Genomic DNA, 112,628 nt, shown 5'->3' with positions numbered 1-112,628 from the left:
GGGCCGCCTCCCAGAGCTCGATCACCGTGGCGCGCGTCTCGATGCGCTGCCCGGTCGCGCCGCCGATGCCGGGGGTGCGGCCGGGCTCCGCGGTGCCGGCCTCGGGGTCGGCGTTCACGTACATGCGCGGCACGCCGATGCGCGTGCCCGCGAGGGGGCGGGCGTCGGCCAGCGCCGGGTACGAGGCGGGCCGGATGGCGGATGCCGCGGGGATCTCGACCCACGGCTGCACCCGCCAGAAGTCGCCGCGGGTCTCGGTGTCGTCGGCGACGATCACGTCGAGCACCTCGAGGAGGTCGGCCATGGTGCGGGTGTGCGGCACGACGACGTCCATCGTCGGCACGAGCGGCCAGTTGCCGCGCACCGAGATGACGCCGCGCGAGGGCGTGTACGCGCAGAGGCCGTTGTTCGAGGCGGGCGCCCGACCCGACGACCAGGTCTCCTCCCCCAGGCCGAACGCGGCGAACGACGCCGCGGTCGCCGTGCCCGAGCCGTTCGACGACCCCGAACCGAAGGCCGCGGTGAGGAACTCGGCGTTGTAGGGGCTCTCGGCCCGGCCGTAGACGCCGCGCTGCATGCCGCCGTTCGCCATCGGCGGCATGTTCGTGAGGCCGATGAGCACGGCGCCCGCGGCGCGCAGGCGCTCGATCGTGAAGGCGTCGCGCTGGGCGACGAGGTGCTCGAAGGCGGGCGAACCCGCCGCGGCGGTCAGGCCCTCGGCGAGGTAGCTGTCCTTGGCCGTGTACGGGATGCCGTCGAGCGGGCCGAGCACCTCGCCGCGCTCCCGGCGGGCGTCGGATGCCTCGGCGTCAGCGCGGGCGCCGGGGTTCATCACGACGAGCGCGTTGAGCGCGGTTCCTCCGTTCCCTGAGCCTGTCGATGGGTCGGACCCGTCGAAGGCCACGATGCGCGCGAGGTAGGCGTCGAGCAGCTCGACCGCGGTGATGCCGCCCGACTCGAGCGCGGCGCGGAGCTCTGCGATCGAGACCTCGACGACGTCGAACCCGCTCATCGGCCGACCGCGGGCTGCTGCTGCGTGATGCAGTGGATGCCGCCGCCGCCCGTGAAGACCTGTCGCGCGTCGACCGTCACGGCACGCCGGCCGGGGTAGGCCGCCTCGAGGATCTCGCGCGCCGCGGCATCCGCTTCGTCGTCGCCGAAGCCGCACGCGATGACGCCGCCGTTGACGACCAGGTGGTTGACGTAGCTGTAGTCGACGAAGCCCTCGTGGTCGCGGATGACCGAGGGGGCCGGCAGTTCGGTGACCTCGAGGGTGCGGCCCGCGGCATCCGTCGACTCGGCGAGCAGTGCGACGATCTCGCGGCTGACCTCGAAGTCGGGGTGCTCGGGGTTGCGCTGCGAGTGCACGAGCACCCGACCGGGCGAGGTGAGCGTCGCGACGATGTCGACGTGCCCGTTCGTGCCGAGCTCGTCGTAGTCGCGGGTGAGGCCGCGCGGCAGCCAGATGGCCGTCGTCGCCCCGATCGTGCGCGCCATCTCGGCCTCGACGCGACGCTTGTCGGCATAGGGGTTGCGGCGCGGGTCGAGCTGCACGGTCTCGGTGAGGAGCACCGTGCCCTCCCCGTCGACATGGATGCCGCCGCCCTCGTTCACGAGCGCGCTCGAGACGAGCTCGGCGCCGACGCGGTCGGCGATGAGGCGAGCGTGCTCGGCCGACTTGTCCCAGCGGGCCCACTCCGGTGCGCCCCAGCCGTTGAAGGTCCAGTCGACCGCGCCGAGCACGCCGGGGCGCTCGTCATCGACGACGAAGGTGGGGCCGTGGTCGCGCATCCAGAACTCGTCGACCGGGCATTCGACGATCTCGACCGCGGGATCGAGCAGGCGCCGGGCGTTCTCGAGCTCGCTCGGGTCGACGAGGATCGAGACGGGTTCGAACTCGGTGATCGCGTTCGCGACCGCAGCCCACGCGGCGAGCGTGCGCTCGACGCCGCCGGGCGTCTCGTCGGCGACGTTGTCGGTGACCGGGAACGCCATCCAGGTGCGCTCGTGGGGTGCGGTCTCGGACGGCATGCGCCAGCTCATCGGTTCCTCCGTGCGTCGCGTCGGTGCGTCGGCCGTGCCGAGCGGCATCCGTCGAATCGTATTGATCAAATGATCAACAACTGGTCCGACGGTACATAGACTGGGCGCACCATGTCAAGCACGCCACGCAAGCGCGCCGAGCGCAAGACCCCAGCCGAACGCCGCGCCGAGATCGCAGCGGCGGCGCGAACGCTCGCGCTGGGCGAGGGCCTCGCGGCTGTGACCCTGCGCGCCGTCGCCGCCCGCGCGGGCGTGACGCCGGCCCTCGTCGCGCACTACCAGCCGAGCATGGACGCCCTCATCGCCGAGACGTTCGACGCGATCGTCGCCGTGGAGATCGAGGAGGTCGGCGCGCTCGTCGCCGAGCGCCGGACCCCGCCGGAACGCCTCGCCGCCCTCATCGACACGCTGCTCGACGGCTCGCGCGAGGACGTCACCATCGTCTGGGTCGAGGCCTGGGCGCTCGGCCGGCGCAACGAGTCGCTCGCCGCGAGCGTGCGGCACCGCATGGACGCGTGGCAGTCGGTCATCGTGAGCGTCATCGACGACGGCGTCGCGTCCGGCGACTTCGGGCCCGTCGACGCTGCGGCCGCCGCGTGGCAGCTGCTCGGCATGATCGACGGCCTCAACGCGCAGGCCCTCGTGCGCTGGGACGGCGCCGGCGAACGCGACGCCCTGACGAGCCGGAGCGTCGAGGGCCTGCTGGGGCTCCGGCCGGGCGTTCTGCGGGTTGCGCCTGTCGATACCTGACCTGTCGAAACCCGAGCCTGTCGAGACTCCGGTCTCGACACGCTCCACCCACAGCATCGAATGCACGCTCCTCAACCCGCGAGCGCTGATGTCGGCGGCCCCGGATAGCGTGGGACCACGACGACCCGAAGGAGCCCGATGTACCTGGTTGACGGTTCGGTCGTCACGAGCGCGAGCGACCTGAAGAAGGCCTCCGAGTGCGAGTTCGCCTTCCTCCGTGCGCTCGACGCCAAGCTCGGCCGCATCGAGAAGGTGCCCGACCCCGAAGACGCGATGCTCGAGCGCTCTGGTCGACTCGGCGACCAGCACGAGCTGCGGGTGCTCGACGACTACCGTGCCGCCCTCGGCGACGGCGTCGTCGAGATCGAGCGCCCCGATGTGCGCGACCCCGCCGCGGTCGCCGCCGCCGTCGACGCCACGCAGGCGGCGTTCGCGGCGGGCGCCCCGGTCGTCTTCCAGGCGACCTTCGCCGACGAGGGATTCATCGGCTTCGCCGACTTCATCGTGCGCCAGCCCGACGGCCGCTACCTGGTGCAAGACAGCAAGCTCGCCCGCCGGGCGCGGGTCACCGCGCTGCTCCAGCTCGCCGCGTACGCCGAACAGCTCGAACGCACCGGCGTGCCGTGCGCCGACACCGTCGAGCTGCTGCTCGGCGACGGCACCACGAGCGTGCACCGACTCGACGACATCGCCCCCGTCTACCGGCTGCGCCGCGAGCGACTCGAGCAGGTCGTCGCCGACCGGCTCGCCGAAGACGGCCCGGTCGAGTGGGGCGATCCGCGCTACGCCCTCGACGGGCGCTGCCCCACGTGCGACCTCGAGGTGCAGGCGCACCGCGATGTGCTGCTCGTCGCCGGCCTCCGGGTCACGCAGCGTTCAGCCCTGCACGACGCGGGCATCACGACGATCGACGAGCTCGCGGCATCCTTCGGGCCGGTGCCGGGCGTGCTCGACGCGACGATCGAGAACCTGCGGGTGCAGGCGCGGCTGCAGCTCGAGGCCGAGTCGGCAGAGCTGGAAGCGGATGCGTCAGGGCTGCGCTCCCCCGACGACCCGCCGCTGCCGCCGCCCGTCGTCGTGCGCGACGCCGCGTCGCTCGCCGCGATCCCCGAGCCCGACGCCGGCGACCTGTTCTTCGACTTCGAGGGCGACCCGCTCTACACCGAGGGCTCGGCCGACGACTGGGGCCTCGACTACCTCTTCGGCATGGTCGACAACGCCGAGCAGTTCACGCCGCTCTGGGCGCACTCCTTCGCCGAGGAGCGGGTCGCTCTCGTGCAGTTCCTCGAGCTCGTGAAGCTGCGCCGAGCCGCCCACCCGCACATGCACATCTACCACTACGCGAGCTACGAGCGCACGCACCTGCTCTCGATGGCCGCGCGGCACGGAGTCGGCGAGGCCGCCGTCGACCAGTTGCTCGCCGATGGCGTGTTCGTCGACCTGTACCCGATCGTCAAGCGCGCGGTGCGGGTCGGCAGCCGCTCGTACTCGATCAAGAAGCTCGAGCCGCTCTACATGGGCACCCTGCTGCGCGAGGCCGACGTGAAGTCGGGCGGCGACTCCATCCTCGAATACGTGCGCGCCCGCGAGCTCGCGGCGACCGGCGAGACCGACCCCGTCACCGGCCTGGTCGGGGCGGCGGCCGCCCAGTACGTGCTCGACGACCTCGCCGACTACAACCGCTACGACTGCGTCTCGACGCTGCGCCTGCGCGACTGGCTGCTCGGGCTCGCGCGCGGGGCAGGGGTCGACCCCGTGCCCGAGTCGCTCATCGTCGAGGCGGCCAAGGCCGCGGGCAAGGTCTACGAGCCCACGCCCCTCGCCGTGCACCTGCAATCGATCGCCGGGCCGCCCGACGACCCAGACCGCGACGCCGACCACACCGCGCTCGCCCTCGCAGCGGCCGCGATCGACTACCACGACCGCGAGGCGAAGAGCTTCTGGTGGTCGCACTACTTCCGCGTCGAGCAGCCCCTCGAGGCCTGGGAGGATCACCGCGACGTGCTCGTCGTCGACCCGGCGACCTCCGGCGTGGTGCAGCGCTGGTACCGCGAAGACCACCACCGCGTCGACCGGCGGCATGTGCGCCTGCGCGGCCGCATCGCGCCGGGGTCGAAGTTCAGCGTCGGCGGCGAGCCGATCGCGCTCTACGAACCGCCGGCGCCGTTCCCGAGCCATTCGCTGCGGCCCGGGTCGCGGGCATGGCACTCGGTGAAGGTGCTCGAGGTGTTCGACGACGGCGTGCTCATCGAAGAGACCGCGGTCGCCGGGGTCGCATGGCACGAGCTGCCGTTCGCGCTCGCCCCGGGCACTCCGCCGGCGGCAGGCCGCCAGCAGGGGGCGATCCTCGAGTGGGCGCAGCACCTCGAACGCGCCTTCCCGCGCTGGCCTGCGAACCCCTCCATCGACGTGCTGCGGCGCATCCCGCCGCGTACGCGAAGCGGTGCCGGTCTCGTGCCGCTCGGCCCCGACCACGACTACGTCGCCGCCGTCTCGGCGTCGCTCCGCGACCTCGACGACTCCTACCTCGCGGTGCAGGGCCCGCCCGGCACCGGCAAGACGTACCTCGCCTCGCATGTGATCACCGAACTCGTGGGTCGGCACGCCTGGAAGATCGGCGTCGTCGCGCAGTCGCACGCCGTGGTCGAGAATGTCCTCGACGCCGTCGTGCGGGCGGGCCTCGACCCCGAGCTCGTCGCGAAGGCCCCGAAAGACCCGAAGGAGCCCGGCGACCACGGGTACACCTTCATCGCGAAGAACGGCGTCACCGAGTACACGGCCGCCCACGAGACCTCGGGGTACGTCATCGGCGGCACCGCGTGGGACTTCTCGAACGACAATCGCGTGCCCCGCGGCTCGCTCGACCTGCTCGTCATCGACGAGGCCGGCCAGTTCTCGCTCGCCTCGACCATCGCCTCGGCGGTCGGCGCCCGCAACCTGCTGCTGCTCGGCGACCCACAGCAGCTGCCGCAGGTGAGCCAGGGCAACCACCCCGAACCCATCGACACCTCGGCGCTCGGCTGGATCACCGACGGCCACGACGTGCTGCCCGCCGAGTTCGGCTACTTCCTCGCCGAGAGTCGGCGCATGCACCCCGCCGTCGCCGAGCCGGTGTCCCGTCTCTCCTACGAGGGCGAGCTGCACTCCCATCCGGTGGCCTCGCAGCGCGCGCTCGACGGCGTCGCCCCGGGCCTCACCGCCCTGCCGATCGAGCACCTCGGCAACACGACCTCATCGCCTGAAGAGGCACGCGCGGTCGTCGATCTGGCTCACTCGCTGCTCGGGCGCGACTGGATCGAAGAGGCCGCCGGGTCATCGGCGACGTCGGGCCGGTCGACGCCGGGCGCGGCATCCGCTCGCCCACTGACGCAACGCGACCTCATCGTCGTGACGCCGTACAACGCGCAGCTCACCGAGGTGCGGGCCGCACTCGACGCGGCCGGGCTGACCGAGGTGCCGGTCGGCACGGTCGACAAGTTCCAGGGCCAGGAGGCGGTCGTCGCGATCGTCTCGCTCGCCGCGTCCTCAGCAGCGGCCGCACCGCGCGGCGTCGAGTTCCTGCTGCTGAAGAACCGCCTGAACGTGGCGATCTCGCGGGCGAAGTGGGCGGCGTACCTGCTCTACTCGCCCGGGCTGCTCGATGCCCTGCCCTACACCCCCGAAGGTGTTGCGCAGCTCAGCGCGTTCGTGAAGCTCGTCGGCGACCCGGTGCTCGCTCCCGTGCGCGGCTGACGACGACGCAGAGACGCAGAACGAGCCGCACGTGCTCCGGCGCGGTGCTCAGTCGCCGAAGTCGAGGCGGGTGCCGCCGACCCGGTCGGCCGTGAGCCGCACCACGACCCGGCCCTCGGCGACCGCCTCCGCGAAGAACGCGGTGGGGTCCTCCGGACGCAGCTCGGCAGCGAGCATGCCGAGCAGCTCCCGACCGACCTCGTCGCCCGGTTCCTCGGTCGGGGCCGAGACCTCGGCCCTGCCCTCGAGCGTCGCGTACGACCACGGGTCGTCGCCCGAGACGTGCAGCGACGCTCGGGGGTCGCGCCTGAGGTGCGTCGCCTTCAGTCGGGTGGCGGTCGTCGAGAAGCGAGCCGTCTGCTCCGAGGCATCCCAGGCGTAGAGCATGGTGGCGAGGTGCGGCTGGCCATCGCGCTTGAGCGTGGCGAGCACCCCGAACTGCTGCGCGGAGAGCAGCTCGGATGCCTCGGTCTCGGTGAGGGGGACAGGTCCTGCGTTCGTGGTCATGGTGGGGTGAACCGGCATCGCGGCCGGCGCATTCCGCATGCGTCGGCCGGTGTCAGCCGACGAGCTTCGCCACGATGCCCTCGATGCGCCGCTGCCGGGTCTCGGCCGCCTTCGCGCCCTCGACCGCAGTGACGTGCGCCTTCTTCGCGCTCGGCGAGAGCGCGTCGAACGCCGCACGGGCGCCGCCCGTCCCGAGCGCGGCGGCGAGATCATCGGGCACCTCGACCGTGCGCGGCGCCGTGTCGAGCTCGAGGTCGACGACGATCGGATCGCCGCCGCCGATGCCCGTGGCCGCTCGCTTGTCGGAACTGAACGAGATCATGAAGCGCCCGCCCATGACCGCGACGGTGCTGCGGTACTCGTAGCCGTTCACGACCACGACGACGGGCGGCTTCTTGCCGGCGCCGAGCTCCTCGATCACCTCGGGCGGCACCTCGATGCCCGTGTTGTTGCCGACCTGGGACATCGTCGTCTCGAATCGCATGCGCCCGAGTCTGCCACCGCCGGCCGCTCCTGGGAATAACCGACAGGGTACCCACGTAGGTTATTGGTATGACTTCCCCTGCCACCGACCTGTACCCCGCCCGCGTCACGATGTACGGCGCCGAGTGGTGCGGCGACTGCCGCCGCTCGAAGCGCCTGCTCGACACGCGCGGCGTCGACTACGACTACGTCGACCTCGAGACGGTCGCCGACGGCGCCGACCGCGCCAAGGCGATCAGCGGCCGTACGCAGATCCCCGTGGTCGTCTTCCCCGACGGCACGCACTTCACCGAGCCGACCGACGCCGAGCTCTCGGCGAAGCTCGACGAGGCCGTCGCCGCGTAAGCAGCGCATGAGCGATCGGGCTCCCGGCGTTCGGATCGCGTAACAAACGGGCTCGAGGCGTGCGCCGGGCGTAGAACTGAGGCATGCCTCCGATCACCCCCGCGAACGTCGCGTGCCGATCCGGCTCCCCCACGACGGCGAGCAGGCGATGACGCTCACGCGCATCCTGCCGACCCTGCGTCGATCGATCCCCGACCCGATCGCTGGCGATCACTGGCCGGCGGCCACCGTCGCCACGATCACCGACGTCGTCGTCGACGGTGTCTCACTGCTGCGCGTCGTCGACCTGTGCGGCACGCCGGCCGTGCATCTCGGCCCGGCGGCCGTGCCCGGCACCGGCGGTCGACTCACGTCGACCACGCTGCACACGGGCGTCGTCGTGGTGCGGGTGCTCGAGGCATCCGCTCGGCGCGGCCTCGACCGCGAGATCGTGATCGATGGCGACCTCTCGGAGCTCGACCCGGCATGGCCGGAGGCACGGCTCATCGGGCGCGCCTCGGTGGCACGCGCGGTGCCGACGACGCTCACGGCCGTGTCGACCGGATGCTCCGCACCTGCGCCGCTCGCATTGCCCGGCGACCTCCACGTCGGCGACCTGCTCGCGCTGCCCTATGCGACCGTCACCGACGACGCGGGCGTCGCCCGGCCCGCGAGCGGATGGCGATCGGTCGAGCAGGCCCGCGAGCAGTCACCCGCCTACCGCAGCGCCGGCACGACCTCCGCGGCGAAGAGCTCGAGCCCTGAACGGTCGTAGGCCGCCTCGGGGAAGTAGTGGATCGCGTAGCCGAGACCCAGCTCGCGGCGCTCGGCGAGCTTCGCCGCGACCTGCGACGGCGTTCCGACGGCGGCGTTCGGCGAGCGGTAGTTCTCCGCGATGAGCGAGGCGGCCTTCTCAGGGCCGAGGAACGGCGTGAGCCGCGTCTCGATGACCGCGAGGCGCCGCGCGACATCCGCTTCGTCGACGCCGACGACCGTGTTGAAGTTCGACGACCGGGTGATCGCCTCGAAGTCGGTGCCGAGGCTCTCGCAGTGCGCGCGCAGCACCTCGCTCTTGTGGCTGAACTCCTCGGGGGTGCCCGTGAAGTTCGTGTATGAGGCGTACTTCGCCGCGATGCGGAGGGTCACCTGCTCGCCGCCGCCGGCGATCCAGAAGGGGATGCCGCCCGGCTGCACCGGCTGCGGCTGCACGATCGCCCCGTCGACCTGGTAGTAGGTGCCGTCGAGCGTCGCGCGGCCGGTCGTCCACGCCTGGTGCATGATCTCGACGCCCTCACGAAGACGTCCGAGTCGCTCGGGGATCGACGGGAAACCGTACCCGTACGCGCGCCATTCGTGCTCGTACCAGCCGCCGCCGATGCCCATCTCGAGGCGCCCGCCCGAGACGTGGTCGACCGTGGCGGCGACCTTCGCGAGGTAGGCGGGATTGCGATAGCTCATGCAGGTGCACATCTGGCCGAGCCGCACACGCGAGGTCGAGGCGGCGAACGCGGCCATGAGGCTCCACGCCTCGTGGGTCGCCTCGGTCGGCGACGGCACCGGGGTCGTGTGGAAGTGGTCGTAGACCCAGATCGACTCCCACACCGAGTCGGGCGCGTCGGCGTACTCGGCGAGCGAGTGCATCGTCTGCCAGTGCTGGGCCGGGTCGATGCCGACGAGGTCGTAACGCCAGCCCTGGGGAACGAACATTCCGAATCGCATGGGATCCACCATAAGGTCGACCGGACGATCGGCCCGCGCCCGAGGCTCGCCGCCGACGAGCCGGCCACCTCCGTGCCGCCCCGGCCGTCGAACTCAGCGCCAGCACTGAGGCAGGCTCATGTCTTGCGGACTACGTTCGGACGAATGAACGGACTGCAGCACTGCGAATACTCTGCCGCCGACTTCGAGGCGACCGTCATCGAAACCACCGACACCCGACTCATCCACGTCTCCGGCTACGGACTCTGCGCGAGCCAGGGGTGGACCCTCCAGCTCGTCGCCGCGAACCCGGGCGTCGTGCCCCACCCCGAGAGCCTCTGGCTCGAGGTCCGCGAGACCCCGCCGGCGAGCGGCGCACCCGCCCGAGTGCTCACCGAGACCAGCGTCGAGGCCATGATCGAAGACGCCCACGCGAAGCAGGTCGTCATCCGCTTCCGCTGGCGCGAGGGCTTCGTCCTCCCGCTCCGCGATCGCGTCGGCGCCCTGCGCTGAGCGAGCGGATGCCGCACTGACCGAGCGGATGCCCTGGCGCCCGCGCCGGTCTACGCCAGCGCGAACCTCAGCTCGGCCATCGCCGGACCCGACCACACCGTGCCGTCGAGGTCGTCGCTGCGCACCGTGACGACCTTGCCGCCCTTCGCCATCACGAGCAGCGCCAGCTGCGGCAACAGGTCGCCGGCGTGGGTGCCGTCGCTCAGCTGCTCGTCGGCACCGTGCCCGCTCGCGAACTCGATCGCACCCGACTCGCGGTCGAGCGTGCCGTTCACCGAGGTCGTGAAGTCGAACCAGAAGACCTCGACCGCGCCGTCCGCCGCCTCGCGCGCGATCGCGGCGAGGTCGCGTTCGACCCGGCCGGCCGTGCCCTCGGTGAGCTGCCGCAGCGCGCCATCGGCCTCGGCGACGTTCAGCCGGCCCAGCTGCTCGCGCAGCGCCTCGTCGATCTCGGCGGCACCGAGCCGGTCCGGTGCACCGGGAACGGCGACGACGCGGCGCCCGTTGCGGATGCGTTCGATGAAGAGGCTGAGCAACGGTTCGGCGGCGAAGACGAAGAGCGGCACCCGGTCGTCGGGGTCGCGCTGCATGAGCTCGTGCCGCGTGGCGTCGGCGACGCGCTTCGCGTAGAGCTCGTAGAAGGCCTTGCGGCGTTCGTCGCCGCTCACACCACGGTCGCCGTGCTTGCCGCCGCGCGGCTTGTCGTCGTTCTCGGGGTCGCGGTTGATGGCATCGTCGAGGCTCTTGTCGTGCGACTCGTCGATGTCGAGGCGCACGGCCCGGTCGGTCGGGGTCGCGTGCCACAGCGACCACTCGTTGGCCGACAGGGTGAGCGCGAACGCCTCCTGATCCTGGCTCGGCGCCCGCAGCAGCTGGCCGAGGGTGAAGTGCGAGCCGACGTGCACGGCGTCGTCGAGCCGGTTCGGCAGCACGAAGACCTCGCTGAACCCGGGAGCGACGAAGATCGCGATCGACCGGGCGAGCCCGGCCCAGATCTGCTGGTCGCCGATCACGGCGTCGCGCTCGCGGCGGAGTGCCTCGAGCTCGGCGTTCGGGGCACCCGACGCCTTCACGCGTTCGATCGCCTCGTCGAACGAGCTCTTCACCGCCACCTCGGCGCGCTCGCGCTCGCTCACGACGGGCGAGGTCGACGCGTAGATCGTGATCGACGGATGATGCAGCCCCGCGAGCGCGGTGAAATCGGCTGCGGTGGGCAATGCGTAATGTACGGTCATCGTTCCTCCCCCAAGGTCGTGCGACGACGATGTCGCTCGCACCCCAGCCTATGAAGGCCGGGGCGCGAGCGACAGCCCCCAGTCACCCGATCGGGTGGTTCGAACGCATCACGCCCGTCGGGTCGACGGCCCGCTTGACCGCACGCAGCCGCTCGAGGTCGTCGCCGAAGAACCGCTCGGCGGGGCGGGCGTGCTCGGCGAAGTTCAGGTAGTCGCTGCCGGCGCTCCACGGCTCGACGGCCGAGAGCAGCCGGCCGAGCGACGCGGCGAGCGCCTCGCCGTTGTCGGGCATCGCGATGCCGACCCCGAACAGCAGGAAGCCGGCATCGAAGCCTGCGGTGACGCCCGGCTGCGGCGTGCCCTGCACGGATGCCGCGGCGCGCGCGACGCCCGGATCCATCATGCCGCCGAGGTGGCGGATCTCGGCGGAGAGCAGGGCCGAAGAGGCATCCGGCCCGACCGCGCCGACGAAGGCGCGGATCGCGGCAGAGGTCAGTTCGGCGAGCAGCATGCCGTCGCCGAGTCCGGGCACCGGCTGCGGCGGATCCATGTGCAGCTGCAGCAGCTCGGCCGAGGACTGCGGGTGCACCGTGTCGACCTCGGGCGCGAGGGCGCGGAGCGGCGCGAGCAGCTCGTCGACCCGTGCCGGGTCCTCCTGCATCGCGACCTCGACGACGACGAGCGCACGGCCCGAGAGGAAGGGCGGCAGTTCCGGCATCGGCGGCAGGCGCAGCACGCGGGCGGTCGAGGTCACCGAGGTCGGGATGCCGTCGATCCAGTCCGACCAGGCGGTGAGCACCTCGGCCGTGCGCTCGATCGGCCAGAGCAGCATGCCGGCGCTCAACGCCGGCACGTCGAAGAGACCGAACTCGAGCGCGGTGACGACGCCGAGGTCGCCGCCACCACCGCGGAGCGCCCAGAACAGCTCGGCATCGTTCTCGGCGTCGACCCGGCGGGCGACTCCGTCGGCCGTGACGAGTTCGATCGCGACGACGTGGTTGGCGGCGAGTCCGTGCGAGCGGGCGAGCCAGCTCACCCCGCCGCCGAGCGTGTAGCCGATGACGCCGACATCGTGGGCGGTACCGGCGAGCGCGGTGAGCCCGAGCGGCGCGACTTCGGTGACGACATCGCCCCACTGGGCGCCGGCCTCGACGCGGGCGATGCGCGACTCGGCGTCGATCTCGACACCCCGCATCTCGTGGGTGCGCAGCAGGATCGCGCCGGCGAGCCCGTCGTTCGCCGCGAGCGGGCCGGCATTGTGGCCGGTGGCCTGCGGGGCGACGGCGAGACCGAACTCCGCCGCCGCACGCACGGTGTGCGCGACGTCGTCGGAGGTCGTCGCGACGACGATCGCGGCGGGGTTTTGGTCGACGGCGAGGTTCCAGGCCGAGCGGGCCTCGTCCCATCCGGGGTCGCCGGAGATCAGCACGCGACCGGCGATGCGGTCGTCGAGGAGCGCGAGCGCCTCGCGGAGCGAGAGCGTGGCGGAGTCGGTCGTTGCGGCCGACGGCACGGGGGTGTTCACGGATGCTTCCTTTCGGGATCGTCGCGGGCCCATGCGCGCCCCTCGGGGCGACGCTCCGACGGCCGCACTGGTCTCAGGCGGCGCTCGCAACGAGAACCCATCCAACGTCGGCATGGTCTCCCCCGCGTCAGGGGTCTCCCTCCGATCGTTTCAGTGGCAGCACCCACCCTCCATGGACCCAGGTCGCCCCTCTGACAGGCTCTGGGAGCATCTGCTGGTCGAGCGTGTCGAGACCCGGTTTCGACAGGCTCAACCCGCATCACGACGGAATACCGCGCATCGCGACCCGGTTGCCGTCAGGGATGACTTCTTCACCCCGACTCTCCGTGCTCGACCTCATCCCGGTGCGCACCGGCCAGACGAGTGCCGGCGCGCTCGCGGCATCCGTTCGCCTCGCGCAGCTCGCCGATCGCCTCGGCTTCACCCGCTACTGGTTCGCCGAGCACCACAACATGCCGGCCGTCGCCTCGACGACGCCGCCCGTGCTGATCGCGGCGATCGCGGCGAAGACCGAGCGCATCAGGGTCGGCTCGGGGGGCGTCATGCTGCCGAACCACGCCCCGCTCGTCGTCGCCGAGCAGTTCGCGGCGCTCGAGGCGTTCGCCCCCGGGCGCATCGACCTGGGCATCGGGCGCGCACCGGGCAGCGACCCCGTCATCACGCAGCTGCTGCGCATCTCGGGACCGACGGCCGACGTCGACCGGTTCCCCGACCACATCGCCGACATCCTGTCGCTCCTCTCCCCCGACGGAGCATCGCTGCGACTCACGAGCGGCCGCGAGTACGCGATCACGGCGACCCCGGCGGCGACGGAGGTCCCGACGGTCTGGCTGCTCGGATCGAGCGACTACTCGGCGAAGCTCGCCGCCTCGCTCGGCCTGCCGTACGTCTTCGCGAACCACTTCTCGGGCGAGGGCCTCGAGCGGGCGCTCGAGCTCTACCGCACGGAGTTCCAGCCGAGCGAGGCGCACCCGGTGCCCGAGACGTTCCTGACGGTGAACGCCTCGGTCGCCCCCACGCCCGAAGAGGCGCGAGCCCGGGCACTGCCCCAGATGCACTCGATGGCGCGGCTCCGCACCAATCGGCCGATGCGCCCGCTCGAGACCGTCGAGGAGGCGCTCGCCGCCCCCGCCGACTCGGTCGGCGACGAGCTCATCGCGGCCATGGAGCAACGCTGGATCATCGGCGACCCCACGACCGCGGCATCCGAACTGCGCACCCTCGCAGCCCGCCACGGAATCGACGAGATCATGCTCGCGCCCATCGGCGGCAGCTACGACGGCGAAGCCCTCGACGCGACGCCCGGGCGCGAGCAGACGCTCGAGCTGCTCGCGAACGAGTTGCTCGCGAACGACGCATCCGCTGCGGGCTGACCGACCCGGCGGTGCGTGCCGTCACTATGGGTGACAGGGCTCCGTTTTCGTTCGCGCGCCGGTCGACCGGGTGCAGGCATGCGTCAACCACGCGTTCTCCTGACCGCCATCTGCCGCTCCTACCGTACGGGCGTCCCCCGACGACTGGAGAAGCGAACGACCATGTGCGACCCTCACGCCACTGACTGCACGGACCCCCACGATGCCGATGCCGAGCTCGCGCGGCTCGGATTCTCGCGCCGCGACATGCTGCGCACCGCGGGCATCGTGCTCGCCGCCGGCGCGCTGACCGGTGCGCAGACCCTTGGATCGGGAGCCGCCCCCGCGATCGCCCTCAGAGCCGCGAGCGGCGGAGCGAACGACCCCGCGCTCAGGTGGCTCGTGGGCGACCACCACGTTCACACCCAGTTCAGCCACGACGCGAAGTACCGTCTCGCCCAACAGCTCGACGCCGCCGAACGATACGGCGTCGACTGGCTCGCCTTCACGGAGCACGCGAACTTCGCCCACGCGGAGCAGGGCGTGTTCTCATCGCTCGAACAGATCCAGCAGGAGCGCGACGCCCGCGACCTCCTGATCTTCCAGGGCCTCGAGTGGTACATCCCCGCGGCCGAGCACGGTTCGGTGCTCGTCGCACCCGGGCACGACTCCGCCCGCGTGCTGCGCGCGTTCGAGCTCGCATGGGACGGCAAGCTCAACCGCTGGGAGCGGCCGGCGAATGCCGCGCAGCAGGCCGAGTGGGAGCGCCGCGCCGCCGAAGCGATCGCCTGGCTCGGCGCGCAGAAGCGCAGCGGACTCATCGAGGACGCCGTCGTGCTCGCGAACCACCCGCTGCGACTCGGCATCGATTCGCCGCACGAACTGCGCGCCTGGCGCGACGCCGACCCCGAGATCATGATCGGCATGGAGGGCGCGCCCGGCGCCCAAGGCTCGGCGATCAGCCAGAACACCCACGCGGGCGACCAGCGCGGCGAGTACACCAACGCGCCTCGCGCGGACAGCTGGCCCGGGCTCCCGGCCGACGCCTACCGCCCGTACGGCGGCTTCGACTGGGCGACCGCGACGGTCGGCGGCCTGTGGGACGCGATGCTCGCCGAGGGCAAGCCGTTCTGGATCACGTCGAACTCCGACAACCACCTCACCGTCAAGGACACCTGGGTGACCGGCGCCTACCCGCCGGGTGAGCCGTATGCGAGCCTCCCGAACGAGTTCGACCGATGGGCCGTGCTCGGCAAGCGACCCGACCCCGTCGACACCGGTTCGCCGCAGGGCGGCAGCGACTTCTGGCCGGGGCAGTTCTCGCGGCTGCACACGGGCGTCACGACCCGCAGCTATGCGGGCGTGCTGCAGGCGATGCGCCTCGGGCGGATGTGGGTGGACCACGGCCACCTGCTGAGCGGCTTCGACGTGCGCGTGCGCGCGACGATGCCCGGCACGGGTCGTGGACGCGGCAACGGCGCGGGCAACGGCTGGGGCAATGCAGCCGGAACCGGCGCGACCCTCGGCGGCCGGGTCGCCGCCCGGCGCGGGCAGGACGTCGAGGTGACGATCACCGTCACCACGACCGACTACGCCAACGCCGCGGGCATCGTGCCGCAGCTCGCGCACGTCGACCTCATCTCGGGCCCGGTCACCGGGGCCTCCGCGGATGCCGACGCCATGCGCGCACCGGAGACCCGCGTCGCGGCACGGTTCGACACGACCACGAGGCGCGGCACGTTCACGCTGACACACGTGTTCGAGGACGTCGACCGGCCGTTCTACGTGCGGTTCCGCGGCAGTGACGGCAAGCGCCAGGGTGCCGGGTACCACGGCGCCACGGTCGACCCGGGCGGCCCGCTGCGACACGGCGACGGGGAGGGCGACCCCTGGCAGGACACCTGGTTCTACGCGAACCCGGTGTTCGTCGACGTGCGCTGATCCACTGCGAGCGACAGCGGCGGTTCGGCGCCGCTGTCGCTCCCACGTCGCCTGGTTCCCCTCAGGCGAGCATCGGCTGGTCGCCGCCTCGACGTGACGACATGCCGCCGCCGCGCATGATCAGGTACACGATCGAGCCGACGAACGGCATCACGATGAGGAAGGCGACCCAGGCCGCCTTCGCCCAGCCGCTCAAGCTGTGGTCCCGGAAGATGTCGACGATCAGCACGACGAAGATGCACAGGCACGCGATTCCGACGTAGACCCAGAAGAACACGGTCAGGTAGTCCCACAACGACATGACCGCTCCCCTCAGATGCGGCGCCGTCGTCGACCAGGGGTCACGGCGGCGCCGACCACGGCGGCCTTCGCGACCGGGGACGGCCCCGGAGTCACGGCGGCGGCAACCACCGCCGTCCTCGCGACCGGGGCGCCGACCACGCCGACGCGTCCGATTCGTGCAGCTCTCAGCGGCATGTCAGGCTCCTGTCTCTTCGGTGTCCTCGTCGGCTTCGATCGAGGCGATGATCGCCTGGATCGGGATCCGTCCGCTCGCGATCAGCTGACCGCCGGCCCGGCGAGCGGCTGCGGCGAACGGCGCTGCCCAGAGGTTCTCGTAGACGATGACCCCGGCGACGCTGCCCGGCTCCATCGCATTCGCGAGGTGCTCCACATCCTCCGCCGCGAGCAGCTCGGCGAGCTCCGCCTCGAGTACGACCAGCGGGCCCAGATCCTCGAGGTCTTCGAACTCCGCCGCATCGACGGTGCCGTCCGCGTCCTTCGTCAGCACGATCGCGTCGATGAGCCGGATCGTGCCGGCCTCGACGAGCCGTACGAGCTCCTCGGCGATCTCCCCCGTGAAGTCCGCCTGCCCTGCGGGGAACTCGATGACCAGGTAGTCGACCGGTCCGAGTTCATCCAGTGCCTGCTCCGTCATTCGATGCTCCGATCCATGGCTGAGCGACCGGCTTGCGCGTCGGTCATCACCTCAGCGTCGCCGAGGGTGCACCGGGTCGCATCACGCACATTGGATGATTCGGCATTGCACAGCGCTCGTTATCGTGACCGGGTCGGGCCTTGCTGCGCGACCTCGACGACGGCGTCGGAGGATGCCGCATCCGCTCGACATAGGGGAAGTCATGAAGCCAGATCGCCACGCCCGCACGATGCTGCCGATCCCCGACCGGCCGCCGCACGGGCTCACGACCTACGACGCGAAGGATCCGGCCACCTCGTATCCACCGATCGAGCCGCTGATGCCACCCGACGGGGCTCCGAACGTGCTCGTGATCCTGCTCGACGACGTCGGCTTCGGCGCAGCAAGCGCCTTCGGCGGGCCGTGCGCGACACCGAACGCCGAGCGGTTGGCCGCAGGCGGGCTGAAGTACAACCGCTTCCACACGACCGCCCTGTGCGCGCCGACCCGTGCTGCCATGCTCAGCGGGCGCAACCACCACTCGGTCGGCATGGGCAGCATCACCGAGACCGCGACCTCGGCACCGGGCAACAGCTCGCTGAAGCCGAACACGAAGGCGCCGCTCGCGATGACCCTGAAGCTCAACGGGTATTCGACCGCGCAGTTCGGCAAATGCCATGAGGTACCGGTGTGGCAGTCGTCGCCGATGGGTCCCTTCGACGCCTGGCCGTCGGGCGGCGGTGGTTTCGAGACGTTCTACGGCTTCATCGGCGGTGAGAACAACCAGTACGAGCCCGCACTGTACAACGGCACGACTCCGGTCGAGCCGCCCGCAACGGCTGAAGAGGGATACCACCTCACCGAAGACCTCGCCGATCACGCCGTCAGTTGGGTCCGCACCCAGAAGGCGCTGATGCCAGACAAGCCGTTCTTCATGTACTTCGCCCCCGGCGCGACGCACGCCCCGCACCACGTGCCGAGCGAGTGGTCCGACAAGTACAAGGGCGCCTTCGCTGGCGGCTGGGACGCGCAGCGCGAGGCGACGTTCGCGCGGCAGAAGGAGCTCGGCGTCATCCCCGCCGATGCCGAACTCACCCCGCGACACGACGAGATCCCCGCGTGGGACGACATGTCCGACGAGCTCAAGCCAGTGCTCGAGCGCCAGATGGAGGTGTACGCCGGTTTCCTCGAGCACACCGATCACCACGTCGGCCGCGTGATCGATGCCATCGAAGACCTCGGCGTGCTCGAGAACACGATCATCTACTACATCATCGGCGACAACGGGGCATCGGCCGAGGGCACCGTCAACGGGGCCTTCAACGAGATGGCCAACTTCAACGGCATGGCTGCCCTGGAGACGCCCGAGTTCATGGTCTCGAAGATGGACGAGTTCGGCACGCCGAGCTCGTACAACCACTACGCGGTCGGCTGGGCCTGGGCGATGAACTCGCCGCTGCAGTGGACCAAGCAGGTCGCATCGCACTGGGGCGGCACCCGCAACGGCACGATCCTGCACTGGCCGAAGGGCATCACAGAGCAGGGCGGCGTGCGGTCGCAGTTCACGCATGTCATCGACGTCGCGCCCACAATCCTCGAGGCGGCCGGGCTGCCCGAGCCGACGATGGTGAACGGCGTGATGCAGTCGCCCATGGAGGGCACGAGCATGCTCTACTCCTTCAACGAACCCGATACCCCCGAGCGTCACGAGCTGCAGTACTTCGAGATGTTCGGCAACCGCGGCATCTACCACAAGGGGTGGAGCGCGGTCACGAAGCACCGCACTCCGTGGGTCATGGTCGGCGGCGCGACGGTCGCATTCGACGACGACGTGTGGGAGCTCTACGACGGCAGCGGCGACTTCAGCCAGGCTCGCGACCTGTCGGCCGAGCAGCCTGAGCGCCTGCACGAGCTGCAGCGGCTCTGGCTCATCGAAGCGGTCAAGTACAACGTGCTGCCGCTCGACGACCGCACCGCCGATCGACTCAACCCCGAGATCGCGGGCCGGCCGACCCTGATCCACGGGAGCTCCCAGCTGTTCTTCGCCGGCATGGGGCGGCTCTCGGAGAACAGCGTCGTCAGCATCAAGAACAAGTCGTTCTCGGTCACCGCCGAGGTCGACGTGCCCGAGGGCGGGGCCGAGGGAGTGATCATCGCCCAGGGCGGCCGCTTCGGCGGGTGGAGCGTCTTCGTGAGCGGCGGGAAGCTGAAGTTTGTCTACAACGTGCTCGGCATCCATTCGTTCGAGACCGAGGCCGAGACGCCGATCCCGGCCGGGAACCACCAGGTGCGCATGGAGTTCGCCTACGATGGCGGCGGGCTCGCCAAGGGCGGGGGCGTCACGCTGTACTACGACGGCGAGGCCGTGGGCACCGGCCGAGTCGGCGCCACACAGCCGATGGTCTTCTCCGCCGACGAGACGACCGATGTGGGCTACGAATCCGGCACGGCGGTCAGCCCCGATTACACACCGCAGTCGAGCCGGTTCACCGGCAAGATCCACTGGGTGCAGATCGACACCGGCGACGACGACCACGACCACCTGATCGACCCGGAGGAACGCCTGCGGGTGGCGATGGCGCGCCAGTAGCGTCTGTTGGTCGAGCCTGTCGAGACCTGGGTTTCGACAGGCTCAACCCGCAGGATTCGAGCTCGGTTTCGACAGGCTCAACCGGCAGAGGTCAGGCCGCGAGGCCGAGCCGGCGCAGGTCGTCGCCCGAGGCGCGATACTCGTCGCCGTCGGCGATCGTGAGTTCGCGCGGCACGCGCGCTCCGTTCTGCACCTTCGCATCGCGACCGATGCTCGCGTAGGGGCCGACGACCGCGTTGCGTCCGACGACCGCACGGCGACCGATGTGCGCGTTGACGCCCACGACGGCGCGCTCGGCGACGATGGCGTCGCCCTCGACCCAGCCGCCCGGGCCGATCTGGGCGCCGCGCTGCACTTCGGCGCCCGAGTCGACATAGGCCGTCGGGTCGACGAACGCGGTCGGGTCGACCTTGGCCGTCGTGGCCACGAGGCCCCGGCCGTTCACGTGCTTGCGGTAGCGACGCAGGATCCCGGCTTCGTCCTCGAACTCGACGTAACTGATGCCCACGTTCTCCTCCTTCCGGGGTGGTGACTCCACACCCGAACACTGGTACAACACCCCAGCTGACCGGGGAATTCCCGACCCCGGTGGCGGGAGCACGACCCACAGCACCGTGAACACCGAATGGGAACATGCAGTGTGCGAGGTTAGGCTTTCCTAAGCACTACGGATGCCGCGTCGCGGGCCGTCCGACCACGTCACCCTCGCCCAGGCCCAGCCATGCCCCCAGCACCCCTGCTCGACCTCGACCGCGTGAGCATCCGCCACGAGGGCGCGGATGTCGCGACCCCCGTCGACGTCTCGTTCCAGGTCGCCCGAGGCGAGGTGGTGCTGATCCTCGGCCCGAGCGGGTGCGGCAAGTCGACGCTCACCCTCGCGCTCGACGGGCTCGTGCCGCACGCCGTGCCCGCCGCCCTCGAGGGCACCGTGCTCGTGGCCGGCCTCGACACGAGCGAGCATCCCGTCGGCGTGCTGAGCGAGCACGTCGCGATGGTCTTCCAAGACCCAGACGCGCAGATCGTCACCGGCACGGTGCTCGACGAGGTGTGCTTCGCTCCCGAGAACCAGCTCGTCGAGGCATCCGAGGTGCTCGAACGCGCCGAGCGCGCGCTGAAGCTCGTCGGCCTCTGGGACCGCCGCGCGGAGAACCCCGACACGCTCTCCGGCGGCGGGCGCCAGCGGCTCGCGATCGCCTGCGCACTCGCGATGGCCGCCCCGGTGCTCGTGCTCGACGAACCGACGGCGAACCTCGACCCCGCCGGCATCGACGAGGTCTACGCGGTGCTCCGCGAACTCGCCAGCGTTCGCGACCACGCCGTCGTGCTCGTCGAGCACAACCTCGACGCGGCCGTCGACCTCGTCGACCGGGTGATCGTGCTCGACGCGAGCGGGCGTCTCGTGATCGACGGGCCCGCCCGCGAGGTGTTGCGCGAACGCGCCGACGAACTCGTCGCCCTCGGGGTCTGGCTGCCGGTCTCGACGCTCGCGGCGATGCGGCTGCGCGATGCCGGCGTCGTGCTCGACCCGCTCCCCCTCACGCCGGCCGAGCTCGCCGCCGCCCTCGACGCCCTGCCGTCACTGCCCGCCCCGCTCAGCGAGTCGTCGCCCGTGCGCTCGACCGCGCTCTCGCCGCGACCGACCCTCTCGATCGGCCCGGCCACGGGGTCAACCGGCGCGATCGCCGTCATCGGCGAGACCGCGATCCGCGCCCGCGACCTCTCGGTGCGCCGCGGCGGGCGCCGCGGCCCGATCGTCGTCGAGGGCGTCGACCTCGATGTGACGGCGGGCGACTTCCTCGCGATCGTCGGCACGAACGGCGCGGGCAAGACCTCGCTGCTGCAGGCGCTCGCCGGCGTGATCCCCGCACCCCGCGGCACCGTCGACGTGCTCGGCGTCGATCCGGCGCGCTGCGCCGCCCGCGAGCGCGCCCGGCGCATCGGCTTCGTCTTCCAGAACCCCGAGCACCAGTTCATCGCTCCGACCGTGGCGGAGGAACTCGCCCAGGGCCTGCACCTGCAGGGCGTCTCCGAGGCCGACGCCGAGCCGCGCGTGGAGGCCATGCTGGCGCGGTTCGGCCTCGAGTCGTTGCGCGCCCAGCATCCGTTCCTGCTCTCGGGCGGCCAGAAGCGGCGTCTCTCCGTCGGCACGGCGCTCATCGCCGGCGCACCCGTGCTCGCGCTCGACGAACCGACGTTCGGGCAGGACCGGGCGCGCGCCTCCGAGCTGCTCGACATGCTGCGGGGCCTCAACGACGACGGCACCACCGTGCTCGTCGTCACCCACGACCTGCAGCTCGTCGCCGACTACGCGAGCCACATCGCCGTGATGGACAGCGGGCGCCTCCTCGGTGTCGGCCCCACGGTCGAGGTGCTCGCCGGCCCGCTCGTCGAGCAGGCGGGGCTGCGCCACCCTCCGCTCGCCCGGGCCACCCGCGGCCTCGCGCGGCACCCAGCCTGGCATTCGATCACCCGGATGTCGCAGCTGCCGGTCTCCTCGAAGGGCGCATCGTGATCGCGTCCGGCGGGGGCGGCGCCGTCACGCCCGACGTGCCCGCGACGCCTGCCGACGGGCGGGAGTCCCACGCGGCATCCGATGCCGTCGACCCCTTCGCCGAGCACCGCACGCAACGCCCATCGCGTTTCCTGTACGCCCTGAACCCGCTCGCGAAGCTCGCCGCACCGGTGCCGGTCATGGTCATCGTCATGTTCAGTCGGGGCATCGCGCTCCCGCTCGCGTTCATCGTGTTCGCGGCGGCCGTGCTGCTCATCGGCGCTCGACTGTCGGGCCGAGCGATCGCGGCACTGCTCCTCGGCATCCCGATCGCCGCACTCGTGCTCGGCGTCACCTTCGGCGTGTGGATCGACCCGTCGAGCGTGGCCGGCCACCCCGCGGCATCCGTCACCCTCGTGTCGATCGGCGACTGGGACTTCACGCTCGCGGCCTACGTCGTGGGCTTCGCCACCGGTCTCCGCATCCTCGCGATCCTGCTGCTCTCGCTCATCGCGGGCGTCACGTCGACCGGCACCGAGTTCGTGCGCTCGATGGTGCAGAACCTGCGCGTGCCCTACCGCCTCGGCTACACGGCGCTCGCCGCGCTGCGCTTCGTGCCGCGTTTCGGCCACGAGCTCGAGATCATCAGGGCCGCCCACCGGGTGCGGGGAACCGATGTCGGGCGCGGGCCGGTCGCGGCCGTGCGACGTGCGCTCGGCTACATCGTGCCGCTGCTCGCCTCGGCGATCCGGCACGCCGAGCGCGTCGCCCTCGCGATGGACGCCCGCGCCTTCGGCGCGCACCGCACCCGCACCGAGCGGCACCTCTCGCCGTGGCGAGTGCGCGACACGGTGTTCGTGGCGTGCTTCCTCGCGGTGAGCATCGTCATCGCCGTACTGACCTGGGCTCGCTGAGCACGGATACGACGAAGGGCCGGACGGTCTCCCGTCCGGCCCTTCGTGCGAGCAGCTGCTACTTCACGGCTTCAGTGCCCTCGATCTCCACGAGGAAGACGAGGGTCTGCCCGCCGAGCTGGTGCGCCGCGGCATCCGTGCCGTACGCGTACTCCGGCGGGATCGTGACGATGAGCTTGGTGCCGACCTTCTGGCCGACCAGTGCAGCGCCGAAGCCCTGGATGACGCCGTCGGTCGTGAACGTCGACGCCGAACCACGGGTGTAGCTCTGGTCGAAGATCTCGCCAGTGGTCCAGCTGATGCCCTGGTACTGCACGGTGACGCTGTCGCCCTCCTTCACCTCGTCGCCGTCGCCCTCTTCGAGCACCTTCATCTGCAGCTCGGTCGACGGCTCGGTGTCGGGCAGGGTGACCGTGGGCGGCTCGCCCTCGGCGCCGAACTTGACCTCGGGAACGTTCTCGGTCCACTCGGCGGGCTTCAGCGGCTTCTTCTCCTCGACGACGTCGACGACGATGACGACGGTCTCGCCGGCGGCGACGCCGATGGTCTCGTTGCCCTCTTCGCCGTAGAGCGTCGCGGCCGGGGCGACGATCACGGAGCGCGATCCCACGGGCACGCAGTCGATGCCCGCGCGGAACGATTCGTAGACCTGCTCGTCGCCGACCTTGATCGTGGTCGGCTGCGAGAACAGCGTCTCGCCGCTCGTGCCCGAGAAGGCCGTCACGACGACGTTCATCTGGTCGCCCGAGGCGGTCTCGTCGCCGTCGCCCTCGATGGCGATCGTGCGCTCGAGCTCGTCGGCCTCGAGCGGAGTGGTGAACGTCGCGGTCGGGGTTCCTGCGAACTCGCCCTCGACCTTCACGCCGTCACTGAGGTCCCCGGACGTGACGTCCATGCACTCCGCGGCGGCGTCGGGCGTCTTCGTCGCTTCGGGCTCCGAACCGGTGGCGCAACCGGCGAGGAGCAGGGCGGTCGCGGAGGCGAGCGCGAGGGGCGCGGCACGGCGCATGGCACGGTTCATGGGAGGACGACTCGATTCGATCAGGGTTGGAATCCCTCCAGTCTGCACCGTTCGGCTTTCGATTGCCTGAGTCCATGGTCACGGAATCCGCACGATCTGCGCGCGACATCGCCACGCCACATCACAGGCGAGCCGCCGGAATCCGCGCCTTTGCGGCCCAGCCGATCCAGCGCCACATCGCAGGCGAGCCGCCGGAATCCGCGCCTTTGCGGCCCAGCCGATCCAGCGCCACATCACAGGCGAGCCGCCGGAATCCGCGCCTTTGCGGCCGATCAGGGCCACAATGGGCGGATGGGGGACAAGTTGGGGGAACCTGATCTCGCTGGAGGATTCGCGGCTGCGGCCGCGGCATCCATCGAGCTCGACGACGCGCTGTGGAATCCGATCTCGACCGCGGCGGTGGCGCGCGCGCACCCGCGGTTCGACGAGGTCGTGCTCGACGCCTGCTGCGGCGACGGCGCATCCGCACTGCCGACGGCCGAGCTGGTGGGACCCGGCGGTGTCGTCGACGCGGTCGACTTCGCCGAACCGCTCGTCGATGCGGCGCGCGAGCGAGCGGGCGAGCGGATGCCGCAGCTCCGGCTGCACGTCGCCGACGTCACGACGTGGGAGCCCACCGGGTACGACCTCGTGCAGTGCGTGCTCGGCGTCTTCCACTTCCCCGACCTCGACGCCGACACGCGTCACCTGATCGAACGCGCACGGCCGGGCGGTCGGGTCGCGATCACGGTGTGGGCGGGGGGCGCGTTCGATCCGCTTCCCGAGCTGCTCGCCGAGGCGCTGCCCGATGGCGGAGCTTCACTCGATGCCGCGGTGCCTCGCGCGGCGGGTCTCGAGTCGATCGACACGGCGGGCAGTCTCGCGCAGTGGCTCACGGGGCTCGGCCTCGCGGGCGTGCGGGCGCACACCGTGCAACGGCACCTCGATCTGACGCCCGAGCTGTTGTGGCTGCTCGTCGAAGGCACGGCGTTGCGCTTCATGCTCGGCGGCCTCGGCGCTCCCGCGGTCGAGAAGGTGCGGAAGCGCTACCTCGCGGCGGTGAAGGCGCGCGACGTGACCTCCATCGACGTGACGACGCTCATCGCGATCGGTCAGCGCCCGGCGTAGGCGTGCCGATCTCGAACATGTCGGAATCACGTGTTGACCTTGACCCGAGGTCAGGGTGCACGCTGACGACATGAACACAACGAATTCCACTGATTCCAAGAAGTTCGCCGACACGACCTGGACCGGCATGGTGCCGTTCGAAGACACGGCACTGGCGGTCACCGACACCGGCGGACCCGGCATCCCCGTGGTCTACCTGAACGGCTCGTACGCCTCGAAGCGGCACTGGCGACGCGTCACCACCGACCTCGGGCCCGGCTATCGCCACATCACCTTCGACGAACGGGCCCGCGGGAAGTCGAAGCTCGCGGCCGACTACTCGTTCGAGGCGTGCATGCGCGACATCGACGCCGTCCTCGAAGCGAGGGGCGTCGACCGGCCCCTGCTGGTGGGCTGGTCGTACGGAGCACTGCTGGGCGTGCACTGGGCCAGCAGGAACCCGGCACGCGCGCTGGGCGTGGTGGGCGTCGACGGCCCGTACCCCGTCGGCTGGACCGACGAAGCCGGCCACGAGGAGATCAGGACGGTGTTCCGCCGGATGAAGCCGATGATGCCGTTGGTTCGGCCGATGGGTCTGGCGGCGAGGTTCTCCGCCGAGACGCATGCGGATCTCGCCATCGAGTCGCACCTGCTGCACGCCGCAGTCGGCCCGATCCTCGACAGCCTGACCGTGCCCGTCCGCTATGTCGTCGCCTCCGGCGAAGCCGTCGGCAGCCGCGATGACCTGCAGGAGCAGATGCGCAAGGCCCTCGACCCGGTGCTGGCCCGTAACCCGAACCTGAAGGTGAGCGCGAAGGTCTCGAGCAACCACGGGAGCATCCTGCGAAAGGACTCCCCCGCCGTCGCGGAAGCCGTGCGCGAGGTCGCCGCCCTCGAGCGGAAGGGTCGTTGACCGCATGATGGGCGGACTCGCGATCGGGCAGGCGGCGGCATACGCCGACGTCACGGTGAAGACCGTGCGGCATTACCACCGGCTCGGGCTGGTCGACGAACCCCGACGAGACAGCTCCGGGTACCGTCGCTACGGATCGGACGAGCTGCTGCGGCTGGTCCAGGTTCGAACCCTGGCGACCGCCGGTGTGCCGCTCGCCGAGATCGGTGAACTGCTCGACGCCGACGCCGGGCGGTTCACGGCCGCCATCGCCGACGTCGAGCGCCGGTTGAACGATCGGATCACGGATCTGATCGCGCGCCGCGACACGCTGCACCGGCTCGCCGACGGCGACCGGGCGCTGCTGCCCGATCGCGCCTGCGCGGTGCTCGACAGGATGCGCGATCTCGGGTTCGACGCCGAGTACGTCGCCGGTCAACGCGAAGGCCTGGTGCTGGCCCGGGCGCTGCTGCCGGGCGGCTTCGACGGCTTCCTGACCCAGCTCGAGCTGCGGCTCGACGACGCCGGCTACGTCGAACTGACGAAGCGCAGCTGGGAGGCGGAGGGATGGGACCAGGACGACCCGCGCATCGAGGAACTCGCGATCGCCACGGCCGACCTCTACCTCGCCAACCCGTCCCTCATGGGGGATCCCGACATCATGCGCGCCTGGATCGACGCGTCGACCAAGTACGCGCTGATCAACACCCACGGCGAGGTTCAGGCGCCGATCTCGACCAGGCTGACCGCGCTCACCGAGGCCAGGCTCCGGGCCGCGGGCGTGCCCGTGCCGCGCGAGTGACCCGCTACTCGACCGGCGAGGCGCCCGTGGCGACGGGGCGGGTCTCGTCGTTCGACCACTGGCTCCACGATCCGGGGTAGAGCGCCGCGTCGATGCCCGCGATCGCGAGGGCGGCGACCTCGTGCGCCGCGGTGACGCCGGAGCCGCAGTACGCGGCGACGGGCACTCCCCCGATCGCACCGACGCCTGCGAAATGCTCGCGCAACGCTTCGGCCGATTTGAAGCGGCCGTCGGCCTCGAGGTTCTCGCCGCTCGGAGCGGACCGAGCGCCGGGGATGTGCCCGGCCCGCGGGTCGATGGGCTCGACCTCGCCGCGATAGCGCGGCGCACCGCGGGCATCGAGCAGCACGCCAGTGGCCGGGAACGCGGCGGCCCCGTCGATGTCGATCGCCGGCATCGCGCCGAAGTGCGCCGTGGCGTCACCGGGCTCGGGCACGACGTCGCCGACCTCGAGCGGATGTCCCGCCGCCCGCCATGCCGCCAGACCGCCGTCGAGCATCCGCACGTCGGCGACGCCTGCATGCCGCAGCAGCCACCACGCCCGCGCGGAGGACTGGTTGCCGAGGTCGTCCATCACGACGACGGTGTCGCCGTCACGAACGCCCCAGCGTCGCATCGCTCCGGTGAAGGCCGCCTCGGTCGGCAGCGGATGCCGCCCCTCACCGGTCACGTCGTGGTCGGCGAGCTCGTGGTCGAGGTCGACGTAGACGGCGCCCGGGATGTGGCCGGCGCGGTACGCCTCGGTGCCGTCGGGCTCGGCGAGCGACCAGCGCACGTCGAGCACGACGGTGCGCTCCCCCGAGGCGAGGCGAGCGGCGAGGTCGTCGGCGGTGATGAGGATCGGCATGCCTCCATCCTGCCTCGCCGCCGAGGGCGAAACGCACGCTGCGCTCGCTGTCGAGATGGTCGGAACAGACAATCTGCACGCAACATCCGTGTCTCCGTTGCATCACGATCACTTGCCAAGGCCTCACCACGCGACGTATCTTCGAGAGCATTGAAATAGTGACCGAATGGTCGGTCATGAATCCCTACTCGATGACGAGAACCCGCGAGGGCTCAAAGGAGAGTTCATCCCATGCACCGTGCGCAGCGCCGTCTGCTCGTTCCCGCCGCAGTCGCGGCATCCATCGCACTCGCCCTCACCGGTTGCGGCGCCTCGAACTTCGGCGGCGATTCCGGCGGTGAGGCGGCCTCCGAAGAGGGCCCCATCAAGATCGGCGCCGTGCTCGACATCACGGGTGTCGGCGCGAACCTCGGCGTTCCCGAGCAGAACACCCTCAACATGCTCGCCGAGCAGCTGAACGCCGACGGCGGCATCGACGGCCGCGAGGTCGAGCTCATCATCAAGGACAACCAGTCCACCGAAGACGGCGCCGCCAAGGCCACCACGCAGCTCATCGAGAACGACGACGTCGACCTCATCATCGGCTCCTCGCGCACCGGCCCCTCGCTCGCGATGCGCCCCCTCGTCGAGGCCGCGCAGGTGCCGACCATCTCGGTCGCCGCGAACGCCGCCATCGTCGACGGCTCCGAGTGGGTCTTCAAGACCGCGCAGAACGACCTCGTCGTGCTCGAGCGCATCCTCGACGACGCCGCCTCGAAGGGCTACACCAAGATCGCGCTCGTGCGCGACGCCACCGGCTTCGGCGAGGGCATCGCCGACATCATCACCGAGCTCGGCGAGGAGCGCGGCATCACCCTCACGGCCACCGAGGCCTTCGAGCCCAGCGCGACCGACTTCACCGCGCAGATGACGAACATTCGTGCCGCCGACGCCGACGCCGTCATCATCTGGGGCATCACCCCGTCGGCCGGCCTCGCGCAGGCCGCCTACGTGCAGCTCGGCGTGAACAAGCCGGTCTACCAGTCGCACGGTGTCGCCAACGACGCGTTCTTCGAGGCCGCGGGCCCCGCAGCCGACGGCGTCATCGCCCCGATGGGCCGCCTGCTCGTCGCCGATGAGCTCAGCGACGACGACCCGCAGAAGCCGGTCATCGACCAGTTCATCGCCGACTACTCCGAGGAGTTCGGCAGCTCTCCCTCGAGCTTCGCCGGTCACGCGTACGACGCGTGGCTGGTCGGCACGAAGGCGCTCGAGTCGGCAGGCACCGACCCCGAGGCGCTCCGCGACGCGATCGAGTCGACGACCGACCTCGTCGGCATCTCGGGCATCTTCACGATGACCCCCGAGAACCACTCGGGCCTCACCGCGGACGCGCTCATCATGGCGCTCGCCGAGGGCGGCCGCTGGACCCTCCTCGAAGAGTAGGCAGCACCCGTTGATCGACTTCCTCCAGCTGACGGTGGCAGGGCTCTCACAGGGGTCTGTGTACGCCCTGCTCGCCGTCGGCCTCATCGCCACCTACACGGTGCGGCACGTCGTGAACATCGCCCAGGGCGACTATGCGACGCTGGCCGGTCTTGGCAGCATCTCGCTCGTCACGGCCGGCCTGCCGCTGCCCGTCGCCATCCTCATCGCGCTCATCTCGGTGACGCTCGCCTCGGTGCTCATCGAGCGGCTCGTCATCTCGCGCGTGAAGAACCTCACGACGCTCGTCTCGATCATCCTGACCCTCGGCGTCTCGACGCTGCTGCAGGCGATCATGCTCCTCATCTGGGGCGCGGAGGCCAAGCGCCTGCCCGCCTTCCCCGGCAGTGACCTCACCCTCGGCGGCGTCAGCATCCGCTCGCAGGAGCTCTGGATGCTCGGCGCCCTCGTGGTCGTCGGCGGCGGCGTGCTGCTCTTCTACGAGAAGACCCGCTGGGGCAAGGCGCTGCGCGCCAGCGCCGAACAGCCGGTCGCAGCCCGCATCGTCGGCATCTCGCCGGCGGCGGCCTCCGTCATCGCCTTCGCGATCGCCGGATTCGTGGGCGCGACAGCGGGCGTGGTCTCCTCGCCGATCTACCTCTCGATCTGGTCGGGCGGCCTGCTGCTCGGCCTCAAGGGGTTCGTCGCGGCGGTGCTCGGCGGGCTCGTCTCGTTCCGGGCGGCGATCGTCGGCGCCCTGCTGCTCGGCATCATCGAGTCGTACGTCGCGGGCTACGTGGCATCCGGCTGGAAGGATGCGGTCGCGTTCTTCATCCTCATCATCGTGCTGATCATCCGACCGGCCGGCCTCGTGCTGCGCCCGAACGCCGTGAGGGTCTGAGATGTCGTACCTGAACAAGGCCGCACTGCGGTCGAAGACGGGCTTCTGGCCCAACAACCGCGGCACGATCCTCGGCGTCGCGGCGTTCGCGGTGGTCATCGCGATCATCCCGTTCACGGCGAGTTCGTCGATGATGAACATCGCGGTCTTCTCGATGATCTTCGCGCTGCCCGCGATCGGCCTGTCGCTGCTCATGGGCCTCGCCGGGCAGGTGAGCCTCGGCCAGGCGGCATTCTTCGCGATCGGCGCGTACACGCACGCGATCCTGCTGCAGAAGTTCGAGATGCCCGGCCCCGTCGCTGCGGTCGGCGGGGTCGTCGCGGCCATGCTCGCGGCGCTCCTCATCGGTCTGCCGATGCTGCGCCTGCGCGGCCACTACCTCGCGCTCGCGACGCTCGGGCTCGGCTTCATCGTCATGATCGCCGTGCGCGAGTGGGAGTTCACCGGCCGCACGACGGGCATCTACGGCTACGGCCGGCCCGAGGTCTTCGGCGTGCCGATCGACAACAACGGGCTGTTCTTCTGGTTCGTCGCGCCGTTCGTGCTCATCGGCCTCGTGCTCGCACTGAACCTCACCCGCTCGCGGGCGGGCCGGGCGCTCTCGGCGGTCAACGACTCCGAACTCGCGGCCGAGTCGCTCGGCGTGAACACGTACGCACTGCGCGTGAAGGTCTTCACCCTCTCGGCGGGCTTCGCGGGCCTCGGCGGTGTCTTCTACGCCTACCAGGTGCAGATCGTCTCGCCGCAGGTCGCCGAGTTCCACGTCTCGGTCGAGCTGCTGCTGATGGTCGTGCTCGGCGGGCTCGGCTCGGTCTGGGGCGCGGTCGCCGGCGCGTTCATCGTGGAACTCCTCTCCGAGGGGCTGCGCGACCTGATTCCCGCGATCATCCCCGGCGCGACGGGCGAGGTGCAGCTCATCGGCTACGGCCTCGTGCTGATCCTCGTGATCATCCTGCTGCCGGGCGGGCTCTACCAGGTCGTGAAGTCGGCATGGGCGGCGATCACGAGGCGGCGAGCGGATGGCTCGACGAAGCCCTCCCCCGCTGCTGACGCCGACGGCGGCTCGGGCGACGTGGCCACCCGCGCGTTCGGCGGCCTGCCGGGTGAGAACCCGGCCGGCGCAGGCCTCGACGAGGTCACGGATGCCGCGGCATCCGATGCCCGGATTCCGACCGTGTCGACGCCGGTGGCCGTCGGCGAGCCGATCCTCGAGGTGTCGGGGCTCACGAAGCGCTACGGCGGCGTGGTCGCCGTCGACGATGTGACCCTCACGGTGCCCGCCGGGCAGATCATGGGCCTCATCGGTCCGAACGGCGCGGGCAAGACGACATGCTTCAACATGATCACGGGGGCGATCGCGCCCACGTCGGGCACGGTGCGATTCCTCGGCGAGGAGATCCAGGGCCGCAAGCCGCACGTCGGAGCAGAGGCCGGGCTGACCCGCACGTTCCAGAACCTGCAGGTGTTCTCGTCGACCGATGTCGTCGGCAACGTCTACATGGGCCGCTACCGCAAGGGCCGGGCCGGCATCCTCCGCGGCATGTTCGGGCTGCAGGGCCGCGAGCAGTACGCGCACGAGGAGATCGCGCACGACATCCTCGACTCGATGCGCCTCGGCGACGTCGCGGGCCTCGCCGCCGGCGATCTGCCGTTCGGCCGCCAGCGCATGATGGAGGTGTGCCGGGCGCTCGCCGCCGAGCCCGCGCTGCTGCTGCTCGACGAACCCATGGCGGGGCTCTCGGGCAGCGAGCGCGAACTGCTCGCGCAACTGCTGCGGTCACTGCGCGACGCCGGGCTCACGATCGTGCTCGTCGAGCACGACGTCGCCCAGGTGATGGCGCTCGCGGACTCGGTCGCGGTGCTCGACGACGGCGTGCTCATCGCGCACGGCGATCCCGAATCGGTGCGCAACGATCCGGCGGTCATCGTCGCCTACCTCGGCACCGATGCCGAAGAGGCCGAGGCCGAGCTGAAGGAACTGGAGGACCAGTCATGACCCTCGCAGTCGACCGCCTCGATGCGGGCTACGGTAAACTCGCGATCCTGCACGAGGTGAGCCTCTCGGTCGCACCCGGCGAGATCGTGACCGTGGTCGGCTCCAACGGCGCAGGCAAGACGACGCTCCTGCGGGCGCTCAACGGCCTGATCCGACCGACCGCCGGCACCGTCACGATCGACGGCGTCGACATCACGGGCAGGCCGACCGAGAAGATGGCGGCACTCGGGCTCACCCACGTGCCCGAGAACCGCCTCTGCTTCCCGACGCTCTCGGTGCGCGACAACCTCATGCTCGGCGCGTGGAGCCGCGGCGGCAAGGGCGACCTCGCCGCCGTGCTCGAGCTCTTCCCGCGGCTGCAGCCGCGGCTCGGGCAGGCGGCGGGCACGCTCTCGGGCGGTGAGCAGCAGATGGTCGCGATCGGTCGGGGCCTCATGGCCGCGCCCAAGGCGATCATGCTCGACGAGCCGTCGATCGGCCTGGCGCCGAAGGTCGTCGCCGAGATCATGAAGGTGCTGACCGAGCTGCGCGGGCGCGGCATGGCGGTGCTGCTCGTCGAGCAGAACGTGCGCGCCTCGTTCGGCATCGCCGATCGCGCGGTCGTCATGCAGCGCGGCCGGGTCGTGCTCGAGGGCACGCCGGCCGAGCTCGTCGAGCTGCCCGAGGTGCGCAACGCCTACCTCGGCGGTGCGGCGGCGTGACCGTCGGCTGAGCGGCACCGCGGCGGTTAGGCTTCCGGGTCATGGGCACACGGACCAAGATCCGCATCACCGCGACCGGGATCATCGCCGCGGTCTCGCTCTCGCTGCTGACGGCGTGCTCCTGGGGTCCGGAGAGCGCGGCAGCCGGTGTCCAGCGCGCGCTGTTCGGACTCCCCGGTGTGAAGTTCGCGAGCGCGACCGTGAACGGCAACGGCGTCACCTCGGATTTCGGATGGGATGCCAGGGTCACCATGGAGCCGAACGCGGAGGACGACCAGTACGTGGAGGTGGTGCGGGTCTGGAATGAGCATTCCGCGGGCGGACGCTCCGAGAACGAGACCACACTCATGGTCGAGGCGATCGGCGAGTACGACCGTGTGCCGAGGTTCGAGATCGGCACCGGCGTCGACGATCGCACCGCCGTCTTCGAAGCCGAGCGGTGGCGAGCGCTCGTCGACGACTTCGAGCGAGTCCACGTCGTGCTCGAGCACGACTGGCGGGCAGACGAGCCCGGGTTCCGGCGGACCGTGCGGGTCGACGGTTCGTACTCCCCCGAGCAGCAGGCCGCGCTCGTCGCCGCGTTCAACGACGAGTACGAGCGCCAGCCTGCTCATGCGGCATCCGAGACGTCGATCGAGCTCCGTCCCGGTGGGATCCTCCCCGGCGGGGCGACCTGGGTCGATCTCCCCATGCCGAACGAGCAGATCGAGCAGGTCGCCGCGTTCCAGGCGCCCTTCGATCGGGCCCGACCCCTGGGCGGATCCGTGTTCAAGTTCGAGTGGCTGACGCCCACGCAACCCTACGACGGCGAGGCACCCGAACCGCAGGAGTTGGCGGTGGCGATCCGTCTCACCGACCTCTCGCCCGACGAACTCGCACCCGGCGAGTGGGAGAGCCGGTTCCGCGAGACGGCGAGGTGGTCCATCATGCTCGACTTCGCAGACGCGGTGCCCGCTGACGCCGTCGGACTGAGTGTCGTGATCGGGGCCGCTCGGATCAACGCCTCGGACTGCGCCCCCGACCCCGATGACCCGGTGAGCGCCGGGCTGTGGACCGACTGGCGGAAGCGCGTCGGCATGCCGCCCGATGGGCGCTGCGACACGCCCTGACCCGGCATCCGCCGTTCTGCACCTTCAGTCGAGCAGCGCGACGATCTCGTCGTAGCCCTTCGCCCGGGCGTGCTCGAGCGGGGTGACGCCGTCGCGGTCGGCGATCGAGCGATCGGCCCCGCCCTCGAGCAGCACGCGCACCGTCTCCTGGTGGCGCGGCCCGCCGTCGCCGAGGATCACGGCCTCGAGCAGCGACGTCCAGCCGAGGTTGTTGACGTGGTTCACGTCGATATCGGTCTGCAGCACGCGCTGCAGGTACTCGACGTGGGCGCGCTCGCCCGCGGGGATGACCGAGATGCCGCCGAAGCGGTTGACGATCGTGAAGTCGGGGTCGGCCGGCAGCAGCACCTCGGCCATCGCGACGCTTCCCGTCACGCCCGTCACGAGCCACGGGGTGTCGTGCCGGTCGTCGAGGGCGTCGGGGTCGGCACCGGCCGCGACGAGCAGCTTCGCGGCCTCGACGTGATCACCCGTGACGGCGAGCAGCAGCGCCGTGCGCCGTCGCTCGTCTCGGGCTTCGAGGTCGGCGCCCGCGCGGATCGCGAGGTCGACCGTCGCCGTGTCGCCGACGGAAGCCGCACTGAGCAGGGTTCCGTCGGGGTCGGGCAGCTGGGGGGTCTCGGTCTCAATCTCGGTCATCTGGACATCCTCTCGTGAAGGTGCGGATGGGGGTGGGGTCGTCGGGCGCGATGCGGCATCGACCTGCGTGCTGCAGCCCGCGAACAGCAGCGCCGCCGCGATGATCGCGAGAGCGCTGCTGCGAGATCGACGCGTCAGGCCCACGGCGACCCGACGACGTCGTACGGGCCGGAGGGCGCGGGCTGCTCGTCGAACTTGCTGTCGACGGCGAGCAGCCGGCCGTGCAGCATCTTCGCGGTCGTGTACACGCGTTCGGGGTCGCTCGCTCGCTGGACGACCCGGCGCACGGCGTCGCCATCGGCCGAGATCCGCATCGTCGCCACCATCTTCGAGAAGTTGCGGAGGACGGTGAGCTGGTTGCCCTCCCGCACGAGGCCGTCGGCGTTCACGAGGTCTGCGCCCTGCGTGTCGATCTCCGAGACCACGCCGTCGGCCGTCGCGAAGCGCCACAGCCGGCCGGTGTTGCCCTGCGCGACGACGAAGGCGCTGCGGTCGGCCGAGAGCACGATGCCGCCGAGGTTGAAGCCCGCGACGCGATCGATCGTGCCCGAGGCATCCGCCCACAGCTCGGCCGACCAGCTGTCGCCCGCCGCGGCGACGCGGAAGATCTGCGGGTCGTTCGAGTTGGTGAAGTAGGCGGCGCCGTCGGCGCCGATCGCGACGTCGTTGAGGAACGCGTCGGGGGTGCCGGGCACGCGCAGTGCGGCGAGCAGCTCGCCGTCGTGCGAGTACACCCACAGGTCGGGGCGGTCGGGGTTGCCGATGCCGTTCGGTCCGCCGGCGATGTAGACGTTGCCGGCGCGGTCGACGGTGACGCCGCGAGCGGTGTACCTGCCGTCGGTGCCGTCGCCCGCGAGCCATTCCTCCCCCTCGGCGTCGCGAGCACCGCCGCGGTGGATCTCGCCTCCGGTGACCTCGCTCACGTAGAACAGGCCCCGGCGCTCGTCGACGCCGATGCCCTCGAAACGGGAGCCGGCTTCGTCACCCGGCAGCACGTACCGGTCGGGGCTCTGGCCGTGGCCGCCGCGCTCGGAGGCGGCAGCCTCGCCGGCTCCGGTCGTGACGGTCGCGGTCGTGATTCCGGCCGCGAGGCTCGCTGCGGCGAGCGCGGTTGCGATGATGCGCTTCATGGATCTCCCCATCTCTGGCGCGCCGGGTTTCGGCGCTGTTCCAGACTCCGCCGGCACGGTGGGTGCCGGCGTCCGGAGATCGGCTGCCATCGGATAGCCGATCGGATGATGCCGGTCTTCGCGCGGCCTGCCTAGGCTGGGGCGATCATGACCGTCTCCGACCGCACCGGCGTCCGCGGCATCCTCGCGCCCGTCGCCCGACTCGACCGCTGGCTGCAGCTCGTGTTCATCGTGCTCGTCGTCACGTCGGCCGTGCGCTACCTCGAACGGCACGGGCTCGGTGCCGACGGGGTGCTCGTGCTCATCGGCGCCGCCCTGCTCACGATCGCGTATTCATTGCGACCGCTCCTGCCGACGCGCTCGTGGTGGCCGACCGCCTGGGTCGTCACGGTCACCGTGCTCTGGGCACTGCTGACGCTCGCGGCCCCCTCGTTCGCCTGGTGCGCCGTGCCCCTCGGGTTCGCCGTGCTGCAGGTGCTGCCGTTCCGCGGCGCGGTGACCGTCATCGTGCTCATGACGGCGCTCGTGACCGCGGCCGAGCTGCGCATCGCCGACGGCATCGACCCCACCGTGATCGCCGGTCCGATCGGCATCGCGGTGGTGACCGTGCTCGTCTACCGGGCGCTGCAGCGCGAGTCGGCCGCGCGGCAAGCCCTGCTCGACGAGTTGACCGACGCGCAGCACGAGCTGCTGCAGGCGCAGCACCGAGCCGGCGCGCTCGCGGAACGGCAGCGGCTCTCACGCGAGATCCACGATTCCGTCGGGCAGAGGCTGGCGAGCATCACGCTGCTGCTCGCGGCGACCGCGCAGGACTGGGATCGGCGGCCCGATCTCGCGCGCGACCACGTCGACGTGGCCGCCGCGACGGCACGCGACGGACTCGGCGAGGTCCGCCGAGTCGTGCACGGGCTCCCGCCCGTCGAGCTCGCCGACGACACCTCGGGCGAGGCGCTGCCTGCTGCACTGCGTCGCCTCATCGACGAGTCCGGCGGGCCGGACGCCCGCCCGGAGATCGGCCTGTACGTGCACGGCGACCCCGTGCCGCTCGCCGCCGACGTCGCGGGGGCCGTGCTGCGCTCGGCCCGCGGTGCGCTCGCGAACGCCGTCGAGCACTCCGGAGCCGACCGCATCGCGGTCACCCTCACCTTCCTCCCCGACGAGGTGCGACTCGACGTGCGCGATGACGGCCGGGGTTTCGACGCCGGCACGGTCGCCGATGCGTCGACCACCGCGCAACCCGGTCGTGCCGGACGGGGCCGCGGTCTGCAGGGCATCCTCGATCGCGCCGCAGGGCTCGGCGGGCGGGCCTCCATCGAGAGCTCCCCCGGCGATGGCACCACGGTGTCGGTCGAGCTGCCGCTGGAGGGCGAATGAACGTGCGCGTCGTGCTCGTCGACGACCATCCCGTCGTTCGCGCCGGGCTCTCGGCGCTCATCTCGGGAACCGACGACCTCGAGGTCGTCGGCGAGGCGCGCGACCTCGCGACGGCGCGGTCGGTCGTCGCGGCGACGCGACCCGACGTCGTGCTGATGGACCTCGACCTCGGCGAGGGCCCCGGCGGCGCCGCCGTCACCTCCGAACTGCGAGCGCTCGACGACCCGCCGCGCGTGCTCGTGCTCACGACGTACGCCACCGAGGCCGACATCCTGCGCGCACTCGATGCCGGGGCGAGCGGTTACCTGCTGAAGGATGCCCCTGCGCCCGAGCTGTTCGCCGGGATCCGGGCGACCGCTCGAGGCGAGACGGTGCTCGCGTCCTCGGTCGCGGCCACGCTCGTGCGCCGCGCAGCCTCGCCCGGCCCCGTCGTCACCGAACGCGAGGTCGCCGTGCTCGAGCTGCTCGCACAGGGCCTCGGCAATCGCGAGATGGCGAAGGAGCTCTTCGTCTCGGAGGCGACCGTGAAGTCGCACCTCTCGCACATCTACACGAAGCTCGGCGTCGACACCCGGGCCGGCGCGGTAGCCGCCGCGATGGAACGGCGCATCATCCGCCGCTGATCCGCACCGGCGCTCCGATCGGTCACCGCGCTCCGGCCTTCTCTCCGTCGTTCGCTGCGGCGAGCGCCGCGAGGTACTCGCGCCAACTGCGCACGCCGCGTTGCGCCCCGTCGGCGGCGAGATTGTCGCCGGCGCGGTACGCTCGGCCGACCGCACCGGGCATCCGGATCGGCACTCGGCCCCGGCGTGCGGCGCCGTGCACTTCGCGGTAGCCCGCCACGAGCGCCGGGACGTCAAGCACCTCGGGCCCGGCGAGATCCGCGACCCGACCCGCCGGATCGCCGAGCGTGAGCTCGGCCAGGCGGGCGGCGACCTCGTCGCGATCCACCGGCTCGAAACGCAGCCCTCCCGGCACCGGCAGGAACGGCAGCTTCGCCATGCCACGAACCACCGGAAGCACGAAGTCGTGCAGCTGGGCGACGCGCAGGATCGTCCACGGCACGCCGGAGGCGGAGATCGTGGCCTCTGCCTCGGCCTTCGCACGGAAGTACCCGATGGGCATTCGGTCAGCTCCGACCACTGAGATCAGCACGAGATGACGCACACCCGCGTCGCGTGCGGCCCGCGACAGCTGCGCCGCGGCGAGGTCGTCGCCCTTGGCACCGCCCGCCAGGTGGAGCACGACGTCGACGCCGGCGAGGGCTGCGTCGAGTCCGCGTCCGCTGACGGTGTCGCCTTCGACATACTGAAGTCCAGGTGCATCGTCGCGCGGATGCCTCGACAGGATCCGCACGTCTCGACCGGCGTCGCGGAGCAGCGGCACGACGCGGCCCCCGATGTTGCCGGTGCCGCCGGTCACGAGCAGAGGTGCATGCATGGTGAAGTTCCCTTCGTGTCACATTCGAGGAGAGCTCCTCGTCGAAACCATGACGATCGACCTCGAGGAGATGTGACATGACGGATCGACGAATGCTCGCCCGCCGGTTCGAAACCGAGCGCCCGCGCCTGCGTGCCATCGCGACGCGGCTGCTGGGCTCGACCGCCGACGCCGACGACGCGGTGCAGGAGACATGGCTTCGGCTCGAGGGCGTCGACGTCGGCCGCATCGAGAATCTGTCGGCATGGCTCACCACCGTCGTCTCCCGAGTGAGTCTCGACATGCTGAAGGCGCCGCGACGGAGCCGTGAGCACTCGTGGCAGGTCCAACCGTGGCGTGACGAACCCGTCGCGGTGGACGTCGACCCCGCCGAATTCGCCGCGCAGGGTGAGCGGGTGAGCGTCGCGCTCCTCGTGGTGCTCGAGACACTCAGTCCAGCCGAGCGGATCGCACTCGTGCTGCACGACGTGTTCGGGCAGTCGTTCGAGGAGATCGCGATCGTGCTCGACCGCACGCCCGCGGCGGCCCGCCAGCTCGGCTCCCGCGCACGACGACGGGTGCGCGGCGCCGAGGAACCGCACCGGCCTGACCGCGCCCGCGGCCGGCGGATCGTCGAGTCATGGCTGGCCGCGGCGGAGTCCGGCGACCTCACTGCGCTGCTCTCGCTGCTCGACGACGGCGCAGTACTGCATGCGGACTACGGCGAGACGAGCCAGGTCGTGGAGGGTGCCCGGGCGATCGCCGAGCAGGCAATGCTGTCGGGGCGACTCGCCGCGCATTCGACGCCGATTCTCATCGACGGCCGGCCCGGGGTCGCCGCCGTCATGCACGGACGGCTCGTGTCGATCATGGCGTTCGATCTTCACGGTGAGCGGATCGTCGGCCTCCGAGTGTTGGCCGATCCGGCCCGCCTGGAACGGCTCGGCGTCGCCGCGGCCATCGAGCCGCCCGCGGAATGAGCCGTGCGATCGTCAGCCCTTGCGCTTGCGCACCTCGGGCACGGTCAGCTCGGGCACCGCGCGCAGCATGAAGCGGTCGAAGTCGGGCACGGTGAAGGCGGCGTAGCCGTGCTCGGGCGTGTAGAGCAGGCCCATGTCGATGAGCTCTGCACGGGTCGGACCCACCTGGGTCGACTCGCGCCCCATGACCCGCGCGACGTCGGAGGCCTTCTGCGGCGCCGAACCCAGCTCCGCCATCGCCCGCATGTAGGCCGTCTGCAGCGGCGTGGCGCGATCGAGCCGCACCCTGAAGAACGAGCCGTCGAGCTTCGCCTCGTAGGCGTCTCTCGCGATCTCGACGTCGTCGCGATGCACACGATCGTCGGATGCCACGCCCCACACCTGGTAGCCGAGCTCCTGGATGAAGTAGGGGTATCCCTGTGTGATCTCGACGGCGAGATCGACGGCGTCCTCGTCGTAGACGACTCCCTCGACGAGCGCGGGCTCGATGAGCGCCTTGCGAGCGTCGTCGCTCGAGAGCGACCCGATCCGCGGAAACTTGAACAGGCGCTCGGCGTACGACTTCGCGTCGCCCGCGAGCTCGGCGATCTGCGGCAGACCCGCGCCGACGAACGTGATCGGGAGCTTGCGCTGCACCGTCTTGTGCACCGCCTGGATCAGCGCTTCGAGTTGCGAGCGCCCGAGGAACTGCACCTCGTCGATGAGCAGCGCGACGCCGCGCCCCTGCTCGGCGGCCGCTTCGCCGAGTGCGACGAAGACGTCGGTCAGGTCCATCGACAGGTCGCCGTGGTCGCCGAGCCCCTCGGCAGGCGGAACGTCCCAGGACACGCTGAACGTGCCCTGCTGATCGACGGACACCGCGAACGCGCTCAGCACTTCGGCGGCGCGCCGGCTTCGCTCGGTCCATCGGGCTCGGGGAGAGAGCCGGAGGAGGGCGGCCTTCAACTGCGAGAACATCGACTGCCGGAACCGGGCGTCGTCGTGCTTCGCCGCCTCGATCTCGACGACCTCCCACTTCGCCGCGCTCGCGATGTCCATGAATTGGCCGAGCAGCACCGTCTTGCCGACGCCCCGGAGTCCGGTGATGATCATGGACTGTTCCGTGCGCCCGCGTTCGAGCCGCCGCAGCAGCACCCGGAAGGAATCGAGTTGGTCGTCTCTGCCGACGACGATCTCGGGGGCAGCACCGGCGTTCGGCGTGTAGGGGTTGCTGATGCTGTCCATGCACGAGATCTTAGAGCCTTTACCAAGCTTTATCGAGGATCGGTAAAATCGACTAAAGACAGTTGACGTGCAGATAGACTGACGGAACGGTGCGAGCGCGAGGAGGGTGAATGATCTTCAGCCTCGCCCTGTTCGGTGCGCTCGCCCTGGTCACGCCACTCCTCACGAAGTGGCTCGGACGTCGGGTGTTCGCCGTCATCGCGTTGCTGCCGGCCGCCGTCTTCGTGCTGCTGCTCACCTGGCTGCCCGGGGTGCTCGCCGGCACCCCCGTCGTCGAGATCGTGCCGTGGATCCCCACCCTCGACATCGCGCTGAGCTTCCGGCTCGACGCCCTCGCGCTGCTCCTCGCCCTCATCGTCACGGGCGTCGGCGCCCTCGTGCTGCTCTACTGCATGCACTACTTCGCCGACGACGAGCCCGCGCTCGGCCGGTTCGCGGCGTTGCTCCTCGCCTTCGCCGGCGTCATGTTCGGCCTCGTCACGGCCGACGACGTGTTCATCCTGTTCACGTTCTGGGAGGCGACGAGCGTGCTCTCGTACCTCCTGATCGGCCACTACACGGGCCGGAAGGAGAGCCGCGGTGCCGCGCTGCAGGCACTGACCGTGACGACGTTCGGCGGGCTCGCGATGCTCGTCGGCCTCGTCATCCTCGCCGTCGACGGCGGCACCACCTCGCTCTCCGAGCTCGTCGCCCACCCCGTGACCGGCACGGCCGGCGAGTGGGCGATCGCGCTCGTGCTGCTCGGCGCGATCTCCAAGAGCGCCCTCGTGCCGTTCCACTTCTGGCTGCCGGCGGCGATGGCCGCGCCCACGCCGGTGAGCGCCTACCTGCACGCCGCGGCGATGGTGAAGGCGGGCGTCTACCTCGTCGCCCGCCTCGCCCCCGGCTACGCCGACCTCGATGTGTGGCATCCGATCGTCATCGGACTCGGCGCGCTCACGATGCTCGTCGGCGGCTGGCGAGCGCTGCGTCAGTACGACCTGAAGCTCCTGCTCGCCTACGGCACCGTGAGCCAGCTCGGCTTCCTCGTCATGGTCACGGGCTTCGGCACCCGCGACGCAGCACTCGCAGGCGTCGCCCTGCTGCTCGCCCACGCCCTCTTCAAGGCGACGCTCTTCCTCGTCGTCGGCGTCGTCGACCACGCCGCGGGCACTCGCGACTGGCGCAAGCTCTCGGGCGTCGGCCGGCGCATGCCCGTGATCGCGACGATCGGAATCGTCGCCGCCGCATCGATGGCGGGCGTGCCGCCGCTGCTCGGCTTCGTCGCGAAGGAGGCGGTGTTCTCCGCCTTCCTCGAGGCGGTCGCCGCGGGCGACGGGTGGGCGTGGATCTCCCTCATCGCGGCCTTCGCCGGCTCGGTGCTGACGGTCGCCTACTCGGTGCGCTTCGTCTGGGGCGCCTTCTACTCCAAGAAGGATGTCGCGGACTGCCCGCTGCACGCTCCGAGCCCCGCGATCGCGGTGGCGCCCGGCCTCCTCGCCGCAGCCAGCGTCGTCGCGGCGTTCGCGATCCCGTTCATCGAGCCGCTGCTCGCGGCCTACGCCGACGAACTGCCCGGCGGCCACGACTACCACCTGGCCCTCTGGCACGGCCTCGAGCCCGCCCTCGCGATCTCGGCCGTCGTCTTCGCCCTCGGTGCACTGCTCGTGTGGGGCCGCCAGCGGGTCGCGCGCCTGCAGGCCGCCGTGGCGCCGGTGCTCGACTCGGCCCGCGGCTACCTCGGCATCGTGTCGGTCGTCGACCGGCTCGCGGCGACGGTCACGACGACCATCCAGTCGCGGGGCCTGCCCGGTTACCTCGCGATCATCGTCGCGGTCTTCATCGGCGGCCTCGGCACGCTGTCGATCCTGAACACCTCGTGGCCGAGCGAGATCCGGCTCTGGGACTACCCCGCGCAGCCGTTCCTCGCCTTCGTCATGGCGGTCGCCGCGATCGCCGCGGCCACGGTGCGCCAGCGCATGACGGCGGTGCTGCTCGTGAGCGTCACGGGCTACGGGCTCGTGCTGCTCTTCGGAATGTCGGGCGCCCCCGACCTCGCCCTCACGCAGGCGCTCGTCGAGACCATCGTGCTCGTCGTCTTCGTGCTCGTGCTGCGGCGCCTGCCCAAGCAGATCGCCCAGCGCAACCCGCCGGTGCACAAGCTCGCGCGCGGCATCATCGGCGCCCTCGCCGGCATCGTCATGGGCGTGCTCGGCCTCGTCGCCCTCGGCGCCCGCATCGAACCGACGATCGCCGAGGGCCTGCCCGCCCTCGCGCTCGAGGCGCACGGCAAGAACATCGTGAACGTCATGCTCGTCGACATCCGCGCGTGGGACACCCTCGGCGAGATCTCGGTGCTCGTCGCGGTCGCCACCGGCGTCGCGAGCCTCATCTTCGTGTCGGGCCGCACGGGCGGCGCCCCTCGTCTCGACCATGTCGAGGGGCTCGTGAACCGCCGCGACCGGCTGCGGCCGGTGCCCGAGCCCGCGTGGTCGATCCGCGCGCCCCGCACGAGTCTCGCCGACACCGAGGGCGAGACGGATGCCGCGGGCGAGGCCGCCGAGACCCGGCAGACGTGGCTCCTGGCGGGCCGCACGATCTCGCCGCGCAACCGCTCGATCCTCATCGAGGTGCTCGTGCGCCTGCTCTTCCACCCCGCGATCATCGTGTCGGTGTTCCTCCTCTTCGTCGGGCACAACGCCCCGGGCGGCGGCTTCGCCGGCGGCCTGCTCGCGGGCCTCGCCCTCGTCGCGCGTTACCTCGCCGGCGGCCGCTACGAACTCGGCGAGGCCGCGCCGGTCGACGCGGGGCGCCTGCTCGGCACCGGCCTGCTGCTCGCTGCGGGCACCGCCGCCGGTTCGCTGCTCTTCGGCGGCCCGGTCTTCGAGTCCGCGTGGTTCGAGACCGAGGTGCCGCTGCTCGGCACGATCTCGATCGGCACCTCGACGCTCTTCGACATCGGCGTCTACCTCGTGGTCGTCGGCCTCGTGCTCGACATCCTGCGCTCCCTCGGCGGCGAGGTCGACCGCCAGGAGGAGCGGCAGACGGCCGACGACGGCGACGGCGACTTCACGACGGGCGACGGCGAGGGTACTGCCGAGCACCGTGAGGGCGTCGAGCACGCCGACGGCGCCGAGTACAGCGGCGATGCCCGCCTGCCGAACCGCGAAGGGGCAAGCCGATGACCGCCTCACTGACCCTCGTGGTGCTCATGGCAGTGCTCTTCGGCGCGGGCGTCTCGATCATGCTCGAGCGCAGCCTCACCCGCGTGCTCATCGGGTTCCTGCTCGTCGGCAACGCCGTCAACATCCTGATCTACCTCATGAGCGGGGCGCCGGGCCTCGCACCGATCCTGGGCGAGGGCGTCGACCCCGAGACCATCTCCGACCCGCTCCCCCAGGCCTTCGTGCTCACGGCGATCGTCATCAACCTCGGCATCACGGCGTTCATGCTCGCCCTGATCTACCGCTCGTGGTGGCTCGCGCAGCTCGGTGCGAAGGGCGACCTCGTCGACGACGAGGCCGACATCGCCGAAGACGCCGAGGAGGCGGCCGACCTCATCCGCAGCTCGGCGGCCGACGACCAGGCCATTCAAGACCTCATCGACGCGAGTGACGAGGAGCCCGACGAAGACCTCGACGACGCCCTCGAGCTCGAGGCATCCGCTCGCGACCGAGACGATGAGGAGGCCAAGCCATGACCGCCGTACTCGTGCCCCTCGTCGTGCTGCTGCCCCTGCTCGGGGCGGCCACCGCGCTGATCCTCGGCCGCCACCGCCGCGCCCAGATGGCCGTGAGCCTCGGCGTGCTCGCCGCGGTCACCGTGATCGCCGCGGTGCTGCTCGTCTCGGTCGACGCGAACGGCCCGGCCGTCGTCTACGTCGGCGGGTGGGATGCCCCGTGGGGCATCACCCTCGTCGTCGACCGCCTCTCGGCGATCATGCTCGTCATCTCGGCGATCATGCTGCTCGTCGTGCTCGTGTACTCCGTCGGGCAGGGCATCGCCGACCAGCATCGCGAGACGCCGGTGTCGATCTTCCACCCCTCGTACCTGATCCTCTCGGCGGGCGTCTTCAACGCGTTCATCGCGGGCGACCTGTTCAATCTCTACGTCGGCTTCGAGATCCTGCTGTCGGCGAGCTACGTGCTGCTCACGCTCGGCGGCACGGGCGAGCGCATCCGCGCGGGCGTCACGTACATCATCGTGAGCCTCGTCTCGTCGCTCTTCTTCCTGAGCGCCATCGCCCTCATCTACGGGGCGACCGGCACCGTCAACATCGCACAGCTCTCGGTGCGCCTCGCCGAGCTGCCCGGCGACGTGCAGCTCATGCTGCACCTGCTGCTGCTCATCGCCTTCGGCATCAAGGCGGCGGTCTTCCCGCTGTCGTTCTGGCTGCCCGACTCCTATCCGACGGCGCCTGCGCCGGTCACCGCGGTGTTCGCCGGCTTGCTCACGAAGGTCGGCGTCTACGCGATCATCCGCACCGAGACGGTGATCTTCACCGAGAGCGACGTCACGGTGCTGCTCATGGTGATCGGCGGGCTCACCATGCTCATCGGCATCCTCGGCGCGCTCACCCAGGCCGACATCAAGCGATTGCTCTCGTTCACGCTCGTGAGCCACATCGGCTACATGATCTTCGGCATCGCGCTCGGCACCCAGCTCGGCTACACGGCCACGATCTACTACGTCGTGCACCACATCACGGTGCAGACGACGCTGTTCCTCACCACCGGTCTCATCGAACGGTTCGGCGGTGCGACCTCCATCAACCGGCTCGCGGGACTCCTGAAGGCCTCGCCGCTGCTCGGCGTGCTGTTCTTCATCCCCGCACTGAACCTCGGCGGTATTCCGCCGTTCTCGGGCTTCCTCGGCAAGACCGGACTCTTCCTCGCGGGCGGCGAGGAGGCCGCGGCCGACCCCGCGAACGCCTGGCTCGTCTGGATCGTGATCGCCGCCGGCGCCATCACCTCGCTCATCACGCTCTACGCGCTCACCCGCTTCTGGAACATGGCGTTCTGGCGCGGCCGGCGCGAGCTCGAGGGCTACGAGTCGGTGCTGCTCGGCTCGGTGCTCGAGGCCCCAGAGGGCGCCACGGTCACCGCGACCCGCACCACGCCGGTGCTCATGGTCGTCGCGACGAGCGCGCTCGTCATGCTGACGGTCTGCCTCACGGTGTTCGCCGGGCCCCTCTTCGAGCTCACCGGACGTGCCGCGGCCGATCTGCTCGATGCCGGCGCTTACGTCACCGCCGTCTTCCCTGGAGGCATCCGATGACGCATGCTGCAGCGGATGTCTCGCGCTGGCGCTCGGTATGGCGGCAGTTGCCGCTGCTCGTCGCCCTCGTCTTCCTGTGGGTGTTCCTCTGGGATCAGGTGACCGTGCTCACCGTCGTGACCGGCATCCTGCTCGCGATCGGCGTGACCCGCGTGCTCTACCTGCCGCCGGTGCTGCTGAGTGGCCGCTTCAACCCGTGGCGGGGCCTGCTGCTCGGCCTCCGCATGATGTTCGACGTCACCGTCGCGTCGCTCCAGGTCGCCGTGCTGGCGATCGACCCGCGGTGGAAGCCGATGAACTCGATCATCGCCGTGCAGCTGCTCACCCGCTCCGATCTCGTGACCACGCTGACCGCCGAGGCGATCTCGGTCGTGCCCGGCACGGTGGTCGTCGATATCGATCGCGAAAGGGGCCTGCTCTACCTGCACGCCCTCGGCACGCGCACCCCGGCGGACATCGATCGGGTGCGCAGCGCCGTGCTCGGCACCGAGGAGCGCATCGTGCTCGCGATCGGCACGCACGCGCAGGCGGTCTCGGTGCGCGAGGCCCGTCGCGAACGCCGGGCGCTCCGCTCGCAGACGAAGGGAGCCGGTTCATGACCTTCATGCAGATCGTCAGCCTGCTGGCAGGCATCATGTTCGGCATCGGCGCGCTCGCGGCCGTCTACCGCATCATCCGCGGTCCGTCGATCCTCGACCGGGCCCTCGCGACCGACGTGCTGCTGGCCATCGCGATCTGCGCGCTCGGCGCCGAGATGGCGATCAACACGCACACCGACACCCTCGTGGTCATGCTCGTGCTCGCGATGTTCGCGGTCGTCGGCTCGATCTCGATCGCGCGGTTCATGGCGAAGCAGGACGCCTCATGAGCGCCGCCGAGATCGCCGTCGGGCTGCTGATCCTGGTGAGCGCGTTCCTCTCGATGGCAGCGGGAATCGGCATCGTGCGGTTCCCCGACGTGCTGACCCGGTTGCACGCCGCGACGAAGCCGCAGGTGCTCGGGCTCGCGACCGTGCTCGTCGCGATCGTCGTGCAGGTGCCGACCTGGGGCGTGCTCACGACCGTGGTGCTCGTCATGACGTTCCAGCTGCTCACCCAGCCGATGACCGCGCACATGCTCGGCCGCTCGGCCTACCGCAGCGACCACGTGCGCCGCGACCTGCTGATCGAGGACGACCTCGATCGCGACATCGCCGAGCACGACCAGACCGGGCGCTGAGCCGAACTCGATCGAGGATGCTCCGCGGCCGCTCGCAGGTCGGTCGGCGGGGCGGCGAGCACCGTGGATGCCCGCCGCCCCGCCGTCCGGGACCCGCTACCCCAGCGAGCGGATGCGAGCGTCTCCCCAGTCGGCGTGGTCGCTGTTGTTGGTGCCGTCGGCGTCGGAGGCGCGGAGGGTCAGCTCCCGCACGCCGAGCACGTCGAGCTCGATCGCCTGCGCCGGCGAGGTCGCGCGCATGACGCCGCTGTCGTAGACCACGACGCCGTCGGCGAGCACCTGGAACACGATCGAGGCCGGCGACTGCGCGGATGACGCGTCGTCGACCCCCACCATCGCCGAGAACGACGCATCGGTCGGGGCGAGGGCGAACACGATCTCGCTGTTCGCATGGGCGCCGATGCCCTTCGCGAAGCTCTGACCCTCGATGCGCAGCGTCCCGCCGCTGACCGAGCGGTCTCGGCCGATCGTGCCCCACCCGGTCGTCGCGGAGATCCATTCGCGGTCGCCGAGGTACGAGACCACCTCATCGGGCGAGCTCACCTCGTCGACGGTGGTCGCCTGGCCGGTTCCGAGTTCGTTCGCGGCGGCGACCCGATAGCGGTACGGCCCTCCCGAGGCATCCGTGTCGACGAACGAGGAGCCGGCGATGCCCGAGGCGAGCTCGACGAAGTCGTCCGACCCGGCCGGTGCACGCCAGACGACGCTGCTCACGGCGTCTTCGGCGGGCTCCCACAGCACGACCACCTTGTCGCCGGAGCGGTACGCCTCGACCCCCGCCGGGGCCGCGGGCACCGCGGTCGGCTTGGTGCGGAACCAGTGCGTCTCGGTCGCGGCGACGCGCTGCCCGGTGGCGGAGTTCACGGCCGTGACCGACCAGAAGTAGCGGAGACCCGGCTGGAGCTCCTGCTTCAGGCGCACCGAGGTGCCGCGGACGGTACGGTCGGCGACGACCTCGGTCAGTGCGCGGTCGCGAGCCACCACCACCCGGTACTCGTCGGCGTTCTCCGAGCGCTGCCAATCGAGCTTGGGGGTGGTCGCGACGCGCACCGCCTCGTCGGCCGGTGCGCCGAGCCCGAACTCGGCGGGGTGGGTGAGGATGGTGTCTCCGTGCTGCTGCTCGCGGAGCGCTCCCTGCGCCCGGAACTCGACCGACGCGCCGACGGGGACGTCGACGGTCAGCTCGCTGACCGCGCGGCCGTTGAGGTGTCGCAGCTCGGGCTTCGTCTTCTCGCCGTCCACGACGATCCACTTCCACCCGCCGTCGAATCGCACCGTGGTGGTCAGCGGCTGGGGTCCCTCCTCATGCGTCACGACCGTCGAGGTGCGTCCCTCGTGACGGACGCCGAAGCGGTGCTCGCCGACCGCGACGTGGTCGAGATCGAGCCACGGCAGCGCCTCGGGCAGGTGCGACTCGACCGCGACCGCGTGCTCGGGCGCGTTCGGCTCGACACCGGCGAGGCCTTCGACCGTCTGCGACACCAGCGTGTAGCTGGTCTCGGGGTAGTCGCCGTTCACGCCCTGCTGCGAGACCACGTGCGGCTCGTGCAGGTGGGAGACGATGTCCTGCATCCAGGCGTAGGCCTCAGCGTCGCGCCCGTACTCGAACAGCGCATCCGGCACGTAGGTGAGCGCCTCGATGTTCTCGGGACGGTCCTCGGCGAACATGCGGTCGAGATACGGCAGGAAGTCGTAGCTGCGCTTGGCATCGGGGTCGATGAGCTTCTTGATCGCCTCGAACGCGCTCGGCTCTCGCCCGAATCCGAGTACGGGCTCCCCTTCGCCGTTGCGCGCCCGCACGTACTCGGCCTGCGCGTCGGTGACGCCCCACTCCTCGTTGAAGTAGCGCTGCAGCTCGTCGGCCTTCGTCGTGAACTCCTCGGCGAGCGCCTGCTCGCCCTTGGCCCCCGCCATGGAGGCGAAGGCCCGGTAGGCGGCGTATTGCGAGGCGATGCCGTCGCCCGCCTCGATCGCCTCGACGCCGGGCCGTTCGTCGTAGCTCGCGGCGCCGGCGAAGATGCCGCGGCCGGTGCCTTCCGCGACGCCATTCGGGATGCGCGCATCGTGCAGGGCGACGAAGTCGGTCACCGCCTTCGAGTAGTACTGCCAGAGCACCGGGTCGTCGAGGTAGTCGGCGTCGCCGGTCCAGCGGTACTGCTCGGCGGCCTCCTCGACGAGCTCGAACACGGCGGGCACCTCGCGCACGAAGTTCTCGTCGCTCTTGTAGTCGATCGTGTACGGGCTGCCGTCGAAGTTGAGCGCCCAGAGCGGGTACCACTTCCGCGATGCGTTCGCGGTGGCCGCGAACGCGGTGAGCATGGACTTGTTCTCGGCTTCGAGGCCGAGCAGGTGTGCGCCGCTCGCCTGATGCACGAAGTCGCGCGAGTAGAACGCCGTGCGGTGGGCGTAGCCGGCCCAGTACGAGGGGATGTAGTCCACCCGGGTCGGGCCGGGGGTGTCGCCGTTCACGTTGATCGGACCGGACTTGCCGGTCTGCACGTGCTGACGGGCGCGCCACTTCGACCAGTTGAACGCGTCGGTGAGCGCCTGGTCGGCGCTCTGGATGACGAGGCCCTTCGGTTCTCGGACGACGGTGACGGTCCACCGGGTCTCGGCTCCGTCGCGGTCGCGCACCGTGAACTCGACCGGTTCGCGGTAGTCGCGCGGTTCACTCGGGTCGGGGAGCATCCGGGCGCCGTCCGCGAGCTCCACCGTGGCCGCGAGGCTCGTGAGATCGCGGCCGTACGGCGCCTGGAGTGAGATGGTCCCGGCCTCCGCGTCGATCGACGTCGGGCCCTGCTGGCCTGCGATCGTGAACGCGTCGACCACGCGGATGTCGCGGGTCAGGCTGACGTCGTCGATGTTCGTCCACTCGGTGCCGCCGGTGAAGAACACCTGCACGTCGGCGCCCGCCGGCAGATCGATGCCGGGCAGGCTGTAGAGACGGTAGCCGGCCGCGCTCGGCAGTTCGAGCGAGGCGATCACCCCGTCCGCATCGCGCAGCCCGAAGACGCCGCCGGCCCCGCCGGTCGCCACCCACGCCTCGGCGCGGTACTCGCCGCCGGTCGGCACGGCGACGTCCTGCGAGATCGAGTTCGCGTCCCCGTCGTCGAGATAGGCGAGCGCGGATCCGGAATGCGGGTTGTTCGTCGCGATGCCGGCACCGCCGGCGAACACCCAGGGCGCGGCGCCGAGCTCGAACCCGCCGTTGACGAGCAGCGACGCCTCGGCGGCGGCCGCGGGCGCCGCGCCGAGCGCGATGCCCGCCGCGATCACCGCGCCCGCGGTGATCGAGGCGACCGCGGAACGCACGCCTCCGCGCGCCGCACGATACTCGGTCCCGCTCCGTCGGGATGGACGATGTGGTCGTGCCGGCATGGACTCTCCTTCGAGTGGTGATCTGCTGATTTCCAACAATATTCTGCAAATTTGCCAAGTTACGGTCGGATGCTAGCAGAGGGCCCGTCTCGAGGGGAAGGTCTCCGACGCGACCGGCAGTGACACTCGCCCGCCAGCGCCCAAGCCTCCCGCGCGCACCGGTACGATCTGCGGATGAGCGAGAGCCGGCCGACGACGAACGCGAGATTCGACCCCGCCCCGCTCCTGGATCCGGTCGATCACTCCGCCGTGCGGGAGTACGAGGTCCGCAACGGCTTCCGGCCGGGCGGGGGCGGCGGCGTCCCGTGGTACGGCGTGCTCCTCGGGCTCGTCCTCGGCGGGTTCGCGGCGCTCATCGTCGCCCTGCCGCTCCTCTTCGTCGTGATGCTCGTCGACGGCGTGCTCGAGGCCTCCACCGGCGTCGGGATCCCCGGCGACGTGGTCTTCCCGCTGGCCTTCGCCGGTGCCGCGACGATCATCGCGAGCTTCGCCTGGTACGCGGTGAAGTCATCCCGCCTCGAGGGCGAGGCCCGCTTCCGAGTCAGTCGATTCGCCGCCGCGAACGGGCTCGAGTTCGTGCCGCGCATCGCCGAGCCCGCAGCACCCGGCATGATCTTCGAGCACGGCAGCGATCGCGTCGCGAGCGAGATCGTGCGCCTGTCGCAGCCGCGGGCCGTCGAGATCGCGAACTACCGGTACGTGAAGCAGACGACGAAGACGCACGAGACGTTCCGCTGGTCGTACCTCGCGTTCACGCTCGATCGCACGCTGCCGCACATCGTGCTCGACGCTCGGAGCAACGACTCGAAACTCCTCGGCTCGAATCTGCCGAACGCGCTCGCGACCGCGCAGCAGCTCTCCCTGGAGGGCGACTTCGACCGGCACTTCACGCTGCACTGCCCCGAAGGATACGAAGCCGACGCCCTCTACCTGTTCACGCCCGACATCATGGCCCGGTTCATCGACGCCGGCGCCGGTTTCGACGTCGAGATCGTCGACGACCGGCTCTCTCTCTACTCGAGCGGATCGCGCGCGTTCTCGAGCGCCGACCCGGCGATGTGGGAGTGGGTCTTCTCCACCGTCGACGCGCTGAACGCGAAGCTCGAGCGGTGGGAACGCTGGCGCGACGAGCGGCTCGCCGAGCCGAGCTCGGCGGTCGCGCAGCCTCTCGGCCCGCTCCCCGCGATGCCCCGCGGCGTCGCTCCGCAGGGTCGACGGCTGAAGCAGCGCATCCCGCTGCTCGCGTTCCTGCCGGTCGTCGTCATGGCCGGGATCTGGTTCTGCATCCCGCTGCTCGATTCCCTCGGGTGAGGCAGCCGAGAACCCGCCCGCCGGACTCAGCCGCGGCCAGTGAACTCCGGCTTCCGCTTCTCCTGGAACGCGGCGAAGCCCTCGCGGTAGTCGGCGGTGTCGCAGAGCGCGGCCTGCGCGCGGTTCTCCTCGGACATCGACGCCCAGAGCCCGAGCCGGTCGTCGCGGAGCGCGGCGACGAGGCGCTTCGAGGCGACGAACGCCTGGGTGGCACCGGATGCCGCGGCGCGGGCCGCGGCGCGGGTGGCATCCGTCACCTCGTCGGCGGGGAACACCTGCGAGAACAGGCCCGCTGCGACCGCCTCGGCGCCCGACATGAGGCGGCCGGTGACGATGAGGTCCATGGTGCGGTGCGCGCCGAGCCGCTCGACGAAGAGGGCGTGGCCGCCCGAGTCGAGCGTCGCCCCGAGGTTCGCGAACGGCGAGCCGATCTTCGCGGTGTCGGCGACGTAGACGATGTCGGAGGCGATGAGCAGGCCGAGGCCCACGCCGAGGCACGCGCCGTGTGCGACCGCGAACGTCGGCACGGCGATGCTCGCCATGCGCTGCAGCAGCGGCTCGACGAGTCCGCCGAGGTAGCCGAGCACGTCGTCCTCGCGCGGGTCGACACCTGAGATGTCGCGGCCGGCGCAGAACGCGCGCCCCTCGCCGCGCAGCACGAGTGCACGGATGTCGCCGGTCTGCGCCATCCGCTCGGCCTCGAGGTAGGCCGCTGCGAGTTCGCCGATCGCGGCCTCATCGAGCGAGTTGAGCTTCTCGGGGGCGTTCAGCACGACCTCGGCGACGCCATCGGCCACGGTGAGTTCGATCATGATGCTCCGTTCCGCGGGTCGTCGTCGACCCGTTCGCAGGGTATCGGCGTCACACGTCGTAGTCGACGACGACGCGGTCTGACTTGGGATGCGACTGGCACGTGAGCACGTAGCCGCGTTCGAGCTCGTCGGGTTCGAGGGCGTAGTTCTCGGTCATGGCGACGCTGCCCTCGATCACGCGCGCGCGGCAAGTGCCGCACACTCCCCCGGCGCAGGCGAACGGCACGTCGGCCCGCACCCGCAGCGCCGCGTTCAGGATCGACTCGTTCGCGCTCACCGGGCTGTCGACGGTCGACGACAGGCCGTCGAGCGTGAACTCGATCGCGACGGTCGGCTCGCCGCGCTCGACCACCACGGGGCGGCCGTGGCGCGGCTCGACCCGGTCTGCGTCGGTCGTGAAGAGCTCGTAGCGCACGTGCTTGGTCGGCACGCCACGCGCCTCGAGGGTGTCGCGCGCGAGCTGCACGAGCTCGAACGGCCCGCACAGGAACCACTCGTCGACGGTCTCGGGACGGATCAGCACGTCGAGCATGCGATCGAGCTTCTCGCCGTCGATGCGCCCCGAGAGCAGCGGCGCGGTGCGCTGCTCCCGCGAGAGCACGTGGTGCAGGGCGAGGCGCGACGGGTAGCGGTCCTTCAGCTCGGCGAGCTCCTCGAGGAACATCACGTCGAGCGTCGAGCGGTTCGTGTAGACGAGCTCGAATTCGGATGTCGCGGAGCGCGCCAGCACCGTGTGGGCGAGCGCCATGAGCGGGGTGATGCCCGACCCGGCGGCGATGCCGACGATGTGCTTGCCGTCGAGCGCGTCGAGGCTCGAGGTGAAGGTGCCCTGGGGACTCATCACGTCGAGGGTGTCGCCCGCGACGAGCTCGGTGTTCGCCCACGTCGAGAAGAGGCCGCCCAGGTCGCGCTTGATCGCGACCGAGACGCTGCCCCGCACGGGCGGACGGCAGATCGAGTAGCTGCGACGCAGCTCGTGCCCGTCGAAGTCCTTGCGGAGCGCCACGTACTGGCCGGGCAGGTACGTGTAGTCGTCGGCGAGGTCGTCGGGCACGGCGAAGGTGACCTCGACGGCGTCGGCTGTGAGCGGGCGCACCTCGGCGACCTCGAGCGAGTGGAAGCGGGCGCGGTGGCGCTTCGAGACGTGTTCGCCGCCGACGGTGCTCTGCAGGAACGCCGAGGCGACCGCGGCATCGGGCGTCGCGGCATCGGGCGTCGGGGTCGCCGTCGACCCCAGGTTGCGGGCGGCCATCAGAGCACCTTGAAGTAGTCGAAGGGCTCGAGGCAGTCACGGCACTCGTAGAGCGCCTTGCACGACGTCGAGCCGAAGCGGGCGAGCTCACGGGTGTTGAGCGAGTCGCAGCGCGGGCACTTCACGGCGAGCTGCACGCGCACCGGGCCGGCCGGTCGAGCGGCCGCGTTGCCGCTCGGCGCCTGGATGCCATACGTGCGCAGCTTCTCCTTGCCGGCGTCGCTCATCCAGTCGGTGGTCCACGCGGGGGCGAGCACGAGGTCGACGCGCACGTCGTCGTAGCCGGCGTGCGTGAGCGCGAGCAGCACGTCGTCGCGCATGGCGTCGAGCGCGGGGCATCCGCTGTACGTCGGCGTCAGCTGCACGCGCACGGCACCGTCGTCGCCGATCTCGACCGAGCGGAGCACTCCGAGGTCTTCGATCGTGAGCACCGGGATCTCGGGGTCGGTCACGGTCGCCGCGACCACCCACGCGCGCGCGGCGGCGGGGTCGCTCGGCACCGGCCGGGCGACCGATGCGACGGATGCCCCGGCGCGCTGCGCCATCGCCGCGGTCACCATGATGCTCCGGGGTGCGCGCGGGCGAGCACCTGCATCTCGGCGAGGAGCGGCCCGAGGTGCTCGGTGTGGCTGCCGTGTCGTCCGCCGCCCGAGGCGATGAACGCCGTGCGCCCGGTCGGGCGCTCCAGCACGGCCTCGGCGAAGACCTCGTCGATGACGGCGTCGAACGCCGGGCGCAGGGTCGACGGCAGCACCGCGATGCCCGCTGCGGCGAGCCGCTCGACGAGCGCATCGTCGACGAACAGCTCGTCGACGTAGGGCCAGGTGTCGATGATCGCGAGGAGCATGCGGCGACGCGACTCCTCGGTGCCGCCCGCGAGCCGCAGCACCCACTGGGTCGCGTGGTCGCGGTGGTAGTCGACCTCCTTCACCGACTTCGCGGCGATCGCCGAGAGCGTCGGGTCGGTGGAGTCGACGAGTCGCGAGTACAGCTCGTACAGGTAGACGGATGCCGCGAGCTGCCGCGCGATCGTGTGGGCGAAGTCGCCGTTCGGCTGCTCGAAGAGCCAGGCGTTGCGGAATTCGGGTTCGTTCCGCCAGTAGGCGAGGTCGTCTTCGCTGCGACCGCTCGCGGTGCCGGCGTAGTGCAGCAGCGATCGGGCGTGTCCGATGAGGTCGAGGGCGATGTTGCCGAGCGCGACGTCCTCTTCGAGCTCGGGGGCGCGGGCGATCCACATGCCGAGCTGCTGGGCGAGCACGAGGGCGTCGTCGCCGAGGCGCAGCGCGTACTCCGCGGCATCCGCAGAGGCGACCGCCGTGCTGCCGTCGGCCGCGGTGCCCGCGAGCTCGTCGGCGAGCGCGAGACGATCGACGGAGACATCGCCGTGGACGTCGCCGTGCGGGTCGAGGTCGGCGCCGCTCACAGGTGCTTCACCCCTTCGCTCTTCGTGTAGTAGACCGCGTGGCGGTAGTTCTTGCCGGCGGGGCTCTCGAAGAAGGCGCCCTTCGCGTCGGGGTCGCTCGTCGTGATCGCGTCGGCGGGCACGACCCAGATCGAGATCCCCTCGTTCCGGCGCGTGTAGAGGTCGCGCGCGTTGCGCACCGCCATGTCGGCGTCGGGCGCGTGCAGCGAGCCGACGTGCACGTGCGAGAGGCCGCGGTTGGCGCGCACGAAGACCTCCCAGAGGGGCCAGGCCTCGGTGCCGATCTCACCGGGTGTCGACATCACGCCACCGCCCCTGCTGCGGCGAGCGCGCGCTCGGACTGCTTGCGGGCGTACTCGTGCGCCGCCTCGCGCACCCAGGCCCCGTCTTCGTGGGCCTCGCGGCGTCGGCGGATGCGCTCGGCGTTCGCCGGGCCGCGGCCCGCGAGCACCTCGTTGAACTCGGTCCAGTCGATCTCGCTCATGTCGTACTCGTCGGTCTCCTCGTTGAAGCGCAGGTTCGGGTCGGGCAGCGTCACGCCCATGACCTCGGCCTGCGGCACGAGCATGCCGACGAAGCGCTGGCGCAGCTCGTCGTTCGAGAAGCGCTTGATGTTCCACGCCATCGACTGGGCGGAGTTCGGCGACTGGTCGTCGGGCGGGCCGAACATCTGCAGCGCGGGCCAGTACCAGCGGTTCACCGCGTCCTGAGCCATCTCGCGCTGCGCCTCGGTGCCCTGCATGAGCTCGAGCAGGATCTCGAAGCCCTGGCGCTGGTGGAACGACTCTTCTTTGCAGATGCGCACCATCGCCCGGCCGTACGGGCCGTACGAGGCGCGGCAGAGCGGCACCTGGTTGCAGATCGCGGCGCCGTCGACGAGCCATCCGATCGCGCCCATGTCGGCCCACGTCGGCGTCGTGTAGTTGAAGATCGACGAGTAGCGTGCCCGGCCGGTGATGAGCTGGTCCGTCATCTCCTCGCGCGTGATGCCGAGGGTCTGCGCCGCCGAGTAGAGGTAGAGCCCGTGGCCGGCCTCGTCTTGCACCTTCGCCATGAGGATCGCCTTGCGCTTCAGGCTCGGGGCGCGCGTGATCCAGTTCGACTCGGGCTGCATGCCGATGATCTCGGAGTGCGCATGCTGCGAGATCTGCCGGATGAGCGTCTTGCGGTAGGCATCGGGCATCCAGTCGCGGGGCTCGATGCGGGAGTCGGCGGCGATGAGGTCGTTGAACCGGGCCTCCTCCACGGAGAGCTCCGGGTCGACCACGCTGAGGTCTGCTGGAGAGGTCATCGTCGACTCCTGTGTCTCTGGATTCGGCATTACTAACCGATCGTTCAGTTAGTATATGCTCATGTCGAGCGCTGCGGCAACGCGCGCGAACACATGAACTCGACGAGGAGCTTCAGATGACGGATGCCGCGACCACCCCGACCCGGGCGATGATGCAGCGCGACCAGGCCTCCGCGGCGCTCGGCATGGTCGTCGAGGTCGACGAGCCGGGCCACGCGGTCGTCTCGATGCAGGTGCGCGATGACATGACGAACGGCTTCCACATCACTCATGGCGGCTTCGTCTTCACGCTCGCCGACACCGCCTTCGCGATCGCCTGCAACGAAGACCACACCATCACGGTCGCCGCCGGGGCCGACATCACCTTCCTGAAGTCGACGGTCGCCGGGCAGACCCTCACCGCCACCGCCGTCCGCCGCGCACGCAGCGGCCGCACCGGCCTCTACGACGTCACGGTCGTCGACGAGCAGGGCGACGCCGTCGCCGAGTTCCGCGGCCGCTCGATCTCCACCAACCGCACCATCTGACCCGCCACCAGGAGCCCCCGTGTCGACGACGACCACCTCCCCCTCCATCTCCGGCCTCGCCCCAGCGGCACCCGCGGACCTCGACCCCGAAGAGCGGATGACCCGCGCCGAGGTCGAGGCGCTCCAGCTCGAGCGCCTCCAGCAGACCGTGCAGCACGCCTATGACAACGTGCCCCTCTACACGAGGAAGTTCGACGAGGCGGGCGTGCACCCCCGAGACATCCGCTCGCTCGCCGACGTCGTGAAGCTGCCCTTCACGACCAAGGAGGACCTGCGCCAGACCTACCCGTTCGGCATGTTCGCCGTGCCGATGGAGCAGGTCGCGCGCATCCACGCCTCGAGCGGCACCACGGGCCGCCCCACCGTCGTGGGCTACACGAAGGGCGACCTCGACCGCTGGGCGACGCTCATCGCGCGGTCGCTGCGGGCCAGCGGCATCCGCCCCGGCATGAAGGTGCACAACGCCTACGGCTACGGGCTCTTCACCGGCGGCCTCGGCGCGCACGGCGGCATCGAGAAGCTCGGCGCGACCGTCATCCCGATGTCGGGCGGCCAGACCGCGCGTCAGGTGCAGCTCATCCTCGACTTCGAGCCCGACGCGATCCTCTGCACGCCGAGCTACCTGCTGACGATCGCCGACTGCATGGTCGAGCAGGGCATCGACCCGCGATCGACCTCGCTGAAGGTCGCCGTGCTCGGCGCCGAGCCGTGGACGAACGAGATGCGCCACGAACTCGAGCAGCGCCTCGGCATCGACGCGCTCGACATCTACGGCCTCAGCGAGGTCATGGGCCCCGGCGTCGGCAACGAGTGCCTCGAGACGAAGGACGGCCCGCACATCTGGGAGGACCACTTCCTGCCCGAGATCATCGACGGCGAGACGGGCGCGCAGCTCCCCGACGGCGAGATGGGCGAACTCGTCTTCACCTCGCTCACCAAGGAGGCGTTCCCGGTCATCCGCTACCGCACGCGCGACCTCACGCGACTGCTGCCCGGCACTGCCCGGCCCGGCATGCGCCGCATCGAGAAGATCACGGGCCGCAACGACGACATGATCATCCTGCGCGGCGTGAACCTCTTCCCGACGCAGATCGAGGAGATCGTGCTCGGCATCGAGCAGCTCACCCCGCACTTCATCCTCGAGCTGCGCCGCACGGGCACCATGGACGACCTGACCGTGCGCATCGAGCGGCACCCCGACCTCTCGATCGAGGTCTGCCAGGCCGCCACCGTGGTGCTCGCCAAGCGCATCAAGGAGGGCATCGGATCGACCGTCGCCGTGCAGCTCGAGGAGCCGGGTGCGCTCCCCCGCAGCGAGGGCAAGTACAAGCGCGTCTACGACCTGCGCGGTTCTGCGGGTTGAGCCTGCCGAAACCTGCCGCCCGGGTCGGGGTGTCGACAGGCTCAACCCGCGGAGACCGGCGCAGAGGATGCGAAGATGATGGCGATGTCTGAGAACGGTTCACTTCGACGCGGGCGCCCCGGGTACGACCAGCAGGGGATCCTCGAGGTCGCCGTCGCCGCGTTCAACCAGTACGGCTACGACGCGACCTCGATGGGGGTGCTCGCCGATCGGCTCGGCCTGTCGAAGTCGGCGATCTACCACCACTTCGCCTCGAAGGACGAGATCCTCGAGCGTGCGCTCGACGATGCGCTCAGCGCTCTCGAGGGCGTGCTCGGCGAGTCGGGCGCCACGCGGGGCCGTGCCGCCGATCGGCTCGAGGCGGTGCTCGGCGGCGCCGTGCACGTGCTCGTCGAGAAGCTGCCGTCGGTGACGCTGCTGCTCCGCGTGCGCGGCAACACCGAGGTCGAGCGGCGTGCCCTCGCCCGGCGACGAGCGTTCGACCGGGCGGTCACCTCGCTCGTCGAGGAGGCGCAGGCCGAGGGCAGCCTCCGCTCCGACATCGACCCGAGCGTCGTCGCGCGCCTCGCCTTCGGCATGATCAACTCGATCGTCGAGTGGTACCGCCCGGGCGGTAAGGAGGACGCGGACCGACTCGCCGGCGACGTGATCGCCATCGCCCTCGACGGGCTGCGCATGCCCACCTCGAATCGCGTCGAAGAGCTCATCGAACGGGGACCAGCATGATCGAACCACTCGACGGCCTGCCCGCAGGCGTGATCGGCTTCCGTGCCGTCGGCACGATCGAGGCCGAGGACTACCGCGACGTGCTCGACCCGGCGATCCATGCCGCGCTCGACGCGCGCGGGCGGGTCGACTGCGTCTTCGTCATGGGCGAGGAGTTCGACCACTACTCGCTCGGCGCGATGTGGGAGGACGCGAAGCTCATCGGCCTCCCCCACTCGGCGTGGGGTCGAGCGGCGTTCGTCACCGACCACGACGTGCTCGCGGGTATCGCGACCGCGTTCGGCGGGCTCGTACCCGGGGAGTTCCGCGTGTTCCCGCTGGCGCAGCGCGACGAGGCGATCGCCTGGGTGGCGGAGTCGGCGACGACGGCGGCGTCCTCCGCGTCGTCGGACTGACTCGGTCGGCGCCGACCGGCGCCGACCGGCGGCGCGCCGGTCACTTCACTCGAGCATGCGCATGCGGTCGCTGCGGGCGAGGAACGTCGCGGCGACGATCGTCACGACGCACAGCACGGCCGGGCCGATCGTCTTGCCCACGTCCCCCTGCACCGCGCCGATGAACGAGTCGATGCCCTGCACGATCGTCATCGCCACCGCGATGGCGAGGAGGCCGGCATCGGACCGGAACATCGGCGCCACGAGCGCCATCACGACGAGCGCGACGCTGCGCGACGTCGCGTAGAGCGCGTCGCTCGCCTCGAGTCCGCCGTCGATCACGGCGAGCACCGAGTAGGTGACGCTCACCCCCGCACTGATGACCGTGACCGCGTAGCAGATCCAGAAGGCCGCACCACGGGCGGCGGTGCGCGTCATTTCGCTCATGGGTTCAGGGTGGACGGCGAAGCGGCGTGCGTCAAGCACTACGCCGCGGGCCGCGGCATCCGGTTCGTCTGATGCCGGCGGGTTGCCGCATGGCGCGGTGCACTGGTCATCACGACGGATGCCGCGGACGTGCGCGCGGCGGCCGGGGCTGCAGTCGCTGCGGCTTCGGCGCGGCGCTCCAGCGCCACCCGGCGGCGTTCGAGGTCGCGGTCGATGCGCTCGTCGTTGGCGGCGACGAGGTGGGGAAAGGCGAGTTCCGAGATCAACATGTGTCTGCTCCTGTGTGTCTGAGTCGAGACTCCTCGCTAAGGAGGGCTCGAGACATCCGCAGATCGCCCTATTCTTCGTCCCACCATCTGAGGTGGCTCCAGAACTCCGCCCAGCCGCTTGTCGGCCGCGTGCGCCAGAGTGGGGGGATGACCCTCGCAGCGCCGCCCGCCGATACCCGATCCGCTGCGCTCGCCGCGCTGCGCGAACTCGTCGGGCGTGACGACGCCGAGTTCCACGACGGGCAGTTCGAGGCGATCGAGGCCCTGGTCGAGGGGCGCCGCCGTGCGCTCGTCGTGCAGCGCACCGGGTGGGGCAAGTCGGCGGTGTACTTCGTCGCGACGCTGCTGCTCCGCCGGCAGGGCGCGGGGCCGACCGTGCTCGTCTCACCGCTGCTGGCCCTCATGCGCGACCAGATCGCGGCCGCCGAGCGTGCTGGGGTGCGCGCCGTGGCCATCAACTCGACGAACCCGCACGAGTGGAGCGACGTGCTCGCCCAGCTCGACCGCGACGAGGTCGACGTGCTGCTCGTCTCTCCCGAGCGGCTCAACAACCCGACCTTCCGCGAAGAGCAGCTGCCCGCCCTCGTGCGGCGCATCGGCATGCTCGTCGTCGACGAGGCGCACTGCATCAGCGACTGGGGCCACGACTTCCGGCCCGATTACCGGCGGCTCCGCGACCTCATCTCGCAGATGCCGGCCGAGGTGCCGGTGCTCGCCACGACGGCGACGGCGAACAGCCGGGTCGTCGCCGATGTCGCAGAGCAGCTCGGCACGGGCGCGGCCGACGGCGGGGCGGAGGCGCCCGAGGTCCTCACGATCCGCGGACCGCTCGCCCGGGCATCGCTGCGGCTCGGGGTGCTGCGCCTGCCCGATTCGCCGAGCCGTCTCGCCTGGCTGCTCAGCCACCTCGACGACCTGCCCGGCTCGGGCATCATCTACACGCTGACCGTCGCGGCTGCCAACGACACCGCGCGCCTCCTGCGCGAACGCGGCCACGAGGTGCGGGCCTACACGGGCCAGACCGACACCGACGAGCGCACCGAGTCCGAGGGCATGCTGAAGCGCAACGAGGTGAAGGCGCTCGTCGCCACGAGCGCGCTCGGCATGGGCTTCGACAAGCCCGACCTCGGATTCGTACTGCACCTCGGCGCGCCGTCGTCGCCCGTCGCCTACTACCAGCAGGTCGGTCGCGCCGGCCGCGCCAGCGAGAGCGCCGACGTGCTGCTGCTCCCCGGCACCGAAGACGCCGCGATCTGGCACTACTTCGCGACCGCGTCGATGCCCGATCAGGAGCGCGCGGAGCGCGTCATCGGCGCCCTCTCCGACGTGCCCGTCTCGACACCGGCCCTCGAGGCGATGGTCGACATCCGTCGCACCCCGCTCGAGCTGCTGCTCAAGGTGCTCGACGTCGACGGCGCCGTGCGCCGGGTGCAGGGCGGCTGGGTCGCGACGGGCATGCCGTGGGTCTACGACGCCGAGCGCTACGAGCGCATCGCCGCCGAGCGGCTCGCCGAGCAGCAGCACATGATCGACTACGAGCAGACCGACGGATGCCGCATGGAGTTCCTGCAGCGATCGCTCGACGACGACACGGCGGCGCCCTGCGGGCGGTGCGACAACTGCGCGGGCGTCTGGTTCCCGCGTGAGATCGCAGCATCCGCCACGGCCACTGCCGCCGAATCGCTCGACCGTGTGGGCGTGCCGATCGAACCGCGCCGCGCCTGGCCGACGGGAGCCGACCGTCTCGGCGTGCACGTCAAGGGCCGCATCGCGCCCGCCGAGCAGGCGGGCGACGGCCGGGCCCTGGCACGACTGACCGACCTCGGGTGGGGCGGCACACTGCGCGAGCTGTTCGCAGCGGGCGCGCCCGACGCCCCCGTGTCGCCGCAGGTGCTCGGCGCGTGCGTGCGGGTGCTCGCCGGCTGGGGCTGGGCCGAGCGCCCGGTCGCGGTCGTGGCGATGCCGTCGCGCTCGCGCCCGCAGCTCGTCGACTCGCTCGCCCGAGGCCTCGCCGAGGTCGGGCGGCTCCCGTACCTCGGCGCGCTCGAGTTCCGGAACGGGGGGCCTACCGGCCAGCCGGGCGGCAACAGCGCGTTCCGGCTCGCCGGCCTGTGGGACCGGTTCTCGGCCGACGGCCTCGACGTGCCGGCGGGCGGCGTGCTGCTCGTCGACGACCAGGCCGACAGCCGGTGGACCCTCACGATCGCCGCGCGCGAGCTCCGCCAGGCGGGCGCGACCGAGGTGCTGCCGTTCGTGCTCGCGCTGCGGGGCTGATCTGCAGGGGCTCGCCGACCTCGGGTCACCCCGGCAGGTGACCGCCGGGGCGCCCTTCGCGCAGCTCAGGCCGGCGTCTGCTCCTTCGCCACGAGCGTGAGCACGTCGTACGACGCCACGAGCTCGTCGTCCTGGTTGCGCAGCACCGCGTCCCAGCGCACCTCGCCGTACTCGTCGGTCTCGCGCGGCGTGATCTGCTTCGCCGTGAGTTCGACGCGGATCGAGTCGCCGGGTGACACGGGGGTCACGAAGCGCAGGTTCTCGAGGCCCGAGTTCGCGAGCACCGGCCCGGGTGCGGCGTCGACGAAGAGGCCGGCCGCCCACGACACGAGCAGGTAGCCGTGAGCGACCCGGCCCGGGAAGAACGGGTTCGCCGAAGCCGCGGCCTCGTCCATGTGGGCGTAGAACGTGTCGCCCGTGAAGTGCGCGAACGTCTCGATGTCCTCGAGCGTCACCGTGCGCGACGCGCTCACGACCTGGTCGCCGATCTTGAGCTCGGCGAGCGACTTGCGGAACGGGTGCACGCCGCCGGGCTGCGACGCCGCGCCCGCGTGCCACACGCCGGTGAGGGCGGTGAGCATCTCGGGCGAGCCCTGCACGGCGGTGCGCTGCATGTGGTGCAGCACGGCACGGATGCCGCCGAGCTCCTCGCCGCCGCCGGCGCGACCGGGTCCGCCGTGCACGAGGTTCGGCAGGGGCGAGCCGTGGCCGGTCGACGAGCGGGCGTCGTCGCGATCGAGGAAGAGCACGCGGCCGTTGTACGCGGCCATGCCCGTCGCGAGCGCCACGGCGACCTCGGGGTCGTGGGTCGCGACGCTCGTCACGAGCGATCCGCCGCCGCGGGCCACGAGGGCGGCGGCCTCGGCGATGGTGTCGTAGCCGAGGATCGACGAGACCGGGCCGAACGCCTCGACCTCGTGCAGCGCGGGGCTCGAGGCATCCGCGAACCGAAGCAGCATGGGCGCGACGAAGGCGCCGTCGGATGCCTCGCCGGTGGCGCCGTCGGCGAGGGTGACCGCCGGGGCATCCGTCGAACCGATGACGAGCTCGCCGCCACCTGCTTCGAGGCGGCCGACCTGGCGGAGCACCTCGTCGCGCTGCGCGATCGAGGCGAGCGGTCCCATCGTGACGCCTTCGGCGCGCGGGTCGCCGACGACGACGCGCTCGGCGATGCGCGCGCGCACGGCGTCGATCACGGCGTCGACGGATGCCGCGGGCACGATCGCCCGGCGAATGGCCGTGCACTTCTGGCCCGCCTTCGTCGTCATCTCGGCGACGAGCTGCTTGACGTAGGCGTCGAACTCGGGGGTGCCGACCACCGCATCGGTGCCGAGCACGCTCGCGTTGATCGAGTCGGTCTCGCTCGTGAACCGCACGCCGCCGGTCTGCACCGAGTCGTGCGAGCGCAGCTTCTCGGCGGTCGACGCCGAGCCGGTGAAGGCGACGAGGTCGCCGAGACGCAGGTGGTCGAAGAGCGTCGGCACGCCGCCCGAGACGAGCTGGAGCGAGCCCTCGGGCAGCAGCCCCGACTCGACGAGGATGCGCACGAACGCCTCGGCGAGGTAGCCGGTGGGCGTCGCGGGCTTCACGAGCGTCGGCACACCGGCGAGGAAGGCCGGGGCGAACTTCTCGAGCGAGCCCCACACCGGGAAGTTGAACGCGTTGATCTGCACGGCGACGCCGGGCAGGCGGGTGTAGATGTGGCGACCGAGGAACGAGCCGTCCTTCGAGAGCTGCTCGACGGCGCCGTCGACGTAGACTTTCGAGTTCGGCATCTCGCGACGCCCCTTCGAGGAGTACGTGAAGAGCACGCCGATGCCGCCGTCGATGTCGACCCACGAGTCCTGCTTCGTCGCACCGGTGCGCGCGGAGAGCTCGTAGAGCTCGGCCTTGCGCTCGGTGAGCGCGAGCGCCATCTGCTTGAGCAGCACGGCGCGCTGGTGGAAGGTGAGCTCGCCGAGCGAGGCCTGCCCGACCGTGCGGGCGTACTCGAGCGCGGAGCCGAGGTCGAGTCCCTCGGTCGAGACGCGGGCGACGACCTCACCGGTCGAGGCGTCGCGCACCTCGGCGGCGTCAGCTGCGTCCTGAGCCTGTCGAAGGGCGGGCGTCCACCACTGGCCGTTCACGTAGCTCGGCAGGATCGTGTTCATGGGTGTTCCTTTCACGGGGCGTCCCAGAGGTAGAAGCCCTCGCCGGTCTTGCGGCCGAGCTTGCCCTCGGCGACCATGCGGCGCAGCAGCGCGGGCGGGGCGAAACGCTCGCCGAGCGTCGAGGAGAGGTACTCGGCGATGCCGAGTCGCACGTCGAGGCCGACGATGTCGGTCAGGCGCAGTGGGCCGATCGGATGCTTGTAGCCGAGGCTCATCGCCGCGTCGATGTCTTCGGCGGAGGCGACGCCGTCTTCGAGCATGCGGATCGCCTCGAGCCCGAGCATGACGCCGAGTCGCGAGGAGGCGAACCCCGGGGCATCCGCGACGACGATCGGGGTCTTGCCGATCGCGTGCACCCAGCCGCGGGCCTGCTCGACGAGCGGCCCCTCGGTCGCGTCGCCGCGCACGATCTCGACGAGCGTCGAGGCCGGCACCGGGTTGAAGAAGTGCATGCCGAGGAACCGCGACGGCCGGTCGAGCAGCGCGGCGAGCTGGTCGATCGAGATCGAGGAGGTGTTCGACGCGAGCGCTGCGCCCGGCGCGAGCACGGCCTCGACGCGAGTGAGGGCGTCGATCTTCAGCTCGAGGTCTTCGGGCACGGCCTCGACGACGAGGTCGCAGCGGGCGAAGTCGGCGACGTCGGTCGAGGCGGCGAAGCGGGCGGCGATCGCCGACTCGTCGTCGTCGGCGGTGCCGCGAGCGACGGATGCCGCGACGGAGTCGAGCACCCGGGTCGACGCCGCCGCAGCGGCCGCCGCGTCGCGCTCGACGACGGTGACCCGCGAACCCGCGAGCAGGAAGGCATGGGCGATGCCGGCGCCCATGCGCCCGCCGCCGAGCACGCCGACGTCGGCCGGAGCCCCGGTGTCGGTCTCGTTCACTTGTGCTTCCTCTCGAGGAACTCGGTCATGCGGCGGAACTTCTCGGGGCTCTCGAAGAGCACGGCCTGCTCCTCGAGGTCGACCGCCGGGTGCGCGTCGCGGGGTGCACGGAACACGCGCTTGGTCGCGATCGTCGCCGCCCTGTCGTTGCGGGCGATGCGATCGGCGATCACGTGCGCGGCGGCGAGCAGCTCGTCGGCCGGGTGCAGCTCGCTGACGAGCCCGATCTCGAGCGCTTCGGCTGCGGTGATCGTGCGCCCCGTGAGCAGCAGCTCGATCGCGCGGGCGTCGCCGATGATCTCCTTCAGCCGCCAGCTCGCGCCGGCCGCGGCGATGATGCCCAGACCCGTCTCGGGGTTGCCGATCTTCAGCGCAGGCGTCGCGATGCGGATGTCGGCGGCGTAGGCAAGCTCGGCACCGCCGCCGAGCGCGTACCCGTCGAGGGCGGCGATCACGGGCATCGGCAGCAGCGCCAGGCGCACGAAGGCGTTCGCGTTGATGCCGGCGCGCGCGTCATCCGCTCGACGCTCACGAAGCTCTGCGATGTCGGCGCCCGAGGCGAAGACACCGCCGGCGCCGGTGAGGATGAGCGTGCGCGGGATCGCCTCGAGTTCGGCGCACAGCAGGTGCAGCGCGTCGATCGTGGCCTGGTCGATGGCGTTGCGCTTCTCGGGCCGGTTGAGCGTGGCGATCACCCGGTCGTCGCGGCGCTCGACGAGGAGCGGCGACTCGCCGGTCGAGTAGCGAGCGCCAGCGAGCGTATCGAGACCCGCGCCCATCAGACGCGCTCCACGATGAGCGCGCTGCCCTGGCCGACGCCGACGCACATCGTGGCGAGGCCGTAGCGCGACTGCTCGCGCTCCATGCGACCGAGCAGCGTCACGACGAGGCGCGAGCCCGACGAACCGAGCGGATGCCCCAGGGCGATCGCTCCCCCGTCGGCGTTCACTCGCTCTGGGTCGAGCCCAAGGCGGCGCATCGAGGCGATCGACTGGGTCGCGAACGCCTCGTTGAGCTCGACCGAGCCGATGTCGTCGAGGTCGATGCCCGAGCGTTCGAGTGCCTTCTCGGTCGCGGGCACCGGTCCGAGGCCCATGATCTCGGGCGGCAGCCCTGCCGACGAACCGACGACGACGCGGGCGCGCGGCGTGAGCCCGTAGCGTTCGACGGCGGCGGCGCTCGCGACGAGGATCGCCGAGGCACCGTCGTTCAGGGCGCTCGAGTTGCCGGCCGTGACGACCGATCCGCCGTGCACGACCGGGCGCAGCCCCGCGAGCGCCTCGAGCGTGGTCTCGGGGCGCGGCCCTTCGTCGACGAGCACCTCGCCGCGGTGCGTCGGCACGCCGACGATCTCGGCCTCGAAGCGGCCCGCGGCGATCGCCGCGGCGGCGCGCTGCTGAGAGCGGAGCGCGAAGGCGTCGGCCTCCTCGCGGGTGATGCCGTCGATGCGGGCGACCTCTTCAGCCGTCTCGGGCATCGAGAAGGTCGCCTTGTCGCGGGCGACGAGCTTGGGGTTCGGGAAGCGCCAGCCGATCGAGGTGTCGTAGGCCGCGCCGGGCTTGGCCCACGCGCGATCGGGCTTGGCCTGCACCCAGGGGGCGCGGGTCATCGATTCGACGCCGCCGGCGATGATGAGGTCGGAGTCTCCCGCCCGGATCGCCTGCGCGGCCATCGTGATCGCCGACATGCCCGAGGCGCAGAGCCGGTTGACCGTGATGCCGGACACCTCGTCGGGCAGGCCCGCGAGCAGCACCGACATGCGGGCGACGTTGCGGTTGTCCTCCCCGGCCTGGTTCGCGCCGCCGAGGATGACCTCGTCGATGGCGCCGAGCTCGCCGGCCTGGTCGAGCCGGGTGCGCCGCACGAGTTCGCCGACGACGAGCGCCGCGAGGTCATCGGGCCGAACGCCGGCGAGGGCTCCGCCGTAGCGGCCGACGGGCGTTCGCACGCCGCCGACGAGATAGGCCTCCGCCATGGTCCACTCCTGACTGCACTGTCATCCGCGGCCGCAATTCCCGACCGAACGTTCAGGAAGTAAGTATGGCAAACGGATGACCCGCCCGCCACTCGTCGCGCCGACCGCGCCTCAGCCGGCGGGCATCGGCTCGGCGACTCAGCCGGCGAGCACCAGCTCGGCGTACCGCACCGTCGCGTCGGCGGCGGCGCCGATCGAGTACCCGGCGCCGTCGTGCGAGAAGACCAGCGTGCAGTACTTCGCGCCGTCCGTGCAGTCGGTCACCGCGACATCCCCGGCGGCCATGCCGACGAGCAGGACCGGCGTGAGCAGTGCGGCACCGTCGGCCCGCGCTGCGAGGTCGGCGACGAGCGCCGCACCGGTCGGAGCGATCACGAGCAGCGGGTTGTAGCCCGGTCCCGAGCACGGAGTGAACCCGGCCAGGTATCCGGCGGCGTCGCCGAACCGCACCCGCTCGGGCAGCGTCGCACCGATCGTGCTCCACTCGGCCGGCGAGCCGTCGAACGTCTCGATCTCGACGGCGGGCAGCACCGACTCGCAGTCGACCTGCTCAGCCGGACTCGCGGTGCCGAGCCCCGTCGGACCCGCGGCATCCACCGCCTCGACGGCGGATGCCGCGACGGCGACCACCCCATCGAGCACCGCCCGGGGGTCCATTCCGGCGAACACCGACCGGTCGGCGTTCCACCCGTCGGGCGTCAGGTCGACCTGGATCCAGGCGTCGCCGATCGGCACCGAGACGCGGCATCCGGGGTCGCCGCACGTCGCGAGGCCGGGGGCACCGCCGACGTCGCGGTGGTCGGTGTCCTGCGCGGGCCCGTCGCCCATGAGGTAGGGCTGCCACAGGGGGCCGCCGCCCGGCAGCACCTCGACCCGGAGGTACCGTCCGTCACTCGCCCCGTATTCGTCGGGGTTCACCGCCGCTCCCGCCCGCCACGAGCAGTCGAGCCCGCCCGCAGCGGTGACGGCCATCTCGCCGAGACCGGCACGCGGCCACCAGGCCTCGACGAGCTCCGGCGTTGCGCCGTCGGCTCCGGTCAGCGCTGCAGCGACGAGGTCGGCCGGCGCGAGGTCCTCGCAGGTCAACGCCCCGGCCGGCGTCTCCGCCGGTGTCGGCGCCGCGATCGGCGATTCCGTCGGTGTCGGCGCGGATGCCACGCAGCCGGTCAGGAGCAGGACGAGGGCAGCGGCGGCGACACCGCCGGAGATGAGACGCATGGCGCGAGCCTAGTGGCCGCCCGAGCACGGCGATTCAGGGATGTCCCGGGTGACGACGAAGGCCCGTGTCCACAGACACGGGCCTTCGCTCGTTCAGTTCGCGCGAGTTCAGCCGGCGCGTTCCTCATCGGCCGGGGCCGACTCGGTCTCGACGATCTCGACGATCTCGACGATCTCCTCGATCTCGATGATCTCGACCGCGTCGAGCGTCTCGACCATGGCGTCGGCCTCGGCCGCGGCAGCGCCGCGCTCGAGTTCACCTGCGAAGTCGTCGCCGAGGCGCATGTCGACGAAGTCGACGTCGATCTCGGCCCGGTCGAGCAGCTCGACCATGCGACGCTGGCGGTTGCGCGGGATGAGCGTGACGACCTGACCGGTCTTGCCAGCGCGGCCCGTGCGGCCGGAACGGTGCAGGTACGTCTTGTACTCGTCGGGCGCGTCGGCCTGGATGACGAGGTCGATGTCGTCGACGTGGATGCCGCGTGCCGCGACATCCGTCGCCACCAGCACGTTGACCCGGCCGCTCGTGAGCTGCTGGAGGTTGCGCGTGCGGCGCGACTGGTTCAGGTCGCCGTGCAGGGCGACGGCACGGATGCCGTAGTCCTCGAGGTGCTCGGTCAGGTCTTCGGCGAACGCGCGGGTGCGGGAGAAGACGAGCGTCTTGCCCTCGCGGTTCGCGAGCTCGGCGACGATGTCGCGCTTCTCGTGGTTGCCGATGACGAACACGCGGTGCTCGATCGTCGAGGAGGCCTGGTCTTCACCGGCGACCTCGTGCACGGCCGGGTCGACGAGGAACTCGTCGACGAGCGCCGCGACGCCCTTGTCGAGGGTGGCCGAGAAGAGGAGCTTCTGGCCGCCGTTCGCGGTGTGACGGATGATGCGCTGCACCGGCTCGAGGAAGCCGAGGTCGCACATGTGGTCGGCCTCGTCGAGCACCGTGATGACGACCTCGGAGAGGTCGAGTCGACGCTGCTCGATGAGGTCCTCGATGCGGCCGGGGGTGCCGATCACGATGTCGACGCCGCGCTGGAGCGCGCCGACCTGACGCTGCTGCGGCACGCCGCCGTAGATCTGCGTGGTGAAGAGGCCGACGCTCTGCGCGATGGGCTGCACCGTGCGGTCGATCTGCAGGGCGAGCTCGCGGGTCGGGGCGAGGATGAGCGCGCGGGGCTTGCGGCCCATCTGGCGCTTGCCGCCGGCCTTGCCGGACTCGGCCCAGAGCTTCATGAGGCGCTCGACGGTCGGGGCGCCGAAGGCGATGGTCTTGCCCGAGCCGGTCTTGCCGCGGCCGAGCACGTCGCGACCCTCGAGCACGACCGGGATGGTCGCGGCCTGGATCGGGAACGGCGACTCGGCGCCGAGCTGCTTGAGCGCGCTCACGACGTTGCCGCCGAGACCGAGGTCGGCGAAGCTCACGCCGTCGGCGTCGGTCGCCTGGATGGCCTGGGCCTCGAGGCGCTCGAGCACGACGTCGTCGTTCGGGGCGAAGCGGTTGCCCTGCTCCTTGGCCGGGTAGAAGCTCGAGTCGCGGCGACCCGACTCCTTGAAGCCGGGGCGGTCGACGTCGCGGCGGGGGGCGCGGTCGTCGCGGTCGTAGGAACGGGCCGGACGGTCGGGGCGGTCGAACGAACGCGCCGGACGGTCGTTGCGATCGAACGAACGGGCGGGACGATCGTTGCGGTCGTTCCGATCGAAGGAACGGGGAGCGCGGTCGTTTCGATCGTTGGTACGGGGTGCACGGTCGTCACGGTCGAACGAGCGAGCCGGGCGATCGCTGCGATCGAACGAACGCGGGGCACGGTCGTCGCGGTCGTACGAACGAGCCGGGCGATCGTTGCGGTCGAAGGAACGCGGTGCGCGGTCGTTGCGATCGTTCGAACGCGGTGCGCGGTCGTCACGGTCGAACGAGCGAGCCGGGCGATCGTTGCGATCGAAGGAACGCGGTGCGCGGTCGTTGCGATCGAACGAACGGGGAGCGCGGTCGCTGCGATCGTTGCGGTCGAAGGAACGCGGTGCGCGGTCGTTGCGATCGTTGGTACGGGGTGCACGGTCGTCACGGTCGAACGAACGAGCCGGGCGATCGCTGCGATCGAACGAACGCGGTGCGCGATCGTTGCGGTCGAACGAACGGGGAGCGCGGTCGCTGCGGTCGTTGCGGTCGAACGAACGCGGTGCGCGGTCGTTGCGATCGTTCGAACGCGGTGCGCGGTCGTCACGGTCGTACGAACGCGCCGGGCGGTCGTTGCGGTCGTACGAGCGGGGAGCCCGCTCGTCGCGGCCGTCACGCTCGGAGCGGTGCGGTGCGCGGCCGGTGGCGACGCGCTCGTCGCGCGACCAACGCTCCTTGCGAGGCTCGTCGGCCTCGGGGCGGTAGCCGCGGTGGCCTTCGCTGCGCGAACCGGGCTTGGACGATCCGGCGCGTGCCGGGCCGCCCTTCGAGCCGCCCTTCGCGTACGAGGGATCGAAGTTCTTGGCGGGCCTGCCGCCTTGGGGCTTCTTGTTCTTGGGCATGGTGACTTCCTGGGTTGTACTCGTGTACATGGCAGCGCCACTGCAGGCGCAGCACACTGAGAACCCGGAGCATCGTCGACCGGGGCCGTTCACATACGGTGACTATCCGAGGCCTTTGCCTCGAAACCGGCCCTTTGGACTCACAAACCCATCCGCGCACAGCGCGGTGTCCAGAACCGACTCGGCCACGATACCGGAATCATCTGGGAAAGTCCCGCACGCGGCATCCGCGCTGCAGCGGTGCGGCTCAGCTCTCGGGCGCCGGCGACACCTCCGGCGACGGCGAGGGCCCGGAGGCCTCCGTCGCACCGGAGAGCTCCCACGCCCCGCCGGTGCACTCGTAGAACGTCACGGTCTCGGTGTCGATGAAGATGTCGCCGTCGGCCGTGCAGGTCTCGGCAGCCGGTTCGCCGGCGCCCAGCACGACCTGCGTGCCGGGGGCGCCGGGCGCGCCCGTCTCGCCCGCGGCACCCGTCTCGCCCGCGGCACCCGTCGCGCCGGTCTCTCCGGTGGCGCCGGTCGCGCCCGGCGCTCCGGCGAGGTGCTCCGCCGCCGACACCCGGATGTTGCCGACGAGCTGCCAGTCGCCGTCCGTGAACAGGTAGACATCGGCCGTGGCGATGTCGATGTAGACGTCGCCGTCGTACCCCTTGCCCGGCTCGGGCACGCCCGAGCCCGCGCGCACGGCGGATCCCGCCGGGAGGATCTCGGCGATCGCCTCCTCATAGGCGGCCTCGTCGATCTCGGCGGTCGTCGGCGGCGGTGTCGCCGCGGCCTCGTTCGCATCGGCCGAACGGGCCAGCGTCGCCCCCAGGAACGACGCCACGAACGAGAGGAGCACGACCGCTGCGCCGACCCAGAGCAGCATCGCGCGACTCACTCCCGCAGGCTTCGCGGGCGCCTCGGCAGCGGTCGTCGGCTGCGGCGACGCCCCGCTCGGGTCAGACGGTGCGTTCTGCGGAGTCCGGTCGTCGGTCATTGCGTGCACCCCTCACGTCTCGCGCTCCGGTCGACCCGTGACGGCACGGTGCAGAGCCGCGTCGCGCTCAGCGTAGCGAGCGCGATCCGCGATCGATCGCGGCACGCGGGCGGGCGAGCCACTTTCGAAATCGCGGCGAAACACCCGAGACGTAGGCTCACCACATGCCGCAGCACCCCGCCCCCGTGATCGTGACCGTCAGCATCGAACCGCCACGCCAGGCCGAGGTCGAGCGGCTGCTCGACGCCAGCACCGCCTTCGCGCAGAGCCTGTATCCGCCCGAGAGCAACTTCCTGCTCGACATCGCGACCCTCGAGCGACCCGAGGTCGCCTTCTACGTGGCCCGCGACGGCGAGCGCGCGGTCGGCATCGCCGCACTCGTCGCCGAAGCGGATGCCGCGCGCGGCGAGTTGAAGCGCATGTTCGTCGATCCCGCGGCGCGCGGGCGCGGCGTCGCGGCGGCCCTGCTCGAACGCATCGAGGCGGATGCCGCGGCATGCGGGCTCGTCGAGATCGTGCTCGAGACCGGCGACCTCCACGATGCGGCGCAGGCGCTCTACACGCGTCACGGCTACCGGGAGATCCCGCAGTTCGGCCAGTACGTCGGCGAGGCCCACTCGGTGTGCTTCGCGAAGCCGCTGGTCGCCGCGGGGAAAGCGTTTCCACCGGCGCGAAACGTGAGGTAGCATCACTCCACCCCTGAACACGGAGCCCGGTGTGACCTCGACCCGACGCACAGGCGGCTCCGGCACTCGCGCCCGGCGAGTGGTGTGGGCTGCCGCGGCGACTGCAGCCGCCATCGCGAGCGTGAGCGCGCTCTCGGGCTTCCACGTGCCGCTGCGCGAGATCGACCCGAAGGGCGCCGAAGCGGCGAGCGAGGTCGTGACCTCCGAGCTCATCGGCATCCGCACCTTCACGGCGCCCGACCGCATCACGGTCGAAGCCGACGTCGAGTACGGCGTGCGCGAAGACGGCACGCTGCTCACGCTCGACGTGTGCACGCCGGCGGGCGCGGAGCTCGCCGTCGAGACGCTGCCCGCGGTCGTGTCGATCCACGGCGGCAGCTGGGCACGGGGCGACAAGGCGAACGCGGATTGGCGCAACACCTGTCTCTGGCTCGCGAGCGAGGGATTCGTCGCGGCATCCGTCAACTACCGGCTCGTGCCCGACGTGCGGTTCCCCGCCGCGATCGACGACGTCGCACTCGCGGTCGAGTGGCTCCGCGACCCCGAGCAGGCCGAGCGCTTCGGCATCGACCCCGCTCGCATCGGTGCGTTCGGAGGATCGGCCGGCGGCAATCTCGCCGCCCTGCTCGGCACCGCCGGCGAGGGTTCGCTCGACACCGGTTCCCGGGTCGCGGCGGTCGCCGAGCTCTCGGGTCCGGTCGGACTCGGGGCTGCCGAGCTCACTGCCGACGGGGCATCCGACTGGTTGCGGCGCATCGTCGGCGAGTACCTCGACTGCGAGCCGGGCGCGAGCGACGAGCAGTGCCCACAGGCGGAGGAAGCCTCGGCCGCGAGCTTCGCGGATCCGAGCGATCCGCCCTTCTTCATCGGGCACGCCGAGGCCGAGGTCGTGCCGCTCGGCCAGGCAGAGCGCTTCGCCGCCGCCCTCGCGTCCGCGGGCGTGCCCGCCGAGCTCGCGATCGTGTCGGGGGCCGATCACTCGATCGGCATCCTCGATGCGCAGATGCGCACCCGCGTCGCCGCATTCCTGCACGCGCACCTCGACTGAACACCCGGGCGGCGGGCGCCGGGCCGAAACGGGACCGGTCACCGCTCGGCAACCCCCTGTGCCGAAGCGGCCGCTGCCCGTAGGCTCAGGGCGTCTGCACGGGAGGCATCATGCCCGAACACGATCCATCAGACCGCGATGCATCCAGGTCATCCGGTCACGACTCACCGGCGCAACTGTCGCGCGCCGACTGGCGCATTATCGTTACGCGCACGGTGCACGAGTACCGCATCAACCAGGTGCACGACATCGCGGCGGCCCTGACGTTCTACGTGCTGCTCACGATCTTCCCCGCGCTGCTCGCCGTGCTCGCACTGCTCGGCATCTTCGGCAGCGCAGAAGCCGTCGTGGCCGATGCACTGCGCGTGCTGGAGGAGCTCGGCGGAGCATCCGTCGTCGAGGTCCTCCGCGAGCCGCTCGATCAACTGCTGAACGCGTCGCATGCCGGGCTCGCCTTCGCGACCGGCGTGATCGCCACCCTCTGGGCCGCATCGGGCTTCGTCGGCGCGTTCGGCCGTGGCATGAACCGCATCTACCGGGTCGAGGAGGGCCGACCGTTCTGGGAGATGCGACCCGCGATGCTCGCGGTCTCCGCGGTGCTGGTCGTGCTCGGCGCGATCGCCGCGGCGGGTCTCGTGGTGACCGGTCCCGTCGCCGAGGCGGCGGCCCGCGTGCTCGGCCTCGACGAGGGGGTCGCCTTCTGGTGGGATCTCGGCAAGGTGCCGGTGCTCGCCGCGATCGGCGTCCTCGTGATGGCACTGCTGTACTGGGCTGCACCGAACGTGCGGCGACGGCACCTGCGCTGGTTCAGCGTCGGCGCGATCGCCGCCCTGCTCGCCTGGGTCGTGACGACGTGCCTGTTCGCGCTGTACGCCTTCGGCGTCGGCAGCTACGAGCGCGTCTACGGCGTCCTCGGCGGAGTCGTCGCCTTCCTGCTGTGGGTCTGGCTCTCGAACCTCGCGATGCTCTTCGGGGCGGTGCTCGACACCGAGGTCGAACGGGCTCGCCAGCTGCGTGCCGGGATACCGGCGGAGGAGCAGGTCCGCCTGCCGCTCCGCGACGACCGGGTGATCGCCACGAATCGCGCCCAACGCCTGCGCGATGTTCACGCCTCGGCGGGCATGCGCCCCGATGCGATCGTCGACGGCGTCACCCCGCCGGCCGGGCTCCGCCCGCACGGCTGATCGGCACAGTACCCGCGTAGGGCCCGCGAATCGTCCTCGGGAGGGATGCAGCGCCGCGCGCCGCGTGATTGGCTGATGGCATCATGGCGAAGACCCATCACTCTGAGCAGAGCCCGGCGGATGCCGCGGCGCAGGTCGGATCCGCGATGCCGACGCGGCCCGCGACCCCTCCGCCTCCGCCTCCGCCCCCGGCACCGCTCCCGCCCGTGCCGACGATCCCTGCGGCGCCCGCGCGCCTCGCCCGCATCACGGCCGACGAACGGCAGTTCCGCGCGTGGATGCTGGTGTCGACATCGCTCCTCGCAGTCATCCTCTTCTCGGTGTCGGTGCCCCTCTCGGCCACCATCTACGACGTCAACCTGCTCGCCGCATTCGGCACGAGCCTCGCGCTCGCCGGCGCGCTGCCCCTCGCGGTGCGCTGGCCGTGGCCCGCCGCGAGCGTCTCCGCGGCCGGCCTGCTCGTGTTCGCACTGCTCTCCCTGGGCTCCGACGTGGCGCCGTGGCCGTGGCCGGTCACCTCGATCGTGAGCCAGGGCGCGCTGCTCATCGTGCTCGGCCTCATGTGGGAGTGGCGCCTCGGACTCATCGCCTGGGGCATGGGGGTCGTGGTGACCTTCCCGTTCGCGTTCGTGGACTCCGGGGCTGCAGCCAGCATGATCACGGGCGCCGCCGTCACGGCACTCGCCTGCGCGATCGCGGTGCTGCTCGCCCAACGCCGCGTGATCGGCGTCGAGCTCTTCCGCGAACGTGCGCATTCCGCCTTGGAGCAGCAGCGCCGCGTGCTCGTCGAGGAGCGCAACCGCATCGCGCGCGAACTGCACGACGTCGTCGCGCACGGACTGTCGATCATCCACGTGCAGGCGACGAGCGCGCCGTACCGGGTCGAGGGGCTGAGCGACGCCGCCAAGACGGAGTTCTCCGAGATCGCGGCCTCCGCCCGCTCGGCGATGACCGAGATGCGGCAACTGCTCGGGGTGCTGCGCAGCGCCGACACCGCGGCCGAGACCGCGCCGCAGCCCGGGCTCGCCCAGCTGCCCGAGCTCGCGGCATCCGTCGAGCGCGCCGGCGTGCCGGTGTCGCTCACCGTCGACGCCGACCTGCCCGACGGTGGACTCGCCGCGACGGCGGCCTATCGCATCGTGCAGGAGGCGCTCAGCAACGTCGTGCGGCACGCCCCCGGCGCACCGACCTTCGTCTCGGTCGAGGTGCTCGCCGACGACCTCGTCGTCTGCATCGACAACGAGACGGCGACGGATGACCCGGCGCCCGACGCCAAGGGCGGCGGACACGGTCTCGTCGGCATCGGCGAGCGCGCGGCGCTGCTCGGCGGGCGCGCCGAGTTCGGCGAACGGCCGGGCGGCGGCTACCGTGTTCTCGCGACCCTTCCGCTCGGGTCGGACGGAGGCGCGGTGTGACGATCTCGGTGCTCATCGCCGACGACCAGGCGATGGTGCGAGCCGGTTTCGCGGCGGTGCTCGCCGCCCAGGCCGGCATCGAGGTCGTCGGGCAGGCCGCCGACGGCGACGAGGCCGTGGCCATGGCCCGCGAACTGCGCCCCGATGTCGTCGTCATGGACGTGCGCATGCCGGGCCGCAACGGCCTCGAGGCGACCCGCGACCTGCAGACTCCCCCGCGGTCGAGCGACTACGTGCCACGTGTGCTCATGCTGACGACGTTCGACATCGACGACTACGTCTACGAGGCGCTGCGGGCCGGGGCGAGCGGGTTCCTCCTGAAGGACGCCACGCCAGAAGAGCTCGTCGCCGCCGTGCGCATCGTCGCCGCCGGCGACGCGCTGCTGGCGCCGAGCGTGACCCGTCGCCTCATCGAGGACTTCGCCCGGTCGGCACCGCCGCCGCGCATCGACTCCACACGACTCTCCGAGCTCACCGAACGCGAGCGCGAGGTGCTGACCCTCGTGGGCCGCGGGTTCTCGAACACCGAGATCGCCGCGGCGCTCTTCATCGCCGAGCAGACGGTCAAGACGCACGTCTCGAAGATCCTCTCGAAGCTCGGGCTCCGCGATCGCGTGCATGCCGTCGTACTGGCGTACGACACGGGGCTCGTCCAGCCCGGTTCCTGACCCGTACGCCCGTATGAGCCGAAACGGCTCCGTAGGGTGATGAACACCTCGGCACCGCGTTCCTAGCCTGCCGTCATGACGGAGATCCCGTTCGGATGGAGGCGGTCATGACCGACGTACAGGCACCCTCGACCGAGCACGGCACCGCGGCATCCGCTCGCCGTTCGCCGGCGGTCGCGCACGGCTCGGCGGTCGCGCGCGACTCGAGCGTCGATGCGATCCGCGTGGCGCTGCTCGTGGTCGTGTTCGCGCTGCACGCGATGATGGTCGGCGTCAGCGTCGGGCCCGACGGCCCGGTGCTCGAGAACGCCCTCGAGGGGCAGGCCTGGTTCGCCGCTGTGAGCTGGGTCGTGCAGATCATGCCGCTGTTCTTCATCGCGGGCGGGTTCTCGAGCTTCCTGCACTGGCGCTCGATGCGGGCACGCGGCGCGAGCGGAGCCGACTACGTGCGGGCACGGATGGAGCGGCTCGTGCGGCCGGCGATCGTGCTCGTCGGCGTCGTGGCCGCCGCACTCGTCGCCCTCTCGCTCGCCGGGCTCGCTCCCGAGCTCGTGGCGACCGCGGGCTTCCGCATCGGCCAGCCGCTGTGGTTCCTCGGCGTCTACCTCGCGACGTCGGCGCTCGTGCCGGTGATGGTGCGCGCCCACGAGCGGGCCCGCCTGCTGACGCCGCTCGCCCTGCTCGCGGGCGTCATCGCGGTCGACGCGCTTCGACTCGCGACCGGGCTCGAGGGCCTCGGCTTCGTGAACCTCCTGCTCGTCTGGCTGCTCGTGCAGCAGCTCGGCTTCCACCTCGCCGACGGCACCCTCGACCGCTTCTCCCCCGCCGCACTCTGGTCGGTCGCCGCCGGAGCCCTCGCACTGCTCGCCACGATCACCCTCTCGGGGCCGTACTCGGCAGACATGTACGAGAACCTCAACCCGCCGAACGTCTGCCTCGTGGTGCTCGGCGTCGCCCAGCTCGCGCTCTTCCAACTGGCCCGCCCGCGCATCAGGGCCTGGGTCGAGCGAGCGGATGCCTCGCGGCTCGTCTCGGCCGTCGGCGAGCGCGCGATGACCGTCTACCTCTGGCACATGCCCGTGCTCGTGGGGCTCGCGGGGGTGCTGCTCGTGGCCGACTCGCAGATCGGGCTCGCGCTGCCGGAGCCGATGAGCGCCGGCTGGTGGGCGAGCCGGCCGATGTGGCTGGCCGTCGCGGCCGTCGTCGTCGTGGGGGTCACACTCGTGTTCGCCCGGTTCGAGCGTGCACCCCAGGGGGCTCGCCCCGTGATGCGCCGCTCCTCGACGGCCGGTTCGGCGGCGATCGATGCGCTCTGCGGAGTGGCCGGTGTCGCCGTCGTGCTCGTCACCGGGTTCGGACCGGTGCAGGCCGCCATCGCGCTCGCGCTGCTGACCATCGCGCTGCTGGGTAGCGCCAACCTCGGTGCGGCGTTCGCGAGGGCCACCGCGGCGATGCGGAATCAGCGCAGATCGCGGCGCAACGGGATCGCGACGGCGAGCCAGGCAGCCACGGCCGCGTAACCGAGCAGCACGAGCCCGCCCACGAGCGGCGAGGTCGTCGACGCAGCGGCCATCGGCAGCTGCTCGGCGATCGCGTCGCCCAGGAAGGTGAAGTCGGTCAGCGCGGCGGTCGCGCCGCCGGGGAGGAACGGGTGGATGACGTTGACCCCGGGAACGATCATGAGCACGTGCTCGAGGAAGTAGAAGTACCCGAGCACGACGCCGATCGCGAGCAGCTGGTTGCGAGCGAGCGCGCCGATCGCGACGCCGAGCACCATGTACACGGCTGCCGCGAACGCGAGTCGTGCGAGCAGCGCGGCGAGCGACGCGAGCGACACCCCGAGTTCGACTCCCTGCACCGCGGCACCCGCCACGACGGCGAGGCCGGCGAAGAGGGAGGAGACCAGGCCGTAGGCGACGCCGAGGGCACCGAAGACGACGAGCTTCGCGGCGAGCACCCGGCCGCGACGGGGCACCGTCAGGAAGGTCGTGCCGATCGTGCGATGCCGGTATTCACCGGTGACCGCGATCGTGCCGATGAGCGCAGGCACGAAGAGCAGGAGCCCACTCATGCCGACGACGATGCCGACCCCCTCGGCGGTGTCGAGCCCGGGAAGCGGCGGCGTCGCGTTCTCGGGGCCGATGAGGGCGAGGAGCCCGGTCAGGCCGCCTCCGCAGAGTGCGGCGGTCAGGAGCGACCAGAGCGGAAGCCTGGTGGCGAACAGCTTGGCGGCCTCGCCGCGGAGCAGGCGGTTCATGCGCGGATCCCTTCGGTGCCCGAGGAAAGCGACGAGGCGCCACTCGAGGTGAGTTCGAGGAACGCGGCTTCGAGGCTCGTTCCACGTTCCGTGAATTCCGAGAGCGGCCCGGTCCACGTGGTGCGACCGCGGTCGATGAGCACGAGATCGTCGATGCCGTGCTGCAGTTCGGTGAGCACGTGGCTCGAGATCAGCACCGTGCCCCCGTTCGCCGCGAACCCGCGGAGGAAGGTGCGCAGCCAGACGATGCCGGCGGGGTCGAGCCCGTTCGACGGCTCGTCGAGCACGAGCACACCGGGGTCGCCGAGCAGTGCCGTCGCGAGCGAGAGCCGCTGCCGCATGCCCGTCGAGAAGCCGCCGACGCGGCGGTCGAGGTACTCGCTCATGCCGGTGAGTTCGGCGACCTGCTCGGCACGCCCGGCGTCGTGCCCGCCCAGGGCGCAGTAGCTGCGCAGGTGCCCCCGAGCGGTCATCGCCGGATGCGCGCTGGCGAGGTCGAGCACGGCCCCGACGGTGCCGGTGGGGTCGGCGAGCTCGGCGTACGGCAGGCCGCCGATGAGCGCGGTGCCCGAGTCGGGGCGCGCGAGGCCGAGCAGCATGCGGAGTGTGGTCGACTTGCCGGCGCCGTTCGGGCCGAGGAAGCCGGTGACGCGGCCGGGCGCCGCGACGAACGTCGCGTCCCGTACGGCCTCGACGTCGCCGATGCGCTTCGCGAGGCCGGAGACCTCGATCTGTGCGGTGATCATGGAGCGGATCCCTTCGGTGGCATACTCGAACGAGAGCAATGAGAATGTTCTCACTGTGAGAATAATCATTCGGAGGACCGATGCGCAAGCCGTCGCCCGTCGCCGACGTCGTCATGCACCCCGTCCGACTGCGCATCATCCAGCAGGTGGGCACGCGCGAGATCACCACGGCGAGCCTGCGCAGCGCCCTGCCCGACATCGCGCAGGCCACCCTCTACCGGCACATCGCGGCGCTCGTCGACGCCGATGTGCTCACCGTCGTCGAGGAGCGGCGCGTGCGCGGCGCGGTCGAGCGCACCTTCGCGCTCGGCGAGCGCATGGCGCACGTCGACCACGACGAGCTGCTCGAGATGGGCGCGCGGGAGCTGCAGCAGGCGTTCCTCACCTTCCTCGCCCATCTCGGCGAGAGCTTCGACCGGGCGAGCGCGGCCGACGATCCCCGATTCCGCGACTTCCTCGGGTTCGGCGAGATGACGCTGCACGTGACGACCGACGATCTCGCCGTGATCCAGGCGGGGCTCGGCGAGCTCCTCGCGCCCTATCTGGCCGCCACTGGCGACGACCGCCGCGCGGTCACACTCGCGACGGCACTCATCCCGACCGACGGCGCCGCGCCGCGCGACTGACCCCGGCGACGTCCGGTCGACCCGCTCAGTGCGAGTGCCCCGGCTGTTCCACGCCAGGTAGCGGCGCATCGGTGCCGGTCTGGTGCGAGCCGTGCGGCACGGCGTGCTCGCCGGCCTCGGTCGCGGCGAGTGCCGGGGTCGCGAGCGCCGCGACGAGCGCGGCCCCGGCGACGAGGCCGATGAGACGAGCGGTGTCGGATGTCGCGGCGACTCGGTCTCCGCGCCCACGCCCTGCCGATCGGGCGGGGCGGGTTCGGGCTCGCAGCTCGAGGCCCGCCGAGAGCGCCACCACCACGATGAACACGGATGCCGCGGCGAGCGGGCCCGGCGGGACATCCGTCATCGCGGCAGCACCCGTCGAGACCGCCGCCGCCATCCCCACGAGGGCGGCAGCGGTCGCGACGAGTGTCGCGGACGGGGCGATCACGCGCCCCGCCCGGAACGCGAGCCCGCCCCAGCCGAGCGCGGCGACGCCGGCCACGACGAGGGCGGGCTGCATCGCTCCCCCGGCACCGGCGGCGAGCGCGGCGAGCACGAGCCCAGCGCCGAACGCGGCGAGCATCGGCCAACTGCGCAGGGCCGCCGCCAGTGCGTGCATGGCCGGCCCCTACGCCGTCGCCACGCGTCCGGCTCGCTCGAACCCGAGCGCGACCCCCAGCAGCACGATCGCGCTCGCGAGGTGCAGGAAGTGGTCGGCCGTGTTCAGCGCGAGGATGTTCGCCGCGGTGCCCGCGAGGAAGAACCCCACGATGCCGAGCAGCAGGTAGGCGGCGCCGACCGTCGCGTTGACGGCCTTCGCCGCGGCCGCCGAGACGATGCCGCCGATGAGCAGTGCGGCGCCGATCAGCAGGTGGGCCACGTTGTGGAGCGGGTTCACCGCGAACACGCCGAGGAGCAGACCTCCTTCGGTCGCGAAGAACCCGACGCCGCCGGTGACGGCGAATCCGAGCACTCCGACGAGCAGGTAGACCGCACCGAAGACGGTCGCGACGATGCGGTTCGGGGAGTTTCGCATGAGGTTCCTCCTTCTCGAGGCACGACGGCTGCCGTGCTCAGGGGATTCGGAACGTTCCCGAGATCGGATTGGTCGGGTGCGCCGCACCTCATCCGACGGCGACGACCCCGGCGAGCGCGACGCCGGTCACGATGAGCGTCGAGGCCCCGGCGAGGGCGAACGGCCGCACGCCGACCCGGCGGAACATGCTGAACCGCACGCCGGTGCCGAGCGCGAACATCGCCGCCGCGAGCAGCACCGTCTGCGCGAGGCCCGCGCCGGCGACGACGTCGTCGGGCACCCAGCCGAGCGAGCGCACCACGACCATCGCGATGAACCCCACGACGAACAGCGGAATGATCGGCGGCCGCTTGCCCGGGGTCGCGCCCGGGGTCGCGCCCGCTGCGAGCGAGCGACGACGCTGCACGCTGACGACGGCGAGCACCGGCGCGAGCATCAGCACCCGGGCGAGCTTGACCACGACGGCCACGGCGAGCCCCGCGCCGCCGATCGTTCCGCCGACGGCGACGACCTGCGCGACCTCGTGGATCGAGCCGCCCGCCCACATGCCCGCCTGCTGCGCATCGAGGCCGAGGAGCGACGCGGCGAGCGGGATGAGCGGGATCATGAGCGTGCCGAAGATGACGACGAGGGCGACCGCGGTCACGACCTCCTCCTCCTCGGCCTCGATCACGCCGTCGACGGCCGCGACCGCCGCGGCGCCGCAGATCGAGAAGCCGCACGCGATGAGCAGGCGCTGCGTCGCCGAGATGCCGAGCAGGCGCCCGATGAGCAGGGTCGAGGTGATGCCGATCACGACGATCGCCACGACGACGAGGATGACCCCGACACCGAGGTCGAGGATGTCCCCGAGCACGAGTTGCAGACCGAGCAGCACGACGCCGAGGCGAAGCAACGGCTTCGCGGCGAACGCGAGCCCAGCCTCGAAGCGCGGCGAGAGCGGCACGGTGTTGCGCAGCAGCACGCCGAGCACGATCGCGATGAGCAGCGCGCTCATGCCGGGCACGAGGAACGCCGCGGTCATCGAAGCAGCAACCCCGGCGGCGGTGAGCCCGAGTCCGGGGGCGAGGTCGGCGAGACGCGCGCGAACCCTCGCCGTCGTGCTGCGCGGCGGCTCCGGCGTGCGGGGCGATGCGGGGGTGGGTGCGATGCGGGTCATGCTGCAACGATCGCGATCGGATGCCGCGGGCGGTAGCCGCCCGTTCAGCATCGAGGCATATCATGCTGATATGCCCACCCGTTGGCCGGACCTCGCGGTGCTCGAGCTGCTGGTCGCGATCGGCCGGCACGGCAGCCTCGGGCGTGCCGCGCGTTCGGTCGACATGGCCCAGCCGAACGCGAGCCGGGCGATCGCCGGGCTCGAGCGCTCCCTCGGCCTCACGCTCATCGAACGCCACTCCCGCGGCTCGCGCCTGACCGCCGACGGCGAGGCGATCGCGGAACTGGCGGGCCGACTGCTCGTCGGCGCCGACGACCTGCTCGCCGCCGCAACGGCACGCCGAGGGCACCACGAGTCGAGGCTCGAACTCGCCGCGAGCCTCACCGTCGCCGAGTACCTGCTGCCCGCATGGGTCGCCGGACTTCGCCGCGGCAACCCCGAGCTCGACGTCCGCATGCGCGTGGAGAACTCCACGCGGGTGTTCGAACTGCTCGAGTCGCACGAGATCGAGCTCGGATTCGTCGAGTCGCCCGGTGTGCGGCGCGGCCTGCACAGTCGCACCGTCGCCGTCGACCGACTCGTGGTCGTGGTGTCGCCGACGCACGCGTGGGCCCGGCGATCGCAGATCACGCTCGACGAGCTCGCCGCCACCCCGCTCGTGACCCGAGAAGCGGGCTCCGGCACACGATCGACCCTCGCCGATGCGCTCGACGGCAGAACGCCGGCGGAGCCGTCCCTGGTCGTGGCGAGCAATGCGGCCGTGCTCATCGCCGCGGCATCCGGAGCCGGACCGACCGTGCTCAGCGACCTCGCGACCCGACCATGGGTCGCCCGCGGCGAGCTCGTCGAGGTCGCCGTCGCCGGGCTCGACCTCACCCGTCGCCTCCGCGCGGTCTGGCGACGCGGCGACGTGCTCTCCACCCCCGCCGCGACCCTGCTGGGCGAGCTGTCGCGAGGTCGCGCGGGCGGGAACATAGACTGATTCGCGGGGGAACGGCCGGCAGCGCGGGAGGGTTCGCGTCTGGCACGGCGCATCTGATGCGGTTGCGGCGGCATGCCCGGCGTCCGCTCCTCCTCGACCGACGCACGGCACTCTGGGGGAATCTGTTGTCCACTTCGATCAACACGCACGACGGCGTCACCGTCTTCCTGACGTCGGCCACCGAAGCCGACGTGCACGCCGACGGCGCCGTCCTGGGCATCCAGGCCGTCGACGGCGACGCACTGCGCGACCGGGTCGTGGCCTTCGTGCAGGAGCGCGCACAGCGCCTGGGGATTCCGGCGACCGCCGCCCTCATCGACGACTCCTCCCACTGGACCCTGACCGTCGAACCCGACGGCCGCGTCACCGAGGCGCCGACGGGCCTCGTGACCGAGAGCTTCGAGCCGCGGCCGACCTCGACCGCGGCGGCGGCACCGGTGCCGGCGGCACCGGTGCCGACAGCTCCGGTGTCGGCCGCTCCGGTGTCGGCCGCTCCGGCCGTTCCGACCGCCCAGCCGATCGCGGCTCCGCCGTTGGCCGCGGCGACGCCCCAGCCCGTCACGGCGGTCTCGGCGATGCCGGCGACGGAGCCCAAGGCGCACCGCCCCACCGTCGAGGACCTGCTCTCGAGCCGCCCCCGTCAGCGTCCGCTGAAAGCGACCATGGGATGGCAGGGCCGGGTGCGCCGCATGAGCGGCGGCCTCATCTCGCCGAAGCCGAGCGCGAGCGAGCAGACCCGCCACGACCAGACGAACCGCGTGCAGAAGCGGCTCGACGGCCCGCGCACGATCGTCGTGCTGAATCCCAAGGGCGGGGCGCACAAGACCACCAGCACCCTGTTGCTCGCCGCGACGTTCGGCCGGCTCCGCGGCGGCTCGACGCTCGCGTGGGACAACAACGAGACCCGCGGCACCCTCGGCTGGCGCGCCCAGCACACCCCGCACCACCGCACCGCGGTCGACCTGCTGGGCGACCTCGAGCAGTTCGAGAACCCGAGTGTCGCAAGCCTCAGCCAGCTCGACGACTACGTGCGCACGCAGGTCGACGCCCGCTTCGACGTGCTCGCCTCCGATGAGGATGCCGCCGCGACATCCACCATCGACGACGCCGCGTTCGACCGGCTGCACCGCACGCTCTCGCGCTACTACCGCCTGCTGATCGTCGACACCGGCAACAACATGCGGGCCTCGAACTGGGTGGCGGCCGTGGCCGCAGCCGACCAGCTCGTGATCGTCTCGACGGTGCGCGAGGACACGGCGGCGAGCGCCGCCTGGCTGCTCGACGGCCTCGCCGAGAAGGGGTTCGGCGACAAGGTCGACCGGGCCGTCACGATCCTGACCTCGCCCTCGGAGAAGCCTGACCGCGAGCTCGAGCAGCGCCTCGCCGACCACTTCGGCGCGCTGACCGCGGCCGTCACGACGATCCCGTACGACGCCGCGCTCGTCGACGGTGGCACGATCGACTTCGACGCCCTCTCGGCCGAGACGCACGACGCGTGGCTCACCGCCGCCGCCGTGGTCGCCGACCAGCTCTGAACCAGGACGCGGAGATGATGATCGACGAGCACAGCCCGAGGGAGCGCGAAGTGCCGCTGCACGAGATGGCGCCGGTCGACCGAGACGCCGCCTCCGCGATGTGGAACGACTACTGGCGTGCCCATCCCGACCAGGTCGGTCTCGATGACGTGCCGACCGTCGAGCGATTCGGCGATCACGCCGAGCTCTCGGATGCGCTGCTCGAGCTCGTCATGTCCGGCCGGAAGCGCGCCACGGCCACCCTGGTGAAGGAGTTCGCCGCCGACGGCGTGCCGCTCCCCCGCGTCGGGAGCCACTGGATCGCGTGCGACGCGAGCGGCGCTCCCCGGGTCATCCTGCGGAGCACCGAGCTGCGACTCGGCACGATCGCGGACGCCGACGAGGCCTTCGCCTTCGACGAGGCGGAGGACGACCGATCGCTCGAAGCCTGGCTCGTCGGCCACCGTCGCTACTGGGACCGCGTCTGCACCGCGCTCGAGATCGAATGGTCCGACGACCTCGAGATCCTCTTCGAACGGTTCACGGTGGCGTGGCCGGAGACCCGAGGGCCGCTCGCCGGCTGACGCACCCCGGGAGGTTGCACGGCGGCGTGCGCACGCCCAGGGCTAGGAGCCGTCGCGCAGGTCGGCGGGAGCCACGTCGGTGAACCGGATGGCGTCGAACCGTGCGTCGCAGGTCGTTCCCATCGGTGCTTGCGCGAGGAAGCCCACGACCGGGGCGACATCCGTGTGCACTCGGAAGAGGCGGACGAAGTCCCATCGGGCACCATCCGTCGATGCGTGGAATGCGTACGCCGACCCGAGTCGCGCCACTCGGAGGTGGGTGAACGGTTCCTCGACGACGGTCGAGTTGCAGTCGTCCGAGAAGCCGTTGGTCACCACGCTGACCACCATGGCCTGCCCGGCCGGCGAGTACTCGAAGCACAGCTTGGCCCAGTGGTCCTCGTCGCACCACAGGCCGAGCGCCGCGGCATCGAACGTGGAACGCTCCCCCACGACGCGAACCCGTGCGCTGAGCGCGAAATCGCCCGAGGGCCGGAAGCCGAGCAGGCTCGCTCGATGCTGTCCGGGGCCGCCGAGGGGGTCGTTGCTCCAATCGACTCCTGCCGAGGCGCGCAGGCGGAGCTCGCCCGCGTCGTCGTCGACGTCGGCACCCGCCGCGCCGTTCGTCCACTCCAGGACCGGCAGACCTGCTACTCGCACGGATTTCCCCACTTCGTCGACGAGAACACTACCGGCGGAACGAGCGCTGGGCTCGGACCCGCTCAGCCACCGACGCGCTCGAAGCAACCTCGAAACACAGCCCGGTTACACTCGCATTCGGCCTGGACCAGCCCGCCACCAGCGAAACGGCCGATCATCCAGAGTTCCGCGCACACGATCCGCGGGATTCGCGAGTGCCCCGGGGTGGCCCATGAACAGCGAACCGATCACCGTCTCGATCCGACGCGAGGTCGACCCCGAGCGCATCTCCGAGGCGACCGCGTGGGTGCAGACCGGCGTGAACCTCGCCGCCAAGTACCCGGGCTTCCTCGGCTCGGGCTGGGTGCGCGCGGGCGAGGGCTCGCAGGTCTGGCACATGCTCTACCGCTTCGCGAACGAGGAGACCCTCGACGCGTGGGAGCGCTCGGCCGAGCGCACCTGGTGGCTCTCGATGGGCGAGGGCTTCGTGCGCTCGGAGCGCAGCAAGCGACGCACCGGCATCGAGGGCTGGTTCGACGACCCGGCGACAGGTTCGGTGCCGGTGGCGGATGCCGCGGCATCCGCTGCGCTCGATGAACTGCCGCCCGCACCGCCGCGGTGGAAGCAGGCCGTGACGATCTGGCTCGGCTTCTTCCCGGTGAACCTCGTCTTCACCCTGCTCGTGACCGCGTTCGTTCCCGGCTGGAACGAACTCGAAGTCGTCTGGAAAGTGCTCGTCACGACGCTGCTGCTGACGCCCGTCATGACGTTCTGGGCGCTGCCCTTCGTGACGCGCATGCTGCGTCGCTGGCTCGCGCCCGCCGCTCGCTGAGGCGGCTCTCGCTCGCTGAGGCCGGCCGCGGTCGCTGGCGCTCGCCGCTACGCGGAGGCTTCGCCCGTCACGCGCCGGTGCTCGAGCACGCGACGGATGACGAGCACGACGAGGGCGATCGCGATCGCGCCGTAGACGACCCAGTCGAGGTACTGCAGGTACTCCTCGAGCAGCGCGTGCTGGGTGCCGAGCGCGGCGCCGACGCCGATCAGCAGGCTGTTCCAGATGCCGGAGCCGATGGCCGTGAACAGGCAGAACCAGGCGAGCGGCATGCGATCGGCGCCCGCGGGCAGCGAGATCAGGCTGCGGACGCCGGGGATCATGCGCCCGACGAGCACCGACCAGCTGCCGTGCTTATGGAACCAGGCGGCGCCGCGCTCGAGGTCGGTGAGGCTGACGAGCCGCGTCCAGGCGATCCAGCGGATGGCCCGTTCGAGGCCGACTGCGGCACCGAGCCCGTAGAGCACGAGCGCACCGATGAGGGACGCGAGCGTGGACCAGACGATGAGCCAGCCGAGGTTGAGATCGCCCGCCTGGCTGAGGTAGCCCGCGAACGGCAGGATCACCTCGCTCGGGATCGGGGGGATCAGCACCTCGAGGAAGACGAGCACGCCGACACCGAGGTCACCGAGGTTGTTCAGCACGTCGGCGGCGAATCCGGTGAGGCCGGTGAAGCCGTGGTCGTCGGTCGTCAGCAAGGTCGTGTCTCGGCTCTCGGGTCGGGGTCGATGATCGGCGCTCAGCGGCAGACCCACGGTACCGGCTGCCGAATGGACGAAAGCTGGGCGCCCCCGCTCAGCGGGGCGTGCCGATGCGGCGGGCGAGCGTCGAGGCAGCCTCCTGCACCACCGACACGTACCGGGCGACGTCCGCGTCGGGCGCGGCATCCGGATACGTCACTGCGACGGCCGCCGCCGGCCAGCCGACGTGATCGCGCACGACCGCGCCGACCGATGCCAGTCCGCCCGTGACCTCCCCGTCCTCACCGGCCCAGCCCTGCTCGCGCACCACGGCGAGCACGCGCTTCAGGCGCCCGTAGCTCCACTCGCCGTCGGCGCCGTCGAGTGCCGGGCGCCCGGCGAACGCGGCTTTGTCGGGGTAGAGCGCGCGAAGCTGCGCAGGCGGCAGCACGGCGAGCATCGCCCGGCCGGTGGCGGTGAGGTGCGCAGGCAGCCGTACGCCGACGTCGGTCACGAGCGACGGGCGGCGGGGCGCGCGCTCCTCGACGAGGTAGAGCACGTCGCGCCCGTGCAGCACTGCGAGGTGCCCGCTCTCGCCGAGGCGGTCGACGAGGGCCGCGACGAGCGGCCGGCCGAGACGGGCGAGGGGCTGCTGGCGCGAGAAGCCGCTCGAGAGCTCGAACGCGGCGATGCCGAGCCCGTACCGTCGCTCCTCGGGCAGGTGCACGATGAAGCCGTGCTCCTGCATCACCGCGAGCAGGTGGTAGACCGTCGAACGCGGGATGCCGAGCGCCGAGGCGATCGTCGCCGCCGGCACCGGCCCGCGCTGGGCTGCGAGATGCGTGAGGATCGCCAGCGTCTGGTCGGCCGCGGGCACCTTCGACGCCTGCGACCCGCCCGCCCGGCGGCCGATCGCATCGAGATGACGGTTGTCGTCGCTCTGACGGCGGGGATCCGGCATCTACTGTCCTCTCGATGTGCGCGTGGAGCGCCGATGTGCGCGTGGAGCGAGCGTACCGCCGAAGTCTGGGATACCGGACAGCGACCCCGCCTCCGCGCTTCCCGCGCGCGTGGGGGCGGTGTGGAATCGGAGGTATGAGCAGCAACGTCTCCGCACCCGCACGCGCCGCGGCATCCGTCACCGTCGGCACCGGCCCCCTCGGCATCGACGACGTCGTCGCGGTCGCCCGCCACGGGGCGTCCGTCGTGCTCGACCCGGCGGCGCTCGACGGCGTCGCCGCGAGCCGTGCGATCGTCGAGGGCCTCGCCGCCGACCCCGAGCCGCACTACGGCATCTCGACGGGCTTCGGCGCGCTCGCCACGACCTTCATCGCGGAGGACCGCCGCGCCCAGCTGCAGGCGAGCCTCGTGCGCTCGCACGCCGCGGGCTCGGGTGCCGAGGTCGAGCGCGAGGTCGTGCGCGCCCTCATGCTGCTGCGACTCTCGACCCTCATGACCGGGCGCACGGGCGTGCGCCGCGAGACCGCGGAGACCTACGCGGCGATCCTCAACGCGGGCATCACCCCCGTCGTGCGCGAGTACGGCTCGCTCGGATGCTCCGGTGACCTCGCACCCCTCGCGCACTGCGCGCTCGTGGCGATGGGCGAGGGCGAAGTGCGGGTCTCGACGGGCTCGACCGACGGCGAAGGCGAGTCGACGGATGCCTCGAGCGCCCTCGCCGCCGCGGGCATCACCCCGCTCCACCTCGCCGAGAAGGAGGGCCTCGCCCTCATCAACGGCACCGACGGCATGCTCGGCATGCTCGCACTCGCGATCGACGACCTGCGGATGCTGCTCACCACGGCCGACATCGCCGCGGCGATGAGCGTCGAGGGACTCATGGGCACCGACGCCGTCTTCGCCGCCGACCTGCACGCGCTCCGCCCGCAGCGCGGCCAGGCGATCTCCGCGTCGAACCTGCGGCGCCTGCTCGCCGACTCCCCCATCGTGGCCAGCCACAAGGGCCCCGAATGCACCCGGGTGCAGGACGCCTACTCGCTGCGTTGCGCCCCCCAGGTGCACGGCGCCGCCCGCGACACGCTCGCGCACGCGGCATCCGTCGCCGACGCCGAGCTCGCGAGCGCCGTCGACAACCCCGTACTGACCCTCGACGGGCGCGTCGAGTCGAACGGCAACTTCCACGGAGCGCCGGTCGCGTACGTGCTCGACTTCCTCGCGATCGCAGTGGCGGATGTCGCGTCGATGAGCGAGCGGCGCACCGATCGGTTCCTCGACCGGGCGCGCAACCAGGGCCTGCCTCCCTTCCTCGCGCACGAGGTCGGCGTCGACTCCGGGCTCATGATCGCGCAGTACACCGCCGCGGGCATCGTCTCCGAACTGAAGCGGCTCGCGGTGCCGGCATCCGTGGACTCGATCCCGTCGTCGGCGATGCAGGAGGACCACGTCTCGATGGGCTGGGCGGCCGCGCGCAAGCTCCGCCGCTCGATCGACGGGCTCTCCCGGGTGCTCGCGATCGAGGTCATGACGGCTGCCCGCGGGCTCGCGCTGCGGGCGCCGCTCGTGCCGGGAACCGCCACGGGCGCTGTCGTCTCCCTCGTCGCCGAAACCGGTGCCGTGCCGGGACCCGACCGCTTCCTCTCCCCCGAGATCGAGGCGATCTCGGGCATGGTGGCGCACGGCGACGTCGTCGTCGCGGCGATGTCGGCGGGGGGCGCACTCGACTGAACGGGTTCGAGTTGTGCCCCGAACAGGGTGCGAGATCTCTGCGTTCAGGTGTTGTGTCGACCTGCTCGCGCTGAGAGACTGAGGGAGATGCCGGCCCCCGAAAGCCGGCTCGCGAACGGAACCCTATGTCGCTGATGCATCGATCGCCCGGTCTGAGCCACCCGTTCCGTGTGCAACGCACTCGGCCCGATGGTCTCGCGGTCGCGGCCGCAGCTGCCGTGATCGTGCTCGGCATCTCCGGCATCAGCACGGCGTCGGCAGAAGAGGTCGTCGCGACCGAGGACGCGGCCACGACTTCCGAGACCACGACCGAGGACACCGGGTCGACCGACACCGGGAGCACCGACACCGGGAGCACCGAACCGGCGCCCGAGGAGACGGAACCGCCGGCCCCCACCGAGGAGCCGGCCCCCACCGAGGAGCCGACCGAATCGCCGGCCCCCACCGAACCGCCGGTGACGCCGACTCCCACCCCGACTCCCACTCCCACGCCCACGCCCACCCCGACGCCGACGCCGACCCCGACGCCCACCCCGACTCCCACCCCGACGCCGACTGCACCGCCGACGACGAAGCCGGCCCCGCCCTCAGCACCGGTCGCCGCCCCGCGCGCACCGCTGCTCATCGGCAGCGGACCGTACGCTCGCATCGCGAGCGGCAGCGACCCGCAGCTCAGCTCGCTGCTCGGGGCCCGCACCGCACTCGATCGGGCGACGGCCGCCCTGCGCACGGCCGAGGCCGAACTCGAGACGGCTCGATCGACGCAGGCTGCGGCACGCGCCCTGGCGACGCAACTGCAGGGGCAGGCCGACGAGGCCCGCGCCGTTGCAGATGCGGCCGGTGCTGCCGCCTTCGCCGCTTCGCGCGGCGGTGACACCTCGCTCACGTCGATGGCTGCCGCATTCGGCTCCGGCAAAGACCTGCTCGCCGGCCTCGGGGGCGTGGCACGTGTCGACCAGATCACCGGCGATGCCGAGAAGCTGCAGAACATCGCCCAGAAGCGCTCCGATGAGGCCGACGTCGCCGAGCAGCGAGCCGCAGACGCCTGGGCCGACGTCGACGCCGTTCCGGTCGAGGCGGCAGAGGCCGCGGTGGCCGCGGCGGAGCGCGATGTGAAGTCGGCCCGCTCGGATCTCTCCGGCCTGCGCGCACGCGTCGCCGCCTCGAGCGTCTCGCTCATCGACTCCCTCCCGCGCGACGCCGGGCAGCTGAGCGAGCAGGGCTGGGCCCCGCCGGTCTCCGGCGCTCAGACCGACGGCTTCGGCCCCCGGCCGAACAAGCCGCTCGCGGGGGTGAACGAGTTCCACCGTGGCACGGATGTCGCGTCGAGCTGCGGCTCGCCGATCTTCGCCGCCACCGGCGGCATCGTCGTCGAGGCGCGCCCGAGCGGCAGCTACGGCAACTGGATCCTGCTCGAGCACGGCGCCGGCGTCTCGACCGGGTACGCGCACCTCTCCGACGGCGGCATCCTCGTGAGCCCTGGCGACAAGGTCACGGCCGGCCAGCTCATCGGCACCGTCGGCAGCACCGGCGCATCGACCGGCTGCCACCTGCACTTCGAGGTGCGACTCGATGGCACCGCCGTCGACGCCGTGCCGTTCATGGCGGCTCGCGGCATCCGACTCGGCTGACCCGCCTGCGGGCGTGGAGCGGTCTCCCGGCCGGTGGCGTCGCGCACCCGCCGCACATCTGGTATCCCAGACAGCACGAGCGCGACATCCGTTGTCGGCGACCACTCGGTGCGCGAGCATCGGAACATGACCGACGCACCCAACGCAGCACCCGCCGGCCCCCGCACGGTTCGCGCCGCACGAGGCACCGAGCTCACCGCCAAGAGCTGGCAGACCGAGGCGCCGCTGCGCATGCTCATGAACAACCTCGACCCCGAGGTCGCCGAGCGGCCCGACGAACTCATCGTCTACGGCGGCACGGGCAAGGCCGCCCGCAACTGGGAGTCGTTCGACGCGATCGTGCGCACGCTCGAGGGCCTCGAGTCCGACGAGACGCTGCTCGTGCAATCGGGCAAGCCCGTCGGCGTCTTCCGCACGCACGAGTGGGCGCCCCGCGTGCTCATCGCGAACTCGAACCTCGTGGGCGACTGGGCGACGTGGCCCGAGTTCCGGAAGCTCGAGCAGCTGGGCCTCACCATGTACGGCCAGATGACGGCCGGCTCGTGGATCTACATCGGCACCCAGGGCATCCTGCAGGGCACCTACGAGACCTTCGGCGCGATCGCGCGCGCCCGCTTCGACAGCACGCTCGCCGGCACCCTGACCCTCACGGGCGGCTGCGGCGGCATGGGCGGCGCCCAGCCCCTCGCGGTCACGATGAACGAGGGCGTCGTGCTCATCGTCGACGTCGACGCCACGCGCCTCTCCCGCCGCGTCGAGCACGGCTACCTCGACGAGATGACCGACGACCTCGACGACGCGATCGCCCGGGTGCTCGCCGCGAAGGAGTCGCGCACGCCGCTGAGCGTCGGCCTCGTCGGCAACGCCGCGACCGTTTTCCCCGAGCTGCTCAACCGTGGCGTCGCGATCGACATCGTCACCGACCAGACGAGCGCGCACGACCCGCTGTCGTACCTGCCCGAGGGCGTGAGCGTGGCCGAGTGGCATGAGCTCGCGGCATCCGACCCCGAGGCGTTCACCGATCGCGCCCGCGCGTCGATGGCCAAGCAGGTGCAGGCGATGGTCGAGTTCCAGGACGCCGGCGCCGAGGTCTTCGACTACGGCAACTCGATTCGCCGCGAGGCCGAGCTCGGCGGCTACGACCGCGCGTTCGCGTTCCCCGGGTTCGTGCCCGCCTACATCCGTCCGCTCTTCGCCGAGGGCAAGGGCCCGTTCCGCTGGGCTGCGCTCTCGGGAGACCCGGCCGACATCGCCGCGACCGACAAGGCCATCCTCGAGCTCTTCCCCGACGACGAGCACCTGCGCCGCTGGATCACGAAGGCGGGCGAGAAGGTGCACTTCGAGGGCCTCCCCGCGCGCATCTGCTGGCTCGGCTACAAGGAACGCCACCTCGCGGGCCTGAAGTTCAACGAGATGGTGGCCTCGGGCGAGCTCAGCGCGCCCGTCGCGATCGGCCGCGACCACCTCGACTCGGGATCGGTCGCGAGCCCGTACCGCGAGACCGAGGCCATGGCCGACGGCTCCGACGCGATCGCCGACTGGCCGCTGCTGAACGCCCTGCTCAACACCGCTTCGGGCGCGACGTGGGTGTCGATCCACCACGGCGGCGGCGTCGGCATCGGCCGCTCGATCCACGCCGGCCAGGTGATCGTCGCCGACGGCACCGAGCTCGCGGCGGAGAAGATCGCCCGCGTGCTCGTGAACGACCCGGGCACCGGCGTCATGCGTCACGTCGACGCCGGGTACGACCGCGCGGTCGAGGTCGCTCGCGAACGCGGCCTGCGCGTGCCTATGCTCGAGGCATGAGCGACGGGGGCGCCGCGGGGCGCATGCTGCTGACCGGCATCGGCGAGCTCGTCACGAACGACCCTGCGCCCGGCCGCGAGGCCGGACCGCTCGGCATCGTGCGCGATGCCGCTGTGCTCGTCGAGGACGGCCGCATCGCGTGGGTCGGCAGTGCCACGCACGCCGACGAGCACCTCGATCACCGGGCCGAACGCGAGGATCGCCGCGAGGGCGACGAGCACCGTTCCATCTGGGACGCCGAGGTCGAGGTCGTCGACGCCGGCGGCCGGGCCGTGATCCCGGGCTTCGTCGACAGCCACTCGCATCTCGTCTTCGGCGGCGATCGTGCTGCGGAGTTCGCCGCACGTATGGCCGGGCAGGCATACGAGGCCGGAGGCATCCGCTCGACCGTCGCGGCCACCCGTGCGGCGACCGACGACGAGCTGCGGGCGCGGCTCGCCGGCTTCGTCGCCGAGCTGCACGCCCAGGGCACCACGACCTTCGAGATCAAGTCGGGCTACGGCCTCTCGGTCGCCGACGAGGAACGGCTCGTGCGACTCGCCCGCGAGGTCACCACTGAGGTCACCTTCCTCGGCGCCCACGTCGTGCCGTTCGAGTTCCGTGAGGACCCGGCGTTCGGCGGCGACGCCGATCGCGCCTCCGAGGCCTACGTCGACCTCGTCGTCGGCGAGATGCTCGACGCGTGCGCACCGCACTCGCGCTGGGTCGACGCCTTCTGCGAGCGGGGCGCGTTCACGGCCGAGCAGTCGCGGCGCGTGCTCGAGGCGGGTGCCGCAGCAGGACTCGGCGTGCGGGTGCACGGCAACCAGCTCGGCGAGGGGCCCGGCGTGCAGCTCGCGGTCGAGCTCGGCGCCGCATCGGTCGACCACTGCACCTACTTGAGCGATGCGGATGTCGCGGCGCTCGCGTCATCCGACACGGTCGCGACCCTCTTGCCGGGCGTCGAGTTCTCGACCCGCCAGCCCTACCCCGATGCCCGACGACTCATCGAAGCCGGTGTCACCGTGGCGCTCGCAAGCGACTGCAATCCGGGCTCGAGCTTCACGAGCTCGCTGCCGTTCTGCATCGCCGTCGCCGTGCGCGACATGGGCATGACCCCCGCCGAGGCCCTCTGGGCGTCGACCGCGGGCGGCGCTGCGGCGCTTCGGCGAACGGATGTCGGTGCGATCCGCCCCGGTATGCGCGCCGACCTCGTCGAGCTCACTGCGCCGAGCCACGTGCACCTCGCCTACCGGCCGGGGGTGCCGCTCATCGGGCGCGCCTGGAAGGACGGCGCGGTCGTCGCAGGCTGAGGAGGCGGTGTCACCCGCGCCGCACCTCGATCGCACTGATGCCGCTGAGGCCGATCCAGGCGCGGTCGGCCGTCTCGACGAGGGTGGCGAGCACGTGGTCGCAGGCGCTGCAGCGCACGACGGTGCCGGCGCCGCTGCGGTAGACCATCGCGCGGGCGAGCTCGCCGATGGCGCCGCAGCCGTTGCACCGCGCCGTCGCGGTGGTCATGTCGAAGCTGAAGAACTCGGCAAGGGGGCCCGCCAGGGCGTTGCCGTCGACATGCTGCATCAGGTGCCTCCGTATCGCTCGGTGCGGATCGATCGCGCGTCGTGGCCGAGCTCGACGAGCCAGTCGGCGACGCGCTCGACGAAGCCCGTCGAGCCGCAGACGAAGACGCGCGGCCGCTCGGCGGCCGGGATCACGGCGGCCTCGAGCACGTCTCGCGTGATGCGCGCGGGCGGCGAGGGCCATCCCTCGGGCGCGCGGCGCGTGTAGACGAGGTCGAGCTGCAATGAAGCGGATGCCGCAGCGAGGCGCCGCAGCGCGTCGGCGAAGTAGACGTCGTCCGGGCTCCGCACCGAGTAGAGCAGCCGGAACGGCGTCGGGTCTTCGGCGGCATCGTGGGCCGCGGCCATCGCGAAGAGCGGCACGACGCCCGAGCCTCCGGCGATGAGCTGCACCGGCCGGGTGTCTCTCGTCGCGTCAGCGGCCGGGTCGCCCGCTGCCGCGGCATCCGGTGCCCACACGAAGAACGCGCCGAGCGGCCCGTGCACCTCGAGCATGTCGCCGGCGCGCACCTCGTCGACGAGGTAGGGCGAGACCTCACCATCGGGCAGCTTGTCGACGGCGAGGGTCACGTGCGTGCCCGTGCCCGAGGACGCGATCGAGTACGAGCGGGTCGCGGTGTAGCCGTCGGGTGCCGTGAGTCGCACATCGAGGTGCTGGCCGGCGGCATTGCCGGGCCATCCGTCGACCTCGAGCTCGATGCGCGCGGCGTTCGGCGTCTCACGACGCGTCGATGCCACGGTCGCGACGTGCCAGCCCGATCGGGGCACCGCGAGCACCGCGGCAGCCGACGCAGCGGCCGGCGCCGTCGTCTGGGCCGTGGCCTCGCTCACCAGTAGCGCTCCTCCGTCCACGGATCCCCGTGGAGGTGGTAGCCGTTCTGCTCCCAGAATCCGGGCTCGTCCTGATCCATCATCACGAGGCCGCGCACCCACTTCGCGCTCTTCCAGAAGTAGAGATGCGGCACGAGCAGCCGCGCGGGCCCGCCGTGCTCGGCTTCGAGCGGTTCGCCGTCGAACTCGAACGCGACCCAGGCCTTGCCGTCGAGCAGCTCGTCGAGCGGCACGTTCGTCGTGTAGCCGCCGTAGCTGTGCGCCATGACGTACTCCTGCTCGGTCTCGACGTGCTCGAAGAGCGTGTCGAGCGAGACGCCGCGCCAGCTCGTGCCGAGCTTCGACCAGTGCGTGACGCAGTGGATGTCGGTGTCGACGTCGTCGATGGCCAACGACGTGAACTCGTCCCAGTTCCAGCGGTGCACGCCCGACTCGGTGCGGATCGTGAACTCCCACTCGGCCGTGTCGACCTCGGGCGTGGGCCCCGCCGAGAGCACCGGGAAGTCGTGGACGAGGGTCTGGCCGGGTGGCAGTCGCTCGTCGCGCTCACGATCGCGCCCGCTGAACCCCCTGGTGATGAACGACATGGCGCTCCCTCCCGTTTGGCATCGACACTAGTGACGCCGGGGGCTGCTGTCACCGGTTCCGATCGTGCGAGCGGTCGGGGGCGTCGAACGTCACCGCGATCGGGGGTGCGGCGACCTTGCCCGTATTCGTCGCGGTGCGCACGTCGGCCCACGATGCCGCGTCGAAGGTGAAGACGGCGACGGCCGCCGTCGACATCGCCTCGGCGGTCTTCGAGAATCGGGTCGCGAGTTCGGTCATCTCGGGGTTGTGACCGACGAGCATCGCGACCGCGAGACGGTCGTCGAGCGAGCGGATGACCCGCAGCATCGTCTCGGCGGAGGCGGAGTAGAGGCGCTCGTCGGCGATGATGCGGCGGGCCGGTGTGCCGAGTTCTCCGGCGACCAGCGCCGCCGTCGCCCGCGCTCGCTCCGCGGTGCTCGTGATGATCACGTCGGGCTCGATGCCACGCTCGACGAGTCGTCGACCCATGCGCGGCGCATCCTGCCTGCCGAGATCGTTCAGCGGGCGATCGTGATCGGCGAGACCTGGCGAGTCCCAGCTCGACTTCGCATGGCGCATGAGCACAAGGGTCTTCACGGTGGGTCCTTCCGTCGGGTCGGTCTCGCGCACGCCCTGCTCAGCGCAGTGCGATGCCCGCCGCGACCTCCAGCACGCAGAGTGCCGCTCATCGTACGCTACGCCCGTCCGGCGCATCCGCGGAGGCATCGACCTCGGCGAGGCCGATGGACGCCGAGATGCCGGCTCCCGATCGCCCGGTGATCGTCAGTCGTCACGCACTCGTCACCGGCGGGCGTGCCGTCACCGGTCGCGAGCAGGAGCCTCGAACAGCACTGCGACCGGCGCAACCGCGCCGACCTCGGCCCAGCCCGCGACGTCGAAGCGGAACTCGGCGACGGCGCAGGTCGGCATCTCGGCGATCTCATCCGAGAGTCGAGAGGCGAGCTCGCCGATCTCGGGATTGTGGCCGACCAGCATGACGCTGGCCAGCTCAGCGTCGAGGGCCCGGATGACGTCGAGCAGATCCTCCGGGGAGGCACCGTAGAGACGGTCGTCCTCCAGGATCCGATCGGATCCGAGGTCGAGCGCCTGCGCGAGGATCACCGCAGTCGAGCGGGCGCGCACCGCCGTACTCGTGATGATCACTTCGGGCTCGACGCCGCGCTCTCGCAGTCGCTCACCCGCCCTCGGCGCATCGCGCCGGCCCCGATGATTCAATGGGCGATCGTGGTCGGGAAGAGTCTGGTCGCCCCAGCTCGACTTGGCGTGCCGCACCAGCAGGACAGTCTTCATGGTTCCGTTCCCGTGTTCATCGTGTGCGTCTCGATCGAGGCACCCCACTCAGCGCAGTGCGATGCCCGCGGCGACCTCCAGCACGCAGAGTGCCGCCAATCGTACGGTACGCCCGTCCGGCGCATCCGCGGTGGCATCGACCTCGGCGAGGTCGACCGATTCCACTCGCGAGTCGGCTCCGGCCGCGCGCGCGGCCTGCCGCAGCTCGTGCGCCGAGATGCCGCCCGGCACCGATGCGGGGCATCCGGGTGCCACCGCGCGGTCGCACACGTCGACGTCGAGATCGACGTGGATCGGGCCGCCGCCCGCGCCGGCGATCTCGAGCGCCTCGGCGAACACGTCGTCCATCGGGCGTCGATGCAGCTCGTCGCGGTGCACGACGGTGATGCCGGCGTCGCGGGCCCGGTCGGCGTATTCGCGGGAGTTCACGAAGTCGGCGATGCCGATCTGCACGATACGGCGGCCGTCGAGGCCCGCTTCGAGCAGCCGTCGCACCGGCGAGCCGTTGCTCACGCCGTCGCGTAGGTCGTAGTGGGCATCGAGCGTGATGAGCCCCGCCGTCGCGAGCCGATCGCCCCAGACGCCGAGTGCGACGGGCGAGGTCAACGAGTTGTCGCCGCCGAGCGCGACCACGGTGCCGGCCCGGGCCGACGCCGCGGCGACCGCCGCACGAACCCGCGCCTCGCCCTCGGGCCCGTCGGGCTCGCCGACATCGCCGGCGTCGGCGAACACGAGGTCGCCGAGCGAACGCGCGTCGCCGCGGCGCTCGCGATCGGCCATGAGGGTCGGGCTGTAGCGGCGCAGCGCCGCGCGGATCGCCGCGGGCGTCGCGTGCGCGCCGGTCGGCGAGAGCGACGTGCTGAACGCGGGCACCCCGAGCAGCGCGAGATCGGCGCGCTCCCCTGCGCCGAGCGCGTCGAGCGGCGGCCAGTCACCGGCCCGTGGCCAGAGCGGATCGTTCGGAAGCGCAGCGGTGCCCATGGTCAGACGCTAGCAATGGCGGATGCCGCGAGCCGAGGCATCCGCCATCACTCGTGTCTGCGATACCGGACGACTCACGGTCGTTCGCTCGTACGCCAGGGTCGCGCATCGGTGCGGAGGAGGCTGTAGACAGCCACGTCGTGATTCGTTCCCGCGTTGAAGAACGCCCCGCGGGCGACGCCCTCGTACATGAACCCGCACTTCTCGGCGATGCGCCGGCTGGCACCGTTCTCGGGCACGATCACCAGCTGGATGCGGTGCTTCTTCTTGGTGCCGAAGAGGTGGTCGACGAGCAGTTGCACCGCCTCCGTCACGTAGCCGCGGCCGGCCTGGGCCGGGTCGTACAGCTGGTACGAGAGCTCGTACGCGTCCCAGTAGTTCACCGGGATGAAGAACTCGATGTGCCCGATGATGCGAGCGTCGTCGGCTCGGACGCGGATCAGGAGCGTGCCCTCGTCGCGCTCCCAGAATCCGGTCGCGGCGAACCGCGCGGCGAGCACCGGCTCCGACACGACCGTGAGCGGGAAGTAGGCGCCGCGAGTGCCGAGGTCGACCTGCGCCTCGTAGAACGCAGGCAGGTCGGCCTGCCGCACCGGGGCGAGCGTCACCAGTTCGCCGGTCAGCATCCCGCGACTCCGCGGAGGCACCTTCGCACCATGGGCGGCATGGTACTCGCCGGCGAGGCGGGCGTCACCTGGTCGGCGACCTCACCTGGCCGGCGAGCGCGGCAGCCTCAGCCGCGGAGGGCCGCGAGCAGCTCACGCTCGCGGTCGGCGGTGAGCCCGGCGCCGCGCTCGCGATCGAGCCCCTGACTGCGCTCCCACTCGAGGATCTCGCGCAGCAGCTGGTCGAGCGGGCGCAGTCGCAGGCCCGCCGCGACCGCCGCGGCGTTCGACCGGTCGAGGAAGGCGCGCCACTCGGGGTCGATGATCCAGAGCGGCAACGACTCGGGACCCGACCACTCGGCCACCCCCTGCTCGGCGAGCCACTCCGGCGAGACCGCGACGACCTCGCCCTCGTGCCCGGCGATCGCGCGCGAGCGGTCGAGCCAGTCGCCGAACGTGGTGCGCTCGCCGACCGCGTTGAACGCACCGGTGGCCCCTCGCTCGATCGCATCGAGCGTGAAGGCCACGAGGTCGTCGACGTGGATCGCCTGCACGGCGTCGTCGAGGATGTCGGGCACGAGCATCGGCTCGTCGCTGCGCGCGGCGCGCGCCACCCAGTAGCCGCCGCGGCCCGACGGGTCGCCGGGTCCGACGATGAGGCCGGGGCGGACCACGAGCAGTCGGTCGCCCAGGGCCTGCCGGTACGCCGCCTCGATGGCGGACTTCGCCTCGCCGTACGTCTCCGCGGTCGATTCGTCGCCATCGAGCGGCGGCATGAGCTCGGCCGACTCGTCGGCGCCCGGTTCGTTCTGGGCGGCGTAGACGTTGCCCGAGGAGATGAAGGTCCAGTGGGCCGTCTGCTGGGCGAGCGCCGCGGCGGCGCCGCGCGCGAATCCCGGCTGTCGGGTGACGTCGATGACGGCGTCCCATTCGCGACCGGCGACGGCGTCGTAGGCGCCGGGCTCCGATCGATCGCCCGCGACGAAGGCCGAGCCCTCGGCCGCCGCGCCGGCCTCCCCCCGTGCGAACGAGGTGACCGCGTGCCCGCGGCGCAACGCCTCCCGGGCGAGTTCGCGACCGAGCCACTGGGTACCGCCGAGGATCAGGATCTCCATGCGGACATCACAGCACGATGCGGATGCCGCGCGCGCCCCTGTTCTCGATCCGCGAACCCCGCGGCATCCGCTGCTACCGTCGGAGGACGTTCGCGACGACTCGGGAATAGTTCGGGCGAGCAGGCGTTTCCACCTGATGACAGATACCCCCTAGGGGTATAAGCTCGACTCGAGCTTGACGACGGAGGAAGATCGATGAGCACGACGCACGGCGGACACGAACACGAGGGTCACGCAGGGCACGATGGTCACGCGGGGCACGACGGTCACGCAGGGCACGACACGAGTGCGCAGGACTCGCATGCCGGGCACCAGCACGCGCCGGCGGCGACGGCACCCGCCCCGCACGCGGGGCACGACATGAGCGGGCACGACCCGCACGCCGGACACGACATGAGCGCGCACGACCCGCACGCAGGTCACGACATGAGCGGGCACGACCCGCACGCAGGTCACGACATGAGCGGCCACGGCGGGCACGGCGATCACGTCGGCCAGTTCCGCCGCCTGTTCTGGATCATGCTCGTGATCGCCGTGCCGACGATCGCGTTCAGCCCGATGTTCGCCTCGATCCTCGGCTACACGCTGCCCGACAACCCCGTGATCCCGTGGATCTCCCCGGTGCTCGGCACGGTCATGTACTTCTGGGGCGGCAAGCCGTTCCTCACGGGCGCCTGGTCGGAGCTGAAGGCGCGCAAGCCCGGCATGATGCTGCTCATCGGACTCGCCATCACGGTCGCATACTTCGCATCGCTCGGCGCGAGCCTCGGCCTGCTCAGCCACCACCTCGACTTCTGGTGGGAGCTCGCGCTCCTCATCGTGATCATGCTGCTCGGTCACTGGATCGAGATGCGCTCGATCATGCAGGCGTCGAGCGCGCTCGAGGCGCTCGCCGCCCTGCTGCCCGACGAGGCCGAGCGGGTGGTCGCGACGGGCTCGACCGACGGGGTTTCGACAGGCTCAACCAGCAGCCTCGCAATCGAGACCGTCTCCCCCTCGGAGCTCTCGGTCGGCGACGTCGTCATCGTGCGCCCCGGCGGCCGCGTGCCCGCCGACGGCGAGGTCATCGACGGCACGGCCGCGATGGACGAGTCGATGATCACGGGTGAATCGTCGACGGTCGCCCGCGGCCCCGGCGCGCACGTCGTCGCCGGCACGGTCGCGACCGACACTGCGATCCGCGTGCGGGTCGGCGCGGTCGGCGACGACACCGCCCTCGCGGGCATCCAGCGCCTCGTCGCGCAGGCGCAGGCCTCGACCTCGCGTGCGCAGCGCCTCGCCGACCGCGCCGCCGGCTGGCTCTTCTGGTTCGCGCTCGGCGCTGCGGTGATCACCGCGATCGCCTGGACCCTGCTCGGCGACCCCGACGACGCCGTGATCCGCACGATCACCGTGCTCGTGATCGCCTGCCCCCACGCCCTCGGCCTCGCCATCCCGCTCGTCGTGTCCATCGCGACCGAGCGTGCGGCGAAGGGCGGCGTGCTCGTCACCGACCGCCTCGCGCTCGAGACGATGCGCACGGTCGGCGCGGTGCTCTTCGACAAGACCGGCACGCTGACCAAGGGCGAGCCCGCCGTGACGGATGCCGCGGCCGCACCGGGTCACGACCTCGACGAGGTGCTCGTGCTCGCGGCATCCGCCGAGGGCGACTCGGAGCACCCGCTCGCGAAGGCGATCGTGGCCGAGGCCGGCCACCGCGGGCTCGCGACGCGCGCCGCCCAGGGCTTCGAGGCCTCCGCCGCGATCGGCGTTCGCGCCATGGTCGACGGCCGGGCCGTGCAGGTCGGCGGCCCCGGCATGCTCGAGCGCGAGGGCCTCGCGCCGCTCGCGGCATCCGTCGCCTGGGCCGAAGCCGGCTCGACGGTGCTGCACGTGCTCGTCGACGGCGGGGTGGCCGGCGCCATCGCGCTGGCCGACGAGATCCGGCCCGAGTCGAAGGAGGCAGTCGAGGCGCTCCACGCCCTCGGCGTACAGGTCGTGATGATCACGGGCGACGCCGAGCCGGTGGCCCGCACGGTCGCCGCGCAGCTCGGCATCGACCGGGTCTACGCGGGCGTGCGCCCCGAAGACAAGGCCGCGAAGGTGCAGGAGCTGCAGCACGAGGGCCTCTCGGTCGCGATGGTCGGCGACGGCGTCAACGACGCCCCGGCGCTCGCGCAGGCGAACGTCGGCATCGCGATCGGTGCCGGCACGGATGTCGCGATCGCCTCGGCCGGCGTGATCCTCGCCTCGAGCGACCCGCGTTCGGTGATCTCGGTCATCGAGCTGTCGCGGGCGAGCTACCGCAAGATGTCGCAGAACCTGTGGTGGGCCGCCGGATACAACCTCGTGTCGGTGCCGCTCGCGGCGGGCATCCTCGCCCCGATCGGGTTCGTGCTGCCGATGTCGGTCGGCGCGATCCTGATGAGCCTCTCGACGGTGATCGTCGCGGCGAACGCGCAGCTGCTGCGCCGCCTCGACCTGCGGCCCGAGGCTTCGACCCGCGCGGTGCTCGACCGGGCGAGCTGAGGCGCGTCTGCGGGTTGAGCCTGTCGAAACCGCCTCACGGAGCGGGGTTTCGACAGGCTCAACCCGCAAGAACGCTCGACCGGGCTCAACCCGCAGATCGGCGCGGCCATGCCGCCCATGCGCGGCGCGTGCCGAACGGGCCGGGGCCGCCGCCCTCGCTCGACCCGCGCTCGGTGCGGAATGACGCCCAGCCGCCGGATGCCTCGGCGAACCCGCCCGACACGACAGCGTCGACGTGCTCGCGCACCGACGCGACCGAGTCGGCGACATGCTCGTCGCACGCATCGCATCCGCAGAACGGCGACGGCAGTCTCGTGAACTCGCCGCATCCGATCACGAGGCCGGGGAACGAGGTGAGGCCGATCACGATCGGCGCCGCGTCATCCGCTCGCGGGCGCAGCCGGACCGCGCGCACGACCTCGACGCCCTCTGTGAGCCAGGGCTCGACCGGCGGCTCGACGTCGCGCTCGACGTCGAACTCCGCTTCGAGGTCGTCGGCGAGCGCGAGCGCGAACGCGTGCAGCGGGCGGTAGCGCTCGGTGTCGCCGACGCGGCTGTACGCCTCCTGCGGCGGGCCGTCGACGCCCCACCGGTACGGCTCGGCCGGGAGGTCGTCGACGCCCGACGACGCGCCGCGTCGCGGCGGCTCGAACGCACGGCCGGGGCCGGGGTCGACTCCGTCGGTCATCCGTCCTCCCGATCCACGAGCCCCGTCATGATCGCGGTGTCGGGGTCCACGCAGGCTTCCTCAAGCGCGGCATCCCACTCGGGGTCGTACATCGACCGGGTGTTCGAGGGGAACCACCCCTGGTTCGGCCAGTTCGCCACGAACTCCTCACGCGGCGGGGCCGGGGCCACGTCGATGCCGTTCTCGGCCAGGCACGGGCCGTAGTACTCGGTCAGGTAGTCGTAGATCCAACCGAGCTGCTCGGCGTTCGGCGGTCCAGAGGTGCGCCTGTCGGGATGAGCGACCCGGCACGTGTACGCGGCGACCTCCTGTGCGGTCGTCGTCGTGGTCGCGTTGACGCTGACGACCGGTCCGTCAGGGGTGCCGGAATGCCCCTCCTCGATCGGGAGACCGGCTGCTTCGAAACAGCCCCGTCTGACGTCGACGCGATTCGCCTCGGTCACGTATTCGAAGGCGACCTCGGGGCGCACGGCATCGGGGAACCGTGCGAGCACTCCCTGCCAATCGCGGTCGGCCTCGGCGATGCGCGCGGCCTCCACATCGGCATCGGTGAACGGGTCGCCTGCGGGCCATGGTGCGAACTCGGGCATCGGGATGGACACGATCTGCGCCGCGGCATCCGTCGCCTCGGGCGTCGCCGTGGCGACGCCTGCGGCCACGCTCGCCCCGGAGCATGCGGTCAGCGCCGCCACCATCGCCAGCGCCGCCAACGCCGCAGCAGTCGTCGTCCTCGGCCCGGAACCCCTCGTACCGCGCATGCGCACCTCCGCCGCGAACCTAACAGTGCGATGCGCGTCGGCGCCAGAGCCCGTACTGCGGGTTGAGCTTGTCGAAACCCGGCCCCGGGGGCGGTTTCGACAGGCTCAACCCGCAGAACCCGACAGGCTCAACCCGCAGAACCCGACGAGCTCGACCCGCGGGGCGCTCAGACGAACTCGAGCAGCTTCTCGATCATGATGATGCGCCGTGCCGCCTCGATGAGCGCGAGGTGCGAGAACGCCTGCGGGAAGTTGCCGAGGTGCTGCCCGGTCTGGGTGTCGAGCTCCTCGGCGAGCAGGCCGAGCGGCGAGACGACGCGCAGCAGCTTCTCCATGAGCGCGCGGGCGCGGGCGCCCTCGCCGATGATGGTGAGCGCCGAGACGAGCCAGAACGAGCAGATGAGGAACGTGCCCTCACGCCCAGACAGACCGTCGTCGGTCTCCTCCGTGCGATAGCGCAGCGCGAATCCACCTTCGGAGAGCTCGTCGGCGATCGCGAGCACGGTCGCGCGCAGCCGTTCGTCGTCGGGCGCCAGGAACCCGTAGATCGCCGCCAGCAGAGCGGATGCATCGAGCGCATCGGTGCCGTAGTGCTGACGCAGCACGCCCCGCTCGCTCACCCCCTCGGCGAGGATGTCGGCCGCGATCTCGTCGGCGACCACGCGCCACCGCACCGCGGACTCGGCGTCGCCCACGACCGTGCCGAGCTTCGAGGCGCGGTCGAGCGCCACCCAGCACATGATCTTCGACGACACGTAGTGCTGGGGCGCCCCGCGCGCCTCCCAGATGCCCTGGTCGGGCTCGCGCCACACCGCCGTCGCGCACTCCGCCTGCGAGCGGATGAGCGGCCAGAGCGCACGCGGCACGCGCTGGCTGCGATGGGCGTGCATGAGGATCGCGTCGAGCACGGCGCCGTACAGGTCGTTCTGGCGCTGCGCGAACGCCCCGTTGCCGGTGCGCACCGGCCGGGCGCCCTGATAGCCCGTGAGGTGGTCGAGCGTCGTCTCGGTGAGGTCGCGTCGGCCGTCGATGCCGTACATGATCTGCAGCGAACCGTCGTCGTTGGCCTCGAGCCCCGAGAGGAACTCGACGAACTCGTCGGCCTCCCAGTCCAGGTCGAGGTAGTGCAGCGCCTGCACGGTGAAGGAGGAGTCGCGGATCCAGTTGTAGCGGTAGTCCCAGTTGCGCTCCCCGCCCGGCGTCTCGGGGAGCGAGGTGGTGAGGGCTGCGACCGTCGCCCCGGTCGGCATGTAGGTGAGCCCCTTGATGGTCAGCGCCGAGCGCTCGAGGGACTCGCGCCACGGGTGGTCCGGAATCGTCGCGTCGGCGAGCCAGTCGCGCCAGTAGGTGACGGTCGAGTCGAGTTCGGCCGCTGCCTCCTCGAACGTCGCCGGGCCGACGAGGTCATCGGCCCAGGACAGTGAGCAGAACGCCCGGTCGCCGGCGTGCAGCGTATGGCGCGCTCGTACGTGGCCACCCTGCACTCCGAGCGGAAGGTCGGAGCGAAGGCGCAGCGACATCCCGCCGCCGCTCGCGGTCGCCTCGTGTTCGTCGTCTCCATCCCATTCGGCGCCGACGCGCCCGTAGTCGAAGACCGGCTCGCAGAGCAGTTCCATCTCGACGTGTCCGTCGAGGCAGGTCACCGTGCGCACGAGGCAGTGCGCGGCGTCGTCGTCGGCCGGCGCGCGGGTGTGCGGCGTGGTCGTGTCGGGCGCCGATCGCGACACGATCGTGAGCGCATCGCGCACCTCGGCCCAGCCCGTCGGGGTCTTCCACGTCGTCACGAGCACGTTGGTGCCCGGTTCGTACGTGCGGGCCGATGGCGCGTTGACGTCGAACGGCCCGAACCGGAAGTACCCGGCCTGCCGGTCGAGGATCGTCGCGAAGACGCTCGGGGCGTCGAATCGCGGCGGGCAGAGCCATCCGATCGCACCGTCGGGCGCGACGAGCGCACCCGTGTGGCAGTCGGAGAGGAACGCGAACGAGGCGATCGGCGGGAACGGCGAGCGCGCGACCGCACCCTGCATCTGCGGCGCCCGGCCCCCGGTCACGACGCCTCCGGCGACAGTTCGCGGGCACACCGGAGCAGGGCTCGCAGCGCCTCCTGATCCAGGTCGGCGAGGGAGCCGTCGACATCGGTGTCACTGCGTTCCATGGGGCCTCCGAGCACGGTCGGTCACGGGTGGGGGCCGCCGACGGTCGCCGTCGCGCCGCGCCCCCACCTCGACCGTAGCTCTTCGGTCACCCTTCGAGCAGAGCCCGCATCCGTTCGATCTCGGCGGTCTGGGTCGCGACGATGGCCTCGGCCATCTCGATCGCACCCTCGTGCGAGCCGCTCGCGAGCTGCTCCTCGGCCATCTCGACCGCGCCCTCGTGGTGCTCGATCATCCGCTCGAGGAAGAGCTGCGACGCGGCGGTCGCGTCGGCGGCCTCGAGCGCGGCGAGCTCGTCGGCGCTCAGCATGCCGCTCATCCCATGGCCACCGCCGGGCATCTCGCGCGGGGCATCCCATTCGCCGAGCCAGGTCTCGAGCTGGGCGATCTCGGGACCCTGCGCCGCCTCGATCTCCTCGGCGAGCGCGGCGACCTCGGGGTCGAGCCCGTCCTTCGCGAGCACGATGCCGCTCATCTCGAGCGCCTGCTCGTGGTGCGGGATCATCATCTGCGCGAACATCACGTCGGCCGCGGTGCCGGCGCCCGCGGGCGCCTCGGTCTCGGTCCCGGCCGTCGAGTGGCCGTCGTGACCGCCCGAAGAGCCATCGGCGTTCGCGGTGCAGCCCGCGAATGCGAGCACCCCGGCGACGCCGAGCGCGACGGCGGGCAGGGTGCGAGCGATGCCGCGGCGGCGCGCGGTCGCACGGGCGCCTGCACGAGCCGCGGTGCTCATCGCTCCGCCACCCGGTATCCGGCCTCTTCGACGGCCGCGGCGATCGCGGCGTCGGAGATGGGAGCGCTGCTCCGCACCGTCACGCCCGAGACACCGCCGTTGACGAGCTCGACCTCGACGGCGTCGACGCCGTCGATGGCCGTGAGCTCCTGGGTCACGTGGGCGACGCAGCTGCCGCAGGTCATGCCCGAGACGCCGAACGTCGCCTCGACGAGCGAAGCGTCGATCGCCGTCTCGGCGGGAGCCGAGGCATCCGTCGACGAGTCGATCGCGCAGCAGGAGCACCCGCCGCCGTCGAGGTCGATCTCGGTCCTGCCTTCTGGTGCGAGCGTCATGGTTCGATCCTTTCGTCGGTCGCCACAACTATACCCCCCTAGGGTATCAATGACGCAAGTCCCGGACGCGTGACAGCATGAGGGAGAGAATTTCTCGGAGCGATGTCGATCCGGCCGTCGCCCGTTCGACGTCAGAGTGAGGCGGGCACTTCGGCCCCTTCCCGAACAAGGAGAATCACCGTGAAGTACATGCTGATCATGCGCTCGAACGACGCAGCCGTCGAGGACTACGAGAACCTCGACTTCACCGAGGTCATCGCCGCCATGGGCGCCTACAACGAGTCGCTCATCAAGGCCGGCGTGCTGCTCGGCGGCGAGGGGCTGACCGACGCGAAGGAGGGCTTCGTCGTCGACTTCGACTCGACTCCCCCGGTCGTCACCGACGGCCCCTACGGCGAGACGAAGGAGCTCTTCAACGGCTTCTGGATCATCCAGGCCTCGAGCCCCGAAGAAGCGGCCGAGTGGGCCAAGCGCTGCCCTCTGGGGCCCGGCTCGAAGCTCGAGGTGCGACGCGTCACCGAGCTCGAGGACTTCCCGCAGGACAACGAGTGGATCCAGAAGGAGGCCGGCTGGCGCGCAGAGGCCGAGGGTCGCCTCGGCACCGCGAACTAGGTCGAGAACATGACCGAGACGGATGCCCCGGGCGCGGCCGGACCGGCGAGCGGCGATGCCGATGCCGCCGCCGACCGCGCCCGGCGCGCCGTGGCCGCCGTCTGGCGCATCGAGTCCGCGCGCATCGTCGCGACGCTCACGCGGTTCGTCGGCGACGTCGGCCAGGCGGAGGACCTCGCGCAGGAGGCGCTCGTCGAGGCCCTGCGGCAGTGGCCGGCCGAAGGCGTGCCGAACAACCCCGGCGCCTGGCTCACCGCGGTCGCGAAGCGCCGAGCGATCGACGGATGGCGCCGCCGCGAGCGCCTCGACGAGCGGTACGCCGCGCTCGCCCGCGACCTCGAGCAGCAGGGCGCCGAGGCATCCGATACGTTCTGGGACCCCGACACCATCGACGACGACGTGCTCCGGCTCATCTTCGTCTCGTGCCACCCCGTGCTCTCGCGCGAGGCGCAGATCGCGCTGACGCTGCGCATCGTCGGCGGCCTCGGCTCGGAGGAGATCGCGCGCGCCTTCCTCGTGCCGACCGCGACGGTGCAGCAGCGCATCGTGCGCGCGAAGAAGACGCTCGCCGCGGCGAAGGTGCCGTTCGAGGTGCCCGAGCCGAACGAGTACGCCGAGCGGCTCGGCTCCGTGCTCTCGGTGCTCTACCTGATCTTCAACGAGGGCTACCTGCCCGCAGCGGGCGACCAATGGGTGCGACCGGATGTCTCGGCCGAGGCCCTCAGGCTCACTCGCATGGTTGCGGGCCTCATGCCTCGTGAGCCCGAGGCGCAGTCGCTCGTCGCGCTGATGGAGTTCACCGCCTCGCGGTTCGCGGCCCGAACGGCCCGCGACGGCACGCCGATCCCCCTCGACGAGCAGGACCGCTCGCGCTGGGACCGCGCGCAGATCGGACGAGGCCAGGCGGCACTCGCCCGAGCCGATGCCATCGGACGTGGACGCGGGGCGTACGGCCTGCAGGCGGCGATCGCCGAGTGCCATGCGGTCGCGGCATCCGTCGACGACACCGACTGGGCCCGCATCGTGCTGCTCTATGAGGCGCTCGGTCGGCTCGCGCCGTCACCCGTGGTCGACCTGAACCGCGCGGTCGCGGTCGCGATGTCGACCGGTCCGGCGAGCGCACTGCGCATCGTCGACGAACTCGTCGCGAACCACAGGCTCGCGGGCTACGCTCCCCTGCCCGCCGTGCGCGGCGAACTGCTGCGCCGGCTCGGCCGCACGGACGAGGCCCGCCGCGAGCTCGAGGCCGCTGCGCGGCTCACCGGCAACGCGCAGGAGCGGGCCTCGCTGCTCGCGAAGATCGCCGAGCTCGCACCGCCGGCTCCGCCAGCCGAGTAGCCCTCGGGGCCGGCCGTCGACGTCACGGCAGTCGGCGTCAGATCCCGTCGCCCGGCGAGACCTCGCCCTCAGGAGCGTCCGATGCCGCAGCGGGAGCCGCAGCAGGAGCGGGGGCGGCCGTCGGGGCATCCGCCGCGCCCGCGGCCTTCGCCGCCCGCTTCGCCCGGCGCCGCTCGCGACCGCCCTCGACGAGGTTGTAGAGCACCGGCAGCACGACGAGCGTGAGCGCGGTCGACGACACGAGGCCGCCGATCACGACGAGCGCGAGCGGCTGCGAGATGAAGCCGCCGTGCCCGGTGATGCCGAGCGCCATCGGCAGCAGCGCGAAGATCGTCGCGAGCGCCGTCATGAGGATCGGGCGGAGACGACGGGACGAGCCGTGCACGAGGGCGTCGCGCACGTTCATGCCGCGATCCCGGTACTGGTTCACGAGGTCGACGAGCACGATCGCGTTCGTCACCACGATGCCGACGAGCATCAGCACGCCGACGAGGGAGGCGACGCCGAGCGGCACGCCAGTGATGACCTGCAGCGCGATCGCTCCGGTCGCCGCGAACGGCACCGAGACGAGCAGCAGCAGCGGCTGCAGCAGCGAGCGGAACGTCGCGACCATCACGATGTAGACGATCAGGATCGCCGCGAGGAGCGCCAGCCCCAGCTGCGAGAACGACTCCTGCTGGTCGGCGCTGACGCCGCCGATCGACGCGGTCGTGCCGGCCGGCAGGTCGACTGAGTCGATCGCCGCGGCGACGGCGCCGCTCGCGGTGCCGAGGTCGTCGCCCGCGGGCGTCGCCGAGACGGTCGCGCTGCGGAGCCCCTGCACGGTGGTGACGGATGCCGGCCCGTCGACGTTCTCGACGGTCGCGAGCGTGTCGAGCCGCACGAGGCCGGCGGGCGTCGGCACCTCGAGGGCCGAGAGCTCCTCGACGGTCGCGGGCGCGTCGTCGGTCGTGAGGTAGATCGTGAGGGTCTTCTCGTCGATCACGACGGTTCCGGCGCGCTGCGGCTGCATCGCGGCCGAGACGAACCCGCCGAGGGCGACCTCGGAGTAGCCCGCTGCCGCGGCATCCGCTCGGTTCACCTCGACGGCGACGTACGGCTGTGACTCGGCGAGGTTCGAGGTGACCTGCGCGAGCGAGTCGATGCCGTCGAGTTCGGCGACGACGGCATCCGTGGCCGCCTGCAGGTCTTCTGCGTTCGAGGCGGTGATGTCGACCTCGATGTCGCTCGAGGCGCCGAAGCCGCTCGAGGCGGCGAGGGTGACCTCGCCGACGTCGTCGAGCGAATCGAGGTCGTCGCGCACGCTCGCCTGCAGGGCGTCCTGGTCGGCGTTCTCGTCGGTCGTGACCGAGTAGGTGATCGTCGCGCCGCCGCCGCCGAACGCCGCGGTGAGGCCGCTGCCCGAGCCGATCGAGGTCTGCACGGTCTCGACGCCCTCGGTGTCGCGGATCGCCTGCTCGACGGGCTGCGAGGCCTCGTCCATGGCGTCGAGGCTCGTGCCGATCGGCAGCTCCTGCGTCACGCGGAAGGTGTTCTGCCCCGATGAGCCGAGGAAGTTCGTCTTCATGAGGGGGATCATGGCGATGGTGCCGCCGAGCACGAGGCCGGCGACGACGAGCGTGACGACGCCGTGCTTGAGGGTCCACTCGATGATCGGCAGGTAGCCGCGCTGGAGGCGCGAGGGGTGCTCGAGCTCGTCGGCCGGAGCGACGGGCTTCGGCTTCGGCTTCACGGCCGTCGCGGTCGCGGCTGCACCCGGCGAAGACGGGAGCCCCGTCGAGCCGGTCTCGTCGCGGAGCTCGGGCGCGAGCCAGACGTCGTCGACGAACGCGGCGGCCGCCATCTCGGCCTCGTCCTCGTGCTTGGCGAGCTTCGCGGGCTTCAGGAACCAGTACGCGAGCACCGGCACGATCGTCAGCGACACGAGGAGCGATGCGACGAGGGCGATCGTCACCGTCAGGGCGAACGGCCGGAACAGCTCGCCCGTCACGCCCTCGACGAGCGCCAGCGGCAGGAACACCGCGACCGTGGTGATGGTCGAGGCCGTGATCGCCCCGGCGACCTCGCGCACGGCGTGCACGATCGTGGCGGCCTTGTCGACGCCCTCGATAAGGTGCCGCTTGATGTTCTCGATGACGACGATGGAGTCGTCGACCACGCGGCCGATGGCGATCGTGAGCGCACCGAGCGTCAGGATGTTCAGGGTGTAGTCGGCGGCCTGCAG

The 112,628-nt window shown here is 71.4% G+C and carries 106 protein-coding genes (2 of these 106 only partly in view); 51 read left to right on the top strand and 55 right to left on the bottom strand.

Going from position 1 to position 112,628, the window contains the following annotated elements; genetic code table 11:
• Both JOE59_RS18570 and JOE59_RS18565 read right to left on the bottom strand, forming a co-directional pair.
• Positions 1-1,012: the 5' portion of an amidase gene (locus JOE59_RS18570; RefSeq protein ID WP_204463186.1), read on the bottom strand. Its footprint begins 725 nt before the window's first position; the window shows 1,012 of its 1,737 coding nt (coding positions 1-1,012); it begins with the start codon at positions 1,010-1,012; its stop codon lies beyond the left edge, outside the window.
• Positions 1,009-2,043 carry an agmatine deiminase family protein gene (locus JOE59_RS18565; protein WP_204463491.1) on the bottom strand — a complete coding sequence of 345 codons (1,035 nt, stop codon included), beginning with the start codon at positions 2,041-2,043 and terminating at the stop codon, positions 1,009-1,011. The genes JOE59_RS18570 and JOE59_RS18565 overlap by 4 nt, the downstream gene beginning before the upstream one ends.
• A 111-nt stretch (positions 2,044-2,154) precedes the next feature.
• Between JOE59_RS18565 and JOE59_RS18560 the strand changes: the two genes are divergently transcribed.
• Both JOE59_RS18560 and JOE59_RS18555 read left to right on the top strand, forming a co-directional pair.
• A complete protein-coding gene (locus JOE59_RS18560) occupies positions 2,155-2,793 on the top strand; it encodes a TetR/AcrR family transcriptional regulator (RefSeq protein WP_204463185.1) in 639 nt (212 codons plus the stop codon).
• A gap of 138 nt (positions 2,794-2,931) precedes the next feature.
• Positions 2,932-6,525 (top strand): TM0106 family RecB-like putative nuclease, encoded by a 3,594-nt coding sequence (locus JOE59_RS18555; protein ID WP_204463184.1) that lies wholly within the window; start codon positions 2,932-2,934, stop codon positions 6,523-6,525.
• 48 nt (positions 6,526-6,573) lie between these two features.
• On the opposite strand, the gene JOE59_RS18550 is transcribed toward JOE59_RS18555, so the two are convergent.
• Together JOE59_RS18550 and JOE59_RS18545 are read right to left on the bottom strand one after the other, a co-directional pair.
• On the bottom strand, positions 6,574-7,032 hold the full coding sequence (locus tag JOE59_RS18550) for a PPOX class F420-dependent oxidoreductase (protein WP_204463183.1): 459 nt from the start codon (positions 7,030-7,032) through the stop codon (positions 6,574-6,576).
• A 52-nt stretch (positions 7,033-7,084) separates the two neighbouring features.
• Positions 7,085-7,516: a YdeI/OmpD-associated family protein gene (locus JOE59_RS18545; protein WP_204463182.1), complete on the bottom strand. Its 432-nt coding sequence runs from the start codon at positions 7,514-7,516 to the stop codon at positions 7,085-7,087.
• 68 nt (positions 7,517-7,584) lie between these two features.
• On the opposite strand from JOE59_RS18545, the gene JOE59_RS18540 reads away from it, so the two are divergent.
• Both JOE59_RS18540 and JOE59_RS18535 read left to right on the top strand, forming a co-directional pair.
• Entirely contained in the window at positions 7,585-7,860 is a 276-nt protein-coding gene (locus JOE59_RS18540) for a glutaredoxin family protein (RefSeq protein ID WP_204463181.1), read from the top strand.
• Between the two features lie 112 nt (positions 7,861-7,972).
• Positions 7,973-8,614, top strand: a complete 642-nt coding sequence (locus JOE59_RS18535) for a hypothetical protein (RefSeq protein WP_204463180.1) — start codon at positions 7,973-7,975, stop codon at positions 8,612-8,614.
• Here the strand turns inward: JOE59_RS18535 and JOE59_RS18530 are convergent.
• The gene (locus JOE59_RS18530; RefSeq protein ID WP_204463179.1) at positions 8,557-9,558 is read right to left on the bottom strand and encodes an LLM class F420-dependent oxidoreductase; all 1,002 of its coding nucleotides are present in this window, start codon (positions 9,556-9,558) and stop codon (positions 8,557-8,559) included. The genes JOE59_RS18535 and JOE59_RS18530 overlap by 58 nt on opposite strands.
• Before the next feature lie 144 nt (positions 9,559-9,702).
• On the opposite strand from JOE59_RS18530, the gene JOE59_RS18525 reads away from it, so the two are divergent.
• Positions 9,703-10,050, top strand: a complete 348-nt coding sequence (locus JOE59_RS18525) for a hypothetical protein (protein ID WP_204463178.1) — start codon at positions 9,703-9,705, stop codon at positions 10,048-10,050.
• Between the two features lie 50 nt (positions 10,051-10,100).
• Here JOE59_RS18525 and JOE59_RS18520 read toward each other — a convergent pair whose 3' ends face one another.
• Positions 10,101-11,285: a baeRF3 domain-containing protein gene (locus JOE59_RS18520; protein ID WP_204463177.1), complete on the bottom strand. Its 1,185-nt coding sequence runs from the start codon at positions 11,283-11,285 to the stop codon at positions 10,101-10,103.
• Positions 11,286-11,367: 82 nt separating this feature from the next.
• A complete protein-coding gene (locus JOE59_RS18515; protein WP_307837120.1) occupies positions 11,368-12,810 on the bottom strand; it encodes an FAD-binding oxidoreductase in 1,443 nt (480 codons plus the stop codon).
• A 302-nt stretch (positions 12,811-13,112) separates the two neighbouring features.
• Between JOE59_RS18515 and JOE59_RS18510 the strand changes: the two genes are divergently transcribed.
• Both JOE59_RS18510 and JOE59_RS18505 read left to right on the top strand, forming a co-directional pair.
• Positions 13,113-14,183, top strand: a complete 1,071-nt coding sequence (locus JOE59_RS18510) for an LLM class flavin-dependent oxidoreductase (RefSeq protein WP_204463175.1) — start codon at positions 13,113-13,115, stop codon at positions 14,181-14,183.
• A 162-nt stretch (positions 14,184-14,345) separates the two neighbouring features.
• Complete coding sequence (locus JOE59_RS18505; protein WP_204463174.1) at positions 14,346-16,103, top strand: PHP domain-containing protein; 1,758 nt, start codon at positions 14,346-14,348, stop codon at positions 16,101-16,103.
• Positions 16,104-16,164: 61 nt separating this feature from the next.
• Here the strand turns inward: JOE59_RS18505 and JOE59_RS18500 are convergent, their stop codons facing one another.
• From JOE59_RS18500 to JOE59_RS18490, 3 genes are read right to left on the bottom strand one after another with little or no spacing between them, the layout of a single operon-like run.
• Positions 16,165-16,404, bottom strand: coding sequence for a PLDc N-terminal domain-containing protein (locus JOE59_RS18500; protein ID WP_204463173.1), 240 nt, complete (start codon positions 16,402-16,404; stop codon positions 16,165-16,167).
• A gap of 11 nt (positions 16,405-16,415) precedes the next feature.
• Positions 16,416-16,580, bottom strand: coding sequence for a hypothetical protein (locus JOE59_RS18495; RefSeq protein ID WP_204463172.1), 165 nt, complete (start codon positions 16,578-16,580; stop codon positions 16,416-16,418).
• A gap of 1 nt (position 16,581) precedes the next feature.
• Positions 16,582-17,040, bottom strand: a complete 459-nt coding sequence (locus JOE59_RS18490) for a DUF6325 family protein (protein ID WP_204463171.1) — start codon at positions 17,038-17,040, stop codon at positions 16,582-16,584.
• 202 nt (positions 17,041-17,242) lie between these two features.
• Between JOE59_RS18490 and JOE59_RS18485 the strand changes: the two genes are divergently transcribed.
• The gene (locus tag JOE59_RS18485; RefSeq protein WP_204463170.1) at positions 17,243-19,609 is read left to right on the top strand and encodes an arylsulfatase; all 2,367 of its coding nucleotides are present in this window, start codon (positions 17,243-17,245) and stop codon (positions 19,607-19,609) included.
• A gap of 91 nt (positions 19,610-19,700) precedes the next feature.
• Here JOE59_RS18485 and JOE59_RS18480 read toward each other — a convergent pair whose 3' ends face one another.
• A complete protein-coding gene (locus tag JOE59_RS18480; protein WP_179551228.1) occupies positions 19,701-20,117 on the bottom strand; it encodes a transferase in 417 nt (138 codons plus the stop codon).
• A 213-nt stretch (positions 20,118-20,330) separates the two neighbouring features.
• Here JOE59_RS18480 and JOE59_RS18475 point away from each other — a divergent pair, with 213 nt between their 5' ends.
• Both JOE59_RS18475 and JOE59_RS18470 read left to right on the top strand, forming a co-directional pair.
• Positions 20,331-22,121, top strand: coding sequence for an ABC transporter ATP-binding protein (locus tag JOE59_RS18475; RefSeq protein WP_204463169.1), 1,791 nt, complete (start codon positions 20,331-20,333; stop codon positions 22,119-22,121).
• A complete protein-coding gene (locus JOE59_RS18470) occupies positions 22,118-23,014 on the top strand; it encodes an energy-coupling factor transporter transmembrane component T family protein (RefSeq protein WP_374191134.1) in 897 nt (298 codons plus the stop codon). The genes JOE59_RS18475 and JOE59_RS18470 overlap by 4 nt, the downstream gene beginning before the upstream one ends.
• 58 nt (positions 23,015-23,072) lie before the next feature.
• Here JOE59_RS18470 and JOE59_RS18465 read toward each other — a convergent pair whose 3' ends face one another.
• Positions 23,073-24,035: an FKBP-type peptidyl-prolyl cis-trans isomerase gene (locus tag JOE59_RS18465; protein WP_204463168.1), complete on the bottom strand. Its 963-nt coding sequence runs from the start codon at positions 24,033-24,035 to the stop codon at positions 23,073-23,075.
• A 291-nt stretch (positions 24,036-24,326) separates the two neighbouring features.
• On the opposite strand from JOE59_RS18465, the gene JOE59_RS18460 reads away from it, so the two are divergent.
• From JOE59_RS18460 to JOE59_RS18450, 3 genes are all read left to right on the top strand, one after another.
• Positions 24,327-25,142 carry a class I SAM-dependent methyltransferase gene (locus JOE59_RS18460; RefSeq protein WP_204463167.1) on the top strand — a complete coding sequence of 272 codons (816 nt, stop codon included), beginning with the start codon at positions 24,327-24,329 and terminating at the stop codon, positions 25,140-25,142.
• Positions 25,143-25,212: 70 nt separating this feature from the next.
• The gene (locus JOE59_RS18455) at positions 25,213-26,034 is read left to right on the top strand and encodes an alpha/beta fold hydrolase (RefSeq protein ID WP_239560400.1); all 822 of its coding nucleotides are present in this window, start codon (positions 25,213-25,215) and stop codon (positions 26,032-26,034) included.
• A gap of 4 nt (positions 26,035-26,038) precedes the next feature.
• A complete protein-coding gene (locus JOE59_RS18450) occupies positions 26,039-26,815 on the top strand; it encodes a helix-turn-helix domain-containing protein (RefSeq protein ID WP_204463166.1) in 777 nt (258 codons plus the stop codon).
• Positions 26,816-26,819: 4 nt separating this feature from the next.
• Here JOE59_RS18450 and JOE59_RS18445 read toward each other — a convergent pair whose 3' ends face one another.
• Complete coding sequence (locus tag JOE59_RS18445; RefSeq protein WP_204463165.1) at positions 26,820-27,662, bottom strand: sulfurtransferase; 843 nt, start codon at positions 27,660-27,662, stop codon at positions 26,820-26,822.
• Between the two features lie 231 nt (positions 27,663-27,893).
• Between JOE59_RS18445 and JOE59_RS18440 the strand changes: the two genes are divergently transcribed.
• The 5 genes from JOE59_RS18440 to JOE59_RS18420 are packed head-to-tail and all read left to right on the top strand — an operon-like array spanning position 27,894 to position 33,773.
• Positions 27,894-29,087 carry an ABC transporter substrate-binding protein gene (locus JOE59_RS18440; protein WP_204463164.1) on the top strand — a complete coding sequence of 398 codons (1,194 nt, stop codon included), beginning with the start codon at positions 27,894-27,896 and terminating at the stop codon, positions 29,085-29,087.
• Between the two features lie 10 nt (positions 29,088-29,097).
• Positions 29,098-29,967, top strand: coding sequence for a branched-chain amino acid ABC transporter permease (locus tag JOE59_RS18435; RefSeq protein WP_204463163.1), 870 nt, complete (start codon positions 29,098-29,100; stop codon positions 29,965-29,967).
• A 1-nt stretch (position 29,968) separates the two neighbouring features.
• Positions 29,969-31,963 (top strand): branched-chain amino acid ABC transporter ATP-binding protein/permease, encoded by a 1,995-nt coding sequence (locus JOE59_RS18430; protein WP_204463162.1) that lies wholly within the window; start codon positions 29,969-29,971, stop codon positions 31,961-31,963.
• The gene (locus JOE59_RS18425) at positions 31,960-32,664 is read left to right on the top strand and encodes an ABC transporter ATP-binding protein (protein WP_204463161.1); all 705 of its coding nucleotides are present in this window, start codon (positions 31,960-31,962) and stop codon (positions 32,662-32,664) included. The genes JOE59_RS18430 and JOE59_RS18425 overlap by 4 nt, the downstream gene beginning before the upstream one ends.
• Before the next feature lie 41 nt (positions 32,665-32,705).
• Entirely contained in the window at positions 32,706-33,773 is a 1,068-nt protein-coding gene (locus JOE59_RS18420) for a hypothetical protein (RefSeq protein ID WP_204463160.1), read from the top strand.
• A 24-nt stretch (positions 33,774-33,797) separates the two neighbouring features.
• Here JOE59_RS18420 and JOE59_RS18415 read toward each other — a convergent pair whose 3' ends face one another.
• Complete coding sequence (locus JOE59_RS18415; RefSeq protein WP_204463159.1) at positions 33,798-34,412, bottom strand: ankyrin repeat domain-containing protein; 615 nt, start codon at positions 34,410-34,412, stop codon at positions 33,798-33,800.
• Positions 34,413-34,546: 134 nt separating this feature from the next.
• Positions 34,547-35,542 carry an SMP-30/gluconolactonase/LRE family protein gene (locus JOE59_RS18410; RefSeq protein WP_204463158.1) on the bottom strand — a complete coding sequence of 332 codons (996 nt, stop codon included), beginning with the start codon at positions 35,540-35,542 and terminating at the stop codon, positions 34,547-34,549.
• Positions 35,543-35,689: 147 nt separating this feature from the next.
• On the opposite strand from JOE59_RS18410, the gene JOE59_RS18405 reads away from it, so the two are divergent.
• Together JOE59_RS18405 and JOE59_RS18400 are read left to right on the top strand one after the other, a co-directional pair.
• Positions 35,690-36,916, top strand: a complete 1,227-nt coding sequence (locus tag JOE59_RS18405) for a sensor histidine kinase (RefSeq protein WP_204463157.1) — start codon at positions 35,690-35,692, stop codon at positions 36,914-36,916.
• Positions 36,913-37,539, top strand: a complete 627-nt coding sequence (locus JOE59_RS18400) for a response regulator (protein WP_204463156.1) — start codon at positions 36,913-36,915, stop codon at positions 37,537-37,539. Before JOE59_RS18405 ends, JOE59_RS18400 begins: the two co-directional genes overlap by 4 nt.
• A 22-nt stretch (positions 37,540-37,561) precedes the next feature.
• On the opposite strand, the gene JOE59_RS18395 is transcribed toward JOE59_RS18400, so the two are convergent.
• Positions 37,562-38,356 carry an SDR family oxidoreductase gene (locus tag JOE59_RS18395; RefSeq protein ID WP_204463155.1) on the bottom strand — a complete coding sequence of 265 codons (795 nt, stop codon included), beginning with the start codon at positions 38,354-38,356 and terminating at the stop codon, positions 37,562-37,564.
• Between the two features lie 77 nt (positions 38,357-38,433).
• Here JOE59_RS18395 and JOE59_RS18390 point away from each other — a divergent pair, with 77 nt between their 5' ends.
• Positions 38,434-39,315, top strand: a complete 882-nt coding sequence (locus tag JOE59_RS18390; RefSeq protein WP_204463154.1) for a sigma-70 family RNA polymerase sigma factor — start codon at positions 38,434-38,436, stop codon at positions 39,313-39,315.
• Between the two features lie 12 nt (positions 39,316-39,327).
• On the opposite strand, the gene JOE59_RS18385 is transcribed toward JOE59_RS18390, so the two are convergent.
• A complete protein-coding gene (locus JOE59_RS18385; RefSeq protein WP_204463153.1) occupies positions 39,328-40,539 on the bottom strand; it encodes an ATP-binding protein in 1,212 nt (403 codons plus the stop codon).
• A gap of 110 nt (positions 40,540-40,649) precedes the next feature.
• Between JOE59_RS18385 and JOE59_RS18380 the strand changes: the two genes are divergently transcribed.
• The 6 genes from JOE59_RS18380 to mnhG are packed head-to-tail and all read left to right on the top strand — an operon-like array spanning position 40,650 to position 47,013.
• Positions 40,650-43,703, top strand: coding sequence for a Na+/H+ antiporter subunit A (locus JOE59_RS18380; RefSeq protein ID WP_204463152.1), 3,054 nt, complete (start codon positions 40,650-40,652; stop codon positions 43,701-43,703).
• Positions 43,700-44,218, top strand: coding sequence for a Na(+)/H(+) antiporter subunit C (locus JOE59_RS18375; protein ID WP_204463151.1), 519 nt, complete (start codon positions 43,700-43,702; stop codon positions 44,216-44,218). Before JOE59_RS18380 ends, JOE59_RS18375 begins: the two co-directional genes overlap by 4 nt.
• A complete protein-coding gene (locus tag JOE59_RS18370; protein WP_204463150.1) occupies positions 44,215-45,795 on the top strand; it encodes a Na+/H+ antiporter subunit D in 1,581 nt (526 codons plus the stop codon). The genes JOE59_RS18375 and JOE59_RS18370 overlap by 4 nt, the downstream gene beginning before the upstream one ends.
• Positions 45,792-46,394, top strand: a complete 603-nt coding sequence (locus JOE59_RS18365; protein WP_239560398.1) for a Na+/H+ antiporter subunit E — start codon at positions 45,792-45,794, stop codon at positions 46,392-46,394. The genes JOE59_RS18370 and JOE59_RS18365 overlap by 4 nt, the downstream gene beginning before the upstream one ends.
• Positions 46,391-46,663, top strand: a complete 273-nt coding sequence (locus JOE59_RS18360) for an MrpF/PhaF family protein (RefSeq protein WP_239560396.1) — start codon at positions 46,391-46,393, stop codon at positions 46,661-46,663. Before JOE59_RS18365 ends, JOE59_RS18360 begins: the two co-directional genes overlap by 4 nt.
• Complete coding sequence (mnhG, locus tag JOE59_RS18355) at positions 46,660-47,013, top strand: monovalent cation/H(+) antiporter subunit G (protein ID WP_074259783.1); 354 nt, start codon at positions 46,660-46,662, stop codon at positions 47,011-47,013. The genes JOE59_RS18360 and mnhG overlap by 4 nt, the downstream gene beginning before the upstream one ends.
• A 96-nt stretch (positions 47,014-47,109) precedes the next feature.
• Here mnhG and JOE59_RS19180 read toward each other — a convergent pair whose 3' ends face one another.
• A complete protein-coding gene (locus JOE59_RS19180) occupies positions 47,110-50,325 on the bottom strand; it encodes an NPCBM/NEW2 domain-containing protein (protein ID WP_204463149.1) in 3,216 nt (1,071 codons plus the stop codon).
• A 240-nt stretch (positions 50,326-50,565) separates the two neighbouring features.
• Here JOE59_RS19180 and JOE59_RS18345 point away from each other — a divergent pair, with 240 nt between their 5' ends.
• The gene (locus JOE59_RS18345) at positions 50,566-51,702 is read left to right on the top strand and encodes a hypothetical protein (protein WP_204463148.1); all 1,137 of its coding nucleotides are present in this window, start codon (positions 50,566-50,568) and stop codon (positions 51,700-51,702) included.
• Positions 51,703-51,728: 26 nt separating this feature from the next.
• Here the strand turns inward: JOE59_RS18345 and JOE59_RS18340 are convergent, their stop codons facing one another.
• From JOE59_RS18340 to paaA, 6 genes are read right to left on the bottom strand one after another with little or no spacing between them, the layout of a single operon-like run.
• Positions 51,729-52,514 carry an enoyl-CoA hydratase/isomerase family protein gene (locus JOE59_RS18340; protein ID WP_204463147.1) on the bottom strand — a complete coding sequence of 262 codons (786 nt, stop codon included), beginning with the start codon at positions 52,512-52,514 and terminating at the stop codon, positions 51,729-51,731.
• Between the two features lie 49 nt (positions 52,515-52,563).
• Positions 52,564-53,766 carry a 1,2-phenylacetyl-CoA epoxidase subunit PaaE gene (gene paaE / locus JOE59_RS18335; RefSeq protein WP_204463146.1) on the bottom strand — a complete coding sequence of 401 codons (1,203 nt, stop codon included), beginning with the start codon at positions 53,764-53,766 and terminating at the stop codon, positions 52,564-52,566.
• A complete protein-coding gene (gene paaD, locus JOE59_RS18330; protein WP_204463145.1) occupies positions 53,766-54,326 on the bottom strand; it encodes a 1,2-phenylacetyl-CoA epoxidase subunit PaaD in 561 nt (186 codons plus the stop codon). The genes paaE and paaD overlap by 1 nt, the downstream gene beginning before the upstream one ends.
• Positions 54,320-55,189 (bottom strand): 1,2-phenylacetyl-CoA epoxidase subunit PaaC, encoded by an 870-nt coding sequence (paaC, locus tag JOE59_RS18325; RefSeq protein ID WP_204463144.1) that lies wholly within the window; start codon positions 55,187-55,189, stop codon positions 54,320-54,322. The genes paaD and paaC overlap by 7 nt, the downstream gene beginning before the upstream one ends.
• Complete coding sequence (gene paaB / locus JOE59_RS18320) at positions 55,186-55,491, bottom strand: 1,2-phenylacetyl-CoA epoxidase subunit PaaB (protein ID WP_056011764.1); 306 nt, start codon at positions 55,489-55,491, stop codon at positions 55,186-55,188. The genes paaC and paaB overlap by 4 nt, the downstream gene beginning before the upstream one ends.
• Positions 55,491-56,480, bottom strand: coding sequence for a 1,2-phenylacetyl-CoA epoxidase subunit PaaA (gene paaA / locus JOE59_RS18315; RefSeq protein WP_204463142.1), 990 nt, complete (start codon positions 56,478-56,480; stop codon positions 55,491-55,493). The genes paaB and paaA overlap by 1 nt, the downstream gene beginning before the upstream one ends.
• A gap of 116 nt (positions 56,481-56,596) precedes the next feature.
• Between paaA and paaI the strand changes: the two genes are divergently transcribed.
• The 4 genes from paaI (at position 56,597) to JOE59_RS18295 (ending at position 59,491) form a co-directional block, all read left to right on the top strand.
• A complete protein-coding gene (gene paaI, locus JOE59_RS18310) occupies positions 56,597-57,007 on the top strand; it encodes a hydroxyphenylacetyl-CoA thioesterase PaaI (RefSeq protein WP_204463140.1) in 411 nt (136 codons plus the stop codon).
• 97 nt (positions 57,008-57,104) lie between these two features.
• Positions 57,105-58,370: a phenylacetate--CoA ligase PaaK gene (gene paaK, locus JOE59_RS18305; protein ID WP_204463487.1), complete on the top strand. Its 1,266-nt coding sequence runs from the start codon at positions 57,105-57,107 to the stop codon at positions 58,368-58,370.
• 84 nt (positions 58,371-58,454) lie between these two features.
• On the top strand, positions 58,455-59,096 hold the full coding sequence (locus JOE59_RS18300; RefSeq protein ID WP_204463138.1) for a TetR/AcrR family transcriptional regulator: 642 nt from the start codon (positions 58,455-58,457) through the stop codon (positions 59,094-59,096).
• Entirely contained in the window at positions 59,093-59,491 is a 399-nt protein-coding gene (locus JOE59_RS18295) for a SpoIIAA family protein (protein ID WP_204463136.1), read from the top strand. Before JOE59_RS18300 ends, JOE59_RS18295 begins: the two co-directional genes overlap by 4 nt.
• Positions 59,492-59,536: 45 nt before the next feature.
• Here the strand turns inward: JOE59_RS18295 and JOE59_RS18290 are convergent, their stop codons facing one another.
• Positions 59,537-59,917, bottom strand: coding sequence for a hypothetical protein (locus JOE59_RS18290; protein WP_204463134.1), 381 nt, complete (start codon positions 59,915-59,917; stop codon positions 59,537-59,539).
• Positions 59,918-59,955: 38 nt separating this feature from the next.
• Positions 59,956-60,186 (bottom strand): hypothetical protein, encoded by a 231-nt coding sequence (locus tag JOE59_RS18285; protein ID WP_204463132.1) that lies wholly within the window; start codon positions 60,184-60,186, stop codon positions 59,956-59,958.
• A 147-nt stretch (positions 60,187-60,333) separates the two neighbouring features.
• Between JOE59_RS18285 and JOE59_RS18280 the strand changes: the two genes are divergently transcribed.
• A complete protein-coding gene (locus JOE59_RS18280) occupies positions 60,334-62,460 on the top strand; it encodes a RecQ family ATP-dependent DNA helicase (RefSeq protein WP_204463130.1) in 2,127 nt (708 codons plus the stop codon).
• A 65-nt stretch (positions 62,461-62,525) separates the two neighbouring features.
• Here JOE59_RS18280 and paaZ read toward each other — a convergent pair whose 3' ends face one another.
• From paaZ to JOE59_RS18245, 7 genes are all read right to left on the bottom strand, one after another.
• Positions 62,526-64,610 (bottom strand): phenylacetic acid degradation bifunctional protein PaaZ, encoded by a 2,085-nt coding sequence (paaZ, locus tag JOE59_RS18275; RefSeq protein ID WP_204463128.1) that lies wholly within the window; start codon positions 64,608-64,610, stop codon positions 62,526-62,528.
• 11 nt (positions 64,611-64,621) lie between these two features.
• Entirely contained in the window at positions 64,622-65,491 is an 870-nt protein-coding gene (locus JOE59_RS18270; protein ID WP_204463125.1) for a 3-hydroxyacyl-CoA dehydrogenase family protein, read from the bottom strand.
• Complete coding sequence (locus JOE59_RS18265) at positions 65,488-66,270, bottom strand: enoyl-CoA hydratase/isomerase family protein (protein WP_204463123.1); 783 nt, start codon at positions 66,268-66,270, stop codon at positions 65,488-65,490. The genes JOE59_RS18270 and JOE59_RS18265 overlap by 4 nt, the downstream gene beginning before the upstream one ends.
• The gene (locus JOE59_RS18260) at positions 66,270-67,466 is read right to left on the bottom strand and encodes an acetyl-CoA C-acyltransferase (protein WP_204463121.1); all 1,197 of its coding nucleotides are present in this window, start codon (positions 67,464-67,466) and stop codon (positions 66,270-66,272) included. The genes JOE59_RS18265 and JOE59_RS18260 overlap by 1 nt, the downstream gene beginning before the upstream one ends.
• 138 nt (positions 67,467-67,604) lie before the next feature.
• Positions 67,605-68,684: a hypothetical protein gene (locus JOE59_RS18255; RefSeq protein WP_204463119.1), complete on the bottom strand. Its 1,080-nt coding sequence runs from the start codon at positions 68,682-68,684 to the stop codon at positions 67,605-67,607.
• A gap of 108 nt (positions 68,685-68,792) precedes the next feature.
• Positions 68,793-71,195 (bottom strand): DEAD/DEAH box helicase, encoded by a 2,403-nt coding sequence (locus tag JOE59_RS18250; RefSeq protein ID WP_204463117.1) that lies wholly within the window; start codon positions 71,193-71,195, stop codon positions 68,793-68,795.
• 247 nt (positions 71,196-71,442) lie between these two features.
• Entirely contained in the window at positions 71,443-72,174 is a 732-nt protein-coding gene (locus JOE59_RS18245; protein ID WP_204463108.1) for a hypothetical protein, read from the bottom strand.
• Positions 72,175-72,338: 164 nt separating this feature from the next.
• Between JOE59_RS18245 and JOE59_RS18240 the strand changes: the two genes are divergently transcribed.
• The 6 genes from JOE59_RS18240 (at position 72,339) to JOE59_RS18215 (ending at position 78,695) form a co-directional block, all read left to right on the top strand.
• Positions 72,339-72,860, top strand: a complete 522-nt coding sequence (locus tag JOE59_RS18240; RefSeq protein WP_204463106.1) for a GNAT family N-acetyltransferase — start codon at positions 72,339-72,341, stop codon at positions 72,858-72,860.
• 31 nt (positions 72,861-72,891) lie between these two features.
• Complete coding sequence (locus tag JOE59_RS18235; protein WP_204463104.1) at positions 72,892-73,908, top strand: alpha/beta hydrolase; 1,017 nt, start codon at positions 72,892-72,894, stop codon at positions 73,906-73,908.
• Positions 73,909-74,123: 215 nt separating this feature from the next.
• Complete coding sequence (locus tag JOE59_RS18230) at positions 74,124-75,092, top strand: YihY/virulence factor BrkB family protein (RefSeq protein WP_204463096.1); 969 nt, start codon at positions 74,124-74,126, stop codon at positions 75,090-75,092.
• 206 nt (positions 75,093-75,298) lie between these two features.
• Entirely contained in the window at positions 75,299-76,507 is a 1,209-nt protein-coding gene (locus JOE59_RS19175; protein ID WP_204463094.1) for a sensor histidine kinase, read from the top strand.
• A complete protein-coding gene (locus JOE59_RS18220) occupies positions 76,504-77,175 on the top strand; it encodes a response regulator (RefSeq protein WP_074259764.1) in 672 nt (223 codons plus the stop codon). Before JOE59_RS19175 ends, JOE59_RS18220 begins: the two co-directional genes overlap by 4 nt.
• A gap of 107 nt (positions 77,176-77,282) precedes the next feature.
• Positions 77,283-78,695, top strand: a complete 1,413-nt coding sequence (locus JOE59_RS18215) for an acyltransferase family protein (protein WP_204463091.1) — start codon at positions 77,283-77,285, stop codon at positions 78,693-78,695.
• On the opposite strand, the gene JOE59_RS18210 is transcribed toward JOE59_RS18215, so the two are convergent.
• On the bottom strand, positions 78,635-79,432 hold the full coding sequence (locus JOE59_RS18210; protein WP_204463089.1) for an ABC transporter permease: 798 nt from the start codon (positions 79,430-79,432) through the stop codon (positions 78,635-78,637). The genes JOE59_RS18215 and JOE59_RS18210 overlap by 61 nt on opposite strands.
• Positions 79,429-80,178: an ABC transporter ATP-binding protein gene (locus JOE59_RS18205; RefSeq protein ID WP_204463082.1), complete on the bottom strand. Its 750-nt coding sequence runs from the start codon at positions 80,176-80,178 to the stop codon at positions 79,429-79,431. Before JOE59_RS18205 ends, JOE59_RS18210 begins: the two co-directional genes overlap by 4 nt.
• A gap of 80 nt (positions 80,179-80,258) precedes the next feature.
• Here JOE59_RS18205 and JOE59_RS18200 point away from each other — a divergent pair, with 80 nt between their 5' ends.
• Positions 80,259-80,804 carry a helix-turn-helix domain-containing protein gene (locus JOE59_RS18200; protein ID WP_204463073.1) on the top strand — a complete coding sequence of 182 codons (546 nt, stop codon included), beginning with the start codon at positions 80,259-80,261 and terminating at the stop codon, positions 80,802-80,804.
• Between the two features lie 25 nt (positions 80,805-80,829).
• Here the strand turns inward: JOE59_RS18200 and JOE59_RS18195 are convergent, their stop codons facing one another.
• From JOE59_RS18195 to JOE59_RS18185, 3 genes are all read right to left on the bottom strand, one after another.
• Positions 80,830-81,402, bottom strand: a complete 573-nt coding sequence (locus tag JOE59_RS18195) for a hypothetical protein (protein ID WP_204463070.1) — start codon at positions 81,400-81,402, stop codon at positions 80,830-80,832.
• Between the two features lie 9 nt (positions 81,403-81,411).
• Entirely contained in the window at positions 81,412-81,819 is a 408-nt protein-coding gene (locus tag JOE59_RS18190) for a DUF4383 domain-containing protein (RefSeq protein ID WP_204463068.1), read from the bottom strand.
• 88 nt (positions 81,820-81,907) lie between these two features.
• Complete coding sequence (locus tag JOE59_RS18185; RefSeq protein ID WP_204463066.1) at positions 81,908-82,978, bottom strand: YeiH family protein; 1,071 nt, start codon at positions 82,976-82,978, stop codon at positions 81,908-81,910.
• Positions 82,979-83,048: 70 nt separating this feature from the next.
• On the opposite strand from JOE59_RS18185, the gene JOE59_RS18180 reads away from it, so the two are divergent.
• The 3 genes from JOE59_RS18180 to JOE59_RS18170 all read left to right on the top strand — a co-directional run bounded on the left by JOE59_RS18180 (position 83,049) and on the right by JOE59_RS18170 (position 86,058).
• A complete protein-coding gene (locus tag JOE59_RS18180; protein ID WP_204463064.1) occupies positions 83,049-83,960 on the top strand; it encodes a LysR family transcriptional regulator in 912 nt (303 codons plus the stop codon).
• A 125-nt stretch (positions 83,961-84,085) separates the two neighbouring features.
• Positions 84,086-85,495, top strand: a complete 1,410-nt coding sequence (locus tag JOE59_RS18175) for a MinD/ParA family ATP-binding protein (RefSeq protein WP_239560390.1) — start codon at positions 84,086-84,088, stop codon at positions 85,493-85,495.
• Positions 85,496-85,509: 14 nt separating this feature from the next.
• Entirely contained in the window at positions 85,510-86,058 is a 549-nt protein-coding gene (locus tag JOE59_RS18170; protein WP_307837119.1) for an ASCH domain-containing protein, read from the top strand.
• A 42-nt stretch (positions 86,059-86,100) separates the two neighbouring features.
• Here the strand turns inward: JOE59_RS18170 and JOE59_RS18165 are convergent, their stop codons facing one another.
• A complete protein-coding gene (locus JOE59_RS18165; protein ID WP_204463062.1) occupies positions 86,101-86,697 on the bottom strand; it encodes a DUF1349 domain-containing protein in 597 nt (198 codons plus the stop codon).
• A 211-nt stretch (positions 86,698-86,908) separates the two neighbouring features.
• Here JOE59_RS18165 and JOE59_RS18160 point away from each other — a divergent pair, with 211 nt between their 5' ends.
• Entirely contained in the window at positions 86,909-87,508 is a 600-nt protein-coding gene (locus JOE59_RS18160) for an antibiotic biosynthesis monooxygenase (RefSeq protein ID WP_204463060.1), read from the top strand.
• Between the two features lie 47 nt (positions 87,509-87,555).
• Here JOE59_RS18160 and JOE59_RS18155 read toward each other — a convergent pair whose 3' ends face one another.
• Positions 87,556-88,206: a DedA family protein gene (locus JOE59_RS18155; RefSeq protein WP_239560389.1), complete on the bottom strand. Its 651-nt coding sequence runs from the start codon at positions 88,204-88,206 to the stop codon at positions 87,556-87,558.
• A gap of 97 nt (positions 88,207-88,303) precedes the next feature.
• The gene (locus tag JOE59_RS18150) at positions 88,304-89,065 is read right to left on the bottom strand and encodes an IclR family transcriptional regulator (RefSeq protein WP_374191141.1); all 762 of its coding nucleotides are present in this window, start codon (positions 89,063-89,065) and stop codon (positions 88,304-88,306) included.
• Between the two features lie 218 nt (positions 89,066-89,283).
• Between JOE59_RS18150 and hutH the strand changes: the two genes are divergently transcribed.
• From hutH to hutI, 4 genes are all read left to right on the top strand, one after another.
• Positions 89,284-90,873, top strand: coding sequence for a histidine ammonia-lyase (gene hutH, locus JOE59_RS18145; protein ID WP_204463054.1), 1,590 nt, complete (start codon positions 89,284-89,286; stop codon positions 90,871-90,873).
• A gap of 170 nt (positions 90,874-91,043) precedes the next feature.
• Positions 91,044-92,504, top strand: coding sequence for a M23 family metallopeptidase (locus JOE59_RS19170; protein WP_307837118.1), 1,461 nt, complete (start codon positions 91,044-91,046; stop codon positions 92,502-92,504).
• A gap of 126 nt (positions 92,505-92,630) precedes the next feature.
• Positions 92,631-94,310 (top strand): urocanate hydratase, encoded by a 1,680-nt coding sequence (hutU, locus tag JOE59_RS18135; RefSeq protein WP_204463052.1) that lies wholly within the window; start codon positions 92,631-92,633, stop codon positions 94,308-94,310.
• The gene (gene hutI / locus JOE59_RS18130) at positions 94,307-95,602 is read left to right on the top strand and encodes an imidazolonepropionase (RefSeq protein ID WP_239560387.1); all 1,296 of its coding nucleotides are present in this window, start codon (positions 94,307-94,309) and stop codon (positions 95,600-95,602) included. The genes hutU and hutI overlap by 4 nt, the downstream gene beginning before the upstream one ends.
• A gap of 10 nt (positions 95,603-95,612) precedes the next feature.
• Here hutI and JOE59_RS18125 read toward each other — a convergent pair whose 3' ends face one another.
• From JOE59_RS18125 to JOE59_RS18090, 8 genes are all read right to left on the bottom strand, one after another.
• Positions 95,613-95,870 carry a DUF6510 family protein gene (locus JOE59_RS18125; RefSeq protein ID WP_239560381.1) on the bottom strand — a complete coding sequence of 86 codons (258 nt, stop codon included), beginning with the start codon at positions 95,868-95,870 and terminating at the stop codon, positions 95,613-95,615.
• Entirely contained in the window at positions 95,870-96,700 is an 831-nt protein-coding gene (locus tag JOE59_RS18120; protein WP_307837117.1) for an FAD-binding oxidoreductase, read from the bottom strand. The genes JOE59_RS18125 and JOE59_RS18120 overlap by 1 nt, the downstream gene beginning before the upstream one ends.
• Positions 96,697-97,287, bottom strand: coding sequence for a sulfite oxidase-like oxidoreductase (locus tag JOE59_RS18115; RefSeq protein ID WP_204463050.1), 591 nt, complete (start codon positions 97,285-97,287; stop codon positions 96,697-96,699). The genes JOE59_RS18120 and JOE59_RS18115 overlap by 4 nt, the downstream gene beginning before the upstream one ends.
• A 49-nt stretch (positions 97,288-97,336) precedes the next feature.
• Positions 97,337-97,864 (bottom strand): SixA phosphatase family protein, encoded by a 528-nt coding sequence (locus JOE59_RS18110; protein ID WP_307837116.1) that lies wholly within the window; start codon positions 97,862-97,864, stop codon positions 97,337-97,339.
• Positions 97,865-98,086: 222 nt separating this feature from the next.
• The gene (locus JOE59_RS18105; protein ID WP_204463047.1) at positions 98,087-98,578 is read right to left on the bottom strand and encodes a SixA phosphatase family protein; all 492 of its coding nucleotides are present in this window, start codon (positions 98,576-98,578) and stop codon (positions 98,087-98,089) included.
• Between the two features lie 48 nt (positions 98,579-98,626).
• Complete coding sequence (locus JOE59_RS18100; RefSeq protein WP_204463045.1) at positions 98,627-99,559, bottom strand: arginase family protein; 933 nt, start codon at positions 99,557-99,559, stop codon at positions 98,627-98,629.
• Between the two features lie 74 nt (positions 99,560-99,633).
• Positions 99,634-100,185, bottom strand: a complete 552-nt coding sequence (locus tag JOE59_RS18095) for a GNAT family N-acetyltransferase (protein ID WP_204463043.1) — start codon at positions 100,183-100,185, stop codon at positions 99,634-99,636.
• A gap of 107 nt (positions 100,186-100,292) precedes the next feature.
• Entirely contained in the window at positions 100,293-101,279 is a 987-nt protein-coding gene (locus tag JOE59_RS18090; RefSeq protein ID WP_204463041.1) for an NAD-dependent epimerase/dehydratase family protein, read from the bottom strand.
• A gap of 360 nt (positions 101,280-101,639) precedes the next feature.
• Between JOE59_RS18090 and JOE59_RS18085 the strand changes: the two genes are divergently transcribed.
• Positions 101,640-103,787, top strand: a complete 2,148-nt coding sequence (locus JOE59_RS18085) for a heavy metal translocating P-type ATPase (protein WP_239560379.1) — start codon at positions 101,640-101,642, stop codon at positions 103,785-103,787.
• Between the two features lie 85 nt (positions 103,788-103,872).
• Here the strand turns inward: JOE59_RS18085 and JOE59_RS18080 are convergent, their stop codons facing one another.
• The 5 genes from JOE59_RS18080 to JOE59_RS18060 form a co-directional block, all read right to left on the bottom strand.
• Positions 103,873-104,475 (bottom strand): DUF6226 family protein, encoded by a 603-nt coding sequence (locus JOE59_RS18080; protein WP_204463037.1) that lies wholly within the window; start codon positions 104,473-104,475, stop codon positions 103,873-103,875.
• The gene (locus tag JOE59_RS18075) at positions 104,472-105,233 is read right to left on the bottom strand and encodes a hypothetical protein (protein WP_204463035.1); all 762 of its coding nucleotides are present in this window, start codon (positions 105,231-105,233) and stop codon (positions 104,472-104,474) included. The genes JOE59_RS18080 and JOE59_RS18075 overlap by 4 nt, the downstream gene beginning before the upstream one ends.
• A 167-nt stretch (positions 105,234-105,400) precedes the next feature.
• Positions 105,401-107,284, bottom strand: coding sequence for a glycoside hydrolase family 15 protein (locus JOE59_RS18070; protein WP_204463033.1), 1,884 nt, complete (start codon positions 107,282-107,284; stop codon positions 105,401-105,403).
• A gap of 190 nt (positions 107,285-107,474) precedes the next feature.
• Positions 107,475-108,119, bottom strand: coding sequence for a DUF305 domain-containing protein (locus JOE59_RS18065; protein WP_204463031.1), 645 nt, complete (start codon positions 108,117-108,119; stop codon positions 107,475-107,477).
• Positions 108,116-108,454, bottom strand: coding sequence for a heavy-metal-associated domain-containing protein (locus tag JOE59_RS18060; protein WP_204463029.1), 339 nt, complete (start codon positions 108,452-108,454; stop codon positions 108,116-108,118). Before JOE59_RS18060 ends, JOE59_RS18065 begins: the two co-directional genes overlap by 4 nt.
• 180 nt (positions 108,455-108,634) lie before the next feature.
• On the opposite strand from JOE59_RS18060, the gene JOE59_RS18055 reads away from it, so the two are divergent.
• Complete coding sequence (locus JOE59_RS18055; RefSeq protein WP_204463027.1) at positions 108,635-109,066, top strand: YciI family protein; 432 nt, start codon at positions 108,635-108,637, stop codon at positions 109,064-109,066.
• A gap of 9 nt (positions 109,067-109,075) precedes the next feature.
• Complete coding sequence (locus JOE59_RS18050) at positions 109,076-110,404, top strand: RNA polymerase sigma factor (protein WP_204463025.1); 1,329 nt, start codon at positions 109,076-109,078, stop codon at positions 110,402-110,404.
• A gap of 37 nt (positions 110,405-110,441) precedes the next feature.
• Here the strand turns inward: JOE59_RS18050 and JOE59_RS18045 are convergent, their stop codons facing one another.
• Positions 110,442-112,628, bottom strand: partial view of an efflux RND transporter permease subunit gene (locus tag JOE59_RS18045; RefSeq protein ID WP_204463023.1) — the 3' portion only. It continues 1,254 nt past the right edge of the window; the window shows 2,187 of its 3,441 coding nt (coding positions 1,255-3,441); its start codon lies beyond the right edge, outside the window; the stop codon is at positions 110,442-110,444.

The organism is Agromyces cerinus, from assembly GCF_016907835.1.
GTDB lineage: Bacteria > Actinomycetota > Actinomycetes > Actinomycetales > Microbacteriaceae > Agromyces > Agromyces nitratus.
The sequence above is the reverse complement of the archived record's forward strand: the minus strand, read 5'-3'. Positions and strand labels throughout refer to the sequence as shown.

Bases quoted from the DNA above. Each gene is read 5' to 3' on its own strand.
- JOE59_RS18255 (WP_204463119.1), bottom strand. From the start codon at position 68,684: ATGCGTCTCATCTCCGGCGGTGTCGCCGCCGCTGCCCTCGTCCTGCTC.
- JOE59_RS18380 (WP_204463152.1), top strand. From the start codon at position 40,650: ATGATCTTCAGCCTCGCCCTGTTCGGTGCGCTCGCCCTGGTCACGCCA.
- paaK (WP_204463487.1), top strand. From the start codon at position 57,105: ATGACCCGCGCCGAGGTCGAGGCGCTCCAGCTCGAGCGCCTCCAGCAG.
- JOE59_RS18520 (WP_204463177.1), bottom strand. From the start codon at position 11,285: ATGACCGTACATTACGCATTGCCCACCGCAGCCGATTTCACCGCGCTC.
- JOE59_RS18430 (WP_204463162.1), top strand. From the start codon at position 29,969: ATGTCGTACCTGAACAAGGCCGCACTGCGGTCGAAGACGGGCTTCTGG.
- JOE59_RS18340 (WP_204463147.1), bottom strand. From the start codon at position 52,514: ATGATCGAACTCACCGTGGCCGATGGCGTCGCCGAGGTCGTGCTGAAC.
- JOE59_RS18405 (WP_204463157.1), top strand. From the start codon at position 35,690: ATGACCGTCTCCGACCGCACCGGCGTCCGCGGCATCCTCGCGCCCGTC.
- JOE59_RS18195 (WP_204463070.1), bottom strand. From the start codon at position 81,402: ATGCACGCACTGGCGGCGGCCCTGCGCAGTTGGCCGATGCTCGCCGCG.
- JOE59_RS18185 (WP_204463066.1), bottom strand. From the start codon at position 82,978: ATGACCCGCATCGCACCCACCCCCGCATCGCCCCGCACGCCGGAGCCG.
- JOE59_RS18360 (WP_239560396.1), top strand. From the start codon at position 46,391: ATGACCTTCATGCAGATCGTCAGCCTGCTGGCAGGCATCATGTTCGGC.
- JOE59_RS18280 (WP_204463130.1), top strand. From the start codon at position 60,334: ATGACCCTCGCAGCGCCGCCCGCCGATACCCGATCCGCTGCGCTCGCC.
- JOE59_RS18260 (WP_204463121.1), bottom strand. From the start codon at position 67,466: ATGGCGGAGGCCTATCTCGTCGGCGGCGTGCGAACGCCCGTCGGCCGC.
- JOE59_RS18290 (WP_204463134.1), bottom strand. From the start codon at position 59,917: ATGAGCGAAATGACGCGCACCGCCGCCCGTGGTGCGGCCTTCTGGATC.
- JOE59_RS18525 (WP_204463178.1), top strand. From the start codon at position 9,703: ATGAACGGACTGCAGCACTGCGAATACTCTGCCGCCGACTTCGAGGCG.
- JOE59_RS18345 (WP_204463148.1), top strand. From the start codon at position 50,566: ATGAGCGAGAGCCGGCCGACGACGAACGCGAGATTCGACCCCGCCCCG.
- JOE59_RS18475 (WP_204463169.1), top strand. From the start codon at position 20,331: ATGCCCCCAGCACCCCTGCTCGACCTCGACCGCGTGAGCATCCGCCAC.
- JOE59_RS18295 (WP_204463136.1), top strand. From the start codon at position 59,093: ATGATCGAACCACTCGACGGCCTGCCCGCAGGCGTGATCGGCTTCCGT.
- JOE59_RS18550 (WP_204463183.1), bottom strand. From the start codon at position 7,032: ATGACCACGAACGCAGGACCTGTCCCCCTCACCGAGACCGAGGCATCC.
- JOE59_RS18440 (WP_204463164.1), top strand. From the start codon at position 27,894: ATGCACCGTGCGCAGCGCCGTCTGCTCGTTCCCGCCGCAGTCGCGGCA.
- hutH (WP_204463054.1), top strand. From the start codon at position 89,284: ATGAGCAGCAACGTCTCCGCACCCGCACGCGCCGCGGCATCCGTCACC.
- JOE59_RS18420 (WP_204463160.1), top strand. From the start codon at position 32,706: ATGGGCACACGGACCAAGATCCGCATCACCGCGACCGGGATCATCGCC.
- JOE59_RS18090 (WP_204463041.1), bottom strand. From the start codon at position 101,279: ATGGAGATCCTGATCCTCGGCGGTACCCAGTGGCTCGGTCGCGAACTC.
- JOE59_RS18505 (WP_204463174.1), top strand. From the start codon at position 14,346: ATGTGCGACCCTCACGCCACTGACTGCACGGACCCCCACGATGCCGAT.
- JOE59_RS18210 (WP_204463089.1), bottom strand. From the start codon at position 79,432: ATGAACCGCCTGCTCCGCGGCGAGGCCGCCAAGCTGTTCGCCACCAGG.
- JOE59_RS18395 (WP_204463155.1), bottom strand. From the start codon at position 38,356: ATGCATGCACCTCTGCTCGTGACCGGCGGCACCGGCAACATCGGGGGC.
- JOE59_RS18560 (WP_204463185.1), top strand. From the start codon at position 2,155: ATGTCAAGCACGCCACGCAAGCGCGCCGAGCGCAAGACCCCAGCCGAA.
- JOE59_RS18375 (WP_204463151.1), top strand. From the start codon at position 43,700: ATGACCGCCTCACTGACCCTCGTGGTGCTCATGGCAGTGCTCTTCGGC.
- JOE59_RS18075 (WP_204463035.1), bottom strand. From the start codon at position 105,233: ATGCGCGGTACGAGGGGTTCCGGGCCGAGGACGACGACTGCTGCGGCG.
- JOE59_RS18245 (WP_204463108.1), bottom strand. From the start codon at position 72,174: ATGACCGACGACCGGACTCCGCAGAACGCACCGTCTGACCCGAGCGGG.
- JOE59_RS18415 (WP_204463159.1), bottom strand. From the start codon at position 34,412: ATGACCGAGATTGAGACCGAGACCCCCCAGCTGCCCGACCCCGACGGA.
- JOE59_RS18555 (WP_204463184.1), top strand. From the start codon at position 2,932: ATGTACCTGGTTGACGGTTCGGTCGTCACGAGCGCGAGCGACCTGAAG.
- JOE59_RS18095 (WP_204463043.1), bottom strand. From the start codon at position 100,185: ATGCTGACCGGCGAACTGGTGACGCTCGCCCCGGTGCGGCAGGCCGAC.
- JOE59_RS18065 (WP_204463031.1), bottom strand. From the start codon at position 108,119: ATGAGCACCGCGGCTCGTGCAGGCGCCCGTGCGACCGCGCGCCGCCGC.
- JOE59_RS18300 (WP_204463138.1), top strand. From the start codon at position 58,455: ATGTCTGAGAACGGTTCACTTCGACGCGGGCGCCCCGGGTACGACCAG.
- JOE59_RS18530 (WP_204463179.1), bottom strand. From the start codon at position 9,558: ATGCGATTCGGAATGTTCGTTCCCCAGGGCTGGCGTTACGACCTCGTC.
- JOE59_RS18495 (WP_204463172.1), bottom strand. From the start codon at position 16,580: ATGCCGCTGAGAGCTGCACGAATCGGACGCGTCGGCGTGGTCGGCGCC.
- JOE59_RS18465 (WP_204463168.1), bottom strand. From the start codon at position 24,035: ATGAACCGTGCCATGCGCCGTGCCGCGCCCCTCGCGCTCGCCTCCGCG.
- paaB (WP_056011764.1), bottom strand. From the start codon at position 55,491: ATGTCGACACCCGGTGAGATCGGCACCGAGGCCTGGCCCCTCTGGGAG.
- hutI (WP_239560387.1), top strand. From the start codon at position 94,307: ATGAGCGACGGGGGCGCCGCGGGGCGCATGCTGCTGACCGGCATCGGC.
- JOE59_RS18390 (WP_204463154.1), top strand. From the start codon at position 38,434: ATGACGGATCGACGAATGCTCGCCCGCCGGTTCGAAACCGAGCGCCCG.
- JOE59_RS18105 (WP_204463047.1), bottom strand. From the start codon at position 98,578: ATGAAGACTGTCCTGCTGGTGCGGCACGCCAAGTCGAGCTGGGGCGAC.
- paaA (WP_204463142.1), bottom strand. From the start codon at position 56,480: ATGACCTCTCCAGCAGACCTCAGCGTGGTCGACCCGGAGCTCTCCGTG.
- paaE (WP_204463146.1), bottom strand. From the start codon at position 53,766: ATGGCCGCCCGCAACCTGGGGTCGACGGCGACCCCGACGCCCGATGCC.
- JOE59_RS18425 (WP_204463161.1), top strand. From the start codon at position 31,960: ATGACCCTCGCAGTCGACCGCCTCGATGCGGGCTACGGTAAACTCGCG.
- JOE59_RS18085 (WP_239560379.1), top strand. From the start codon at position 101,640: ATGAGCGGGCACGACCCGCACGCCGGACACGACATGAGCGCGCACGAC.
- paaI (WP_204463140.1), top strand. From the start codon at position 56,597: ATGACGGATGCCGCGACCACCCCGACCCGGGCGATGATGCAGCGCGAC.
- JOE59_RS18445 (WP_204463165.1), bottom strand. From the start codon at position 27,662: ATGCCGATCCTCATCACCGCCGACGACCTCGCCGCTCGCCTCGCCTCG.
- JOE59_RS18460 (WP_204463167.1), top strand. From the start codon at position 24,327: ATGGGGGACAAGTTGGGGGAACCTGATCTCGCTGGAGGATTCGCGGCT.
- JOE59_RS18205 (WP_204463082.1), bottom strand. From the start codon at position 80,178: ATGATCACCGCACAGATCGAGGTCTCCGGCCTCGCGAAGCGCATCGGC.
- JOE59_RS18265 (WP_204463123.1), bottom strand. From the start codon at position 66,270: ATGGGCGCGGGTCTCGATACGCTCGCTGGCGCTCGCTACTCGACCGGC.
- JOE59_RS18050 (WP_204463025.1), top strand. From the start codon at position 109,076: ATGACCGAGACGGATGCCCCGGGCGCGGCCGGACCGGCGAGCGGCGAT.
- JOE59_RS18200 (WP_204463073.1), top strand. From the start codon at position 80,259: ATGCGCAAGCCGTCGCCCGTCGCCGACGTCGTCATGCACCCCGTCCGA.
- JOE59_RS18385 (WP_204463153.1), bottom strand. From the start codon at position 40,539: ATGGACAGCATCAGCAACCCCTACACGCCGAACGCCGGTGCTGCCCCC.
- JOE59_RS18170 (WP_307837119.1), top strand. From the start codon at position 85,510: ATGATGATCGACGAGCACAGCCCGAGGGAGCGCGAAGTGCCGCTGCAC.
- JOE59_RS18160 (WP_204463060.1), top strand. From the start codon at position 86,909: ATGAACAGCGAACCGATCACCGTCTCGATCCGACGCGAGGTCGACCCC.
- JOE59_RS18510 (WP_204463175.1), top strand. From the start codon at position 13,113: ATGACTTCTTCACCCCGACTCTCCGTGCTCGACCTCATCCCGGTGCGC.
- mnhG (WP_074259783.1), top strand. From the start codon at position 46,660: ATGAGCGCCGCCGAGATCGCCGTCGGGCTGCTGATCCTGGTGAGCGCG.
- paaZ (WP_204463128.1), bottom strand. From the start codon at position 64,610: ATGAACACGATCCTGCCGAGCTACGTGAACGGCCAGTGGTGGACGCCC.
- JOE59_RS18060 (WP_204463029.1), bottom strand. From the start codon at position 108,454: ATGACGCTCGCACCAGAAGGCAGGACCGAGATCGACCTCGACGGCGGC.
- JOE59_RS18180 (WP_204463064.1), top strand. From the start codon at position 83,049: ATGCCCACCCGTTGGCCGGACCTCGCGGTGCTCGAGCTGCTGGTCGCG.
- JOE59_RS18100 (WP_204463045.1), bottom strand. From the start codon at position 99,559: ATGGGCACCGCTGCGCTTCCGAACGATCCGCTCTGGCCACGGGCCGGT.
- JOE59_RS18250 (WP_204463117.1), bottom strand. From the start codon at position 71,195: ATGCCCAAGAACAAGAAGCCCCAAGGCGGCAGGCCCGCCAAGAACTTC.
- JOE59_RS18370 (WP_204463150.1), top strand. From the start codon at position 44,215: ATGACCGCCGTACTCGTGCCCCTCGTCGTGCTGCTGCCCCTGCTCGGG.
- JOE59_RS18455 (WP_239560400.1), top strand. From the start codon at position 25,213: ATGAACACAACGAATTCCACTGATTCCAAGAAGTTCGCCGACACGACC.
- JOE59_RS18240 (WP_204463106.1), top strand. From the start codon at position 72,339: ATGCCGCAGCACCCCGCCCCCGTGATCGTGACCGTCAGCATCGAACCG.
- JOE59_RS18190 (WP_204463068.1), bottom strand. From the start codon at position 81,819: ATGCGAAACTCCCCGAACCGCATCGTCGCGACCGTCTTCGGTGCGGTC.
- JOE59_RS18365 (WP_239560398.1), top strand. From the start codon at position 45,792: ATGACGCATGCTGCAGCGGATGTCTCGCGCTGGCGCTCGGTATGGCGG.
- JOE59_RS18565 (WP_204463491.1), bottom strand. From the start codon at position 2,043: ATGAGCTGGCGCATGCCGTCCGAGACCGCACCCCACGAGCGCACCTGG.
- JOE59_RS18500 (WP_204463173.1), bottom strand. From the start codon at position 16,404: ATGTCGTTGTGGGACTACCTGACCGTGTTCTTCTGGGTCTACGTCGGA.
- JOE59_RS18485 (WP_204463170.1), top strand. From the start codon at position 17,243: ATGAAGCCAGATCGCCACGCCCGCACGATGCTGCCGATCCCCGACCGG.
- JOE59_RS18400 (WP_204463156.1), top strand. From the start codon at position 36,913: ATGAACGTGCGCGTCGTGCTCGTCGACGACCATCCCGTCGTTCGCGCC.
- JOE59_RS18285 (WP_204463132.1), bottom strand. From the start codon at position 60,186: ATGTTGATCTCGGAACTCGCCTTTCCCCACCTCGTCGCCGCCAACGAC.
- JOE59_RS18545 (WP_204463182.1), bottom strand. From the start codon at position 7,516: ATGCGATTCGAGACGACGATGTCCCAGGTCGGCAACAACACGGGCATC.
- JOE59_RS18080 (WP_204463037.1), bottom strand. From the start codon at position 104,475: ATGACCGACGGAGTCGACCCCGGCCCCGGCCGTGCGTTCGAGCCGCCG.
- hutU (WP_204463052.1), top strand. From the start codon at position 92,631: ATGACCGACGCACCCAACGCAGCACCCGCCGGCCCCCGCACGGTTCGC.
- JOE59_RS18215 (WP_204463091.1), top strand. From the start codon at position 77,283: ATGACCGACGTACAGGCACCCTCGACCGAGCACGGCACCGCGGCATCC.
- JOE59_RS18450 (WP_204463166.1), top strand. From the start codon at position 26,039: ATGATGGGCGGACTCGCGATCGGGCAGGCGGCGGCATACGCCGACGTC.
- JOE59_RS18540 (WP_204463181.1), top strand. From the start codon at position 7,585: ATGACTTCCCCTGCCACCGACCTGTACCCCGCCCGCGTCACGATGTAC.
- JOE59_RS18410 (WP_204463158.1), bottom strand. From the start codon at position 35,542: ATGAAGCGCATCATCGCAACCGCGCTCGCCGCAGCGAGCCTCGCGGCC.
- JOE59_RS18125 (WP_239560381.1), bottom strand. From the start codon at position 95,870: ATGCAGCATGTCGACGGCAACGCCCTGGCGGGCCCCCTTGCCGAGTTC.
- JOE59_RS18115 (WP_204463050.1), bottom strand. From the start codon at position 97,287: ATGTCGTTCATCACCAGGGGGTTCAGCGGGCGCGATCGTGAGCGCGAC.
- JOE59_RS18490 (WP_204463171.1), bottom strand. From the start codon at position 17,040: ATGACGGAGCAGGCACTGGATGAACTCGGACCGGTCGACTACCTGGTC.
- paaD (WP_204463145.1), bottom strand. From the start codon at position 54,326: ATGGTGACCGCGGCGATGGCGCAGCGCGCCGGGGCATCCGTCGCATCG.